The sequence below is a fragment of the Huintestinicola sp. genome (assembly GCF_050874005.1).
Taxonomy (GTDB): domain Bacteria; phylum Bacillota; class Clostridia; order Oscillospirales; family Ruminococcaceae; genus Huintestinicola.
Genome location: NZ_JBNMJV010000003.1, coordinates 1 through 112,187, shown reverse-complemented (window position 1 = coordinate 112,187; position 112,187 = coordinate 1). Strand labels below are relative to the sequence as shown.

99 protein-coding genes and 3 tRNA genes are annotated in these 112,187 nt (G+C 48.6%); 52 read left to right on the top strand and 50 right to left on the bottom strand.

What is annotated here, in order from left to right:
- Positions 1-332 precede the first annotated feature (332 nt).
- Complete coding sequence (locus tag ACR0QN_RS02230; protein WP_432649559.1) at positions 333-623, bottom strand: EscU/YscU/HrcU family type III secretion system export apparatus switch protein; 291 nt, start codon at positions 621-623, stop codon at positions 333-335.
- On the bottom strand, positions 610-2,514 hold the full coding sequence (locus tag ACR0QN_RS02225; RefSeq protein WP_432649558.1) for a hypothetical protein: 1,905 nt from the start codon (positions 2,512-2,514) through the stop codon (positions 610-612). Before ACR0QN_RS02225 ends, ACR0QN_RS02230 begins: the two co-directional genes overlap by 14 nt.
- Before the next feature lie 382 nt (positions 2,515-2,896).
- On the opposite strand from ACR0QN_RS02225, the gene ACR0QN_RS02220 reads away from it, so the two are divergent.
- The 15 genes from ACR0QN_RS02220 (at position 2,897) to ACR0QN_RS02150 (ending at position 17,452) form a co-directional block, all read left to right on the top strand.
- Complete coding sequence (locus tag ACR0QN_RS02220) at positions 2,897-5,332, top strand: chemotaxis protein CheW (RefSeq protein WP_432649557.1); 2,436 nt, start codon at positions 2,897-2,899, stop codon at positions 5,330-5,332.
- Positions 5,333-5,351: 19 nt separating this feature from the next.
- Entirely contained in the window at positions 5,352-5,819 is a 468-nt protein-coding gene (locus ACR0QN_RS02215; RefSeq protein ID WP_432649556.1) for a chemotaxis protein CheW, read from the top strand.
- 39 nt (positions 5,820-5,858) lie between these two features.
- Entirely contained in the window at positions 5,859-6,668 is an 810-nt protein-coding gene (locus tag ACR0QN_RS02210; RefSeq protein ID WP_432649555.1) for a CheR family methyltransferase, read from the top strand.
- Positions 6,669-6,699: 31 nt separating this feature from the next.
- A complete protein-coding gene (gene cheB / locus ACR0QN_RS02205) occupies positions 6,700-7,752 on the top strand; it encodes a chemotaxis-specific protein-glutamate methyltransferase CheB (protein ID WP_432649554.1) in 1,053 nt (350 codons plus the stop codon).
- A 5-nt stretch (positions 7,753-7,757) separates the two neighbouring features.
- Entirely contained in the window at positions 7,758-8,234 is a 477-nt protein-coding gene (locus ACR0QN_RS02200) for a chemotaxis protein CheW (RefSeq protein ID WP_432649553.1), read from the top strand.
- A 215-nt stretch (positions 8,235-8,449) separates the two neighbouring features.
- Positions 8,450-8,740, top strand: coding sequence for a flagellar biosynthesis anti-sigma factor FlgM (locus tag ACR0QN_RS02195; RefSeq protein WP_432649552.1), 291 nt, complete (start codon positions 8,450-8,452; stop codon positions 8,738-8,740).
- A 33-nt stretch (positions 8,741-8,773) separates the two neighbouring features.
- Positions 8,774-9,223 (top strand): flagellar export chaperone FlgN, encoded by a 450-nt coding sequence (gene flgN / locus ACR0QN_RS02190; protein ID WP_432649551.1) that lies wholly within the window; start codon positions 8,774-8,776, stop codon positions 9,221-9,223.
- A gap of 18 nt (positions 9,224-9,241) precedes the next feature.
- A complete protein-coding gene (locus tag ACR0QN_RS02185; RefSeq protein ID WP_432649550.1) occupies positions 9,242-11,059 on the top strand; it encodes a flagellar hook-associated protein FlgK in 1,818 nt (605 codons plus the stop codon).
- A gap of 22 nt (positions 11,060-11,081) precedes the next feature.
- Positions 11,082-12,449: a flagellin gene (locus ACR0QN_RS02180; protein ID WP_432649549.1), complete on the top strand. Its 1,368-nt coding sequence runs from the start codon at positions 11,082-11,084 to the stop codon at positions 12,447-12,449.
- A gap of 24 nt (positions 12,450-12,473) precedes the next feature.
- Complete coding sequence (locus ACR0QN_RS02175) at positions 12,474-13,064, top strand: DUF6470 family protein (RefSeq protein ID WP_432649548.1); 591 nt, start codon at positions 12,474-12,476, stop codon at positions 13,062-13,064.
- A gap of 2 nt (positions 13,065-13,066) precedes the next feature.
- Positions 13,067-13,522: a flagellar assembly protein FliW gene (gene fliW / locus ACR0QN_RS02170; RefSeq protein WP_432649547.1), complete on the top strand. Its 456-nt coding sequence runs from the start codon at positions 13,067-13,069 to the stop codon at positions 13,520-13,522.
- Positions 13,523-13,526: 4 nt separating this feature from the next.
- Positions 13,527-13,775, top strand: a complete 249-nt coding sequence (locus ACR0QN_RS02165) for a carbon storage regulator (RefSeq protein WP_432649546.1) — start codon at positions 13,527-13,529, stop codon at positions 13,773-13,775.
- A 34-nt stretch (positions 13,776-13,809) separates the two neighbouring features.
- Positions 13,810-16,530: a flagellar filament capping protein FliD gene (gene fliD, locus ACR0QN_RS02160; protein WP_432649545.1), complete on the top strand. Its 2,721-nt coding sequence runs from the start codon at positions 13,810-13,812 to the stop codon at positions 16,528-16,530.
- Positions 16,531-16,608: 78 nt separating this feature from the next.
- Positions 16,609-16,971 (top strand): flagellar export chaperone FliS, encoded by a 363-nt coding sequence (gene fliS / locus ACR0QN_RS02155; RefSeq protein WP_432649544.1) that lies wholly within the window; start codon positions 16,609-16,611, stop codon positions 16,969-16,971.
- Positions 16,972-16,984: 13 nt separating this feature from the next.
- Complete coding sequence (locus ACR0QN_RS02150) at positions 16,985-17,452, top strand: hypothetical protein (RefSeq protein WP_432649543.1); 468 nt, start codon at positions 16,985-16,987, stop codon at positions 17,450-17,452.
- 136 nt (positions 17,453-17,588) lie between these two features.
- On the opposite strand, the gene ACR0QN_RS02145 is transcribed toward ACR0QN_RS02150, so the two are convergent.
- The 3 genes from ACR0QN_RS02145 to ACR0QN_RS02135 all read right to left on the bottom strand — a co-directional run bounded on the left by ACR0QN_RS02145 (position 17,589) and on the right by ACR0QN_RS02135 (position 21,993).
- Complete coding sequence (locus ACR0QN_RS02145) at positions 17,589-19,088, bottom strand: hypothetical protein (RefSeq protein ID WP_432649542.1); 1,500 nt, start codon at positions 19,086-19,088, stop codon at positions 17,589-17,591.
- Positions 19,089-19,242: 154 nt separating this feature from the next.
- A complete protein-coding gene (locus ACR0QN_RS02140) occupies positions 19,243-20,571 on the bottom strand; it encodes a citrate/2-methylcitrate synthase (protein WP_432649541.1) in 1,329 nt (442 codons plus the stop codon).
- A 93-nt stretch (positions 20,572-20,664) separates the two neighbouring features.
- Complete coding sequence (locus ACR0QN_RS02135; RefSeq protein WP_432649540.1) at positions 20,665-21,993, bottom strand: aspartate kinase; 1,329 nt, start codon at positions 21,991-21,993, stop codon at positions 20,665-20,667.
- Positions 21,994-22,355: 362 nt separating this feature from the next.
- Here ACR0QN_RS02135 and secA point away from each other — a divergent pair, with 362 nt between their 5' ends.
- The 9 genes from secA to trpA all read left to right on the top strand — a co-directional run bounded on the left by secA (position 22,356) and on the right by trpA (position 33,862).
- Entirely contained in the window at positions 22,356-25,094 is a 2,739-nt protein-coding gene (gene secA / locus ACR0QN_RS02130; RefSeq protein ID WP_432649539.1) for a preprotein translocase subunit SecA, read from the top strand.
- Positions 25,095-25,121: 27 nt separating this feature from the next.
- Positions 25,122-26,291, top strand: a complete 1,170-nt coding sequence (locus ACR0QN_RS02125) for an AGE family epimerase/isomerase (RefSeq protein ID WP_432649538.1) — start codon at positions 25,122-25,124, stop codon at positions 26,289-26,291.
- 27 nt (positions 26,292-26,318) lie between these two features.
- Complete coding sequence (locus ACR0QN_RS02120; protein WP_432649537.1) at positions 26,319-26,600, top strand: late competence development ComFB family protein; 282 nt, start codon at positions 26,319-26,321, stop codon at positions 26,598-26,600.
- A gap of 535 nt (positions 26,601-27,135) precedes the next feature.
- Positions 27,136-28,653, top strand: coding sequence for an anthranilate synthase component I (trpE, locus tag ACR0QN_RS02115; RefSeq protein ID WP_432649536.1), 1,518 nt, complete (start codon positions 27,136-27,138; stop codon positions 28,651-28,653).
- A 165-nt stretch (positions 28,654-28,818) separates the two neighbouring features.
- The gene (locus tag ACR0QN_RS02110; RefSeq protein WP_432649535.1) at positions 28,819-30,456 is read left to right on the top strand and encodes a bifunctional anthranilate synthase component II/anthranilate phosphoribosyltransferase; all 1,638 of its coding nucleotides are present in this window, start codon (positions 28,819-28,821) and stop codon (positions 30,454-30,456) included.
- 1 nt (position 30,457) lies between these two features.
- Positions 30,458-31,243: an indole-3-glycerol phosphate synthase TrpC gene (gene trpC / locus ACR0QN_RS02105; RefSeq protein WP_432649534.1), complete on the top strand. Its 786-nt coding sequence runs from the start codon at positions 30,458-30,460 to the stop codon at positions 31,241-31,243.
- Complete coding sequence (locus ACR0QN_RS02100) at positions 31,240-31,863, top strand: phosphoribosylanthranilate isomerase (protein WP_432649533.1); 624 nt, start codon at positions 31,240-31,242, stop codon at positions 31,861-31,863. The genes trpC and ACR0QN_RS02100 overlap by 4 nt, the downstream gene beginning before the upstream one ends.
- The gene (trpB, locus tag ACR0QN_RS02095) at positions 31,860-33,050 is read left to right on the top strand and encodes a tryptophan synthase subunit beta (RefSeq protein ID WP_432649532.1); all 1,191 of its coding nucleotides are present in this window, start codon (positions 31,860-31,862) and stop codon (positions 33,048-33,050) included. The genes ACR0QN_RS02100 and trpB overlap by 4 nt, the downstream gene beginning before the upstream one ends.
- A gap of 26 nt (positions 33,051-33,076) precedes the next feature.
- Positions 33,077-33,862 (top strand): tryptophan synthase subunit alpha, encoded by a 786-nt coding sequence (trpA, locus tag ACR0QN_RS02090; protein WP_432649531.1) that lies wholly within the window; start codon positions 33,077-33,079, stop codon positions 33,860-33,862.
- Positions 33,863-33,932: 70 nt separating this feature from the next.
- Here the strand turns inward: trpA and ACR0QN_RS02085 are convergent, their stop codons facing one another.
- The 6 genes from ACR0QN_RS02085 to ACR0QN_RS02060 all read right to left on the bottom strand — a co-directional run bounded on the left by ACR0QN_RS02085 (position 33,933) and on the right by ACR0QN_RS02060 (position 44,541).
- A complete protein-coding gene (locus ACR0QN_RS02085; RefSeq protein WP_432649530.1) occupies positions 33,933-35,633 on the bottom strand; it encodes a putative bifunctional diguanylate cyclase/phosphodiesterase in 1,701 nt (566 codons plus the stop codon).
- 212 nt (positions 35,634-35,845) lie between these two features.
- On the bottom strand, positions 35,846-37,267 hold the full coding sequence (glgA, locus tag ACR0QN_RS02080) for a glycogen synthase GlgA (RefSeq protein ID WP_432649529.1): 1,422 nt from the start codon (positions 37,265-37,267) through the stop codon (positions 35,846-35,848).
- A gap of 151 nt (positions 37,268-37,418) precedes the next feature.
- A complete protein-coding gene (gene glgD, locus ACR0QN_RS02075) occupies positions 37,419-38,543 on the bottom strand; it encodes a glucose-1-phosphate adenylyltransferase subunit GlgD (RefSeq protein ID WP_432649528.1) in 1,125 nt (374 codons plus the stop codon).
- Between the two features lie 29 nt (positions 38,544-38,572).
- Complete coding sequence (locus ACR0QN_RS02070; protein ID WP_432649527.1) at positions 38,573-39,781, bottom strand: glucose-1-phosphate adenylyltransferase; 1,209 nt, start codon at positions 39,779-39,781, stop codon at positions 38,573-38,575.
- Positions 39,782-39,814: 33 nt separating this feature from the next.
- Positions 39,815-41,941 carry a 1,4-alpha-glucan branching protein GlgB gene (glgB, locus tag ACR0QN_RS02065; RefSeq protein ID WP_432649526.1) on the bottom strand — a complete coding sequence of 709 codons (2,127 nt, stop codon included), beginning with the start codon at positions 41,939-41,941 and terminating at the stop codon, positions 39,815-39,817.
- A gap of 242 nt (positions 41,942-42,183) precedes the next feature.
- Positions 42,184-44,541: a SpoIIE family protein phosphatase gene (locus tag ACR0QN_RS02060; protein WP_432649525.1), complete on the bottom strand. Its 2,358-nt coding sequence runs from the start codon at positions 44,539-44,541 to the stop codon at positions 42,184-42,186.
- Between the two features lie 297 nt (positions 44,542-44,838).
- Between ACR0QN_RS02060 and ACR0QN_RS02055 the strand changes: the two genes are divergently transcribed.
- The 13 genes from ACR0QN_RS02055 (at position 44,839) to ftsH (ending at position 62,229) form a co-directional block, all read left to right on the top strand.
- Entirely contained in the window at positions 44,839-45,825 is a 987-nt protein-coding gene (locus tag ACR0QN_RS02055) for a DUF6709 family protein (RefSeq protein ID WP_432649524.1), read from the top strand.
- A gap of 84 nt (positions 45,826-45,909) precedes the next feature.
- Positions 45,910-46,689 carry a cell division protein ZapA gene (gene zapA, locus ACR0QN_RS02050; protein WP_432649523.1) on the top strand — a complete coding sequence of 260 codons (780 nt, stop codon included), beginning with the start codon at positions 45,910-45,912 and terminating at the stop codon, positions 46,687-46,689.
- Positions 46,690-46,695: 6 nt separating this feature from the next.
- A complete protein-coding gene (locus ACR0QN_RS02045; RefSeq protein WP_432649522.1) occupies positions 46,696-48,759 on the top strand; it encodes a DUF3656 domain-containing U32 family peptidase in 2,064 nt (687 codons plus the stop codon).
- 33 nt (positions 48,760-48,792) lie between these two features.
- Positions 48,793-49,068: a DUF4321 domain-containing protein gene (locus ACR0QN_RS02040; protein ID WP_432649521.1), complete on the top strand. Its 276-nt coding sequence runs from the start codon at positions 48,793-48,795 to the stop codon at positions 49,066-49,068.
- The gene (locus ACR0QN_RS02035) at positions 49,065-50,402 is read left to right on the top strand and encodes an MATE family efflux transporter (protein WP_432649520.1); all 1,338 of its coding nucleotides are present in this window, start codon (positions 49,065-49,067) and stop codon (positions 50,400-50,402) included. The genes ACR0QN_RS02040 and ACR0QN_RS02035 overlap by 4 nt, the downstream gene beginning before the upstream one ends.
- 1,417 nt (positions 50,403-51,819) lie before the next feature.
- Positions 51,820-53,469, top strand: coding sequence for a ribonuclease J (locus ACR0QN_RS02030; protein ID WP_432649562.1), 1,650 nt, complete (start codon positions 51,820-51,822; stop codon positions 53,467-53,469).
- A gap of 28 nt (positions 53,470-53,497) precedes the next feature.
- Positions 53,498-55,657, top strand: a complete 2,160-nt coding sequence (locus ACR0QN_RS02025) for a DHH family phosphoesterase (protein WP_432649519.1) — start codon at positions 53,498-53,500, stop codon at positions 55,655-55,657.
- A gap of 35 nt (positions 55,658-55,692) precedes the next feature.
- Entirely contained in the window at positions 55,693-56,457 is a 765-nt protein-coding gene (locus tag ACR0QN_RS02020; protein WP_432649518.1) for a suppressor of fused domain protein, read from the top strand.
- 31 nt (positions 56,458-56,488) lie between these two features.
- Positions 56,489-56,935: a 50S ribosomal protein L9 gene (gene rplI, locus ACR0QN_RS02015; protein WP_432649517.1), complete on the top strand. Its 447-nt coding sequence runs from the start codon at positions 56,489-56,491 to the stop codon at positions 56,933-56,935.
- Positions 56,936-56,944: 9 nt separating this feature from the next.
- Positions 56,945-58,300 carry a replicative DNA helicase gene (dnaB, locus tag ACR0QN_RS02010; RefSeq protein WP_432649516.1) on the top strand — a complete coding sequence of 452 codons (1,356 nt, stop codon included), beginning with the start codon at positions 56,945-56,947 and terminating at the stop codon, positions 58,298-58,300.
- Entirely contained in the window at positions 58,281-59,699 is a 1,419-nt protein-coding gene (tilS, locus tag ACR0QN_RS02005; protein WP_432649515.1) for a tRNA lysidine(34) synthetase TilS, read from the top strand. The genes dnaB and tilS overlap by 20 nt, the downstream gene beginning before the upstream one ends.
- Positions 59,677-60,228: a hypoxanthine phosphoribosyltransferase gene (gene hpt / locus ACR0QN_RS02000; RefSeq protein ID WP_432649514.1), complete on the top strand. Its 552-nt coding sequence runs from the start codon at positions 59,677-59,679 to the stop codon at positions 60,226-60,228. Before tilS ends, hpt begins: the two co-directional genes overlap by 23 nt.
- A gap of 54 nt (positions 60,229-60,282) precedes the next feature.
- On the top strand, positions 60,283-62,229 hold the full coding sequence (gene ftsH / locus ACR0QN_RS01995; protein WP_432649513.1) for an ATP-dependent zinc metalloprotease FtsH: 1,947 nt from the start codon (positions 60,283-60,285) through the stop codon (positions 62,227-62,229).
- 86 nt (positions 62,230-62,315) lie between these two features.
- Here ftsH and pflA read toward each other — a convergent pair whose 3' ends face one another.
- The 7 genes from pflA to ACR0QN_RS01960 form a co-directional block, all read right to left on the bottom strand.
- The gene (pflA, locus tag ACR0QN_RS01990; protein WP_432649512.1) at positions 62,316-63,083 is read right to left on the bottom strand and encodes a pyruvate formate-lyase-activating protein; all 768 of its coding nucleotides are present in this window, start codon (positions 63,081-63,083) and stop codon (positions 62,316-62,318) included.
- A gap of 12 nt (positions 63,084-63,095) precedes the next feature.
- A complete protein-coding gene (gene grcA3 / locus ACR0QN_RS01985; RefSeq protein WP_432649561.1) occupies positions 63,096-63,371 on the bottom strand; it encodes an autonomous glycyl radical cofactor GrcA3 in 276 nt (91 codons plus the stop codon).
- A gap of 136 nt (positions 63,372-63,507) precedes the next feature.
- Entirely contained in the window at positions 63,508-65,589 is a 2,082-nt protein-coding gene (gene pflB / locus ACR0QN_RS01980; protein WP_432649560.1) for a formate C-acetyltransferase, read from the bottom strand.
- Positions 65,590-66,018: 429 nt separating this feature from the next.
- The gene (locus ACR0QN_RS01975) at positions 66,019-70,785 is read right to left on the bottom strand and encodes a hypothetical protein (RefSeq protein ID WP_432649511.1); all 4,767 of its coding nucleotides are present in this window, start codon (positions 70,783-70,785) and stop codon (positions 66,019-66,021) included.
- Positions 70,786-71,156: 371 nt separating this feature from the next.
- Positions 71,157-71,233: transfer RNA gene (locus tag ACR0QN_RS01970), tRNA-His, on the bottom strand.
- A gap of 118 nt (positions 71,234-71,351) precedes the next feature.
- Positions 71,352-71,428, bottom strand: a tRNA-Arg gene (locus ACR0QN_RS01965).
- A gap of 29 nt (positions 71,429-71,457) precedes the next feature.
- Positions 71,458-71,531, bottom strand: a tRNA-Gly gene (locus ACR0QN_RS01960).
- Between the two features lie 312 nt (positions 71,532-71,843).
- Between ACR0QN_RS01960 and ACR0QN_RS01955 the strand changes: the two genes are divergently transcribed.
- The 12 genes from ACR0QN_RS01955 (at position 71,844) to ACR0QN_RS01900 (ending at position 85,786) form a co-directional block, all read left to right on the top strand.
- Positions 71,844-73,781 (top strand): aconitate hydratase, encoded by a 1,938-nt coding sequence (locus tag ACR0QN_RS01955; protein WP_432649510.1) that lies wholly within the window; start codon positions 71,844-71,846, stop codon positions 73,779-73,781.
- A 33-nt stretch (positions 73,782-73,814) separates the two neighbouring features.
- Positions 73,815-74,030, top strand: a complete 216-nt coding sequence (locus ACR0QN_RS01950; protein ID WP_432649509.1) for a hypothetical protein — start codon at positions 73,815-73,817, stop codon at positions 74,028-74,030.
- Positions 74,030-74,497: a DUF3795 domain-containing protein gene (locus ACR0QN_RS01945; protein ID WP_432649508.1), complete on the top strand. Its 468-nt coding sequence runs from the start codon at positions 74,030-74,032 to the stop codon at positions 74,495-74,497. The genes ACR0QN_RS01950 and ACR0QN_RS01945 overlap by 1 nt, the downstream gene beginning before the upstream one ends.
- A 61-nt stretch (positions 74,498-74,558) precedes the next feature.
- Complete coding sequence (locus tag ACR0QN_RS01940) at positions 74,559-75,779, top strand: NADP-dependent isocitrate dehydrogenase (protein ID WP_432649507.1); 1,221 nt, start codon at positions 74,559-74,561, stop codon at positions 75,777-75,779.
- A gap of 481 nt (positions 75,780-76,260) precedes the next feature.
- Positions 76,261-76,905: a redox-sensing transcriptional repressor Rex gene (locus ACR0QN_RS01935; protein WP_432649506.1), complete on the top strand. Its 645-nt coding sequence runs from the start codon at positions 76,261-76,263 to the stop codon at positions 76,903-76,905.
- Between the two features lie 142 nt (positions 76,906-77,047).
- Positions 77,048-78,034, top strand: a complete 987-nt coding sequence (locus tag ACR0QN_RS01930) for a hypothetical protein (RefSeq protein ID WP_432649505.1) — start codon at positions 77,048-77,050, stop codon at positions 78,032-78,034.
- Between the two features lie 100 nt (positions 78,035-78,134).
- Complete coding sequence (locus ACR0QN_RS01925; protein ID WP_432649504.1) at positions 78,135-79,088, top strand: AAA family ATPase; 954 nt, start codon at positions 78,135-78,137, stop codon at positions 79,086-79,088.
- 11 nt (positions 79,089-79,099) lie between these two features.
- Positions 79,100-80,125 carry a DUF58 domain-containing protein gene (locus ACR0QN_RS01920; protein WP_432649503.1) on the top strand — a complete coding sequence of 342 codons (1,026 nt, stop codon included), beginning with the start codon at positions 79,100-79,102 and terminating at the stop codon, positions 80,123-80,125.
- Positions 80,126-80,147: 22 nt separating this feature from the next.
- The gene (locus ACR0QN_RS01915; RefSeq protein WP_432649502.1) at positions 80,148-82,781 is read left to right on the top strand and encodes a transglutaminase-like domain-containing protein; all 2,634 of its coding nucleotides are present in this window, start codon (positions 80,148-80,150) and stop codon (positions 82,779-82,781) included.
- 112 nt (positions 82,782-82,893) lie between these two features.
- Complete coding sequence (locus ACR0QN_RS01910; protein WP_432649501.1) at positions 82,894-83,664, top strand: RluA family pseudouridine synthase; 771 nt, start codon at positions 82,894-82,896, stop codon at positions 83,662-83,664.
- A 137-nt stretch (positions 83,665-83,801) separates the two neighbouring features.
- On the top strand, positions 83,802-85,319 hold the full coding sequence (locus tag ACR0QN_RS01905) for a cache domain-containing protein (protein WP_432649500.1): 1,518 nt from the start codon (positions 83,802-83,804) through the stop codon (positions 85,317-85,319).
- Positions 85,262-85,786, top strand: coding sequence for a methyl-accepting chemotaxis protein (locus ACR0QN_RS01900; protein WP_432649499.1), 525 nt, complete (start codon positions 85,262-85,264; stop codon positions 85,784-85,786). The genes ACR0QN_RS01905 and ACR0QN_RS01900 overlap by 58 nt, the downstream gene beginning before the upstream one ends.
- Positions 85,787-86,477: 691 nt before the next feature.
- Here the strand turns inward: ACR0QN_RS01900 and rbr are convergent.
- From rbr to ACR0QN_RS01875, 5 genes are all read right to left on the bottom strand, one after another.
- Positions 86,478-87,017 carry a rubrerythrin gene (rbr, locus tag ACR0QN_RS01895; protein WP_432649498.1) on the bottom strand — a complete coding sequence of 180 codons (540 nt, stop codon included), beginning with the start codon at positions 87,015-87,017 and terminating at the stop codon, positions 86,478-86,480.
- 255 nt (positions 87,018-87,272) lie between these two features.
- Entirely contained in the window at positions 87,273-88,535 is a 1,263-nt protein-coding gene (locus ACR0QN_RS01890) for an ABC transporter permease (RefSeq protein WP_432649497.1), read from the bottom strand.
- Positions 88,535-89,314, bottom strand: coding sequence for an ABC transporter ATP-binding protein (locus ACR0QN_RS01885; RefSeq protein WP_432649496.1), 780 nt, complete (start codon positions 89,312-89,314; stop codon positions 88,535-88,537). The genes ACR0QN_RS01890 and ACR0QN_RS01885 overlap by 1 nt, the downstream gene beginning before the upstream one ends.
- Positions 89,315-89,330: 16 nt before the next feature.
- Entirely contained in the window at positions 89,331-91,268 is a 1,938-nt protein-coding gene (locus ACR0QN_RS01880; RefSeq protein ID WP_432649495.1) for an efflux RND transporter periplasmic adaptor subunit, read from the bottom strand.
- Positions 91,269-91,302: 34 nt separating this feature from the next.
- Positions 91,303-91,686, bottom strand: a complete 384-nt coding sequence (locus ACR0QN_RS01875; RefSeq protein ID WP_432649494.1) for a GntR family transcriptional regulator — start codon at positions 91,684-91,686, stop codon at positions 91,303-91,305.
- Between the two features lie 402 nt (positions 91,687-92,088).
- On the opposite strand from ACR0QN_RS01875, the gene ACR0QN_RS01870 reads away from it, so the two are divergent.
- From ACR0QN_RS01870 to ACR0QN_RS01860, 3 genes are read left to right on the top strand one after another with little or no spacing between them, the layout of a single operon-like run.
- Positions 92,089-93,117, top strand: a complete 1,029-nt coding sequence (locus tag ACR0QN_RS01870) for a hypothetical protein (protein WP_432649493.1) — start codon at positions 92,089-92,091, stop codon at positions 93,115-93,117.
- A gap of 34 nt (positions 93,118-93,151) precedes the next feature.
- Positions 93,152-94,120, top strand: a complete 969-nt coding sequence (locus tag ACR0QN_RS01865; protein WP_432649492.1) for a bactofilin family protein — start codon at positions 93,152-93,154, stop codon at positions 94,118-94,120.
- A gap of 25 nt (positions 94,121-94,145) precedes the next feature.
- On the top strand, positions 94,146-95,282 hold the full coding sequence (locus tag ACR0QN_RS01860) for a hypothetical protein (protein ID WP_432649491.1): 1,137 nt from the start codon (positions 94,146-94,148) through the stop codon (positions 95,280-95,282).
- Positions 95,283-95,324: 42 nt separating this feature from the next.
- Here the strand turns inward: ACR0QN_RS01860 and ACR0QN_RS01855 are convergent, their stop codons facing one another.
- From ACR0QN_RS01855 to ACR0QN_RS01725, 27 genes are all read right to left on the bottom strand, one after another.
- A complete protein-coding gene (locus ACR0QN_RS01855; RefSeq protein ID WP_432649490.1) occupies positions 95,325-96,053 on the bottom strand; it encodes a pseudouridine synthase in 729 nt (242 codons plus the stop codon).
- A gap of 15 nt (positions 96,054-96,068) precedes the next feature.
- Entirely contained in the window at positions 96,069-97,223 is a 1,155-nt protein-coding gene (locus ACR0QN_RS01850; RefSeq protein WP_432649489.1) for a D-alanyl-D-alanine carboxypeptidase family protein, read from the bottom strand.
- 62 nt (positions 97,224-97,285) lie between these two features.
- Positions 97,286-97,780, bottom strand: coding sequence for a GerW family sporulation protein (locus ACR0QN_RS01845; RefSeq protein ID WP_432649488.1), 495 nt, complete (start codon positions 97,778-97,780; stop codon positions 97,286-97,288).
- 5 nt (positions 97,781-97,785) lie between these two features.
- Positions 97,786-98,589 (bottom strand): hypothetical protein, encoded by an 804-nt coding sequence (locus tag ACR0QN_RS01840; RefSeq protein WP_432649487.1) that lies wholly within the window; start codon positions 98,587-98,589, stop codon positions 97,786-97,788.
- The gene (scpB, locus tag ACR0QN_RS01835; protein WP_432649486.1) at positions 98,586-99,185 is read right to left on the bottom strand and encodes an SMC-Scp complex subunit ScpB; all 600 of its coding nucleotides are present in this window, start codon (positions 99,183-99,185) and stop codon (positions 98,586-98,588) included. The genes ACR0QN_RS01840 and scpB overlap by 4 nt, the downstream gene beginning before the upstream one ends.
- Positions 99,169-99,939 carry a segregation and condensation protein A gene (locus tag ACR0QN_RS01830; protein ID WP_432649485.1) on the bottom strand — a complete coding sequence of 257 codons (771 nt, stop codon included), beginning with the start codon at positions 99,937-99,939 and terminating at the stop codon, positions 99,169-99,171. Before ACR0QN_RS01830 ends, scpB begins: the two co-directional genes overlap by 17 nt.
- Entirely contained in the window at positions 99,936-100,607 is a 672-nt protein-coding gene (locus ACR0QN_RS01825) for a site-2 protease family protein (protein WP_432649484.1), read from the bottom strand. The genes ACR0QN_RS01830 and ACR0QN_RS01825 overlap by 4 nt, the downstream gene beginning before the upstream one ends.
- A 152-nt stretch (positions 100,608-100,759) precedes the next feature.
- Positions 100,760-101,377 carry an N-acetylmuramoyl-L-alanine amidase gene (locus ACR0QN_RS01820; RefSeq protein WP_432649483.1) on the bottom strand — a complete coding sequence of 206 codons (618 nt, stop codon included), beginning with the start codon at positions 101,375-101,377 and terminating at the stop codon, positions 100,760-100,762.
- Positions 101,374-101,787, bottom strand: coding sequence for a phage holin family protein (locus ACR0QN_RS01815; RefSeq protein ID WP_432649482.1), 414 nt, complete (start codon positions 101,785-101,787; stop codon positions 101,374-101,376). The genes ACR0QN_RS01820 and ACR0QN_RS01815 overlap by 4 nt, the downstream gene beginning before the upstream one ends.
- A 1-nt stretch (position 101,788) precedes the next feature.
- Entirely contained in the window at positions 101,789-101,890 is a 102-nt protein-coding gene (locus tag ACR0QN_RS01810) for a CD1375 family protein (protein WP_432649481.1), read from the bottom strand.
- Positions 101,883-102,203: a hypothetical protein gene (locus ACR0QN_RS01805; RefSeq protein WP_432649480.1), complete on the bottom strand. Its 321-nt coding sequence runs from the start codon at positions 102,201-102,203 to the stop codon at positions 101,883-101,885. The genes ACR0QN_RS01810 and ACR0QN_RS01805 overlap by 8 nt, the downstream gene beginning before the upstream one ends.
- A 14-nt stretch (positions 102,204-102,217) precedes the next feature.
- Positions 102,218-102,982, bottom strand: a complete 765-nt coding sequence (locus tag ACR0QN_RS01800) for a hypothetical protein (protein WP_432649479.1) — start codon at positions 102,980-102,982, stop codon at positions 102,218-102,220.
- 23 nt (positions 102,983-103,005) lie between these two features.
- Positions 103,006-103,257: a hypothetical protein gene (locus tag ACR0QN_RS01795; RefSeq protein ID WP_432649478.1), complete on the bottom strand. Its 252-nt coding sequence runs from the start codon at positions 103,255-103,257 to the stop codon at positions 103,006-103,008.
- 12 nt (positions 103,258-103,269) lie between these two features.
- Positions 103,270-103,524 carry a hypothetical protein gene (locus tag ACR0QN_RS01790; RefSeq protein ID WP_432649477.1) on the bottom strand — a complete coding sequence of 85 codons (255 nt, stop codon included), beginning with the start codon at positions 103,522-103,524 and terminating at the stop codon, positions 103,270-103,272.
- 4 nt (positions 103,525-103,528) lie between these two features.
- The gene (locus ACR0QN_RS01785) at positions 103,529-103,876 is read right to left on the bottom strand and encodes a hypothetical protein (RefSeq protein ID WP_432649476.1); all 348 of its coding nucleotides are present in this window, start codon (positions 103,874-103,876) and stop codon (positions 103,529-103,531) included.
- Between the two features lie 16 nt (positions 103,877-103,892).
- Positions 103,893-104,531 carry a hypothetical protein gene (locus ACR0QN_RS01780; protein ID WP_432649475.1) on the bottom strand — a complete coding sequence of 213 codons (639 nt, stop codon included), beginning with the start codon at positions 104,529-104,531 and terminating at the stop codon, positions 103,893-103,895.
- Positions 104,528-105,829, bottom strand: a complete 1,302-nt coding sequence (locus tag ACR0QN_RS01775) for a hypothetical protein (RefSeq protein WP_432649474.1) — start codon at positions 105,827-105,829, stop codon at positions 104,528-104,530. Before ACR0QN_RS01775 ends, ACR0QN_RS01780 begins: the two co-directional genes overlap by 4 nt.
- Positions 105,789-106,169: a hypothetical protein gene (locus ACR0QN_RS01770; protein ID WP_432649473.1), complete on the bottom strand. Its 381-nt coding sequence runs from the start codon at positions 106,167-106,169 to the stop codon at positions 105,789-105,791. Before ACR0QN_RS01770 ends, ACR0QN_RS01775 begins: the two co-directional genes overlap by 41 nt.
- Before the next feature lie 15 nt (positions 106,170-106,184).
- On the bottom strand, positions 106,185-106,613 hold the full coding sequence (locus ACR0QN_RS01765; RefSeq protein ID WP_432649472.1) for a hypothetical protein: 429 nt from the start codon (positions 106,611-106,613) through the stop codon (positions 106,185-106,187).
- A 4-nt stretch (positions 106,614-106,617) separates the two neighbouring features.
- Entirely contained in the window at positions 106,618-106,962 is a 345-nt protein-coding gene (locus tag ACR0QN_RS01760; RefSeq protein ID WP_432649471.1) for a hypothetical protein, read from the bottom strand.
- 119 nt (positions 106,963-107,081) lie between these two features.
- The gene (locus ACR0QN_RS01755) at positions 107,082-107,414 is read right to left on the bottom strand and encodes a putative minor capsid protein (protein WP_432649470.1); all 333 of its coding nucleotides are present in this window, start codon (positions 107,412-107,414) and stop codon (positions 107,082-107,084) included.
- A gap of 5 nt (positions 107,415-107,419) precedes the next feature.
- Positions 107,420-107,746 carry a hypothetical protein gene (locus ACR0QN_RS01750; protein ID WP_432649469.1) on the bottom strand — a complete coding sequence of 109 codons (327 nt, stop codon included), beginning with the start codon at positions 107,744-107,746 and terminating at the stop codon, positions 107,420-107,422.
- A 35-nt stretch (positions 107,747-107,781) separates the two neighbouring features.
- Entirely contained in the window at positions 107,782-108,651 is an 870-nt protein-coding gene (locus tag ACR0QN_RS01745; RefSeq protein WP_432649468.1) for a hypothetical protein, read from the bottom strand.
- Between the two features lie 65 nt (positions 108,652-108,716).
- The gene (locus tag ACR0QN_RS01740; RefSeq protein ID WP_432649467.1) at positions 108,717-109,094 is read right to left on the bottom strand and encodes a hypothetical protein; all 378 of its coding nucleotides are present in this window, start codon (positions 109,092-109,094) and stop codon (positions 108,717-108,719) included.
- A complete protein-coding gene (locus ACR0QN_RS01735; protein WP_432649466.1) occupies positions 109,091-110,488 on the bottom strand; it encodes a phage portal protein in 1,398 nt (465 codons plus the stop codon). Before ACR0QN_RS01735 ends, ACR0QN_RS01740 begins: the two co-directional genes overlap by 4 nt.
- A gap of 15 nt (positions 110,489-110,503) precedes the next feature.
- Positions 110,504-111,712 carry a PBSX family phage terminase large subunit gene (locus ACR0QN_RS01730; RefSeq protein WP_432649465.1) on the bottom strand — a complete coding sequence of 403 codons (1,209 nt, stop codon included), beginning with the start codon at positions 111,710-111,712 and terminating at the stop codon, positions 110,504-110,506.
- 13 nt (positions 111,713-111,725) lie between these two features.
- Positions 111,726-111,860 (bottom strand): hypothetical protein, encoded by a 135-nt coding sequence (locus ACR0QN_RS01725; protein ID WP_432649464.1) that lies wholly within the window; start codon positions 111,858-111,860, stop codon positions 111,726-111,728.
- Between the last annotated feature and the right edge of the window lie 327 nt (positions 111,861-112,187).

The window sequence follows — 112,187 nt, the reverse complement described above, 5'->3', positions numbered from 1 at the left end:
GTTTTTGTGGTTATTAACATTATACCATATCGGAGCTGATATTGCACTATTTTTTTGACCTTTTTCAAAATTTTTTTGCCCATTTTTCCTATGCCTGCGTGATTTTTCAACTTTTGTGAGTGGATTTTGGGGGAAGTTAAAATTTTTTACTATGCTGTGTTAAACCTTTGCAAAAAAATATCCGCCTTTGGGTCAAAGACGGGAAAAATTATATGTGATAAAATTATACAGATTTATTGTCAAATTTTTGTGCAGATATACAGATTTATTTTTTTCAGAAATTATGTTCTTGAAAGCTATTGACATTTCGGCACAGATGTGCTATAATGTTATTATTCCCTGTCGCCGTCTTTTTTCTCCTTCGCAAGCTTCATTACCTCAACATAGATAGCTGCTACCACCGAATACATTTCGGGGGGTATGCCCTGACCTACGTCAAGCATTGTAAGCACCGCCGCTGCGCTGTCGTCCCTGTAGATGGGAACGCCGCTTTCGTCCGCAAGGGAGATTATCCTTTCGGCGGCGTGGCCGTGTCCTGCGGCGACAACAATGGGGCTGTAGTCCTTTTCGGGATTGTATTTCAGCGCCACCGCCGCACTTTTTTTCAAATCAGACTTTGACATTCAGTCCACCCCTTTGACTGCCAAGCTTCGGAAACACCTGATCCAGAGACCTTTTGGCTCTCAGCCCCTCCACAAGTGCTGCGGAAACGTGATATCCGTTTGCCTCCGCTATTTTCGGTATGGTTTCTTTTATTGGCGTAAATGTGCTTTCAAGCTTTTCGGGACATAGGAGCATTACAGTCATATTCCTGTCCTTTTCGTATATCTCAAGCTCGAAATAGCCTGTGTCCTCGATATCAAAGCAGAGAAGCATATGCGAACCTGCTTCGCCGCTGCTCTGGGAGCCTTTTTTCTTATTCTCGATAAGCTCCTCCGCTTTAGGGTCCACCCACAGTTCACCAAAGGCTCTTATGCCGAATGCGTCGAGAGGGACAAACTGGTGGAGCAGGGGGGTAAATACTCCCGGAGCGGTCAGCATATTCTGGACCATATCGCTTTTGGTGACCCCCGAAAGAGAATGGAGGATATTGCTGTTTATGTTTTTGGAAAGGAAATCAGTAAGAGTTTCCATTGAGGTTGCGGCGGATATTTTATACTCGCCGCTCTGAGCCATTTCACCCAGGGCGGTGTTTAGTCCTTGTGCAAGGCTTATCATTTTTTCGCTGTTTTCTCCGTCAATATTCTCAAGGATAACGTTAAGTCGGTCGATAAGTGCGTCAAGGTCTTTTGTGGCTTCAAGTTCGTCGAATATGGTCTGGAGGGCGTTCCTCATTGCAGGCGTATTGGGGATAACGGCGCCCAGCAGTTTTCGGACAGCTTCGTCTCCCTCGGTAAAATCCACCGTTGAAAGCACTCTTGTAAGAGTTTCCTCGGGGATACGTGCTGCCATATGCTTCGCTCCTGCCGCCAGGAGATTTACCGCCGAACGCAGTCCCGCTTCGTGGGAAGAAGTCTCCGTGCTTATCAGAGAAGCCTGCTTTGCTTCGGGGGGAAGATACTCGTTGTCCTTTATATAGCTGTCAAAAAGCTTTTCCAGATTTTCAGTAAGTGTCTGAGTTTTGTCAAGTCCCATTTTTTCCATTGTATCGGGTGGGACGTTAAGACTTTCGGTCATCATTAAAAGTGAGTCAAAGCTTTCTCTCAGGGCTTCGGGGTCGTCGTTATAACGTGACATATTATGGACGATAAGGGGAAGAAGATTTTTCGTATTGTCATTTAAAAGGAGACTGTGCTCGGTAAAGCCTAAAAGCTTTAGCAGAGTGGGCTTCAGAGAGGCAAAATTTGCGGCTGCATCGGGTCCCGAAATGGCTTTTGAAGCTGCTGCCAGTTCATCAGAAACCGCCTTGCTGGGTGCCGCTTCAAGAGAAAGAAACTTGAAATTTGCGGAAAGAGACCTTAGTATCTCGTCCTTTGAAGAAACATTCGCCGCCGCCTTGGCAAAGTCAGCCACAGCTGCTTTCAGCTCCTCCGCTCCCCCAAAGTTATCTTTGGCGGAAAAGTCCACTATGTCCTTTAATACGCCCCAGAGCTTATCTCCGAAAATGGTGGCGTTTTTCTGCTGAGCCGTCATATCTGCGGCAAGATTTGATGGAGTGAGCATTACCTCGGAGGCAAACTCAGTCAGCTTGCTGAGAGCTTCGGCGTCTCCGCTTTCCTTTACAAGATCAAGCGCTTCCGTGGAGATAAGCTCCTTGGCGGCGTTAAGGGCAGAAGACGGATTTTTTACTGCGTCCGCAGAGGAACGCATAAGCACTCCGCCGCTTTCGTCCTTTAAGTTCCGCTCGGCATTCTCTCCCCCTCGGTCATTTGTCTTGACTACCCGGGTCTGATTTCCAAGATCAAACACCTGCCCCGTGGGGTTCTGCTGGACTTCGTTATGACGGTTATTATTATTGTTCTGGGCATAGTCTCTCGGGGCGGTGGGCGTGGTTATCTGAATAAGCTCGGACATTATTATCCCCCCTTATCTTTATAAATAAATATTCAGCTTAATTCTATCACATATTGATCACATTTTTCAACGTTTATAGGGCCTGTTTTTTAATTTTTGTTAAAAATAGCCGAAAATCGCCACATTTTTTTTCAAGTCTTATGAACATTATCTTTAAAAATCCGCTTGTAGTTAAAGAATTTTTATTGTATAATATAAATGTATAGTTTTGCCGACCCGTATATCACTTCGGTCGGACAAATGTTTGTCAGAATAATGCAGCTTGCCGTTTATATAACGGTCTGCCGTTATAATACTATATTGCATAATAAAAATCTCTGCGTAAAGGGTCTTGTACTGCACTATAATGCAGTCACTCCCCACAGAAAGGACGGTAAACATAATGGCTCGGTTTGAAGCAGGTATGGAATCAATGGTGGATATGTACATATTTGAAACCACTTCGCTCCTGGAGCAGCTTGACCAGATCTTAATGAAGACCGAAAACGAGAACAGCTTCGGTGAAGATGAGATCAACGAGATATTCCGTATAATGCATACTATCAAAGGCTCCTCGGCTATGATGGGGCTTGACAATATGTCCCACCTCGCCCACGCTATCGAGGATATGTTCTACATCATAAGAGAGGACAATCCCGTTATTTCCGATATGCGCTCCCTTTATGACCTGGTTTTCACAGCTTCCGACCTTCTCAAGGCGGAGATAGACCTTATCCAGGACGAGGACAGCGAACCTACGGATTTCAGCGAGCAGATGACCAAGATAAAGGATTTTGCCGCTATGCTCAAAAACGGCGAAGGAGCTTCCGCCCCTGCAGCTGCTCCTGCACAGGCCTCCGCTCCCGCTCCCGAAAAGCCCGCTCCTGCGGCTGACCCCGGGGAAATGATAACCGTTACTATGGGCGGCGGCGACAACAGCACCACAGTCAAGGTAACATTTGAAGAGGACTGCAAGATGGAAAATCTCCGTGCCCTCCTCGTTATCAACAACATCAGAAACGAATGCTCTATGCTCAAATTTGAGCCTGAGGACATCGAGGATAATTCCGAGACCGCAAAGGTCATTGTGGAAAACGGATTTATCATTCATTTCACTCCTGCACAGACTACTGCGGAGGATATTATCAGCCTTATCGGCAGCACTATGAACGTAAAGACCTGCGAAGTCCTTTCTATGGGCGGCGAAAAGACCGCAGAGGTGCCTGCTTACACCCTCACTACTGCAAAGGTAGAGTTTGTTGAGGACTGCAAGATGGAAAATCTCCGTGCCCTCCTTGTTATCAACAATATCCGTGAGGAGTGCGACGAGCTGGCTTTCGTGCCTGCGGACATTGAGACGAACCAGTCCACCGCTCAGACTATAAGAGACAACGGATTTATTATCCATTTCAAGTCGGGCTACGGTGATGACGCTATACTTAAAATTATCGGCGAGACTGCAAATGTTGCAAGCGTTACCGTTCTTAAAAACGGTTCGGACACTCCTCCTGCTGCAGCTCCCGCTCCTGCTTCTCAGTCTGCCGCCCCCAAGGCGGAGGAAAAGCCCGCTCCTGCCCCTCATGCGGAAGCAAAGCCTGCTCCCAAGCCCGAAAGCAAGCCTGCAGAGAAAAAGCCTGCCGAAAACAAAGCGTCGGGCGGTGCGAAGCAGTCCCTTATCAGCGTAAATCTTTACAAACTCGACCAGCTTCTCGATATGGTGGGCGAGATAGTTATCACAGAGGCTATGGTCACCTCCAACCCCGACCTCAAGGGTCTGAGGCTCGATAATTTCCAGAAGGCTGCAAGACAGCTCAGAAAGCTCAATTCCGAGCTTCAGGATATCGTTATGTCTATCCGAATGGTCCCCATTTCGGGCGCATTCAACAAAATGACACGTATCGTCCGTGATATGAAAGTAAAGCTTAACAAGGACGTTGACCTTGTATTTGAGGGCGAGGAGACCGAGGTGGACAAGTCCATCATCGACAATCTGAACGATCCCCTTATGCATATGGTAAGAAACTCTATGGACCACGGCATTGAGGAAAATGTCGAAGACCGTATTGCTGCCGGCAAGAGCCCCAAGGGCAAGATCACCCTTTCTGCATACAGCTCCTCGGGAGAGGTCGTTATCGTTGTTGCCGACGACGGTATGGGTATGAACCCCGAAAAGCTTCTTGACAAGGCTGAGAGAAACGGTATCCTTACAAAGCCCCGTTCCGAATACACCGAAAAGGAAGCTCTTAACCTCATTATGCTCCCCGGCTTCTCCACCAACGAGACAGTTACCGAATATTCGGGCAGAGGCGTTGGTATGGACGTTGTCCGCCAGAACATCGAAAAGTGCGGCGGCACCGTTTCCGTTGAGTCCAAGATCGGCGAGGGCACAAGCTTCATTATAAAGATACCCCTTTCACTTTCTATCGTTGACGGAATGGAAGTTTCCGTAGGAAACTCCATATTCACCATTCCCATAAGCTACATCAAGGAATCCTTCAAGCTGAGACCAAACCAGATACTCAGAGACACCGACGGCAGAGAAATGATCATGATAAGAGGCGAATGTTATCCCCTTATCCGCCTTTACGAGCTTTATGACTTAGACGGTGCAGTGACCGATCTATATTCGGGAATAATCATTCTCGTGGAGTCAGACGGAAAGTGCGCCTGCCTCCTTGCAGACGAGCTTATCGGTGAGCAGCAGGTCGTTGTAAAGCCTTTCCCGCCCCTGCTCAACAACTTCAACGTCAAGCAGAACGGTATGTCGGGCTGCTCCATTCTGGGCGACGGCTCCATTACCATCATTCTTGACATCAGCAACATTATTTCGGATTTTTAAGTCAGGGGAGGTTTAAGCAATGAGCAATTACACCAAGGAAGATACCAAGGATTTCATTACCACAGGCGGCGAGGTGCTTCTCTTTACCATCGACGACGTGGTTTACGGAATTGAGATAAAATACATCAACGAGATAATCGGCATAGAGCAGATAACCGTGGTCCCCAAGGTCCCCGATTATATCAAGGGCATCATAAATCTCCGCGGCAAAACTGTGCCCATCATCAGCGTGAGAAAGCGTTTCGGCAAGGAGGAGATACCCTATGACGAGCGCACCTGCATCATCGTTCTCGAATTTGACGGGGGCAATCAGGCGGGCATTATCGTTGACAGGGTGAGAGAGGTCACTCAGGCTAAGCCTGAGGAGATCTGCGCTACTCCTGCCAACAAGAATGTGAACGCTAATCACTATATCAAAAATATTATCGAGAACTCCGAGGGAATAAAGCTTCTCCTTAACTGCGAAAAGCTCGTTATGGAGCAGTAATTCCCGTTTTCGCAGAGAAAGGACAGGGTTTAAGAAACAATGCTGAAGCTTACAGATGATGATTTTCTTCGCCTTGTGGAATTTATAAAAACAAACTACGGAATAAATCTGGAAAAAAAGCGTGTGCTTATTGAGGGACGGCTTACGGGCATAGTTTCTTCAAGCGGCTTCGACAACTTCACCGACTACATAAACTACGCACTCAGCGACAGCAGCGGCAAGGAAACTATCCGCCTTGTAAACAAGCTCACCACCAACCACACCTTCTTTATGCGTGAGCCTGAGCATTTCAAATTTCTTGAAAGCACCGTGCTGCCTTACATAGAGTCCTCCGTTAAAGACAGAGACGCACGCATATGGTGTGCTGCCTCCTCCACAGGTCAGGAGCCGTACACCATCGCTATGACCATTGACGAATACTTCGGCGGAAGAAAGGACGGCTGGGACACCACTATCCTCGCCACCGACCTTGACACCGACGTTCTCCGCACCGCAAAAGCAGGTGTTTACTCCAAGGAAATGCTGGAGGGACTGCCCTCAAAATGGGTGGATAAATACTTTCAGCGCATTGACGGCGAGAATTATCAGGTCATCGACAGGATAAGAAGCGAAGTGGTTTTCAAAAAGTTCAATCTTATGGATCCTATCGTCTGTAAGAAGCCCTTCGATCTCATAAGCTGCCGGAACGTTATGATCTATTTTGACGCCGACACAAAAAATGCACTTATCGAACGTTTTTACGACGTTACCAAAAAAGGCGGCTACCTTTTCATCGGTCACGCCGAAAACGTATCGAGAGACACAAGATATTCATACATCAAGCCCGCCATTTACAGGCGGGAAAAGTAAATTCTGACAGGCAGCGAGGTATATCAAAGCTATGATCAAGGTTCTCATAGTAGACGACTCTCTGGTTTTTTCAGAGCTGCTGAAAAAAAAGCTTTCCGAATACAGCGGCATTAAAATAGTCGGAACTGCCGCAGATCCCTACGAGGCAAGAGACAAGATCCTTGAACTGGAGCCCGACATAATGACTCTGGATATAGAAATGCCCCGTATGGACGGTCTGAAATTTTTAAAAAGGCTTCTCCCCCAGTATCCATTGCCCGTTATTATGATCTCCTCCCGTGAGGATAAGGCAGATGAAGCGGTAATGGCAGGAGCGGCTTCATTCCGTGTCAAACCCGACGTTTCAGACCCTGCAAAGGTTAACGGCTTTATCCGTGATGTTGCTTCGGACATTACAAAGCTCTGTGCAAGAAATTCGTCCTCATTCCACTCTGAGCTGCCCAGAAGCGGCGCAGCTTCGGGAAAAAATAACAGCGGCAGATCCGCCGAATATAACAGAGGCGGCGTTGAGATCGTAGCTCTTGGCGCATCTACAGGCGGCACAGACGCTCTGGAAAAGGTAGTTCTGGGACTTCCCGAGGACTGCCCACCCGTTATTATCACCCAGCATATGCCCCCTGTGTTCACCAAAATGTACGCCGAACGTCTCAACCGCAGCGCTCCTCTGGCGGTATTTGAAGCGACGGACGGAATGAGGCTTAACAAGGGTATGTGCGTTATCGCCGCAGGAGGCTTCCATATGGAGCTTCACAAGGACTCCAAGGGATATTACATATCCAGCAGGGAGGGCGACAAAGTCTCGGGACACTGCCCATCGGTGGACGTTATGTTCACAAGCGTGGCAAAATGTGCAGGAAAAGCTGCGGCTGCGGCTCTCCTTACGGGAATGGGCGCAGACGGTGCAAAGGGACTTCTGCTCATACGTCAGGCAGGAGGTTATACCATAGGTCAGAACAAGGAGACCTGCGTGGTATACGGTATGCCTATGGAAGCGTACAAATTAGGCGCAGTCTGCGAGGAGGCTCCCCTTGAGGAGATAAGCAGTCTGCTTAAAAAGAAAATGAACTATCCCGAAAGGAGCTGAGCTTTGTGGAGGAAGAAAAATACCTGACCTTTGAGCTGTCGGGGCAGACCTTCGCAATTGAAATAAGCTGTGTAAAGGAGATACTTAACGGCTGCGGAAGCATTTCTCCCGTTCCCGAATTTCCCGAGTACGGCAAGGGCGTAATAAATCTCAGAGGGGATATCGTCCCCATTATTGATATGAGAGTGCGTTTCCATCAGCCCCCTATGGAGGTCACAGACAAGATATGCGTTATCGTGACCGAGTCAAAGGGCAGCGCAAAGTCCGATTATCTGGGATTTATTGTGGATTCGGTATGCGCTGTGGTTGATTTCGATACGAACGAGATATCCCCTGCTCCATCTATATCAGGCTCTACAGGCAAATACATCAAGGGAGTCTATAAGGCTGACGGCAAAATTATTATGATAATCGAGCCTGAGCTGCTGCTCACCGAATCAATGATAGAAGCTATCGGAGATTATATGGACGGCGTAAAATAAGAAATTATGGCGGAGCATTGTGCTTCGCCTTTTACTTTATGTAATTATATTTTATATTATACTATAAGTATAAAAATAAATTTATTTATACAAAAAAGATACTCTGAATTGCTAAATTTTTATTATCTTCCTGCCGATATATATAGTAGAGCATTGGGATAACTATGTAAAATCACAGAAAAAAGGGCATACCCCTAAAGAAAGGCGGAGATTTTATGGAAATAAAGAATTACACATCAGCGATCAATGCATACAGATACGCAAGCGAATCCGCTTCAAGACCCACGGCAGGCAAAACTCAGAAAAACAAGGGAAGAAATACCGACAAGGCAGAGTTTTCCGTATCGGCAAGAGCAAGCTTCTCGGACACTCTGAAAACCGCCGCAAAGGCAGTCGCAGACAGCTCTGCTTCCGCTGAAAGGCTCGCCGAGCTTTCCGCACAGATAGCTGACGGCAGCTACAGGGTATCTTCAGAAGATATAGCTGACTCTATTCTCGGACTTTAAAGTACCGGTTTCCTCGTGAAAGGAATTGATCTTATGGATTACAATGCGCTTATCGCTTTCTTTGATGAGTATAACGCTCATTTCAGAAGCTTTCTTAAATTTGAATATTCCAAAATGGATATGCTGAACAAAGGCAATATTGAAGAGCTTTCCGCTTCCCTGTCCACCGAGCAGGCATTTATTATGAAAAGCAATTCCCTTGAGAAGCAGCGGCTTGCTCTTTTGGGCGATAACAGTTCAAAGACCTTTGAGCAGATAGTAAGCGAAGCTCCCGAGGAATACAAGTCCCGCCTTGACGAGCAGCGCACCTCCCTTTCCGAGATGGTCTATAAAATAAAGGAAATCAACGACACCGCCAACATCATCGTATCCGAAAGGCTGAAGAAAATACGCAGCACCGTTGGCGAGCTTGATACATATAACGACAGGGGCGCTGTAAAAAAAGAAAGCACCGCAGGTTCGACTATTCTTACAAACGCTTGATGAAAGGAAGATATAAAAATGGCTTCATCGTTTTTTGGGCTTTATGTGCAGAGAGACGGTCTCCAGCTTGCACAGAAGGGTCTTGATATAACAGGACACAACATCACAAATATAAAGACCGAGGGCTACACCAGACAGCGCCTCGACATAGTATCAGTTGCAAACACCGCAGGGTGTCTGGGCTACAACAGCCAGGTAAATCTTGCAGGAAAGGGTGCAGACGCCGTAGGCGTTACACAGATAAGAGACAAGCTCCTTGATACAAAGGTGAGAAGATACAGCGCCGAGCTTTGCGACACAGGCGCCAAGACCACCGTACTTGCGGACATCGAAGATATCCTCGATGACGTGGAGAATGAAGAAGCAGGTCTTTCCGCTATTTTCGGAAACTTAAAGGCTGCTTTCCAGTCTTTCTCCGCCACAGGCGCTGACAGACAGGATCTTTCCACCGTTGCTATGAACGCCGCAGACTCGGTCATCAACGTTCTCAAGAACTTTGACCTGAGACTTAACGATGTAGAGCTTTCCACCAGAGAGGACATTCTCGTCACCAACGACAGAGTGAACACTATCCTCAAGCAGCTTGCTTCCCTTAACAAGCAGATAAAGGACTCCTACGTCCAGATGAACAACGTTTACGCCACCAGAGACGGCTATCAGGCAGAGATAGAGTACGGTCCGCTGGAACTCAAAGACAGCTTCAACAAGCTCTGCGACGAGCTTTCACAGTATGTGAACATCAACGTTGAGCAGCAGGCTGACGGCGGTTATGATGTATACTTCGGAGACGTGGCTCTCGTTAAGAATGACGCTTATGCCAAAGCAGAAGTTATCTTCTCTGACGTTCAGGACGCAAGGAACGACTTTGCCGAGCTTCACGTAAGCAGCCTCAACACCGACAAGGAATGGACAAAGTGCGAGCGTGAGATAACCGATGCAATAATGGCAGACCCCGACCTTACGGAAATGGTTAAAACTCTTAACTCATATATCTACAACGGCAAGGTGAAGCAGGCGTGCGAGCTTGAAAAGAAGATCATTGCTGCAGCGGGAGACGCTTACGATCCCATCTTTACAAACAATATGACCGATGAGCAGTTAAAAGCAGCTCCCTCCTATGCAATAACCGTTACCGAGGAGACCGACACCCTCACAGGCGGTTCAATAAAAGGTCTTTTCGATATGTACAACGGCAAGGGCTGTTATGCCGTGGGCGACGAAAACGGCTACAACGGCATCAAATATTATCAGGAAACTATGAGAGCCTTCGCCAACACAATGGTCAAGACTTTCAACTCTCTGTATGATGATTACAACAGCTCTCCCGAAGCAATAGCACAAGGCAGCCAGTTCAAAATGTTTGAATTTGAGGACGGCGCACTTACAGACGGAAGCATTTCCGATCTGAAGATCGCAGACAGCTGGAAAAACAACGTCCTCCGCTGTGTTCACCCTGCAGTTGACGCAGACGGCAACCTTGATTATAACTACGATGAGCTTGACAACACCTACATAAACAAGATCCTCTCCGCTTTCGAGGGCAAGTACAAGTTCGGAAACGAGCCCGATGAATACACCTTTGAGGGCTTTATCCAGTACTACGGTCAGACCGTAGGCGGTGACCTTGAATATGAGCTGGGAAGCTTCGACTCCACAAACATTATGCTTAAAAGCGTTTCCGATGCAAGAGACGAGGTAATGGGCGTAAGTATGGACGAAGAAGGCGTAAATATGATGAACTATCAGAAATGGTACAACGCCATTTCCAGAATGATATCCGCCCTTGACGAGTGCCTTGACAAGCTGATAAACGGCACGGGCAAAGTAGGACTTTGATAATAAAAGGAGCTGAATTCCAATGAGAGTCACAAACAATGCGTTCAGCGGAGCGTTTTTAAACAGCTATAACAGTCTTCTCTCAAGCTATCTGAAATCTCAGACTAAAATACTCACCCAGAGAAAATACAACCGTGCCAGCGAGGACTCTTCCTCGGCAGCAAAGGCTGCTCACGTAAGAAAATCCCTTGAAAATCTTGATATCTACGATGAAAACCTCAAGACCGCAAAGGATTTTTTCTACGCAGCCGAGGACGCTCTTTACGATATCGCAGACAAGACCTATCTTAACGTAAAGACAAAAATAGTTTCCGTACAGGACACTATGAACCAGACCGAGCTTAACACCATTGCTCTTGAGCTTGAGCAGCAGGCAGAGCATATGGTGCAGGATATGAACACCGATTTCGCCACAAGGCAGATGTTCGGCTCAGCAAGCAACGACAAGACCCCTTTCACCGTTTACTCCAGAGTTGAGGTGGAAATGCCCGACGGCACAGTCAAGATATTCGGCAACGAGTACGATACCGCCGAGCTGGGCGGCGCAGCTCTCACCCCTGCAGCGGACGGCAGCTATACCGACGGCGCAGGAAATACATATACCTTTGATAAATTTTACGATGCCGACGGCAACGAGATAACCGACCTCAACGATTTTGAGGGCGAGACCTATTACAGCAGCCCCGACAAGACCGCAGCCGACACCGTAAAATTCACCGTTAACGGCAGCCCCGATTTCAGCTCTGCCCCCACCGAAAGAATAGTCTGCTTCAACGATATCCCCGTAAACCTTATGGGCGACGATCTCAAAAATGCAGTAAACGGCGGCACTATCAAGTATTACGATAAGGAAGGCAAGCTTGCCGAAACAAAAACCATAAACTGCCCCTCCGACAGCGGCGGAGCAGACGGCTTCCCGGGAACAAATCCTATTTATGTGGACATCGGGCTTGGCGTAAAATATGACGAAAACGGCACTATAAACCCTGCCACCGCTCTTGATATGGGACTTAACGGCGCTGAGATAACAGGCTGCGGCACAGATAAGGATAATGACTCCCTTAATCTCATTCAGCTTGTTTACGACGCAGCAGCCGCTCTCAGAAAGGGCGACACCGAATCGGTAAACCGCTATATCGACAAGCTTGACGAAGCAAACTCCAAGGTTCTTGACGCCATCACCACACTTGGCGTAAAGCAGAACAATATGCAGATGTACATCGACCGAAACGAGGTCTACCGCATCAACCTCTCCGAAAAGCAGAACACCATAGAGGGCGTGGACATCGAAGAGGAGATCACCAATATGAAGTCTATCGAAGCGGCATACAACGCTTCCCTTTCCCTGGGCTCGGGCATTATCCCCAAGAGCATTTTTGATTTTGTATAATACTGAACAAAGGAGGACCAAGTTATGGATCAGCTTCTTAATATCACATCTGTTCCAATAAATGTGGAGATCAACGTTACCCGTGCGGAGCTGAAGCTCGATACTCCTGCTCCCACCGTACAGATATCCAAAAGCCACGGAGGAATGCAGATAACCGCAGACCCCATTCAGGTGCATATCGACAATACCGCCGCCAGAGAAAGTCTGGGCTACGGTCACAAAAACATTGACACCTTTGCAAAGGACGAAGCACAGAAAGGCATAAAAGTAGCATATCAGGCAGTTGCCAACATCGTAAACGAGGGCAACGCTCTCGGAAATTTTGAAGCCACCCCCGCTTCCATCGCCGCCTCCAAGGCAAGCAGAACAATGGAAACGATAATGGAGTTTCTCCCCAAGGAGGGACCCGATATAAGCTGGTCGGGCAATACACTCAGCATAAACTACAAGGCAGAACAGCTTAGTATGGACTGGAACACCAATCCCACCGCACAGCTTGAGTTTGTTCCGGGAACCGTTGAGTTTATCGTAAACCAGCGCCCCAAGGTAGAGATCGAATATACGGGCGAGCCTATCTATTTCCCCAGAAGCGCCGCTCCCGGATTTGAGGAATGATTATGAACGATACTATCAGCAGAATAACCGTAAAAACAAGAGATTTTGACGAGATCGAGGTTTCCCCCTCCGAGATAATAACCTTCCCCCAGGGCATATTCGCATTTGAGGACTATAAGGATTATATCCTCATCTCCCCCTTAGGCAGCGGAAAATGCCCTGTGTGGCTCCAGAGCACGGAAAATCCCAACCTTTGCTTTATCCTCTTCGACCCCCTTGAATTCTGTTCCGACTATCGTGTAACAGTAGCCGACGAGGACGTGGCGGTGCTCGATATGGAGGACGACAATGACGCAAAATTCTACGTTATCGCCGTTATCCCCGAGAATAATATGGACGCCACCGTAAACCTCAAAAGCCCAATTATCATCAATACAAAAAACAACAAAGCGGCGCAGGTCATAGCCGCCGACGATTACCCCATAAAATTCCCCGTATTCGCCAAGAAGGAGGACTAAGATTATGCTGATAATCACCCGAAAAACGGGCGAGGGGATACATATCGGCGATGACGTTGTTGTAAACGTGGTCGAAGCGGGCAAGGACAAGGTCAGGCTGGGAATAAGTGCTCCCAAGGACGTTAAGATAATCCGCTCGGAAATGTTCGAGTCACGGGGCTTTAACGTTCAGGCGGCAGTAAATAAAGTTTCCGCCGACTTTATGAACAAGTTCCTTACCGATACCCCCACTCAGTTAAATGAGATCAAATAGATCATAACATAATTTTGAAAGGACGGTCATTCAGATGGCAACAACACACGAAATAACAAGAATGACAGGTCTCGCCTCGGGTCTCGATATCGAGTCCTTAGTGAAGGCAGGCGTTGCCAATACCAAAAACTCTCTCGATAAAAGAAAGCAGAAGCTCCAGACTCTCCAGTGGAAGCAGGAAGCTTACAGAAGCGTTATAACCACATTGTCCGATTTTAAGAAAAAGTATCTTAATATCGAGTCTTCTTCCTCTATCAGAGCAAATGCGGTAATGAAGTCCAACAAGGCAGAGTCTTCGGACGACTCTCTCATTGTGGCCGCTTCCACAAGCGCAGTCCCCGGAAAATACTCCATCACCTCCATCAAAACCGCAAAGGCAGCCACCCTTTCGGGACAAAGAGCCTCTGCGGGTACTGTAGAGCTTGATTTTTCCGAAGCCTCCGCAGGCAGCAATACCGTTACCGTAACGCTTGACGGTTCCGCACGAAACATCACATTCGAGGGCGGCGAAAATGCCAAGGACAATTTCCTCACCGCATTAAATGAGTCATTCGGAGAGATAAGCGCCGCAAGATTTTCCTTCAAGGACGGCACCAATAAGCTTACTATCGAAAATGCCGCAAGCGATAAGGTGTCACATATCTTCACCGTTGGCTACAACTCAGCTGTAGGTCTTAAAAACGACGCTTCCAATATGATATCTTCCACCTCAAAGCTTGGCAGCCTTGACTTTGTTCAAGAGCTTTCGGGCAGCAGCTTCGAATTTTCCATAAACGGCGAAAGCTTCTCCTTTGACAGAAATACCACCGTCAAGGAAATGATGAGCACCATAAACAAGTCCGATGCAGGCGTTACAATGAGCTTCAATGCACTCAGCCAGTCCTTCGAGCTTAAAACCAACGAAACAGGCGCAGGCAAGGAGCTTAAAATATCCCAGACCTCGGGCAACCTTTTAAATTCCCTTTTCAATATGGGTGACGAGCTGGGCATTGACCCCACCATTGCCACACTTACAGACAAGAACATTGATGACTCTGTCACAAGTTTTGACTTCACCGCCTCCGCAAGCGGCTTTGCCTCTGGTGACGGTATAACCGTAAACGGCAAAACTCTTGCAATAACAGGTCTCACTCAGAAGCAGAAGACCGAGAAAATAACTGTTGACGACACCGAAATAAATGCAAAGCTCTATACCGATGCAGACGGAAATCAGATATACAGCTATTCTCAGGACGGCGGCACAGTTTATGCAAAAAAGAACGCAGATGATAAGTTTGAGACCGTTATGACCGTTTCTGCCGAAGGCGTGGTAAACGTTGGCGGCAGCGATCTTGAGGGCGTCAGCGAAGAAGATCAGCTTAGTGCAATGGGCATTGAAAAGGATTATAAGAAATACACAAGCGAGGAAATAGCCACCGCTCTGAACGATGCATACAAAGCATCCTTCCCCAGCGGAAAGGGCACTTTTTCCGTTCAGGTGTTTGACGATACAGGCGCAAAGATCAAGTTCACTCCCGCAGCAGGCGAGGCTGTATCAGTTGAAGCTTCGGGAAATGTGACCGTTGACGGAGCCTCCTCCAACTACACCGAAACTCCCTATGCAGGCGACCGTGTCATAGCCGATATGGACAAGATATCCTTCACCGTAAACGGCGGCGTGACCTTTAATATGGCAGGCTCGGGCGAGGGCGGAAAGGTGACCATAAACGACCTTGTCCGCTCGGGATATTTCACCTATGACGAGGATAAGGGCGTTTTATCCGTAACAGGAAAGAACACCGTTGAGTTTGAAGGCGAAAGCGGAGAAGCAATAAAGAAGCTTTTCGGCACAACTACCCTCAGCGGCGTTGACAACGTGGGCAGTATGACCCTCAGAGGCTCCAATGCTCAGATAACTGTCAACGGCGTTACCCTTGAAAGTGCTTCCAACAGCTTTGCCATTCAGGGAACAACCTTCAGCATAAACAATGTGAAGGAGTTTACCGAAGAGGATATCGAAAACGGCGATGCCGAGGAGATAACCGTCAACGTCTCCAAGGACACAAGCAAGATAAAGGAAACTATTTTAAGCTTTGTTGAAGCATACAACGAAATGCTTGACAAGGTCTACGAGCAGCTTAATACCAAGCGCCCCAAGGACGACGGAGATTACTACGATCCCCTCACCGACGACCAGAAGGACGAAATGGAAGCTGATGAGATAGAGAAGTGGGAGGAAAAGGCAAAGACAGGTCTTCTCTACCACGACAACACTCTTTCCAAGGTGTTCACAAATATCCGTCAGGCTGTAGGCTGCGCAAATGTAGGCGGAATGACCATTCAGGCTCTGGGTATCGACACCTCCGATGATTATAACGAGTACGGAAAGCTGAAGATAGAGGACGAAAGCGTTCTTGACGCAGCTATCGAGAAATACGGCGATGAGATCGCAAACTTCTTCACCGATACCAAGGACGGTCTGGGAACAGTCCTCAATAATGCCGTTACAGCTGCAATCGACACAAGCTCCAACAAGAACGGCTATCCCAAAGGCTCCCTCACCGCAATGGCAGGCGTGGCAAATACCCGCTCCGACCGCAACAATATGATATACAATCAGATATCAAATCTCCAGAGCCTTATTGATACCTTGAATGACAGGTATGAAAAGGAGCAGGAGAGACTGTGGACAAAGTATTCGACACTTGAGTCCTACATTTCCACAATGAACAATCAGTCCACCTCCATCTTCGGCACATCAAGCACAACAGGCTGATAAAAAGGATTTCCAAACAGAGTTCTGCTCTGAGGCAAGCCCTCGGAGCAGGATTCCCCAGAAAGGATAATCATAAAAATGAACCCCTATCAGAAATATATGCAGCAGTCGGTCAACACAATGACCCCCGCACAGCTTCTTATCGCCCTCTACGACAAGGCGATCACCGAGATAAACAAGGCGATCATCTTCATCGAGGACAAGGACATTCCCAAGGCGCACAATTCCATAATGCGTGCAAGCGACATCATCGACGCCTTAGACGCACATCTCAAGGTGAAATACGAAATATCCGACAATCTTGCCGCTCTGTATCAGTATTTCCGTGAGAAACTTGTTCAGGCAAACGTAAAAAAGGACCCGGAGATACTCAAAGAGATCCTCCCGATGATAACCGAGCTGAGAGACGCATTTTACGAAGCAGGCAAACAAGTGAAGTAAGGGAGGTCAGCCTATGGACCCGAAGCTTTTAGGGCTGGTGGACAAAAAGATCGAGCAGCTCAGGCACTACAACGACATTACCTCCAGAATAATATACGAGGACATCGACGGAGTAGGTGACCTCATCAGACAGCGGCAGGACATCGTCACCGCCGTAGACGGCATCTCAATGGAAATGCGGAGCCTGATAAACTCCCAGTCCATCGAGCGCAAGGACACCATAAATGCCCTGCTATCATTTCAGGAGATAGACGGACTGTCAGGCTCTATGCTGGAGCTGTCGAAAAAGATCGAGGAGCTGAAAGAGCTTACCGACACCATCAAGAAAAACGACAAGCTTGCCATCGAGCGGCTTGAGAATATGCGTGACGAGACCTACGCCGAAATGACCAAGACCGCCAAGAGCAAAAAAGTGGTAAACTATTTCGGTGCCACCGCCGTAGATGTAAACAAGGGCAGCAAATTAAATTCCGCACACTAAGATCATTCGGAGCTGAACCCACGTTCAGCTCCGTTTTTTAACACAAACGTTCGCAAACATATTATATCAAAACGTTTGTTTATCGTCAATATGCATTTAGCACAAATATTCCAAAAAAATGTTTGTGCTAATTATATTATTTTATTGAATTGATACCTATTAGTTTTAATAGCTTTGAAAAAACATCTGCATTGTTAAGCTCGTTCCAAGAAGCAGAAAAAATATCATCTGAATAATCATCTTCCAATGAAAGTACCCAAATTTTATTTTTATCTGCAATAACAGCATACTTTGCTTTAAGCTGTACAGCATAGCTCCTTGCTTGTGTCTTAACAGCCTCCATTTCCTTTTGATTTAAAATGTTGAGTTTTGCTTCAACCAAGGCAAAAGCAGAATAATGTCCTTTAGTCACTTTCGGCAAAAGCACAAAATCCGGAATAAGTGCGTGATTATGATTGCCTATCTCAATGTAAAGCTGCTGTACATACTCATTCTCGGCATAGCCAAGCTTTTTCAGAAGCGGTATTATCAACTTATTCTCAACGTCTTTCTCACGTTCAAATATTTCATTACCCTCAGACACTATAAATTCAAACCGAGGAACATCTGCCTCTGAAATATCCATAAGATGATTATACTGAGACGGCAGAAGCTCAACTCCGTTTATTCCCTGCATATTTTTACGCACAATAGGCATATCCTTTAAGACTTCGTCCTGCTGTAACTGCTTTTGAGTTATACGCTTTACTCCCACAGGGTTTGCAATGTATGTACATCTGTAATAATAGAAAAAGGGGTCGTTAAATCCTATGGAAACGCTTCGCCATACAGAGTCAACGGCACTTATCGGCGTTCTGAGATACATAACTATCATATCGCCTGCTCTTGTATCGGGGTCACATTGCCAACAGGTCACAATATCCTTGCTTTCATCAAGGAATATATCGTCTTTTGAACCGCCAATGAAGAAAGCACTTTTTGGCTCAGGCAGATCCTTGATAATATAGCTGTCAATTCCACCGATATATTTCGGAGCAAAATCGTATAAAAAAGCCCACAGCTCATAAGGTGACATATTATGCTCTTCTCTGAAATCCCACAGCACATCGCAAATTTCTCCGTAATAAAAAAATCTTCCTTCATAATCTTTTTTTACAGGCATCGGCGGCATTTCAATCTCAAACTCGTTCGCAATCTTTTCAAGAACATTAAAATTATTGCAGAAATAATACGGAATAAAGGCTTCGGGAAATCTTATTGCCAAAAAGGTTGAGTAATATTCAATATCAAAGGCAAATTGTTGGAAAATATATTTGGGTTTCTGCTCCCCTGTATTATTAAGCCCATTATAAAAAGTATCCATAATTTCAGGAATTGTGTATCTTCCGTCTTTCATACTAAAAAGCGGATAGCAGCCATATAATAAATCATCGTTCTCCAAATCTTCTTTTAAGATTTTCAAATCATCACAAACACATCTGCTTACAGCCGGTGCTGCACATATATCTTTATGAAGCTTACAAATTTCGTCAATATATTCACAAGTCATTTGTTTGCCTAAATTATTTTCAAACATTTTAACAATTCTTTTTCCGCCTGCATTAAGGTAGGTCTGCCACATATACTCATTAAACATAACACCACTCCTGCAATACAAATTGTTTAGTTATATTATATCAAGGCAAATTGTTAAAGTCAATATGCATTTGGGTTGACAAGACAAATTCATATAAAAATCCCCCGCCGCAGGCAGGGGAAAATTTTACATATCATTCTCAGGTGTCAAAAGCTCATCTGTCGCAAAGCTTAACATAGCTCTTTTCCTTGTTTACGCTCTTGTAAGCAGGACGGATTATCCTCTTGCCTGTCATAGCCTCCTCAAAGCGGTGAGCGCACCAGCCTGCCATACGTGAAGTAGCAAACAAAGGCGTGTACAGATCCTCGGGGATTCCCAGCATCTTGTAAACAAAGCCGCTGTACATATCCACATTGGCGCACATATTCTTGTCGTTGCCCCTGACAGTCTTAAACAGCTCGGGAGTAAGGCGCTCAATGGTCTCAAGCAGTCTGAACTCAGGCTCGAACTCGCTGTCTATTGCCATTTTCTCCGCATTCTTCTTGAGGATAACAGCTCTGGGGTCGGAAAGGGTGTACACAGCGTGACCCATACCGTAAATAAGTCCGCTGCCGTCTCCCGCTTCCTTTTTCAGAATTTTTGTAAGGAAATCTGCGACCTCGCCCTCGTTGTCCCAGTGCTGAACGTTTTCCATTACGCAGCGCTGCATCTCAAGCACCTTGTGGTTTGCGCCGCCGTGACGGGGACCCTTCAGTGAGCCGATAGCTGCGGAATAAGCCGCATAGGGGTCTGTGCCCGAAGATGTGAGCACACGGCAGGTAAAGGTGGAGTTGTTTCCGCCGCCGTGCTCGGCGTGGAGCATAAGCATAATGTCAAGCAGCTTTGCCTCTTCATCGGTGTACTGCCTGTCGGGACGAAGCAGGGAAAGGATAGTCTCGGCGGTGGACAGACCGGGGATAAGAGGGTGCATGAACATTGTGCCGTGATTGTAATATCTCTGCTTAACATTGTAAGCGTCAACCATAATAACGGGCATCTTTGCAATGATGGAAACAGCCGTATCCACCTCGTGCTTTGCACCCGTGTCATCGGGACAGTCGTCATATGAATAAAGCGCCAGCACCGAACGGGACATCTTGTTCATAATGTTCTTTGAGGGAGCCTTGAGTATCATATCCTCAAAAAATCCGTCGGGAAGCTCTCTGTTTTCATCAAGGAGCCTGCCGAAATTCTCAAGCTCCGACTTGTCGGGGAGCTTGCCTCCCAGAAGAAGATATGCAATTTCCTCATAGCCGAAGCGGTTTTCCGCAACAACGTTCTCCACAAGGTCGTTGATGTTGTAGCCTCTGAACACAAGCTTACCTTCATCGGGACACTTTTCGCCCTCGTTCAGCACATATCCGTGAACGTTGCATATGTTGGTAACGCCCGCCATAACGCCCGAGCCGTCAGGGTTTCTCAGTCCTCTTTTAACGCTGAATTTATCGTAATATTTAGGGTCGATCTTATTGTTTTCCGTGTAGGCAGCATAGAGCTTATCCATATTTTATCAATCCTTTCAATATAGACAAAATGTGCAGCGGTTTCAGATTACCCCCTGCACATCATTGTACCGATACATTTTCCCGAACTCGGGTCACTTCTCCTGAGGCAGCACGAACATATCGTAGATAGCTCTTGTGGCAGTCTCGAAGTCCTCCTCTTCAACGCCGATGATGATGTTAAGCTCGGAGGAGCCCTGGTCTATCATCTTGACATTGACTCTTGCGTGAGCAAGGGCGCTGAACAGTCTGCCTGCAGTACCTCTCGCCTTTCTCATACTCCGTCCAACAACGGCGATAAGAGCAAGATTATTTTCGATCTCAAGCTTGTCGGGGTGGCAGCGGAAATTTATCTCGTCAATGATAGCCTTTTCCTTGCCGATAAGGGACTCTGAATTTACCACAACACTCATTGTGTCGATACCCGAAGGCATATGCTCGAAGCAGAGACCGTTTTTCTCCAGCACTCTGAGAACGTTTCTGCCGAAGCCCACCTCGGCGTTCATCATATCCTTTTCTATCTGGATAACGGAAAAGCCCTTTTTGCCTGCAATGCCCGTAATGGTGTACTGAGATGTCTCAGCAGTTTCGGCAACGATGAAAGTACCTCTGTCCTCGGGGTGGTTGGTGTTCTTGATGTTTATGGGAATGCCTGCTTTTCTTACGGGGAAAATAGCGTCCTCGTGAAGAACGCCTGCACCCATATAAGCAAGCTCTCTCAGCTCTCTGTAGGTGATGGTGGTGATAGGCTTGGGGTTATCAACAACTCTGGGGTCGCAGATAAGGAAGCCGCTTACATCTGTCCAGTTCTCGTAGATAACTGCATTTGCCGCATTGGCAACGATAGAACCGGTAACGTCCGAGCCGCCTCTTGAGAATGTTTTAATGGTATCGTTGGGCATTGAGCCGTAGAAACCGGGTATAACTGCGTGAGCGGAAGAAGCAAGCTTCGGAGCCAGCAGGGAGCGTGTTGTCTCAAGGTCAAAAGCACCCTTTTCGTCAAAACGGATATATCCCGCAGGGTCGATAAAATCAAATCCAAGAAACTTTGCAAGAACAATGGAGTTCAGGTATTCGCCACGGCTTGCGGCATAGTCTCTGCCCGCACGGTGAGCGAAAGCATTCTTGATGTTTGCAAACTCATCGGCTAAGGAAAGCTCGATGCCAAGCTCGTTTATAATAGAGTTGAAACGTTCCTCAATAGCTTCAAAAGCCTTGTCGAAGCTTTCCCCCTTAACGGCGAGGTCGTAGCAGTTATAAAGCATATCGGTGACCTTTGTATCTCCGCTGAAACGCTTGCCGGGTGCGGAAGCAACAACAAATCTTCTTGCGGGGTCTGAAAGAACGATATCCGCAACCTTGCGGAACTGTCCTGCGTCGGCAAGAGAGCTTCCGCCGAACTTGACAACCTTGGTGTTTTCCATAATAATATCTTCTCCATTTTATGAATATATATAAGGGGTGCTTTATTTAAGAGCCGTACCCTTTATCGTATAAATATTACATATAATATGCAACTATTACATTATATCCTATTTTTCATCTTTGGTCAATTGCCATATAAGACAAATTTTTCTTCCCTGCTCCTTGTCCTTTTGGAAAATACTGCTGTATTCGTGAGACGGACACATTTCCGTATATGGCTCTTAACAAAAAAATATATTGACACGCCTTGAATTATGCGCTATAATAATATATAAGCATAGTTGTGCGTATTTATGCATTATCACTTTTATGCAATAAAATATGCATTAAAATTTTATATATATAAGGTGGAATAAAAAGAATGGGAATTTTAGACGGACTTTTCGGAAACTACAGCAAGAGAGAGCTTAAAAAGATCGACCCGATAAAGCAGAAGGTACTTGACCTTGACGAAGAATATACAAAGCTCAGCGAAAAGGAGCTGAAAGCTAAGACCCCCGAATTCAAGGAAAGGCTCGCAAACGGCGAGACCCTTGACGATATCCTTCCCGAGGCTCTTGCCACCGTAAGAGAAGCGGCATACAGAGTTCTGGGCAAGAAGCCCTATCCCGTACAGATAATCGGTGCCATCGTTCTTCATCAGGGCAGAATTGCCGAGATGAGAACAGGTGAAGGTAAAACTCTTGTTGCCTGCTGTGCCTCCTATCTCAACGCTCTCGAGGGCAAGGGCGTTCACGTTGTAACGGTAAATGACTACCTTGCAAAATCCCAGTCCGAGGAAATGGGCAAGGTCTACAGATACTTAGGTCTTACTATCGGCTGCATACTCCACGACCTCTCCAATGACGAGAGACGTGAAGCATATAACTGCGACATCACATACGGTACCAACAACGAATTCGGCTTTGACTACCTCCGTGACAATATGGTCATCTACAAGAGCGAGAAGGTCCAGAGAGAATTTAATTTCGCCATCGTGGACGAGGTGGACTCCATTCTTATTGATGAAGCGAGAACTCCTCTTATCATCTCGGGCAGAGGCGACAAGTCCACCGAGTGGTACACCCTTGCGGATAAATTCGCAAAGACATTAAAGCCTTTCATAGTTACCGAAATGGACACCAAGACCGACCAGGAGGAAATCGCCGAGGACTGCGACTACATCATTGACGAAAAGGCAAAGACCGCCACCATCACCCGTCAGGGCGTAAAAAAGGCTGAGAAATACTTTAACGTGGTAAACCTCTACGACGCAGAGAACTCCACACTTCTCCACCACGTAAATCAGGCGCTGAAAGCAAACGGCGTTATGAAAAAGGATATCGACTACGTTGTAAACGACGGCGAGATCGTTATCGTTGACGAATTCACAGGCCGTCTTATGATGGGCCGCCGCTATAATGACGGTCTTCATCAGGCTATCGAAGCAAAGGAAGGCGTAAAGGTAGCTCACGAGTCCAAGACCCTTGCTTCCATTACATTCCAGAACTTCTTCCGTCTCTATCACAAGCTGTCGGGTATGACAGGTACGGCTATGACCGAGGAGGACGAGTTCAGGGAAATTTACAAGCTGGACGTTATCGAGATACCCACAAACCGTCCCGTTCAGCGTATCGACCACCCCGATGTGGTATACAAGACCGAGAAAGCCAAGTTCAACGCTGTTATCGACCGTATCGTTGAATGCCACGAAAAGGGTCAGCCTGTTCTTGTAGGTACAATTTCAATCGAAAAATCCGAGATACTTTCAAAAATGCTCTCTAAGAGAGGCATCAAGCACAACGTGCTGAACGCAAAGCAGCACGCAAAGGAAGCCGAGATAGTTGCACAGGCAGGTCAGCTTGGAGCAGTTACCATCGCCACCAATATGGCAGGCCGTGGTACGGATATCCTGCTCGGAGGTAACGCCGAGTTCCTTGCAAAGGCTGATATGAAGCGTGAAGGTATGGAGGACGAGCTTATCAGCGAGGCTATAAGCTATGCCGACACCGACGACGAGGAAATTCTTGTGGCTCGTGAGGAGTACAAGAAGCTCTACGCAAAGCACCAGGAGGAGATAAAGGGTCAGGCGGACAAGGTAAGAGCCGCAGGAGGTCTTTACATTCTCGGCACAGAGCGCCACGAATCAAGACGTATCGACAATCAGCTCCGTGGACGTGCAGGCCGTCAGGGAGACGAGGGCGAAAGCTGCTTCTTCCTCTCCCTTGAGGACGATCTTATGAGACTGTTCGGCGGCGAGCGTCTCCAGATGATGATGACAAATATGAACATCGACGAGGATATGCCTATCGAGTCCAAAATGCTCTCAAAGGTGATCGAGTCCTCTCAGAAAAAGGTGGAGGGCAGAAACTTCGCTATCAGAAAGAATGTCCTGAACTACGACGACGTTATGTCCACTCAGAGAGCTATCATTTACGAGCAGAGAGCCAAAGTCCTTAACGGCGAAGATATCCACGAATACATTCAGAAGATGATAAAGGACTGGGTAGCCGACGGCGTAAACCTTTATATCATCGACAACACCGTTCAGGACGAATGGAACCTGACAGGGCTTCGAGAGCATTTTGCAGGTCTCCTTACTACTCCCGATGATTTCCACTACACTCCCGAGGAGCTTGGAGGTCTTAAAAAGGACGATATCGTTAATATGCTCACCGAAAGGGCAATGGCATATTACGAGAAGCGTGAAAAGGATCTGGGCAGCGATATGCTCAGAGAGCTTGAGAGAGTTATCCTCCTCAAGGTAGTTGACCTCAAGTGGATGGCTCACATTGACGATATGGAGGAGCTGAGAAGAGGAATAGGTCTCAGAGCCTTCGGTCAGAAGAACCCCGTTGTGGAATACCGCTATGAGGGCTTTGAGATGTTTGACGCAATGATCGAGTCTATCCGTGAGGACACCGTAAGACTGCTCTTCACCATTCAGGTAAAGGGCAACGAGGAGCCTAAGAGAGAAAGAGTTGCCGAGCCTATGGAAACTCAGGGCGACGGCAGCTACTCGAATGAGCCGAGACGTGTCAAGAAGGTAGGCAGAAACGATCCCTGCCCCTGCGGCAGCGGCAAGAAATACAAGAACTGCTGCGGAAGAGACCTCAAGTAAAAAATAAATTATAGGAAGGTAATATCAATGCTTATCAGTGAAGCAAAAAATGAGCTTTTAAACCACATCATCCCCTTCTGGGACGCTCTCAGAGACGATGAATACGGCGGATTTTACGGTCAGATGGACAACGACCTTAACCTTGACAAAAAGGGCGGCAAGGGCGTTATCCTCAATTCAAGAATACTTTGGTTCTATTCCTCCTGCTACCGCACCGTGGGCGGCGAGAAGAACCTTGACAATGCTAAACACGCTTATGAGTTTCTCAGAGACAAGTGCGTTGACCGCAAAAACGGCGGCGTTTACTGGATGATGAACTATGACGGCACCGTTATGGACAGTATGAAGCACACCTATAATCAGGCATTTGCTATCTATGCCCTGTCCACCTATTACCTTGCCTGCAAGGATAAGGAGGCTCTCGACCTTGCTTTCGAGCTTTTCGAGACAGTTGAGGAAAAATGTACCGATGATGTGGCATATATGGAAGCATTTGACATAAACTGGCAGCTTATCGAAAATGACGCTCTCAGCGAGAACGGTCTTATGGCTGACAAGACAATGAACACCGTCCTCCACCTTATCGAGGGCTACACCGTTCTCCTTGAAGCAAGCGGCGACGAAAGAGTCAAGGCAAGGCTCAAGTTCCTCCTTGACATCACCGAAAAGAAGATATTCGACAGCCCGAACAATAAGCTTCTCGTGTTCTTTGACAGAGAGCTGAACGTTATCGGCGATATCCATTCCTACGGCCACGATATCGAGGCAAGCTGGCTCATTGACCGTGCCTGTGATGTTCTGGGCGAAAAGGAGTACATAGATAAATGGGCAGGAATTGATCTGCGCATTTCAAATAATATCCTTGATATCGCCTATGAGAACAACTCTCTCAACAACGAGCGTGACAAGACCGAGATAGACAAGAAGCGTGTATGGTGGGTGCAGGCGGAGTCCGTTGTTGGCTTTGTGAATGCATATCAGCACAGCGGCGACAAGAAATTCCTTGATGCTGCGGCTCATATCTGGGGCTGGATAAGAGACGTTCAGATAGACAAGCGTCCCGGCAGCGAATGGTGGGCTGAGGTCGATTATAACGGCAAGCCTATGCCAAAGTTTACAATGGTAAACGAGTGGAAATGCCCTTACCACAACGGCAGAATGTGCATTGAACTTATTAACAGGGGTATCGACGCATAAATCACAGCTTGAAAGGGGACAGCAACGATGCTGGTAAACGCTAACGAGGAAATTGTTAAACAGAGACTTCCCGAGCTTCTGAAGGAATACGACTGCTGCAAATGCGAGAAATGCGTCTGCGATATGATGGCGATAGCCCTGAATAATATCAAGCCCGCATACGTAAATACTGCGGAGGGTATGCTGTTCAAGAGAATAAACAGTATGCTCCCGCAGAAAAATGCGGATATTGATATTGAAATTCTCAAAGCAATAAACCTTGTGAGCGCCCACCCCAAGCATAATAACGATGAAGCAAGGCAGGCATAATTTTGTAATATCCGACAAATCTTCTGCGAATTTTTGTGAGATGTTACAATATTGATTTTATGCCTATTGACAAAATAAAGCTCAGGTGATATACTGAACTTACAATTTAATAGAAGTTAAATCCTATGAACAAAAGCAAGTAGCATTTGTGACGGCATTACAGAGAGTCGGGCATTGGTGGAAGTCCGATATGAACAGCAGATGTGAATGGGTTTGTGAGGAGCAGGGTGAATTCCGTTTTTGGATAGTAGCCTGAGCCGTATTTCCTGCGTAAAAGGAAAGGGTATTGATGCGAAATGCTGCGTACTTTTATTTCTTGTCAAAAAAAGTACAGCATTATCGAATTTTCGGTAATGCTTTTTTTATCAGGCACCGATACCCGATAAGAGGCAATGGAGATTTAAATGATCTCCTTTGCAACCTGGGTGGCACCACGGCGGATAATGTAAATTATGTCTGTCGTCCCTTGATGATACACGTGTGTGTATTGTCGGGACGGCAGACTTTTTTGTTGTTATGGAAAGGAAGGTTCATTATGATGTATCCCGCACTTGAAGAGACAAAAGAATATTTAAAGACATACGGCACAGTACCCGTTTTTTACGAGCTGCTGACAGACAGCTTCACTCCCGTAAGAATGTTCGCTATCCTCAAGGAAAACTACGAAAACTGCTTTATCCTTGAGTCGGTAGACAACTCAAACCGCTGGGGAAGATATTCCTACATAGGTCTCGCTCCCAAGGCGGAGATACGTGTAAAGAACAAGCAGGCGGATATCATTTACTCCGACGGCAGAAAGGAAGTAAAGGACGCCTCCGACCCCGTTAAGCTTTTCTCGGAAATTATGGAAAAGTACAAATCTCCCAAGTTTATAAATTACCCCAAGCTCACAGGCGGACTTATCGGATATTTCGGCTATGATATGGCGAGATATTACGAAAAGAAGCTGACAAATATCCCGAACGATGACCTGGATATGCCCGACGCAAATATGTTCATCTACAACGAGATAGTTGCCTACGACCACCTTTCAAACAGGGCGGTAATTATCCTCAATATGGATAAGGAAGCTATAGAGGAGCTTGCAGAGAAGTCGGGCGAAAGCTTTGACAAAGCGGCTGAAATGATGTACGAGAACCTCGGTGACAGAGCCGAAAAGCTGGGAAAGCTCCTTTGCAGATACGTTCCCGAGCCTGCTCCGAAAGTCCTCACTCCTGCGGAGATAACCGTTAAATCAAATTACACCAAAGAGCAGTTCTGCGAGATGGTTGAAAAGTGCAGAGAGCATATCATAGGCGGCGATATCAGCCAGATAGTTATCTCCCAACGGTTTGAAGCGGAAAATCCCCCCGACCCCTTTGATGTTTACAGAATGCTCCGCTCCACAAATCCCTCGCCTTACCTTTATTACTTCGACCATAAGGATTACTGCATCGCAGGCGCATCTCCCGAAATGCTGGTAAGCGTTACGGACGGAGTTGTCCTCAATAAGCCCATTGCAGGCACATATCCCAGAGGTGCAACGGCAGACGAGGATATCGAGTTTGAAAAGAAGCTCAAAAACGACCCCAAGGAAAGAGCCGAGCATACAATGCTTGTTGACCTGGGCAGAAACGATGTGGGCAGAGTCTGCGCTCCCGGAACAGTCAAGGTAACAGACTTTATGAGAGTGGAGCGTTACTCAAAGGTAATGCACCTTGTTTCCGACGTTGAGGGACAGCTTGCAGAGGGCAAAACTCCCGTTGACGCCCTGATGTCCGTCCTCCCCGCAGGAACGCTGTCGGGCGCACCCAAGGTAAAGGCTATGGAAATAATCGACAGCCTTGAGAACGTAAAGCGTGGACTTTACGGCGGCACAGTGGGATATATGGCATTCTCTGGAGATATCGACACCTGTATCGCTATCAGAACGGTGCTTTTCAGAAACGGCAAGGCATATGTCCAGGCAGGCGCAGGAATCGTTTATGACAGCGTTCCCGAAAACGAGTATGAGGAAACAAAACGTAAGGCAGCAGCAGTGCTTAACGCACTTAACGGAGCCTCTCAAATGTAATTGACCCCCAAGGCAAAAGTTTCGCTCAAGCCTTTTCCAAAGGCTTGCAGGGGTCAAGGGGGCATTGGTCTTGCAAACAAGCCCCGCTCCCTTGTCGCCCTTCCGCAATGATAAACAAAGTTTATCTGCGAAATCCCCTTAAAATAAATGAAAGGATCTGCTACTATGATAGTAATGATAGATAACTACGACAGCTTCACCTATAACGTGTATCAGGCAATGGCAAGCCTTTATAACGATATCAAGGTTTTCAGAAATGACGAGATAACCATTCCCGAGATCGAGAAAATGTCTCCCGAAGCACTTGTCATCTCCCCGGGTCCCTCCTATCCAAAGGACGCAGGCATTTCCGTTGAAGCAATAAAGTATTTCGCAGGAAAGCTCCCCATTTTCGGCATCTGCCTCGGACATCAGTCCATAGGCGAGGCATTCGGCGGAAATATCGTCAGAGCAAAGGCTCCTATGCACGGAAAATCCTCCGTAATAAAGATAGACAGCTCCTGCCCCATTTTCTCGGGTCTCCCCGATAAAATAACCGCCGCAAGATACCATTCTCTCATAATCGAAAAGGAATCTATTCCGGATTGCCTTAAAATAACCGCCGAGACCGAGGACGGAGAGATAATGGCTGTTGCCCATAAGGAATATCCCATTTACGGCGTGCAGTTCCACCCCGAGTCAATTCTTGCGGAAATGGGCGTGAACATCATATCCAATTTCCTCACACAGGTGGTGGGAGTCAAGACCACAGGCGCAGGAGTTTCCCCCATTCCTATGGAAAAGAGAAGCGCACTTAAAAAGTACATAGCCAAAGCCGTTGACAGAACAGACCTCACCGAGGAAGAAGCCTTTGACGCTATGAACATCATTATGAGCGACGCCGCAACCCCCGCTCAGATATCCGCATTCCTTGTGGGAATGAGAATGAAGGGCGAGACCATCGCAGAAATAACAGGCTTTGCAAGAGGTATGAGAAGCAAGGCGGCTGTTATCGAGGGCTTCCGCTCCGCAATTGATATTGTCGGCACAGGCGGAGATATGGCAGGAACATTCAATATCTCCACCACCTCCTCCTTTGTCATCGCCGCCGCAGGAATAAACGTGGCAAAGCACGGCAACAGAGCCGCTTCAAGCAAGAGCGGCGCAGCAGACTGCCTTGACGCTCTTGGCGTAAACATCAAGCTCTCCCCCGAAAATGCTTCAAAGTGCCTTGAAAAAACAGGCATTGCATTCCTCTTTGCACAGGTTTTCCACGGGGCAATGAGATTTGTGGCTCCCGTCCGCAGGGAGATCGGCTGCCGCACATTCTTCAATATCTTAGGTCCCCTCACAAATCCCGCCCTTGCCGATTATATCGTTCTGGGAATTTACGATGAAAAGCTCTCGGACCTTATGGCAAACGTGCTTATCAGACTTGGCATAAAGGGCGCGATGGTGGTAAACGGCAGCGACGGTCTTGACGAGATAACAATGACAGGCGTGACCCACGTGTGCGAGGTCAAGGACGGAAAGATATCAAACTACGATATCGACCCCCACGACTACGGCTTTGAATACTGCACACCCGATGACTTAAAGGGCGGCACACCCGAGGAAAACGCTCAGATAACCCTTGACATTTTAAGCGGAAAGGACAAGGGTGCTAAACGAAACACAGTTCTCCTTAATGCAGGCTGTGCAATTTACTGTGCAGGGGGCGCAAAGGATATCTCAGAGGGCGTTAAAATTGCCGCAGAGATGATAGACAGCGGCAAGGCTATCGCAAAATTCAACGAAATGAAAACATTTACCAACGAGGTTTGATATGATACTTGATGAAATTGCCGCAAAGAGAAAAATCCAGCTTGAAAGGGAAAAGGCTGATGTCTCCCCCCTTAAAATGAAAAAGCGTGCAGCAAATGCCGCATTTCCCGTTCACAGCTTCAAAAATGCAATTGCAGACGAGGGACTTTCGGTCATTGCCGAGGTGAAAAAGGCTTCTCCCTCAAAGGGACTTATCCAGCCCGATTTTGAACCCGTAAAAATTGCCCGGGAGTACGAAAAGGCAGGTGCAAAGGCAATATCCTGCCTCACCGAGGAGCATTATTTTCAGGGCTCGTCAAAGTACCTTGCGGATATCCGAAATAACGTGAACATTCCCGTTCTCAGAAAGGATTTTATATTTGACGAGTATCAGATATATGAGGCAAAGGCAATAGGCGCAGACGCAGTCCTGCTCATTGCCGCCCTGCTGACGGACGAGGAATTCAAGCCTTTGTATGACCTTGCTCATTCTCTGGGACTTGACGTTCTCTGCGAGGCGCACGATGATGAGGAAGTGCTGCGGCTTGTGAGAATGGGCTGCGACATAATAGGCGTGAACAACCGAAACCTTAAAACCTTTGAGGTGGACATTGAAAACACTAAGCGCCTTGCGGCACTTATCCCCGAAAACACCCTGCTTGTGTGCGAAAGCGGAATAAAAAACAATGAGCATATGAAGTCCGCCAAAAACTGGGGCGCTGACGGCGTGCTTATCGGTGAAACTCTTATGAGAAGCGGTCTGACGGGCATTTCCGAATGTATGAAGGCACTTCGGGAGGGCGTATGATAAAGCTTTGCGGAATAAGGCGGGGTGAGGACGTTCAGATCGTAAACGAGTTTCTCCCCGACTTCATCGGAATGATACTCACCGAGGGCTTTCGCAGGACGGTGGATATGGACACCGCCGAAGAGCTTTCAGAGCTTCTTGACAAGCGGATAAAAAAGGTAGGCGTATTTGTAAACGAGCCTGCAGAGAATGTACGGTCAGCCGCAAGCAGGCTTGACCTCCAAGTTATACAGCTTCACGGCGATGAGGACAGGGAATATATCCGCTCCCTCTCGGTAAAATGCGAGATATGGAAAGCCGTCAGGGTGCGCTCGTCAGAGGATATAGTAAACGCCGAAAAGCTTGGCTGTGACCGCCTGCTCCTTGACAGCTTCGTAAAAAATGCTGTGGGCGGAACGGGAGTTACGGCAGATTGGGACATCATAAAAAACACGGACATCTCTCTCCCCTATTTCCTTGCAGGAGGGATAGGCGAGGATAATATAGCGGCTGCTCTTGAAATTTGTCCTCATATCGACCTTTCCGGCTCCGTTGAAACGGACGGGGTCAAGGACAGGGAAAAGATCCGCAGGATAACAGAGCTTTACCGCAATATAACACAGAAAGGAATACAGATATGAATAAAACAGGAAGATATGGAGAATTCGGCGGACAGTACGTTCCCGAGACCGTAATGAACGCCGTTCACGAGCTTGAAGAGGCGTATGATAAATACAAAGATGACCCCGAGTTCAAGGCAGAGCTTGCAGACCTCTACAAAAACTATGCAAACCGCCCCTCAATGCTCTACTTTGCAAAGCATATGACGGAAGATCTGGGCGGTGCAAAGGTGTACATCAAGCGTGAGGACTTAAATCACACAGGCGCACACAAGATAAATAACGTCTTGGGACAGATACTCCTTGCAAAGCGTATGGGCAAAAAGCGCATTATCGCAGAAACGGGAGCAGGTCAGCACGGCGTTGCCACCGCCACCGTATGCGCTCTTATGGGACTTGAGTGCTGCGTATATATGGGCGAGGAGGACACCAAAAGGCAGTCCCTTAACGTTTACCGAATGGAGCTTTTAGGCGCAAAGGTTGTCCCCGTCAGCAGCGGCACCTGCACCCTCAAGGACGCAATAAACGAGGCTATGAGAGACTGGTGTACAAACATCGAGACCACATTCTACTGCATTGGCTCTGTAATGGGTCCCCACCCCTATCCCGAAATGGTAAGAGATTTCCAGAAGATAGTGGGCGAGGAGATAAAGGCGGAGCTTATGGAGCGTGAGGGAAAGCTTCCCGACTGCGTAGTTGCCTGCGTAGGCGGCGGCTCCAATGCAATGGGCGCATTCTATGACTTTATCCCCGACACATCCGTAAGACTTGTGGGCGCAGAGGCAGCAGGCAGAGGAATAAACACAGCTGACACCGCCGCAACTCTCTCCTGCGGCAGCGTTGGAATTTTCCACGGAATGAAGTCAATGTTCCTGCAGGATAAATTCGGTCAGATAGCTCCCGTTTACTCCATTTCCGCAGGTCTTGACTACCCCGGAATAGGCCCCGAGCACGCAAATTTGTGGAAAACAGGCAGAGCGGAATATGTTCCCGTTACCGATGAAGAAGCTGTCTGCGCATTTGAATATCTCTCCAAGACCGAGGGCATTATCCCCGCAATCGAGTCCGCCCACGCAGTTTCGGCGGCTATGAAAATTGCCCCCACAATGGGTAAGGACCAGATAATCGTCATCAATCTCTCGGGCAGAGGCGACAAGGACGTTTACTCCGTTGCACGCTACAGAGGTCATAACATCGAAAACTCTTAATCTTCCAAAGAAAGGCAGGTCAAACTATGAACCGTATAGATAAATGCTTCGGGGAGCTTAAAGCTCAGGGAAAAAAGGCTCTTGTGACCTTTATCACCGCAGGCGACCCCGATATGGACACCACCGTAAAGACCGCTCTTGAAATGTTCGACAAGGGCGCAGATATAATCGAGCTGGGTGTTCCCTTCTCAGACCCCATTGCCGAGGGCGTTACCATTCAGAAGTCCTCTCTCCGCTCTCTGAAAGGCGGCACCACCCTTGACAAGATATTCGCCGCTGTAGACGAGATACGCAAAGAGACCGACAAGCCCCTTATCCTTATGATGTATCTGAACACCATTTTCGTGTACGGCACAGATAAATTCTTCTCCCTGTGCAAGGAAAAGGGCGTTGACGGCGTAATTGTTCCCGATATGCCCTATGAGGAGAGGGAGGAGATACTTCCTGCGGCTCAGAAATACGGCGTGCATAACATCAATCTTGTGTCCCCCGCTTCTCACGACAGGATAAAGCGTATCGCCGCAGATTCCGACGGATTTTTATACTGCGTTTCCTCAAACGGCGTTACGGGCGTCCGCTCCGAGTTCAAGACGGATTTTGACGAATTTTTCGGACTGATAAAGGAGAATGCAAAATGCCCCTGCTGCGTTGGATTTGGCATTTCAAGCCCCGAGCAGGCAAAAAAAATGTCCGCCTACTGCGACGGAGTTATCGTGGGCAGCGCCATTGTGCGGATAATGGAAGCAAACGGCGTAAATTCCCCGAAGGCTGTGGGCGAGTTTGTAAAGAGCCTCAAGGACGCTATGGAATAATTTGTAAAAGCAGATCCCCGAAATACGGTTCAGTTCAAACCGCATTTCGGGGATCTTTTCATATCCGATATCAGCCCTTATCCGCATAAAAGCTTCCGTCGGAAAGTCTTTTTTCAAACTCGTCCTTGGGAAGAGGGCGGTCGAAGAGGAAGCCCTGCGCCATACTGCAATGGGTCTCACGTAAAAACTCCGCCTGTGCGTGAGTTTCAACGCCCTCGGAAATTGCCTCCATATTCAGCTCATTCACCATATTCACAATGTTCTTGACAACTATCCTGTCGGTGGAAATGCCGCCGTCAGACTCGTTTATATTTGTGAAAAAGGACTTGTCCAGCTTGATAACGTCCACATCAAGGTCTTTTAAGAGATTAAGGGAAGAATATCCCGTTCCGAAATCGTCGATAGATGTGCCGACGCCGTTCTCCTTCATTCTCTCCACGAAAACGCTCATAGCGGTAAGGTCCTCCGCTCCCGTCATTTCCGTAAGCTCCACCTCAACATATTTGCCGTCTATCTCGTACTTTCTGATTATTCCGAGTATCTGATCTGCAAGGCGCTTGTTGTGAAGATGGCGCTTTGAGAAATTCACCGATACTCTTACAGGCTCAATGCCCATTTCCAGCCACCGCTTTATATCTGCACAAACCGCCTCAAAAACGTAAAAATCGAGCCTGCATATGGTGCCCTCGGTCTCGAGGATAGGAATAAAATCCATAGGCGGAACGACCTTGCCGTCCCTCACCCATCTGCAAAGCGCCTCGCAGCCGCAGAGCTTGTTGTCCGAAAGCCGCACCTTAGGCTGATAATAGACCACAAATTCCCTGTTTTCCAAAGCCTTGGGGAACAGAGTGGAGATCTCCTTTTTATGTATAGCAGCCTCCAGATGCAGGGGCGAATAGAAAACCACGTCACGCCTCTCATCGCTTCTGGCAGCATTGAAGGCTATGGAGGACTTGTTCATAATATCGGACATCGTATCGCCCTCAACAGCTTCATATATACCCATACGCAGTCTTATATCATAAAGCTGCCTTGCTTCGCCCTCGCCCATCTCAAAGGAAAGAGCGTCCACAAATCCACGGAGATCGGTTATCCTGCCCTTTTTGATAATAACAATAAAATTATCTCCGCCCAGTCTTGCAAACTTGCCGTCGTCCTTTACAAAGCTGTCCATAGCCTGAGCAAATTTTCTCAGAAGCGCATCGCCCTGTCTGTTTCCGAAAAGCTGATTTGCATATTTGAAATTCTTGATATTGATGAAAGCGGCGGCATAATCCACAAGCTTTCCCTGCGCCATAAGCATACCGCCGTACCTCATAAAGCCCTCTGTATTGCAGACTCCCGTCATACGGTCAAGGTACATACTTTTCTCCATAAGCCCCATAACTCTGGCTCTGACGCTGATTATGTAGCAGTTCTTGATAAGCATACCTATCATAGACTTTTCGCTGTCGTTCCATTTTTCTCCCTTGGCGGGCATAAAGGATATGCAGACGCTGCCGCCTTCTTTTGTGGTAAAATGCTTTTCCACTCCGTTCTCTTCATAGCCTTCGGGACTGAGAAAAAATTCGCCGTATTTATTTACCCCCTCAGGCTCAAGCTCGCTGGGGGGAGCAATGAGCGACAAGGTTACCCTGCCCAGTCTGATACCCTCCGCCGCAGCCTCTGCCGCTATGGTTATATTGTCCATTGCATTGTCAATATTATCAACATTTTCATTTATCTTCTCAAAGAATTTCAGGACCCCGCCGCAGAAATTACAGTTTTCCATTTCAATTTTCCCTTCCGTAATTCATTATGTTATGATACGCCCGAGATATTTGCTTTGATTTCAGCTAAATTATATCATAGTGTGAAATCGTTGTCAATTGACAATTTGCTTAATTTTGTCATACTTTGTCTCAATGCTGTAGCGCATAATGCGGTATTGCAGTAAAATATCAGACCCGAACGGGAGACGTCCGGGTCTGAAAAAAATGTGAATTATTCTTCCCCTGCAAGCTCCTTGTAAAGACCGATGTACAGCTTTGCGGAATTATCCCAGCTAAAGTCGTTTTTCATAGTCTCGCTGACTATCTTAGCCCAGGCTTCCTTGTCCTGATAATAGTCGCAGGCTCTGTTTACAGCGTTCAGCATATCGTGAGCGTTATAGGTCTTGAAGGTAAAGCCGTTGCCGTTCTCTCCTCCTGCGTCTCTTACGCTGTCTCTGAGACCGCCCGTCTCTCTTACGATAGGCAAAGTACCGTAGCGCATTGATATCATCTGCGCCAGACCGCAGGGCTCGCTCTGGGAGGGCATAAGGAACATATCCGCACCTGCATATATCTTCCTTGCAAGTTCGGGAACAAAGCCAAGAGTAACGCTTACCTTGTCGGGATATCTCCACGCCATTTCCTTGAAAAAGTCCTCATATATCTTCTCTCCTGCGCCCAGCACCGCAAACTTGCAGCCCAGGCTCAGCATTTCCTCAAACACATACTTGATAAGGTCAATGCCCTTATGTGACACAAATCTTGTGATAATGCCGATAAGTGGTTCGTCACCCGAAGCAAGCTTCAAAGACTTCATAAGCTCGGTCTTGCACTTTGCCTTGCCCGAAATATCATCGGCTGTAAAATGCGCAGGGATAAGTGGGTCGTGCTCAGGGTCGTAAAGTGTGGTGTCAATGCCGTTTAAGAAGCCGCAGAGCTTGTACTGCTTGTTTGTAAGCGCTCTGTCAAGGCCGTGTGAATACCAGGGGTCAAGTATCTCCCAGGCATAGCTTGGGGAAACGGTTGTTATCTTGTCGGCAGTCTCAAAGGCAGCCTTCATAAGGTTCACCGCACCGTCATACTCAAGGAGCTTTGCGTGGTACATAGGTATGCCCATAATATCGTTGATAACGTCCATACCGTACCGTCCCTGATACTGGATATTGTGAATGGTGAATACGGTCTTGATGTCCTCATAGCCGTACTGGAATTTGTAGTAGGTCTGATAGTAAACGGGAACAAGGGCAGTCTGCCAGTCGTTGCAGTTAATTATCTGAGGTTTCCAGTCTATCTGCCTGATAAGCTCCATCACCGCACGGGAGAGGAAAACAAATCTCTCGCAGTCATCGTAGAAGCCGTAAAGGCCGTCTCTTGCGTAGTAATACTCGTTATCGAGAAGGTAATAGGTAACTCCGTTTGCCTTGCCCTCGAAAACGCCGCAGTACTGCTTTCTCCAGCCAACGTCAACGGTGAAGTTTTTAACGAATTTAAGCTTTTCCCTCAGCTCGGGCTTAATGCTTTTGTAAAGGGGCAGGACCACACGACAATCGTGTCCGGCCTTGCACAGAGCCGCAGGCAGGGAGCCCGCAACATCTGCCAGTCCCCCCGAAGCAGCGTAGGGAAGCGCTTCGGAAGCTGTGTAAAGTATTCTCATATATATTCAAATCCTTTCTCTCGGAAGGTATAATAGCCGTAAGTAATTTTTTCAAAAAATCTTTCTCTCAGAAAAACCGAGCCTGCGGAGAATAAGCCGCAGGCTCGACGTCATACTGTGATATCAAGCCTGTTTTGGCTTTAGCTTCAAATCAGATCTCTGCGCCCTTGCCGATGTAGATCGGGTAATTTGCAGAGCCTGTAAGTATCTTCTGGTCGGAAATATGAACGACCTTGTCGGTGATAACGCAGCTTATGCTGCAGTTTTTGCCGATGATGCTGTCCTGCATAATAATGGAGTCCTTGACAACAGCGCCCTTTGCCACCTTTGCGCCTCTGAACAGAATGGAGTTCTCCACAGTTCCCTCGATAATGCAGCCGTCGGCAATAAGGGAGTTCTTGACCTTTGCACCGATAGCGAATTTTGCGGGAGGATTATCACGCACCTTGGTGTAAACGGGAGCGTTGTCGGGGAAGAGCTTAGTTCTGTTCTCTGTGTTGAGGAGAGCCATATTTGCGTCATAGTAGCTCTTGATGGAGGTTATCTTGGAGAAATATCCCTCGTGCTTGTATGCCATTATCTTGTATCTGCTGCACTGAGCCTGAAGGATACTCTTTGCAAAGCTGTAGATACCCTTAGCGGCACCGTCGGTTATCATACTCATAAGCAGGGGCTTGGAGATGATGTAGGTGTTGAGGGAGATGTTGCACTCACCGCTTATCTCGGGATTGATGAGGACGTTGTTGATGCGTCCTTCTGCGTCAATGCCGAAAACGTTGGTGTGAGCAGCAGCGTCAAGGTCAAGGTTGGACTTTGCGTAAACAGCGGTGATATCTGCGCCGCTCTTTACGTGAGCGTCATAAAGCTTGTTGTAGTCAAGGCTTGTAACAACGTCGCAGTCGGACATAATGACATAGTCTGCGTCGGAATGACGGATAAAATCGGAAATTCCGTAAAGAGCCTCAAGTCTGCCTCTGTACATACCGCTGGTGAGGTTAGAGAAAGGAGGCAGCAGATGAAGTCCGCCGTTCTTTCTTGCCATATCCCACTCTCTGCCGGAGCCTAAGTGGTCAAGGAGGGACTGATAGTTGGACTTTGTGACAACGCCCACCTCGTCAATGCCCGAATTTGCCATATTGGAGAGGGTGAAGTCGATAAGTCTGTATCTGCCGCCGAACATGACCGAGCCCATTGTTCTCTGACGTGTAAGCTCGGGAACTACGTCCTCGTGCATATTGGCGAAAATTACGCCCAGTATCTTTTTATTTAAGCTCATTTTATATTAACCTTCCTTCCGTGAAGCTCTTACTTCTTCTTGATATCGGGAACCATCTGCTTGGGACCAACGACCTGACCCTCGGAAATGGTTATCTTGTTTCCGATGACTGCAATACCCCAGTCGTCACGGTTTTCAACCGTTTCGGGACGTGCGCCCACGTGTGCGCCCTTTTCGATAACGCTGTTCTCGCCAACGATCGCATACTCCACAACTGCGCCTTCCTTGATAACGGTGCCGGGCATAATGATGGAGTCGGTAACGGTAGCGCCCTTTTCAATAGTAACACCTTCGTAGATAACGGAGAAGTCGATATTTCCGTCAATGTTGCAGCCCTCTGCGATCATAGAGTTCTCAACATTTGCATTGTCGCCTATGTACTGAGGAGGGAGAACGGGGTTTCTCGAATACATCTTCCAGTCGGGGTCGTAAAGGTCAATGGGGATATTGGGGTTAAGAAGGTCCATATTAGCTTCCCAGAGGGAGTCGAGAGTTCCGACGTCCTTCCAGTAGCCGTCAAATGTCCAGGCAACAAGCTTTTCGCCTGCATTCATCATATTGGGAATGATAGCCTTTCCGAAATCCTTGTCCTCGTCGGGGTTGTTCTCATTGTCGATGAGGTACTGTCTCAGCTTGCTCCAGGTAAAGATGTAGATACCCATTGAAGCAAGAGTGGAACGGGGGTTCTTGGGCTTTTCCTCAAAGTCGATGATATTGCCGTCGTCGTCGGTTATCATAATGCCGAAGCGTGAAGCCTCCTCCATAGGAACGTCAAGAACGGCGATAGTAGCAGCAGCGTTCTTCTCCTTGTGGTAGCTGAGCATTACGTTGTAATCCATCTTGTAGATGTGGTCGCCGGAAAGAACGACTACATAATCGGGATTGTAGCGGTCAACGAAAGCAATGTTCTGATAAATGGCGTTTGCGGTGCCCTTGTACCACTCTGCGCCCAGAGCGGTCTGGTAGGGAGGCAGGCAATGAGCGCCGCCGTACTGCTTGTCAAGGTCCCAGGGCTGACCGTTGCCGATATAATCGTTAAGCACCAGAGGCTGATACTGGGTGAGAACGCCTACTGTATCAATACCCGAGTTAACGCAGTTTGAGAGGGGGAAGTCAATGATCCTGTATTTTCCTCCGTAGGGAACGGCAGGCTTTGCCATATCCTGAGTGAGGGCATACAGACGGCTGCCCTGTCCGCCTGCCAAAAGCATTGCGACGCATTCTTTTTTCGTGTACATCTTTAAAATCCTTCCTTTCGGTTTTATGCGGTATTATTCCGCTGATTTATCGTTCTTGGGTCTGCGGCCCCGCTTTTTGGGAGCCTCCTCGGGAGACTTTTCCGCTGTCTTTTTTGTGGAAGTCTGCTTCTTTGCCGCCGAAGACTTTGCTGCGGTTTTCTTCGTGGTCTTCTTGGAAGCTGTTTCCTTGACTGCGGCAGTCTCGGTAACGTCTATCTTCTCGCCTGTCTTTTTCCTGCGCTTCGGGGGAACATACTTGAAGAACATCGCAGACAGTCCGGGAATTGTAAGGCTTATGGAATAATCGCAGCCGTGCATTGAATATTCCTTTGCCTTTATCTTTCCGTTGTCCACCTCTCCGCTGCCGCCGTATTTAACGTCGTCGGTGGAGAATATCTGCTCGTATGTACCCTCGTAGGGAACGCCTATCCTGTAATCGCTCCTCTTGACGGGAACGAAGTTGCAGACAACGATCATCTCGGCAGGCTTTTCGGGGTCGGAATTGTCAATTCGCCTGAAGGATATAACGCTCTGAGTGTAATCGTCGGCGCATATCCATTTGAAGCCGTCCCAGGAATCGTCGTCGTGCCAGAAGGCAGGTGTATTCTTATAGAGATTGTTTAGGTCTCTGTAGAAATCGTTCATCTTGCGGTGGGTCTCGAAGCCGAGAAGCATCCAGTCAAGCTCCTTCTCGTAATTCCACTCGATGACCTGCGCAAAGTCGTTGCCCATAAAGTTCAGCTTTTTGCCGGGGTGGGCTATCATATAGGCTGCAAAGGCTCTCTGGCTCGCAAATTTGCCCTCCATAGTGCCGCTGCTCATCTTGTTGAAAAGTGAAGCCTTTCCGTGAACGACCTCGTCGTGGGAGATGGGGAGAATGAAATTCTCGCTGAAGGCATAGAAGAAAGAGAAGGTGAGCTTGCCGTGGTCTCCCGCTCTGTAGATGGGGTCGGTGCGCATATAGGAAAGGGTGTCATTCATCCAGCCCATATTCCACTTGAAGTTAAAGCCAAGTCCGCCAACATCGGCAGGCTTTGTGACCATAGGCCAGGCGGTGGACTCCTCTGCTATCATCAGCACGTCGGGATTTCTGGAGAATACGGTAGTATTGAGCTTCTGCAGGAACTCGATAGCCTCAAGGTTTTCGTGGCCGCCGTTCTTGTTGGGTCTCCACTCACGTCTGTCATAGTCAAGGTAAAGCATAGAAGCAACAGCATCAACTCTCAGACCGTCCACGTGGAATTTCTCTATCCAGTAAATGGCGTTTGAGATAAGGAAGCTTCTGACTTCGCCCTTGCCGTAGTCGAACACTCTGGTTCCCCAGGCAGCGTGCTCCTTTTTGAGGGGGTCGCTGTACTCATAGCAGCAGTCGCCGTCAAACTCGAAAAGACCTGCGGAATCCTTGGGGAAATGTGCAGGCACCCAGTCAAGGATAACGCCTATGCCGTTCTGATGGAAAATGTCTATCATCTGCATAAACTGCTCGGGAGTGCCGTAGCGTGAGGTGGGGGCATAGTAGCCTATGACCTGATATCCCCAGGAGCCGTCATAGGGATACTCCGCAAGGGGCATAAGCTCCAGGTGAGTATAGCCCATATTCTTTAAGTAATCCGACATCTCGTGGGCAAATTTCACATAGTCGAAGGGAGAACCGTCCTCATACTGTTTCCAGGAGCCCAGATGCGCCTCGTAGATGTTCATAGGACTCTTGTAGACGTTGGTCTTTCTCTTGTGCTCATACCACTTTTGGTCGTGCCACTCGTAATTGTCGATATCGAAATATTTTGTGGCAGTATTGGGACGAAGCTCCATATGTGCTCCATAGGGGTCTGCCTTGTCCACAACGCTCATATGAGAGGTCTCAACGCTGTATTTGTATGCAAAATACTGCGGAACGTCCTCAATGAATATCTCCCACACCGTGGGGTCGTCCAGACGGTACATAGGATTTTTCCGTCTGTCCCAGTCGTTGAAGTCGCCCACCAGGGAAACGGACTTGGCATTGGGCGCCCAAACACGGAAATAAACGCCTTCTTTGCCGTCCTTCACGCCCTTGTGAGCGCCGAAGAAATTGAATGCCTCGCAGTTGCTGCCCTCGTGGAAAACAAAGAGCGGGAAGTCGTAATCTCCGATAGAAGAATTTTTCTTATTTTCACTCATAATAACAGATATATCCACCTTTCAGACTTTCTAAAAAAACGGACTGTTTTTCGCTTTTGCGGACACCTCCGCTTATCTTACTAATATTTTAACAGATTATGCATTAGATTACAAGAGGTATTGTAAAAGTTTTACAAATCTCACTTATTTCTTACATACCCTTTGTGCAATATAACAACAGATTTCCATTATATGGGCAAGAAAAATGTAAATAATTGGTGAATAAAACGATTAAGTTCAAATTATGCGGGAAATAATCTGAAAACAGCGGCAGTTCTGTCGTCGGGTCTGTCCCCCTCCGTCTCCTCCGCAGCCGCCATTATCCTGCTGCACATCTGTCCGCAGGTAAGCCCCTCGTTTTCAAGCACGGCGGCAACGGCGGCGCTTGTGATGTCAATGCCGTCGGTGGTCATAAGCACACGTGAGCTGACGTTCAGGCATATTCTCTCCTCGGTGACGGAAAGGCCGTTTATTATCCCCACAGGGGCAGAGCTGTCGCTGTAGACGCTCATTACAGGGCTTTCCCCCTCCTCACGGCTGAATACGGCGGTGGGAGCCGCTCCCATTTTAATGAGCCTGCCTTCCCCCGTGTATAGATCGGCGGCGAAGATATCAACGGTGGTGAAAATTTCCTCCGAGGAAGCGGCGGTCATAATGACGTTCAGCATTTTAACGGCGTTTTTCCTTCCAATGCCCCCGGTTATCATACGGCGGAGAAGATTTACGGCAAGTGTGCTTCTTGTGCCTGCCTTGCCGCCCCTGCCCATACCGTCGGACAGGATTATGTAGAAATTTCCCAGACCGTCCTCAAAGCAGGTGTGACTGTCGCCGCAGGAGCAGCCTTCCGCCGCCTCTGCCTCTATCTCGCAGTCGGGAACAAATCTGCCTTCCTGCCGCCACCTTATGCGGCACAGACGGTCGTTCTCACCGCCGCAGAGCATTGTGACGGGTCTTGCAAGTCTTACTCCGAGAAGTGCCGCAAGGCGGTCGGAAACGCCGCTCAGATGAATATCCCGAAAGTCCTCGGGCGCAGGGATAAAAGCCTCAGCAAAGGGTCTGCGCTCCCCGTCAAAGGCTATCCGGACCGAGCGGACGTCAAAGCCCTCCTCCTCAAGAAGTCTTTTCAGAAATTTTGAAAGCTCTGTATCGGGGCGAAGCTCCTCTTCGCCGCCCCCCGAAAGCTCCCATATCATTCCGCAGGAAGCGGAAAGCTGCTCGGAAGCCCCCTCTAAAAATCTCCGCAGGTACGCCGATCTGCGGCGGGATATCCTTTCCGCTCCCGCAGCTCTGCAGAAGCCGTCAGCGATCTGATCCTTTTTCGGGCAGCCCTCGAAGCCCGTCGGCAGCTCCTTTGCAGTAATTCTGCCCGCCATCGAAGCAATGTTCTGAGCGGCTTTGAAGCAGCCTTCGATACCGTCAGGCGAAATGCTGCCGCAAGCCGCACTGCACTTGCGCTGCGTGCAAATACCGCCGCAAACGTCCCTCTTGATATCCTCATAAGGCTCTCTGTCACCCTTTTCCGAACGGCGCATAAAAAGCTCCGCAGCCATCTGAACATCTTCGCCCACCTCCTCAAGCACCTTTGCCGCAAACATAAGCTTGTCCGAACGTATATCCGCCTTTTCCTCCGAGGCGAAAATCCCGTTTAATTTCGGCAGATAAAGTCCCTCGGGCACAAGGCAGTACAGCGCCGCCGCAATGCCCATATCCGCAATAAATTCGGGAGTTCCCGAAGGCATTCCCGCAGCTGCGGTCATACCAAATGCCGAAAGGATAAATGCGGCATTTACGGCGTATTTTCCCTTTGACGTGTACATTCCCGTCACAAGCCCCGCAAAGGCGAGCATTGCACCGCTCCGTCCGAGAGTCTGCTCCGACAGGAGAAACGCTCCTGCGGACAGTATGCCCACAGCCGCACCGCCCGATTTCCCGAATTTCCTTGCGGCAGCAGCGGTGCAGAAGCCTGCGGCTATCCTGCCGAGGTTTATAAAGCCGGTATCCGAGGAGCAGAGGGCGCATATCAGAAGCATATATGTAATTCCCATTGCCGCTGCCCGGAAGTCGGTGCAGCCTCGGCTGCACAAGCTGTTTTCGGAATAGAAGCCGTTTTTCACCGTCTGCACCGTTTCGCAGAGGCAGTATGCCGCTCCGAAGCACATCACCGCCCTGAAAAACACCGCCAGGAACATTACCCAGTCACCATTGTTTCCTGCGCTCACCGCAGCCGAGCTTATGAAATATGCCGCACCTGCCGCAAGAGAGCGTGTCCTTGCCGTGCATTTTCTTCCGAACAGCTTTATAAACAGCGCAGTCACCGCCGCAGATGACAGCTCTGCGATATGGCTCCAGAGACTTCCTGCCGCAGCCCACGCCCCGAACATTCCGAACACCGCCGCAGCGGCGCAGACAGGGCTTCCTGCCGCCGCAAGAGAGGCTCCGAAGGGTGATGTGCCGCCGCCTGTCCGCATATCCGCAATGATAAAGCCTGCCATCGCCCAGACTGCAGCCGCAGCAGCCGTTTTCCTGCCGCTTCTTTTTTCCGAAGCATTCTCTGCGGAGCGGAGCGCCGCCTCCCCCGCCTTTTCCGCTTTTGTCACCATACTTTTTCTCTTCCTTTCTTTTTCACGGGATATATATTCCGATTATACGCTTACGATAGGGCGAAAAAGGTCATAAGGGCGCAATAAATCTAATTTTCCATTTAGGGAAAAACGTAGATATCTCCCGAAAAAGCTTATTGTGGAAATAAATTTTCCGAAGTCCGTCGGCGCAGGTCGGGAAATTGTCCGACAGATGACAAATCCATTTTTCCTTGACAAAAAAGATGTATTGTATTATAATCAGATTAAAATGGGAAATCAGACGAAAAATCAGATCTTATGGGGGTACATTACATTATGAGAAAGCAACACCGGTTAAATGCTGTAATTATTTTTGCGGTAATGCTTTTTGCAGGGGCAGGAGGTATGATCACCTCATCGAAACAGCAGCAGCAGATAAACAAGGGGCTTGACGATTTCAACTTTCTTTCGGACAGCGAGTTTTACAAGGGCAAATTCGTGGAGGGAGATGTTTTTGAGGTCTACGGCGAATTTGCATACGAGGAAAGCTATAATGAAACTTTGGGCATAAAGAGCAATTCCCACGTTACCTCCCACTATTATCTCATTCCCCTAACGGGCAGCTTTGACTCGGATATGCCTAAGTTTATCACTCTTGAGATAAAAACTGCGGCAGGAGTAAAAAACGCCGAGCTTCTTATGGAGCAGACCTGGAATTATCAGGACACAGGCGAGGAACCCGATGTATGGAACGAGTTTCCCATACAGGGAAAGGTCTCAAGGCTTGACGGAGAGATAGAGGAATACCTTTACGACTGGCTCACAAACGACGGTGTGGACGGCACAAGGGCGGATTATGAGGATATGATATGCCCCTATGTCATAACCGAACACTCGGCGGAGGCTGTGGGCAGAAGTATGAATTTCAGCATTACCATTACTATTATAGGTCTTGCAGGCATCGGCATTATGATATTCCTTTATATCAGAACACGCCAAAGCGAGGCCGTTCAGGTCATGCCGCAGCCCCAGCCCTACACCGCTTATACTCCCGTTAACGGCAATGCGCCCCGGACGGGCAATTTCGGAAATACCACCGCTTCGGGCAGCGTTTCCTCTCCTGCCGACGGCGGAGAGTCTGCAAGACTTATGGAGGAAATGAGCAGGCTAAAACAGCCCACGGACGCAGATGAATTTTTCGGCAGTCCTGTGCGCAGGGAAGAGCCTAAAACCCCCGAGGAGCCTTATCCCGAGCCGAAAAAGGATATGGACAGGCTTGACACTTCGGAGCTTGGGATAGGTATTGCCGATGAGGATAAATAAATCCATTTTACCGTATTGAAATTTATCCGTAAGTGATGTATAATACATATAGATGTAAAAATAAATGCCGAAAGGAACGGACAAATGAACATTGTAAACAAGGTTACGGTCACGATCTGCGGAATGGAGTACAATCTCCAGACGGACGAGACCCCCGATTATCTCATTTCCCTTGCAAAGCGTGTGGACAAGGAGATCGGCGACTTAGTCAAGGCTAAGCCCAATTTCGGTGTGCAGAATGCCGCCGTATTTGTTGCCCTCACCTCTCTTGACGAGGCTCAGAAGGCTGCGGACAGCATTGAGAACGTCCGCACTCAGATCAAATCCTACGTGGAGGAGACTGCAAAGGCACGCAAAGAAAAGGAAAAGCTTGCGGACAAAAACAAGGCTCTCGAGGAGAAAATTGCCGCTCTCGAAAAGGAGATAAAGGAGCTGAAAAAGCGTCCCAGCTACGAGTGCGAGCAGCTTGTTCTTGAAAACACCATCTCTCCTGCGGTGACAATTTATGCGGAGGAGAATGTTCCCGAGACGGTTTCCGAACCTGCTGCGGAAGATAAGTCTTCCGAGAACAAGTCCGTGGAGACCGCTCCCGAAAAGGATACGGCTCAGCCCGAGGATAAGCCCGAAGAGCCTGCAAAGTCCTCGGAGACTGTGAAACCGGAAGAAACATCAAAGAAAGCTCCCGCCCAGACTGCCGAATGCGGCTCAGACGCCAGTAAAGGCACAGAAACACAGGATAGCGGCGAACACGGAGGGACTGACGGAGGAGCAGGCGCAGAAGCTCAGAATGATGGCGGTAATACACAAAATGATGACGTGACACCGCCCCCTCAGAACAGGAAAAGCAGAAAGAAAAGGCGTTAAAAACCTATGAATAAAACAGGAAAGCCCGAGGTGCTTGCTCCCGCAGGCAGTCTCGAAAGCGTTTATGCCGCTGTAAGGTGCGGCGCTGACGGAGTTTATGCGGGCGGAAAGCTTTTTTCCGCCAGAGCGAACGCCGTCAATTTTTCGGACGAGGAGCTGAAAGCTGCCGTAAAATACTGTCATTTGCACGGGGTGAAAATATATCGTGCGATGAACACGGTCATATTTGACAGCGAGGCGGAGGAGTTCTGCAAAGAGGTAAGGCTCAGCGCAGAAGCAGGCGTTGACGGGCTTATCATACAGGATATAGGCGGGGCATACCTTGCGGCTGCGGCAGTTCCCTCTATGCCCCGTCACGGCTCTACCCAGATGACCGTTCACACTCCTCTGGGTGCTAAGGCTGCGGAAAAGGCAGGCTTTTGCAGGATCGTTCCCGCAAGAGAGCTGTCTCTTTCAGAGATACGCAAAATCTGCGATACGGGCGTTGAGACGGAGGTTTTTGTTCACGGGGCACAATGTATGTGTCTTTCGGGGCAATGCTATATGAGCGCTCTTATCGGCTCAAGAAGCGCTAACAGGGGGCAGTGCGCCCAGGCGTGCAGGCTGCCCTTTTCCTCTTTCGGCAAAGAGGAGTATTATGCGCTGTCCCTTAAGGATATGTCCCTTGTGAGCCATATCGGTGAGCTTACAGAGGCAGGCTGCGCTTCTTTCAAGATAGAAGGACGTATGAAAAGACCCGAATATGTGGCGGCGGCAGTTATCGCTGTACGCAAAGCTGCCGACGGGGAAACCGATATTTCCGAGGACACCGCAAGGCTTGAAGCTGTCTTCTCCCGAAGCGGCTTTACTGACGGATATCTTACGGGGAAAACGGGCAAGGAAATGTTCGGTCACAGGCGGAAGGAGGACGTGGTCTCCGCCGACAGGGTGCTGCCCGAGCTTGCCGCTATGTATAAGGACGAGAGGAAAAGCGGCGGCATAAGCTTTGAGTTTTCCGCAGAAGCGGGAAAGCCCTCGTCTCTGCGTTTCTCCTCGGGTGATATCTGCGGAGAGATATGCGGTATGATACCCGAAGCCGCAAGAAACAGAAGTCTTTCCCCCGATGATGTGACAAAGCAGCTTTCTAAGCTTGGGGGCACACGATATGAGCTGACAGGCATTAAATGCAGCATTGACGAGGGTATCACTCTCCCTGCTTCGGAGCTTAACAGGCTGCGGAGAGAAGCGGTCTCCGAATGCGACAGGCTGACTGTGGAGAAGAACACTCCACGTTATGATATCAGGGACTTTACACCCGGGAAAGTCATTTCACGAAATGATAAAGGCGAGCCTGCCATTCGTGTGATGTCAAGCAATGTTGATACTGTCCGAATGGCAGCAGAATATGCGGAAATGGTCATTGCACCCGTTAACATCTGCAAAGGTCTTCCCGATGATATTCCGCAGGGGAAAATCGCTGTGTCGCTCCCCGATATCGTTACCGATGAGGAGGGGCTTTTACGTGAGCTCTCCGAACTTAAAGCAAAGGGCTTTACGGATCTTGTATGCGGAAATTTCACACATATGGGTGTGCTGAATGAGCTGGGCGATGTTCACATTCACGGGGGCACGGGGCTTAATGTCACAAACTCATATGCCGTAAAGAGGTTTGCGGAGCTTGGCTTATGTGATATCACCGCCTCATTTGAGCTTAAAGCGGCGCAGTTTTCCGCTCTCGGAAAAGCTGTTCCCACAGGCTTTTACGCCTACGGCAGGCTCCCTCTGATGATAACACGGAACTGCCCCATTCGTGCGCAGGCAGGCTGCAAGGGCTGTACGGGTGCTATTACCGACAGGACGGGCAGGAAATTTCCCGTTGAATGTGACAGCAAAAAATACGCCCGTATCAGAAACTGCGATATTCTCGAGACATCGGACAGGCTTTCCGAGTTCAGAGGTGCTGCTTTCGCTCTTCTTGATATGGGAGATATGCCGCCGAAGCAGGCGGAAGAGGTCATAAAGCGGTATATCCGCCGGGACAGCCCCGAGGGAAAATTCACACGGGGACTTTACTACAGAGGGATAGTCTGAGAGCAGACCCCCTTGAAAGGATGTAGGGAACTGATGAAGGAAAATTTCAAGAGGACTATCGCTTTTCTGTTTTTTCTGCTGGCAGGCATAGTTTTAGGCACGGTCATTGCAAGGGTGTGCAGCGGTGTGCCGTATCTGGGCTGGCTTGCCTATGATATGTCGGTGGGCATTGACACGGGTGCGCCCGTTATCCTCGACCTTATTGTTTTCAAACTGGCATTCGGCTTCACCCTTTCGGTGAATGCCGCTCAGATAATCTGCGTCATTGCGGCGCTTATCGCTTATAACAAGACGTGTAAGGGGTTATGACAAAGGACTTGACTGAGGGCAATGTTACAAAAGCTTTGCTGCTGTTTGCTTATCCGATGATACTCGGAAATCTGCTGCAGCAATGCTATAACATTGCCGATTCGTTTATTGTGGGAAAATTCTTAGGCTCGGGGGCACTTGCGGCGGTAGGCTCCGCATACACACTTATGACCTTCATAACCTCCGTTATTATCGGGCTGTGTATGGGCAGCGGCAGCGTTTTTTCCGTTTGGTTCGGCAGGAATGACAGGGTACAGCTCAGAAACAGCATTGCCGTTTCCTTCCTGTTCATCGGAGCGTTTACGGTTATTGTAAACGGGCTTATCTTCGGGGGAATTGACATTATTTTACATATTCTGAGCGTACCCCGGGATATTTACGGGGCGATGAGAGAATATGTGTGGGTAATTTTCTTCGGAGTGTTCTTTGTTTTTCTGTATAACTTTTCTGCGTTCCTGCTTCGCTCGGTTGGTAATTCGGTGATACCTCTGTGGTTTCTCGGGGCGGCGGCGGTCATAAATATCCTGCTCGATATCCTGTTCGTGGTCTGCTTCGGAATGGGAATAAAGGGGGCGGCGCTGGCTACGGTCATTGCTCAGGCTGTTTCGGGTATCGGGCTTAGTGCTTATGTGCTAATAAAGGAAACTTGGCTTCTCCCGAAAAGGAATGAAGTGAAAACCGACAGAAAGACCCTTTCGGAAGTGATGCGTCACTCCTTCGGCGCCTGCATTCAGCAGTCGGTGATGAATTTCGGCATTCTGATGATACAGGGGCTTGTGAACAGCTTCGGCACGGCTGTTATGGCGGCTTTTGCGGCGGCTGTGAAGATAGACTCCTTTGCGTATATGCCTGCGCAGGAATTCGGCAATGCTTTCTCCCTTTTCATTTCACAAAATCACGGCGGCGGTAAGCAGGACAGAGTGAAAGAGGGTCTTCGCAAGGCTGTGAAGATATCCTCCGTCTTTTGTCTGGGCGTTTCGGTCATTATTTTTTTCCTTGCGACCTGCCTTATGCAGATATTTGTGAGGGCTGAGGAGACGGATATCATTAGCATCGGCGTGGGATATCTGCGCATTGAGGGCAGCTTTTACATAGGCATTGGGATACTGTTTTTGCTGTACGGCTTTTACAGAGGTATAGAAAAGCCCGAAATGGCTCTGATACTGACGGTGATTTCCCTTGGCACGAGAGTGCTGCTGGCTTATGTGCTTTCGCCTGTTCCATTTATCGGGGTAAAAGGGATATGGTGGGCTGTGCCTATCGGGTGGGTGCTGGCGGATATTACGGGCATTATCTTTATCCGGAAGGCTTTGTCGAACAGCAGAAAAACATAATAGACTTTATACCCGGAAAAGAGTGCATTCTTTTCCGGATATTTTTTCCGTTTGTCCGAAAGGCTTTGTATAATAAAACAAATTTTCTAAAACCACTTGACAAATAGATACAAATGTGCTATAATATGTTATATCCCCCATTTTGGGCGGTGCAGATTTTTTTGAGTTGTCGCCATAAGTTTACAGAATTCGTCTTGACAATATGACGCAGATGGGGTATAATAATTTTAATTATTGTGTTCGGACCACGCACGGAGACTGTTTACCCGGTCTTTGGGACGTTGCTGAAATGTTTGAAAATTGCGCCGCAAAAGGAATACCGCCCGATATAGTCGGGTGAAACGGAAAAAATATACATCTGCCGCTTTCGGAAATTTTTTTACGGCAGAAAATCAGCGGGCGCTTGTGTTTTGAAAAAGAACGGTCGGATATTTTTTCGGCAGGCAGGGGGCCTGCCCCATACCGTTTATGCGGCTTGCTGCATACCGCTTATTCTGTAATTCTTTTTTTCACATTCCCAAATGATCTTACAAAAAACAGAAAATGCCGTTTACGCTCCCGTCTGTTTCTCTTACCGCCGAAAATGGGCTTGCCGTTAAAAGGCATATGGACTCGGATAAATACAGACGATCTTAATTTTTATGGGACGGCTTATTATAAAAATATTATATTCTCCGAAGCGCTTGTCCACACAATAACTTTACAATTCACAGATCCCGAAGCAGAATTTATCGGGAAAACAATGGTATTATTTGATGAAATGAGGTAAACAAAATTGGCTGAAAACCGAAACAATGAAAATGAGCCCACAGTAAACGAATACGGTGAAAAGATCGCTCCCAAGGGCGAGAGGAAAGAAACCTCCGCTCCCTCCGAAAACAGGCGCTACAACAGCTATCAGAACAACAAGCGCACCTACAATCAGCGCAGACCTATGCTCCCCCCCAGAGGAGTTTCTCCCGAAAGCTTCGACAGACAGCAGAGCTCGGGTGCTCCCCGTACCGCTTCTCAGTCGGACTCTCAGGGCGAGAGCCGTCCCTATGAGCAGCGCAGACCTTACAAAAACTACAATAACAACAAGCCCTATTACAACAATAACAGAAGCTACAATAACCGCTCATATGACAACAGAAGCTATGACAGGCAGTACACCAAGCCCTACAGATCACCCGAGCAGACCTCTGACAAGCCTGCTGCCGATACTTCCGTTTTTGAAAAGACCTCCTTTGAAAGAAGCTACGAAAAATCCTATCCAAGAAACAACTACCGTGATGAAAGCAGATATCAGTCAAGCAGCAGATATCAGCGCAGAAGCTACAATCCCCCTGCCGTTCCCGGGGAAAATGTTCCCGAGGTACCTGCTCAGGAGGACTTCGGCTGCTATCACTCCAATCACAGGGCGGTAAAGCGCACTCCTCTGAAAATTATCCCTCTTGGCGGTCTCAACGAGATCGGCAAGAATATGACCGTTTTTGAGTGCGGCAATGATATGTTCATTGTGGACTGCGGTCTTGCATTTCCCGACAGCGATATGCCCGGCGTTGACCTTGTTATCCCCGATTTTTCCTATGTGGAGCAGAACATCTCCAAGGTAAGGGGTATCGTTATTACTCACGGTCACGAGGACCACATCGGGTCGCTTGCTTATCTTCTGAAAAAATGCAACATTCCTGTTTATGCTACACGTCTTACCATCGGTCTTATCGAGGGCAAGCTCAAGGAGCATAACCTTATGGGACAGGCTAAGCTCAATGTTGTTACTCCCCGTCAGACTGTCAAGATGGGCTGTATGGCGGTGGAATTCATAAGAGTTAATCACTCCATTCCCGACGCTGTGGGTCTGGCTATCCACACACCTGCGGGCATTGTTATCCACACAGGCGACTTCAAGGTGGACTTTACTCCCATTGAGGGAGGCATTATCGACCTGGCAAGGTTCGGCGAGCTTGGAAACAGGGGCGTTCTCGCTCTTATGTCCGACTCCACCAATGCGGAAAGACCCGGTCACACCGCTTCCGAGCGCACTGTGGGCGAATCCTTTGAAAAGCTTTTTGCTAAGGCTGAGGGCAAGAGGATAATCATTGCCACCTTTGCTTCAAACATTCACCGCATTCAGCAGATAATCAACAAGGCTGTGAGCAGCGACAGAAAGGTGGCTGTTTTCGGCAGAAGTATGCTGAACGTTATTTCCACCGCTATGGAGCTTGGCTACCTTTCCGTTCCCGAGGGCGTTATCATCGACATTGACACGATGAACAAGTATCCCCCCGAGAAGATAGTTCTCATCACCACAGGCAGTCAGGGCGAGCCTATGTCCGCTCTTACAAGAATGGCGATGAATGAGCACAGAAGCGTTACCATTACTCCGATGGACTATATCATCATCAGCGCCAACCCAATCCCCGGAAACGAGAAGTACGTTACAAAGGTTGTCAACGAGCTGCTTAAAGCAGGTGCTGAGGTCATTTACGAGTCTATGTATGACGTTCACGTTTCGGGTCACGCTTGTCAGGAGGAGATAAAGCTTATTATGTCTCTCACCCGTCCCCGTTTCTTCATTCCCGTTCACGGCGAGTACAAGCACCTTAAAAAGAGTGCTGCTCTTGCATACTCTATGGGCATTCCCGAGAGCAATGTTATAATCGGCTCTATTGGTGATGTTATCGAGACTGACGGCGTTAACATTGGCGTTACGGGCAAGGTCCAGGCAGGCAGAGTGCTTGTGGACGGTCTGGGCGTGGGCGACGTTGGCTCCATTGTTCTCAGAGACAGAAAGCATCTTGCGGAGGACGGTCTTATCGTTGTGGTCGCCACCATTGAAAGCGAAAGCGGCACCATTCTCGCAGGTCCCGACATTCTCTCAAGAGGCTTCGTTTACGTGAGGGAAAACGAGGAGATGATGGAGGCTGCAAGGGATATCCTCAGAAAGACTCTCGAGTCCTGCCTGTCCGGCGGCGTGAGAGACTGGAACAGCATCAAGTCGGGTCTCAGAGACTCCCTCAGCGACTATATCTATATGAAAACAAAGCGCAATCCTATGATACTCCCTATCATTGAGGAGATATGAGAAAGATATAAAAAGGCGGGTGGTTAAAATGACGGGCAAAAGCAGGAATTTGTTTAAGCTGGTGTCTATGCTTCTTGTGGCTTCATCGCTTTACTGTGCATTCGGCATACTTGGCGGCGGTGAGGTAAGGTTCTGGATATCTCTCTGCATTACTTCTCTTATCGGTATTGCTTATCTGATACTCTTTATGCAGAACGAAAAGGAGCTTGAGGAGGCTAAAAAGAAAGCCGATGATTCGCCCGACGACACCTCCACCGTAAGCCGCTACTTTATGAAATACTGCCCTATCCCTGCCATTGTTGCGGACGAGACGGGAACGGTAAGGGCAAAGACCAAGGGGGCGGCAGAGCTGCTCCCCGAACTGAAAGACCTTAAAATGCTGGGTGCGCCTATTGATGTGAACAGCCTGACTGCCGACAGCAACGGGGAAATGAAAACCTTTGAGTGGGAACATTACCGTGTGGAATACTTTACCGCAGTAAACACGGGTGAGACGGGCAGATATTTTACCTTTCTCTTTTTCAAGGATCTCAGCGAAGCACACATTCTCAGAGAGGAAGCGGAGGACAGCAGAAATTATGTGGCTCTCCTGCTTATTGACGAGTACGACGAGCTGTTCTCCTACGAGAAGGACTCCAAACGAAGCGAGGTCGTTATCAAGATCGACAAGATCGCCGAGAAATTTGTGGAAAAGCACAACGGTCTTTTAAAGAAGCTGTCTGATGACAAGTATTTCGCTATTCTCAGCGAAAAAGAGCTGAAGCATATGGAGGAAAAGGATTATCTTGCTCTCCTTGAAGAAATGCACAGCATTCACGTTTCCGAACGCACTCACGTTTCCCTTTCTATGGGCATAGGCAGGGGCGGAAACAGTCTCAGGGAAAGCGAGGAGATCGCACGCAGCGCTCTCAGCGTTTCCCAGAAGCAGGGCGGAGACCACGTTGTTATCAAAAGCAGCAATAATGACACAAGCTATGTTTCCTACGGCGGCGCTTCCACAAAAACCGAGGTAAATTCCCAGTCCAAGGTCAAGCTTTTCAGCGACAGGCTGAAAGATCACGCAAAAGCCTCGGACAAGATCATCATTATGGGTCACAATTTCAGCGATATGGACGCTGTGGGTGCAGCTTCCGGTCTCGGCGGCGCTCTGCGTGCTCTGGGATTTTCCGCTTACGTATATGTTAACCGTGAGACCACCCTTGCTATGTCCCTCATTGAACGTCTTTATGCCAATATCGAAAATGAGGCGAAGGAGCTTTTCATTTCCGAGGAGGACGCTCTTGAGCTTATCACAGAGGACACTCTCGTAATTATCGTTGACACAAACGGCAAGCGTAATATCGACAGCCCTGCTATATATGAGAAGGCTGCAAAGGTCATTTACATTGACCACCACATTCAGACTCAATGTCCTATCGACAATTTCATCGACCGCTACCACGACTCGGAGGCTTCATCTGCCAGCGAAATAGTCACAGAGGTCATCAGATACAACAATCTTAAAAACAAGCTGTCCTGCTACTATGCAGACGCTCTGCTTTCGGGCATTACCCTTGACACAAAGGATTTTGTTATGAAAACCGGTGTGCGGACCTTTGAAGCGGCGGCTTATCTCAAGGACCTTGGCGCTGACCCTGTATCCGTAAAGCTCCTGTTTGCAAATTCCTTTGACATTGACAAGCTGCGGTCAAAGCTGGTGGAGGGCACGGAAAATTACAACAACTATGCAATTACCTGTCTCGGCGAGGACACTTTCAAGGAATATAGTCTGATAAATGACGACGAGCTTGAGACTGCCAGAAGAATAGTTTCCGAGCGCAGCTCACAAAACGGCGTGCTTCTCTCGGGAGCAGATCTTGACAAGGCGGCGGTATCATATGCTGCAGACAAAAAGGCGGGCATTATCAAGGTGGCGGCGGCTCAGGCGGCAGACCAGCTGCTGAACACGCTGAACATCAAGGCAAGCTTTGCCGTTTTCAGGACAAATGACAATAACATCAAGATTTCCGCCCGCTCCTACGGCACCGTAAGCGGCGGCGCAAATGTGCAGGATATCGTTAAGCGTCTGGGCGGCGGCGGTCACATCACTATGGCGGCTGTGGATATTAAAAACAAGTCCCTTGAAGATGTCTGCGGTATGCTCAGAAACGCTCTTGACGAATATGACTCCGCTATGAAGTCTATTTGAGTGCGGCGGTTTTATATTACTGAGGACTGATCTTAATGGGTATTTTTTCAAAGCTTTTCTTCTCTGCCGCAGGAGCTGTAAAACGGCTCACGGGCAAGGTGGCTCCCACGCTGTATCTTGAAGAGATAGAAAAGCATTTCGCAGATGTGTTTGAATATAAGCCTGATGAAGCAAGAGTTTTTCATGAGCTGATGTCGGACTTTGTTCACATTGATGTTCATATCGTTCCCCCAAGCGAAAAGCGGAACTTCTATCTGCTCTTTACCACGGGAATGAGCGACCTTCCTATGACGCTCCCCAAGGAATGCTCCTGGGACGAGAGGAAGATAAACGAGAGAGCTGAGCTTTACTGTCTGCTGCCCCCCGACTGGAAATTCGACGGGTTCGGGGACAAAGCTGAGACTGCGAGGTATTTGTGGGTCATTACCGTTCTTAAACAGGCGGCAAGGTATCCTCATCAATGCAAAAGCTGTCTCGGAAGTATGCATTCTCTCCAGTTTACCGAGGAGAACACTCCCTTTGCGGACAACACAGGCTTCTGCTCGGCGGTCTTTCTTCACTCGGACGAGAGGGACTTCGGAGGAAAATATGGCGACAGGCTGAATAATTTCCGCACGGAGGACGGGGCATACATCAATCTCCTATGCCTTATACCGATGTATGAGGACGAGATGAATTTCAAGAAAGAAAAGGGCGGAAATGAGCTGTTTCTGCGGCTTTTCGGGGAAACGGTCACAGACTTTTCCCAGCTTGTGATCGATATCAACAGAGAAAGCGTTTGTATGAACAGACGCATCTGATACTTTATAAATATTTTTGGAGGTAATCACTATGAAGGTAATTTTTTTACAGGACGTTAAGGGCTCCGGCAAAAAGGGCGAGGTAAAAGAGGTCTCCGACGGCTACGCAAGAAATTTCCTTATCGGAAAGGGTCTTGCTGTAGAGGCAAGCGCAAAGAATATGTCCGACCTTGCAGGAAAAAAGTCTTCCGAGCAGCACAAGGCTGATGTGGCTCGTCAGGAGGCTCTTGACAATGCTGCCAAGCTCAAGGGCAAGAATGTTGTCATAAAGGCTAAGGCAGGTGCGGGCGGAAAGCTCTTCGGCGCTGTTACCGCTTCTCACGTGGCTGAGGCTGTTTCACAGCAGCTGGGCGTTACCGTTGAGAAGAAGAAAATTGCTCTCAGCTCCGAAATAAAGGCTTTCGGAGGTTACTCCGCAGAGGTCAAGCTTCACCCCGGCATCTCCGAAAAGATCACTGTTAACGTGGTCGAGGAATAAGGTGTCCATATGGATCTTGAAGAGATAGCAGGGCGTGAAATGCCCCACAGCGTTGAGGCGGAACAGACCGTTCTTGGCGCTGTGCTTATGGATTCGGAGCTTTTAGGCACGGTGATGAACTATGTCAAACCCGAAAGCTTCTATGTTTCAAAGCACAGGCAGCTTTTTGCAATTATCATAAGGCTTTTTACCCTTGGCGTAAATTCGGACATCATCACCGTTCTTGACGAGGCTGTCAGAGAGGGCGTTTTCGAGGATTCAGGCTCGGGTAAGGAATACCTTGCCGCCATTATGGAGGGCGTTCCCACCCTTGCGAACATCGAAAGCTACTGCAAGATAGTTGAGGAAAAGTATTATCTCCGCTCTCTTGTTGAGGCTGCAAAAAACATTATCGAAAACTGCACGGAGGCTTCCGAGCCTGCTTCGGTGATACTTGATTCCGCAGAGCAGATGATATATGACATCAGGCAGGGCAAGGAGGTTGACGGTCTTACCAAGGTGGACGAGGTGCTCCTTGACACCTACGATCACCTTAACCGCATTTCCGGCGTTGACAAGGAGAAATATCAGGGCGCTAAGTCCGGATATTCCGATCTGGATAACGTTATAAGCGGTCTTAACAAGTCTGACCTGCTGATCCTTGCTGCCCGTCCCGGTATGGGAAAGACTTCGTTTGCGCTGAACATTGCCGCAAATGTATGCAGGAGAAGCGCCGACAAGGAAGTTGTCATATTCTCTCTGGAAATGTCAAAGGAACAGCTTGTTACACGTATGCTGTCGGCGGAGAGCCTTGTGGACAGCGACCACCTTATCAAGGGCAACATTGACGAAAAGGACTGGGAAAAGCTGGCTCAGGGCGCTGACAGAATGGCGGGTATGAATTTATATCTTGACGATACGGCGGGCATTACCGTTGTGCAGATGAAGGCTAAGCTCAGACGTCTTAAAAACGTGGGGCTTGTTATCATCGACTATTTACAGCTGATGAACTCAAGCAAGCGCATTGAAAACCGTGTTAACGAAATTTCCGACATTACAAGACAGTTAAAGCTTATGGCAAAGGAGCTTAATGTGCCTGTTATCACCCTTTCACAGCTTTCACGTTCCGTTGAGTCCCGTCCCGACAAGAGACCTTTGCTTTCAGACCTTCGTGAGTCCGGTTCTATCGAGCAGGATGCGGATATCGTTATGTTCCTCTACCGTGACGGTTATTACAACAAGGACAAGGTGGAGGACGTTAATCTGGCGGAATGTATCGTGGCGAAAAACCGTCACGGTGAGACGGGTACGGTAAATCTCAGATGGAACGGTCAGTACACGCTGTTCCTCAGCGAGGACAGACGGTTTGCCCCGTCTGAAAGCTGATATGGGCGTTTGCGAGACTGTTCGTGAAACTATTTCACGATACGGTATGATACCGAGGGGAAGCAGGGTGATCGCCTGCCTTTCGGGCGGGGCGGACAGCGTTTGTCTGCTGAGAGTTCTCGAAATGCTCCGAAATGACCTTGGTTTTTCCCTTTTTGCCGTTCACGTGAACCACTGTTTGCGTGGCGAGGAAAGCGACAGGGATATGCGGTTCTGCGAGGAGCTTTGCAGAGGTCTTGACATTCCCCTGTCCGTTTATCACGTTGATGTGAAGGGCTATTGTGCGGAAAAGGGCACGTCCACCGAGGAGGGGGCACGCATTCTGCGGTACGGGGTTTTTGAAAGGGAGTCCGAAAAGCTTGGCGGTGCTCTTATTGCAACGGCTCACAACAAGGGGGACAACAGCGAGACTGTTATTTTTAACCTTGCACGTGGCACAGGTATCCGTGGGCTTCGGGGCATTCCCCCAAAAAGAGACAGCATTATCCGTCCGCTCCTTGGGGTCACAAGGGCGGAGATAGAGGTTCTTCTTACATCTCTTGGGCAGGGATATGTGACGGACAGCACCAATCTTACCGAGGACTATTCCCGCAACATCATCAGGCACAGGGTAGTTCCCGTTCTTGAAGGGATAAACGAAAATTTTACCGAGGCGGTTTCACGGTTGTCTGAAAGTGCCGCTGAGGACGAGGAATATTTTGAAAAGCTTCTTGAAACTATTCCCCATAACGAGATATGCGGATATCCCCCTTCGGTGCGGAAAAGATATATCAGAAAACTGCTGTCGGAGGCAAATATCGAATGTTCCTTTGAGCGGCTTTCTATTCTTGACGGTATGATGGTATCGGGAAAAAATGCAAAATACCAGCTTAAAGGAGATGTATTTGCCGTATTTATGGGCGGCGTTATGGAGATAACAGCGCTTCCGTCATATGACAAAATTTCCTTTGAAAAAAAGATAGATTTTTTGCAAAATGACGAGATTGTCATTCCCGAATTTGATAAAACGGTGATAATTCGGAGACTTTGCAATGATATTTTGCAAAGGGGCGGCAATGTTCAAAGAAAATTAACAAATCACCTCGTAAGTTGTGATAAAATACAAGGTGTTGTTACTTTGCGAAACAAGCGTGACGGCGACAGGATCTGCTTTCATAACAGGGGGGTCACCACTAAGCTGAAAAAGCACTTTAATGCCCTGAAGCTTTCCGAAAGAGAGCGTAACTTAGCTCTTGTGATGGAGGACGAGGCAGGGGTTTTCTGGTGCGAATACGGCGGTGCGGCGGAAAGAGTTTTCCCCGAAAGTATTGCTTTCACCGAAAGCACAGACTGCACCGAAAATATATTTGAAATTTCAGTCAGAAAGACGGCGGATAATGATTACCGAAACATTAAATAACTTCGGCTACAGCGGGATAAAGCGTGAGCTTTTTTCCGCCGCCGAAATAAAGGAAAAAATTGACATTGCGGGCAGGAAATTATCACAAGACTTCCGGGGCAAGCCCCTTTTGCTCATCAGCGTTCTCAAGGGTTCATTCGTGTTCCTTGCAGACCTGTGCAGGGCGGTGGAGATACCCTGCGAGATCGGTTTTATGTCCGCTTCAAGCTATGGAAACAGCACTGTTTCCTCGGGAAATGTGAAAATCACTCTCGACCTTGACAGGGATATTTCAAAATATCACGTGGTCATAGCTGAGGATATTATAGATACGGGCAGAACTCTCGCAAGCATCTGCGAGCTGCTTCGTGAGCGGCACCCCCTTTCCCTAAGCGTTTACACTCTTTTAGACAAGCCCTCTCGCCGTGAAGTTGACTTTTCGGCGGACTACAGCCTGTTTACCGTTCCCGACCTGTTCGTGGTGGGCTACGGGCTGGACTGCGGGGAGAAATTCAGAAATCTTCCATATATTGCAGAGGCAGAGTTATAACTTTATTTTATTGTCGGTGCGGTATCTCCCGTATCAAGAAAGGAAAATCAGCAGATGAAAAAAGGCAGCGGTTTATTTATTTACATTATAATAGCCATTGTTCTGATGTTTTCAATGGTCTATTTCCTGAGACAGTCGTCTCAGCCAAAATCGGAATACACATATTCCCAGATAATGGAATATTTTGACAATTATGAGGTATCAAAATACACCTTCGATCTGGGTACGGGTGACCTGGAAATGACGGTCAACACCGCCGAGGGTACCAAGGAGATCAAGTACACAGTTCCCAATGTAAGCATTTTCATTGACGAGATACAGTACGCAAGCGGCGGCGAGGACAATTACCGTGAGGCTTACAACAAGCTCCACCCCGATGCTCCCCTCAGCCAGGAATACTACAAAATTCAGGACAACACCTGGCTTTACAACGTTCTGCCCTCTCTCGTTCTCATTATCCTTATGGTGGCGCTGTTCATCTTTATGATGAGACAGGCTGGCGGCGGCACCAAGCTCAACAACTTCGGCAAGGCTAATATCAAAAATCAGTCCAAGAAGAAAAACACCTTCAAGGACGTGGCAGGCGCTGACGAGGAAAAGCAGGAGCTTGCGGAGATAGTCGATTTCCTTAAAAATCCCAAGAAATACAATGACATAGGCGCAAGGATCCCCAAGGGCGTTCTTCTTATGGGTCCTCCGGGTACAGGTAAGACCCTGCTTGCAAAGGCTGTTGCAGGCGAGGCAGGAGTTCCCTTCTTCTCCATTTCCGGTTCGGACTTCGTGGAAATGTTCGTGGGCGTGGGTGCAAGCCGTGTAAGAGACCTTTTTGAGACAGCTAAGAAAAATGCTCCCGCTATCGTATTCATTGACGAGATCGACGCTGTAGGCCGTCAGAGAGGTGCAGGACTGGGCGGTGGTCACGATGAGCGTGAGCAGACCCTTAACCAGCTTCTTGTTGAGATGGACGGCTTTGAGGGCAACGAGGGCGTTATCGTTATCGCTGCCGCAAACAGACGTGATATCCTTGACCCCGCACTGCTTCGTCCCGGACGTTTCGACAGAGAGGTTATGGTGGGTTATCCCGATGTCAAGGGCAGAGAGGAAATCCTCAAGGTACACGCAAAGAACAAGCCCCTTGCTCCCGATGTTGACCTTAAGGTAATTGCCAAGACTACTCAGTTCTTCACAGGTGCCGATCTGGAAAACCTGCTTAATGAGGCTGCTCTCCTTGCTGCCCGTCACGACAGACGTGCTATCACCGAGGAGGATATTGAAGAGGCTACTCTGAAGGTTATTGCAGGTCCCGAAAAGAAATCCGCTCTTGTTACCGACCGTGACAAGAAGATCACTGCATTCCACGAGGCAGGTCACGCTGTTGCGGCTTATTATCTTCCCGAGTGCGAAAAAGTTCATCAGGTCACAACAATTCAGAGAGGACAGGCTGCAGGTCTTACGGTTTGCCGTCCCGAGACCGATGATAATCACGTGACTAAGGGTAAGATGTATCAGGACATCATTATGACTATGGGCGGCCGTGTTTCCGAGGCTCTGAGCTTTGACGATGTATGCACAGGCGCTTCGGGCGACATTCAGCAGGCTACAAAGCGTGCACGTGCCATGGTCACTCAGTACGGCTTCTCCGAGAAGCTGGGTCCCGTTCAGTACGGCGGCGGCAACAATGAGGTATTCCTTGGCAGAGATTACGGTCACACAACCGACTACAGCGAGTCTACCGCTGCTCTCATTGACGAGGAGGTCAAGGGGCTTATCACTAAGGCTTACAAGGAGTGCGAGGCGCTTCTCAAGGAGCATTATGACAAGGTGAAGGAGCTTGCGGAGTATCTTATTGAATACGAGAAGATAGACGGTAATGATTTTGAAAAGCTTATGAAGGGCGAACTCAAGTGGGAAAAGAACGAGAATAAGCCCGAAGACAAGGCTGACGCTGAGGTAAAGACAGAAGAAAAGTCCGAGGATAAGACTGAGGATAACAAGGAATAATTTTAAAGCTCCGAATCGAAAGGTTCGGAGCTTTTTTATATGCAGAAAAATGCCGCACATCACAAAATAATGATGTGCGGCATAAATTATTTGATGTTTCGTTCCGCCACAAGTCCGTCCTTGATACCCTGCATTATAATATCCCTTGCCTTGACTGCCTCTTCCTTCGGAAGTGGCTCAACATCTGCAAGAGCATAGTCGATGCCGAGATTTTTGTACTTTACCTTGCCCATATCGTGGTAGGGAAGAACATCAAGTGCCTTGACGGATTTCAGTTCCGAAATAAACTCGCCCAGACGATGAAGATATTCATCGTTCTGAGTAATTCCCGGAACTACTACGTGACGTATCCACAGCTCCTTTTTCTTTGCACTTGCGTATTTTGCAAAGGCAAGGATATTCTTGTTGCTGTGACCTGTGAGCTTCTTATGCTCCTCGTCGTCAATATGCTTGATATCAAGCATTATAACGTCCGTAACGTCCATAAGCCTGTCCACAGCGGAAGTGTCTGAGGGATTGAAGGTTATGCCCGAAGTGTCAAGGCAGGTGTGTATGCCACGTGCCTTTGCCTTTTCAAAAAGCTCCGTAAGGAAGGGCAGCTGCGCCATCGGCTCGCCGCCTGTGCAGGTAATTCCTCCGTTTTTAAGGAACTCCTTTACTCCCTCGTACATATCCAGTATCTCCTCGGCGGTCACTGCCTTTCCTACGCCGTTTGTATCGGTGTGGAACTCCCAGGTGTCGGGATTGTGGCAGTAAAGGCACCTCATTGGGCACCCCTGGAAAAAGACGACGAACCTGATACCGGGTCCGTCGACTGTTCCGAACGATTCAGTTGAGTGAATGAAGCCGTTCATATGATCGCTAAATCAAAGAGCTGCGTGGAATGTTCTGGAGATAACGTCGTCCTGCTGCTCCTTAGTAAGCTTGATGAAGTTTACTGCATATCCGGAAACACGGATAGTGAGCTGGGGATAGTTCTCGGGGTGCTTCTGAGCATCGAGAAGAGTATCTCTTGTAAGAACGTTAACATTGAGGTGGTGGCCTCCCTTGGTTGCATAACCGTCAAGAAGACCTACGAGGTTGTTTATCTGCTGTGCATTTGCTGCCATAGTAAAAACTCCTTTCATAAAACAAGTTAAAATATACTTGGTTGGTGTACTTTCTATATGCTAAATATAGCATATAAATATGTTCTTTTTGTGCCGATAGTCTTAACATATTGTAAAGACTATCGGCTCAAAACATTTAATCAAACAATTAGTCTTGTCTTTTCAGATCTTATCTGTCGTTGTCGCTGGTGTTGGGGATATTAGCGCAGGTAGGGCAGAGAGCATCAATATCAATGTCGCCCACAAATACGCCGCCGTCCTTACCGAGAGCATCGGGAATGATGGAGAAGGTATTGGAGATACCGTCCTGTGCATTGGAGAACTGGAGCTTGGATACAGAGGAGAGGGATGCGGAAGCACCGTGAGTATCTCTGCCGTGCATAGGATTAGCACCGGGAGCAAGAGGCACACCCTGCTTACGTCCGTCAGGTGTAGAACCTGTCTTCTTACCGTAAACTACATTGGAAGTAATTGTGAGGATAGAAGTTGTAGGAATACCATTTCTGTATGTATGCTGCTGACGGATCTTGTTCATAAATCTGTTGAGAACATCTTCTGCGATCTCGTCAACACGGTCATCATCGTTGCCGTACTTGGGGAAGTCACCCTCGATCTCGTAGTCAACAACAATACCCTGCTCGTTTCTGATGGTCTTTACCTTAGCATACTTGATAGCGGAGAGGGAATCTGCTACAACGGAGATGCCGGCGATACCTGTTGCGAAGTATCTCTTTACCTCTCTGTCGTGAAGAGCCATCTGGAGGCTCTCGTAGCAGTACTTATCGTGCATATAGTGAATGATGTTAAGGGTGTTAACATAAAGCTCTGCGAGCCAGGTCATCATATCATCATATCTCTCCATAACCTCGTCAAAGTCAAGGTACTCGGAGGTAATGGGTCTGAGCTTTGTAGCTACCTGAACGCCGCTGATCTCGTCTACGCCGCCGTTGATAGCGTAAAGAAGGCACTTTGCGAGGTTTGCTCTTGCGCCGAAGAACTGCATTTCCTTGCCGACTCTCATAGAGGATACGCAGCAAGCGATTGCATAGTCATCGCCGTGAGTTACTCTCATAAGGTCATCGTTCTCGTACTGAATGGAAGATGTGTTGATAGAGATCTTTGCACAGTATGCCTTCCAAGCAGCGGGGAGTCTTGTGGACCAGAGAACAGTCATATTAGGCTCGGGAGATGTGCCCAGGTTCTCGAGAGTGTGGAGGTAACGGAAGCTGGTCTTTGTAACCATATGTCTGCCGTCAATGCCCATACCGCCGAGAGACTCTGTTACCCACTGGGGGTCACCGGAGAAGAGTGCGTTATACTCGGGAGTTCTTGCAAATCTTACGAGACGGAGCTTCATAATAAAGTGGTCGATAAGCTCCTGAGCCTCTACCTCGGTAATTCTGCCAAGCTTGAAGTCTCTCTCGAAGTAGATATCAAGGAATGTAGATGTACGTCCGAGGGACATTGCTGCGCCGTTCTGATCCTTAACTGCGCCAAGGTAGCCGAAGTAAACAGCCTGAACTGCTTCCTTAGCTGTAACTGCGGGCTTGGAAATATCGCAGCCGTAGATCTCAGCCATCTTCTTGAGGTTCTCAAGAGCACGAATCTGCTCTGCGATCTCCTCTCTTGCACGGATCTTTTCCTCGGTCATAGGGCAGGTGTAGAAAGCCTTCTGCTCCTTCTTGTCCTCGATAAGTCTGTCAACGCCGTACAGAGCAACACGTCTGTAGTCGCCGATAATTCTTCCTCTGCCGTATGCATCGGGAAGACCTGTGAGGATATGAGCTGTTCTTGCAGCTCTCATTTCGGGTGTATAAACATCGAATACGCCTGCGTTATGAGTCTTGCGGTACTCGGTGAAGATGTGCTTGATCTCGGGGTCAATGGTGTAACCGTTGTCTGCGCAAGCCTTCTCAGCCATTCTGAGGCCGCCGTAGGGCATAAGAGCTCTCTTAAAGGGCTTGTCTGTCTGGAGACCAACGATCTGCTCCAGATCCTTCTCAATATAGCCGGGGCCGTGAGATACGAGAGAGGATACTACCTTTGTATCCATATCGAGAACGCCGCCTGCTTCTCTTTCCTTCTTAGCAAGCTCCATTACGTCAGCCCAGAGCTTCTTGGTAGCGTCTGTGGGGTCTGCAAGGAAGCTTTCGTCGCCGTCATAGGGAGTGTAGTTTCTCTGGATAAAGTCACGGACATTGATCTCCTTAGTCCACTGGCCTCCATTGAAGCCTTCCCATTCCTGTGGCATCTGATTCATAGTTTAATTTCCTCCTTCAATCTTTCGCACCGCCCTTATGAGGCTGTGCGAAGCTATCTTCTGCGCCGTCCTTATGGGACGTGCAAAGCTAAAAGTGTTTAGATATGCCGTTATGTACAAAATTGCACATAAAATTTTATAGCAGACCCCCGTGTATTATGCGTTCACATAAAAGGGATCCGATAAACTATACTTAATCGGTATCATTTTAATACCCAAAAAAACAGACCTTTTTGCCTTTCGGCAGAGGATTCTGTCCGCTCTATTCAGCTTCATTATTATGATACAACATATGCACACTTTTGTCAAGTGGTTTTTATGTTATTTTGGCAATTTTCATAAAAAATTGACCTGTATTTCACCGAAAACAACAGCCGCCGATACGTGATCGGCGGCATATGGTTTATTTTCGCATAAATTTTAGTGAACAAGCTTGTTTCCGCACTCGGCGCAGAACTTTGCAGTCTCGCTGACGATCTTGGCACCGCACTGGTCGCAGAACTTGATCTTGGGCTTAGCAGGTTCAGCAGACTTGGGTGCCTCGGGCTGAACAGGCTTTGCAGGCTCGGCAGGCTTGGGTGCCTCGGGCTGAACAGGCTTTGCAGGCTCGACAGGCTTTGCGGGCGCAGACTGTACGGGCTTTGCAGGCTCAGCAGGCTTGGGTGCCGCAGGCTGTACGGGCTTTGCAGGCTCGGCTGGCTTGGGTGCCGCAGGCTGTACGGGCTTTGCAGGCTCGACAGGCTTTGCGGGCGCAGGCTGTGCGGGCTTTGCAGTTTCAACAGGCTTTGCAGGCGCAGGCTGTGCAGGCTTTGCGCTCTCGATAGGCTTGATGGGCTTTACCTCGGGAATAGGCGAAACCACTACCTCAATGGGCTTTATGGGCTTGATAGGCTCGGGCTTCTTCTCGGGAACAGGCTCCTTCTTTTCGGGGACAGCCTCCTTCTTCTCAGGCTCAGGCTTGGGAGCTGCGGCAGCCTTTTCAGCTTCCTCGGCTCTCTTTCTTGCCTCTTCGATGTCCTTGCGCTCCTGCTCAAGCTCAAGAAGTTTTGCTTCCTCGGCAGCCTTGATCTCCTCGGCTTCCTTGAGCTTTGCATCGGTCTTGGATTTCTGAATAGCGGCAAGAACGCCGTTCAATACCTTTGCAGTGGCTTCAAAAAGCTTCTTTTCGATATTGGCGGGAAGCTCTGTTGCTTTTCCGCCTCTTTCGATGACCTTGAGCGATGCACCGAACAGACCTCCCTTACCCTCAAATCTCTCAATCTGATCAACAGGGATATGGAGCAGACCGCTGGTCTTGCCCATTCCGTAAAGGAAGTTTGTGGTGAGCAGGTAGGAGTCCTCGGGATGACCCGGAGTGAATTCGTGTGCCACAACGGGAAGCTCGAACTGCTCTGTTCTCGCATATGTGTTCTGAATCTTTACATAAATGCTCTCAAATGACTTGGAAATTCCGGGGATATAGAACTGAGACTCTCTGATATTGTTCTCGTCCATAAGCTTTTTAAGAAGCTGCACGTAGCCGTCTCTCTCCACAGTCTTGATATTTGTGATATGAAGCTCAACCTGAGTGATAAAGCGCTTTCTGTTATCCTCGTCGATATCCATTTCATTGATATCCTTGATAAGCTCGAAGCTGCGGTGTTCCCCTGCATTGCCGAGATTTTTGCACTTTTCCGCAAGGATATTGGCTTCTGCCTCACGTATCTTGGATCTTACTCTGCCGATATATCTCTGGAGCATATCATCGGGAGCGTGATTTTCATTCTTATTGATCTTCTCAAGAAGGACAATAAGCTCCGCACGGCTCATAGAATTGATATTTTCGGTGATCTTGGTGTAATACTGAACGTGGAGGTTTGTGACAGCCTCGTCGATCTTCTTGATGTAGGGGAAGGTGACCTCGGGAATGAAATCGCCCTCGGATATCTTCTCCTTTATCTCGGAAAGCTTCTTGATATCCTGCTTTGAAATATCGCCGCAGAGCATATCAAGCTCTTCCTTCTGGAGGAATTCTCTGCGTTCCTGGAGCTTTGCAGCGGAAGCCTCGTAAAGCTTCGGGTCAAGGGCAGGCTTGCGCTTGTCAAGCTCGTCCTCGAATTTATCAAGCTCCTCTGCAGTCAGCTTCTCGATAGATGCCATCTGCTTGTCAAACTCAGCCTTGTCGATCTGCTTGAGACGGCTCTCGATCTGCTCGGCATATGCCTTGCCCGGCTCCTTGTATTCGGGAGTTTCGCTGATGGCTATCTTCATGCTCATCAGCTTATCCTTGGGAGCGCTCTGGATATTCTTGCACAGGTCTGCAAGCTCCTGCTTGATAAGGGTCTCGGTGCGCTCGTCTATCTGCTTGATGTACTTAGCGGAAAGCTCCTTGTCGAATTCGCCGCCCGAAAGAGCCTCTCTGAGCTTGGAAAGTTCCTTTCTGGGAGTTGTGGCGATATTCTTGCAGAGATTTTCCATCTCGGACTTCATCAGGGTTATCTCCCTGCTTCTTATCTTTTCCAGATAGGATGCGGTGTTCTCTTTCTTGAAGCCCAGAGCGGCAATATCTGCGGAAAGCTTTTCAAGCTCGGGCTTTTTAAGCTTTTCGATATCCTTGCACATTGCGTCAAGCTTGTCGGTCTCTATCTTGTTGAATCGCTTGTCGATCTCGTCAAAATACTTCTTCACATATGCAGGGTCGAACTTCTCATCTTTAAGCTTCTCGGAAAGGGAAGCAAGCTCGGGCTTCTGCATATTGCCGATATTTTTGCACAGGTCGTCGGCTTCCTTGTTGTACAGAGTCTTTCTGCGTGCTTTGATGGTGTCGAAATAGCCCGATGTAAGTTCCTCGGGGTATTTGTCCTCCTTCAGAGTCTTTTCAAGAGCGTCAAGCTTTGCAAAGTCCATAGAGGGGATATCCCTGCACATTTCCGAAAGCTCTGCCTTGAGGAGAGCCTTTGCCCTTTCCTCGGTCATAGGAAGATACTTCTTTGCGATATCCTCGGGGCACTTTTCAGCCTTCAGTTCTCCTACTATCTTATCAAGGTCGGCCTTGTTCATCTGAGGAATGGTGTCGCACTTCTTGATAAATTCGGCATTCTTTATCTCGGTCTCACGCTCGTCAAGCTGAGCCTTGTACTTGTCGGTAAGGGAAACGGGATATTTTGCGGAAGCGATAACGGCTCTGAGACCGTCTATCTTTGCCTTGTCCGCAGTCTTTATGCCTGCAAAAACGCCCTCAACTTCCTTGGCAAGAAGCTCCTGCTTTCTTGCGGCAATGTCCTTTTTGTAGGGAGCCTTGAGAGCCTCACGGCACTTAACGGCGTCAAGCTTTGAGAGCATATCGTCGAGAGCCTTGTTGTCAGCCTGCGAAATGTCCTTGCAAAGCGCTGCAAGCTCTGTTTTTGCAAATCCGTCTCTTGCTTCATTTATCTTTGCAGTAAAGTGACGGGTGAACATCTTGTCATACTTGTCCGATGCAAGCACCTTTTCAAGCTCGTCAGCCTTTGCCTTGTCGGGGATAGCCTTGAACATTTCCGAAAGTTCTTTAAGCTGAGCGGTGAGAATGGCGTCCTTTACCTGAGCGATATAAGGAGCGGCAACTACCTCGTCATATTCATCATCGGAGACCTTGCCCAGTATAACATCAAGCTCTTCCGGCGTTTTAAGGGTAAGACCCGTACAGAGAAGCTTCAGCTGATTTTCCTCGCAGTTATTCATTGCAAGCTTTATTTTCAGCAGATATTTGCCCGCAGTTTTCTTGTCGAGCTTCATATCGTAGATGTACTTGCGGAGCTGCTTTAATTCGTCTGCATTCAGAGCGGAAAGGTCGGAGCATTTATCCGCAAGCTCAGCCTCGTTCTTCACAGCCTTCTCCATATCGGAAACTGTATCGAAAACGGTGCCGTTATATGTGCGTGCAGCTATCTCGTACTCCTTGCAGTATGTATCAAGCTCGTCTAAAACGGGAGCATTTTTCAGCTTGTATTTAGCTGCGGCAGCCCTCAGGTCCTCGGAAATAAGCGCAGCCTTTGCTCCTCCGCAGTTGAGCTTGCCCTCAGCGTCACGGCAGTCGGCAGGAATGTAGGACTTCGCCAGATATTCTCCAAGCTCCGCAGGAGTGAGTGCTGAGCTGTTCCAGAACAGGGAAATGTTCTCCACAGCCTCGGCGTCTGCGGGAGAAGCGGCTCTTGCCATATTGAACACCGCAGGGTATGCCGGACGAACTCTGAGCAGAGCGGCAATAGCCTTTTTAAGCTCCTCGGGAGAAGCTGCAGAAAGCTCCGCAGCCTTTAAGCCCTCGGCAAATTTCTCCTTGTCGGGAGCACTGTACTTAAAGCCGTAATTGTTCTTTTCGGAAACAAACTTTCTGAATTTTTCCTTGAGAGCGGCTGTATCATCGGAAGCATATTCCTTCTCGTCCACACTAACGCCGCACTTTTTGCCAAGCTTTGCAAAAAGCTTGGCGGTATATGCCTTTATATCAAAGTCGATATCGGCGGAATTAAATGCAGCTGCGTGAGGCTCCATATCGTTTTTGAGCCTGTCGCACAGCTCAAGGCCTCTGTCAAGCTCCTTGCAGCGTGATTCGTTCTTGTCGCAGGATATCTTTGTGCCGAATATCTCAAACTCGGTCTCGCCGATTATCTCGGGAGAAACAAACTCGGACATAAGCTCGTCAAGATAGCCTTCCATCTTCTCGGCAACGTCCTTGTCCGAAAGCACCGCAGGCTCCTCGGGAGTGCCTTTTTTATAGAGGAAGAAGTTTGTGAGCTTCTTAAAGGGCTGTATAACGTTTGTAAGGGGAGTAACGGGAGCGTAGGGCTTGCCCTCTTTCTTCATATGCTCCTCGCTGATGATGAGGGTGTCGTGCTTGCCGTCGATCATCCAGTCCTCGGCTTCAAATGCGCCGTTAAAAAGGAGATCAGATATATATACTTTGCCGTTCTGTGCAGCGATCGCTCTTGCCTCGGCTATTTTAAAAGGCTCAAATTCCTCTCCGTCGGCGGACATAAGGAGCATATCGGACATACGGCATATGTCAACGCTGTTGCTCTTAGCCTCATCCTGAGAGCAGGGAACATAGATGACCCCGTCAAGAAAAGGGTGACAGAAAAGCCGTCCGGCAGTAAAATACTTGTCGGTAAATTCGGCTCTGAACTCTGCACAGGCTGCCTTAAAGCGGCTGTAATCCCTAAAAATTTCCACAGTTGATTCCTCCCGTTTGTAAACTTCCGCCTGCTCAAAGCAGAGCGGAGCTTATTTTTCTTTTTTGCGTTTTCACCCCTTCAAATCGTTGAAAGGGGCTTCTACCGCATCATATTATTAACATTATAACAAAAAAAAGGAAGTATGTCAACGTGAAGTTAGAGTATTTTATACAAAAATATTTTCAATTCATTTTGGTGGTTTTGCATAATGAGATGGAAGTAAAAAGAAAAAAAGAAAAAAAAGAAAAAAAGAATAAATTATAAATAATAAGCTACAGCGCCCATGCCTGCGTTTATTCATTATAATTTATTCTTTAATTCTTTCGTATTTATAATTTTAGCCCTCTTCGTAAGAAGAAGGCTATTTTGTGGGGTGGGAGATGGGATTCGAACCCACGATCTTCGGGACCACAATCCGACGCTTTAACCAGCTAAGCTACACCCACCATATAAAATGTAACATCTGAGGATGTTACATAAAATACGTTCCCATATGCAGAAGCCCAGGAACTGCCAAGAAAATGAAACTGTACAGCAAAAATGCTGTACGGCTTCGGAAGAAATTGGCGCGTCTTACTGGATTCGAACCAGTGGCTTACTGCTTAGAAGGCAGTTACTCTATCCAGCTGAGTTAAAGACGCATATATTTAACCCCGATCATCGGGGATTGTGGAGCGGGTGATGGGAATCGAACCCACGCGACCAGCTTGGAAGGCTGGAGTTCTACCATTGAACTACACCCGCATTGAGGGGTGTCACAAAAGGCGTTCTTTGGCACTCACCTCAAGTGACGTTTTATATTATATCACACAAATCTGCCTCTGTCAAGTGTTTTTTGAGAAAAAAATCTTCCAAAGCCGATTATTTTTTTGTGCAATATAAGCAACTTTTCCCAAAAACCGCTTTAAACCGCCGCTTAGCTAAAAATATTCATTGACAAAGGCATAGAAAAACGCTATAATAAAAAGTATAAAAAAGCAAGGGTGCTGTATCTCCGTCGGGCGCCCTGTGCGGACGGCGAGATAAGCCCCGCACTTTGAAAGGATTGATTTTAAAATGGGACTCACACTTACCGAAAAGATCCTCAAGGCTCACGTTGTTGACGGCGAGTTCGTCAAGGGCAGCGAGATCGGCATCAGGATCGACCAGACACTGACACAGGACGCTACAGGCACTATGGCATATCTCGAGTTTGAGGCTATGGGCGTTCCCAGAGTAAAAACCGAGAGATCTGTTGCTTACATCGACCACAACACCCTCCAGTCGGGCTTCGAAAACGCCGACGACCACCGCTTCATCGGCTCTGTTGCCAAGAAGCACGGCATATATTTCTCCCGTCCCGGCAACGGTATCTGCCACCAGGTACACCTTGAGCGTTTCGGCGCTCCCGGCAAGACCCTTATCGGTTCGGACAGCCACACCCCCACTGGCGGCGGTATCGGTATGATAGCTATCGGCGCAGGCGGTCTCGATGTTGCTGTTGCAATGGGCGGCGGCGCATACTATATTACATACCCCAAGATCGTTAAGGTTGAGCTTACAGGCAAACTTTCTCCCTGGGTATCCGCAAAGGACGTTATCCTTGAAGTGCTGAGACGTCTCTCCGTTAAGGGCGGCGTAGGCAAGGTCATCGAATACTGCGGCGAGGGCGTTAAGACCCTTTCCGTGCCCGAGAGAGCTACCATTACAAATATGGGCGCAGAGCTTGGCGCAACCACTTCTATCTTCCCCTCCGACGAGACTACAAGGGAATTCCTCAAGGCTCAGAAGCGTGAGGACGTTTACGTTCCCCTGTCTGCTGACCCCGATGCGGTTTATGACGAGGTAGTTGAGATCAACCTCTCCGAGCTGGTTCCCCTTGCAGCTTGTCCCCATTCTCCCGACAATGTTAAGACTGTCGAGGAGATCGGCAAGCTGAAGATAGACCAGGTCTGCATTGGCTCATGCACAAACAGCTCCCTTATGGATATGATGAAGGTAGCCCACATCTTAAAGGGCAAGACCGTTCACCCCGACGTTTCCCTTTCCATCGCTCCCGGCTCCAAGCAGGTCCTCAATATGCTGGCTCAGAACGGCGCTCTTGCTGTAATGATTGACGCAGGCGCAAGAATTCTGGAGTCTGCCTGCGGTCCTTGTATCGGAATGGGTCAGTCCCCCAACTCAAAGGGCGTTTCTCTCAGAACATTCAACCGTAACTTTGAAGGCAGAAGCGGCACAAAGGACGGTCAGATATATCTTGTATCTCCCGAAATGGCTGCAGCTTCCGCTCTCACAGGCTATCTTACAGACCCCAGAACTCTTGAGGGTACATTTGAATTCACAATGCCCAAGGAGTTCGTTATCAACGACAATATGGTGGTTCCTCCCGCAGCCGAGGCAGAGATGGACTCTGTTGAAATTCTCAGAGGTCCCAACATCAAGCCTTTCCCCGAGACCGCTCCTCTCTCCGAGACTATCGAGTGCGGCTGCTCTCTCAAGGTTGGCGACAACATCACCACCGACCACATTATGCCTGCAGGCGCAAAGATCCTTCCCCTGCGCTCCAATATCCCCGCTATCTCAAATTACTGCTTCACCGTCTGTGACGAGAAGTTCCCCGAGAGAGCAAAGTCTATGGGCAAGAGCATTATCGTGGGCGGCTCCAACTACGGTCAGGGCTCCTCTCGTGAGCACGCAGCACTTGCTCCCCTTTATCTGGGCGTTAAGGCTGTTCTCGTTAAGAGCTTTGCACGTATCCACAGAGCAAACCTCATCAATGCGGGCATTCTTCCTCTCACATTCGTAAACGAGGCTGATTACGAGAATATCGCTCAGGGCGACGAGCTTGTTATCGCAGATGTAAGAAAGGCTGTTTCCGAGGGCAAGACCCAGCTTACAGTTGTGAACAAGACAAACGGCAAGGAGATCCCTGTTCTCTGCGAGCTTACAGGCAGAACAAAGGATATCGTTCTTGCAGGCGGTCTGCTTGACTACACAAGAGAGTCTTTAAAGTAAGAAAAATAAACTTCTGGAATGGGGAATAGGTTTATGGATACGGAGCTTTTCGCACTGAGACGCAGGAGCAGAGGTCCCGATACTGCGGGCGAATGGATAGCATTCATTTTAGCCGTAGCTGCAGCAACGGCTGTTGACAGCTTGCTGAAAAAGAACTTTCCGGAGATGAACCTGAGACTCAGACGAGGAATTTCCTCCATTCCCACCATCTTAATTTTACTTCTGTACTTTTGTGTCATCAGAAAATAATGGAACAGAAAACCGTGACCTTGGCAAAATGCGGTATGGACTGCACCTCCTGCCGCTTTGCCCTTGAAAATGACTGCCCCGGCTGTCCCTACTGCACCCCTCCCGAAGAGCGTGAAAAGCTGTTCGAGGACGAGGAGTGCGAGGTGGGCAGATGTGCGGAGGAAAAAGGCTTTGAGCACTGCGGCAAATGCCCCGGATTTCCCTGCGAAGCTCTGAAAGAAGTGAGCTTTGACACTGAAACGGGAGACGGCGGAAGCAGGCTTATGCGGCTCAAGGCTGTAAAAGACGAGGAATTCCGCCGGAAAAGGCGCAGGCTTACCGCTCCCCTGACGGGAGGGTGTCTGGGGCTTATAACGGGCGTCATTATCGGCTGTATCACAGGGGAAATCCCTCAGATGACAGCCGCAGGGCTCGCCTGCGGTATCGGTCTCGGCTTCATTGCAGGCATTTCAAAGGGTGACAAATGATAATTTTCGCAAGCCCTATATATCAGGTACATATGGAAAAATTTTATTGGAGGTAACCAAAATGTCTGAGAAGATCAAAATGACCACACCCCTCGTTGAAATGGACGGAGACGAAATGACCCGAATCATCTGGAAGATGATAAAGGATATACTTATCACACCTTATGTTGACCTCAAGACCGATTACTACGATCTTGGCCTTGTTCACAGAAACGAGACAAACGATCAGGTAACAATTGACTCCGCAGAGGCTACAAAGAAGTATGGCGTTGCCGTTAAGTGCGCTACCATCACCCCCAACGCTCAGAGAATGACCGAGTATGACCTGAAGGAGATGTGGAAGTCCCCCAACGGCACCATCAGAGCTATCCTTGACGGTACTGTTTTCAGAGCACCCATCATCGTAAAGGGCATCACTCCCCTTCTCCCCACCTGGACAAAGCCCATCACCATTGCCCGTCACGCTTACGGCGATGTTTACAAGAACACCGAAATGCAGGTTGCGGAAGGTTCCAAGTGCGAGCTGGTATGCACCGACCAGGAGGGCAACGAGACACGCTCCCTTATCTACGATTTCAAGGACAGCGCAGGCGTTATCCAGGGTCTCCATAACAAGGACAACTCCATCAGAAGCTTTGCAAAGGCTTGCTTCAACTTTGCTCTCGATACAAAACAGGATCTGTGGTTCGCTACCAAGGACACCATTTCCAAGAAGTACGACCACCGTTTCAAGGACATCTTTGCCGAGATCTACGAAGCAGAGTACAAGGAGAAGTTCGAGGCTGCAGGCATTGAGTATTTCTACACTCTCATTGACGACGCTGTTGCAAGAGTTGTACGTTCAAACGGCGGCTACATCTGGGCGTGCAAGAACTATGACGGCGATGTTATGTCCGATATGGTCGCTACCGCATTCGGCAGCCTGGGTATGATGACTTCCGTTCTTGTATCTCCCGACGGAGTTTACGAGTACGAGGCAGCTCACGGCACCGTTACACGTCACTACTACAAGCACTTAAAGGGCGAGGAGACCTCCACAAACTCCGTTGCCACCATTTTTGCGTGGTCGGGCGCTCTCAAGAAGAGAGGCGAGCTTGACGGAAACAAGGAGCTTTCCGAGTATGCCGAGAAGCTTGAAAAGGCTACTATCCAGACCATTGAAGAGGGCGTTATGACAGGCGACCTGTACGTTCTCTCACATCTTGAGAACAAGAAGAAGGTAAACACCGAGGACTTCCTTCTTGAGATAAACAAGCGTCTTTCAGCTCTGATGGCAGGCTGAGGCAGGCTGAGGCAGGCTGAGCCTGCAGCCAATCGTTCTGTAATTTATTTTGGGCGGCAGACGGGCGGCTCGGTAACGATACATATTAAGCTGTCACACAAAAAGCGTGTTGAGCCTGCAGCCAATCGTTCTGTAATTTATTTTGGGCGGCAGGCTGACGGCTCGGTAACGATACATATTAAGCTGTCACACAAAAAAGCGTGCTGAGCCTGCAGCCGTTCGTTCTGAAATTTATTCGGACGACAGGCGGGCGGCTCGGTAACGGCAGAAATTTGTTGTTTTATTACTCAAAACTTGTATGGGACGGGTCTCCCGTCCCACAAGCTTTATAATTTATTCTTCACTCTTTAATAATGAAGAACCGAATTTAAAGAATAAAGAAAAAATAATAAAGAATAAATACTGTATCTGCGGGGGTCGGCGGCAATGCTGCGGACTGCCCGCAGTTTATTCGGAATGTGTTGCAAAGGAATGGTCATCTATGGCAAGAAAAGAGGATATATCCTCCTCGGTAATAAAACGGCTCCCCAGATATTACCGCTTTATCGGGGAGCTTATAAATCAGGGACGGACACGGATATCCTCCGCAGACCTTGCGTCGCAGATGTCCCTCACAGCCTCTCAGATAAGGCAGGACCTTAACTGCTTCGGCGGCTTCGGACAGCCGGGCTGCGGCTACTCCCTCCCCGAGCTTCATTCGGAGATAGGACATATCTTAGGGCTTGACCGCCACAGGAAGGCGGTGCTCATAGGTGCAGGAAATCTGGGACGTGCCATAGCCATTCATATGAAGTTTGAAAATTTCGGATTGGAGCTGTGCGGCATTTTCGACAATGACGAAAACAAGACAGGTCTTACCGTTGCGGGAATGAAGATACTGCCTATGAAGGACATCGAGGACTTTATAAACAGGGAATGTCCCGTTGCCGCTATTTTATGCATACCGAAGGAGTCGGCGGAGAAATGCGCCGATATGCTGGTGGGCTGCGGAATAAAGGCATTCTGGAATTTCTCCCACTACGACCTTGCCACAAAGCACAAGGATATTGTGGTGGAAAACGTCCATTTAGGGGACAGTCTTATGCTTTTATCCTACGGACTGACCAATTCCGAAAATGATTTTTAGTGCAAAATATAGTATTTTTTACTAAAAGCATTGATTTTTTGTTGAATGTGTGATATACTTATAAAGACATACCGATTTGGGACAAAATATTTTTAACTTTGAAATTAACCGACCCCAAAGGGCTCGGACTGGAGGAAATATAATGCCATATCCTATTATTACACCGTCTTATTTTCAGGAGCTTGCCGAGGACAAAACTCTCGAGGAAAAGGTCCAGTACAACATTCTGACCTCTCCCAGCGCTGTGGAGTACGTTTTCCCCATCTATCAGAAGCCGCTTCTTAAAAAGCTTATGAGCATAACCGATGTGCTCAGCTTCAAGATGACAAACCTCAAGCCCGAGCACGAGGAAGAATTTGCAAAGCAGGGTGCTGCCATTGTTGAACAATACCCTCAGCTGAAACACTACTGGGAATTCAAGGTTCTCACTATGCAGATCCTCCAGAACAGGAACTTCGTTTTTGAAAAGCGTATGCTGCTCCTTAACTATGCCTACAAGACCCTTCAGGGAATGCTCGACAAGACCGAGGGCGAGGAGCAGGACAAGTATATCGCCACTTTCCTGCGTGATATGAATGTTCCCAAAAATCAGGAAGCTGTTATGAAGTATTTCGAGTCCATCACTCCCAACTTTGCATACAGCCTTTGTGACGGTCTCTCACTGCTCCGTGCGCTGCCCACATCGGAAGAATACGACAAGCTTCTTGAAACCGTATTTGCTTCCGTAAACTGCGACAGAGCAATGAAGGAATTCAAGTTCGACAAGGACGTTTATATGCCTATGAAGAAGGCTTATTACGAGGACTTCCTGAAGAGCGGCAGAGAGCATTACATTGAGCAGGTAATGGTGAACTATGTATGGACATACTGTATGCCCTATGCGGACTGCACCTCAAACCTGTGGGATAATTTCATATTCTTCAACACTTTGTTCAATACTATAAAGGTGCTCCTCACCTGCGCTACCTACAAGGCTGAGGATAAGGACGAGGCGTTCATCAATGCCATCACCGAATTTGACAAGGCGCTCAGAAGGACCAAGGGCAGCATTGTAAAGCTCATTGCCGCAGCCAACGCCAAGGAAGGTCTTGCCACCAACGGCGATATGGCTATCCTCTCTATGAGCTGATAAATTTACACATATTAACATATCCGGCGGCGGGAGCATCACTCTTGCCGCTTTGTTGTCTACAGGATAATTTCTTTTAAGTAAGGTTGGTATAATACGAATGGACATTGACAAGAAGCTTATTTCTCTGCTGAAAAGCGCCGCAGACGAGATCAGGAGATCCGTTATCGGCAAGGATCAGATAATCATCAAGATCCTTATGACCGCCTGCGCAGGGGGCCATATCCTCCTTGAGGATATCCCCGGAGTGGGAAAGACCACAATGGCGGTGGCTTTTTCAAAGGCTCTGAGCCTGAAATACAACCGTATGCAGTTCACCTCAGACGTTATGCCTGCGGACGTGACGGGGTTTAATATGCCAAGCCGCTCCACGGGAGAATTTGAGTGGAGACCCGGTGCGATGTTCTGCAATCTTTTCCTGGCAGACGAGATAAACCGAACCTCAAGCAAGACACAGTCGGCGCTCCTTGAAGCAATGGAAGAACGGTCTGTAACCGTTGACAGCGTTACAAGACCTCTCCCCGACCCGTTCATCGTCCTTGCCACACAAAACCCCTGCGGCTCGGCAGGCACTCAGATGCTCCCCGAAAGCCAGCTTGACAGATTTATGATACGCCTTACTATGGGATATCCCGAGGAAGCGGACGAGGCAGCTATTTTAAAGGCAAAATCTCAGAAAAGCAGTCTGCCCGAGGTAAGAGCGGTAATGACTGCGGATGACCTTGTAAGGCTCAGAAACGCTGCCGACAGCGTTTTTGTCAGCGACGAGATATTTGACTATATCGCAAGGCTTTCGGCGGCTACAAGAAAGGACAGCCGCCTTGAGCTTGGCGTAAGTCCCAGAGGTTCTCTTGCGGCGGCGGCGATGGCGAAATCTGCCGCAATGTTCAGCGGAAGAAACTATGTTATCCCCTCGGACGTGACCTATGTTTACACCGACGTATGCGCCCACCGTGTTATCCCTGCAAGGGTGAAAGGCAGGCTGCCCGGTGACGTGGAAGTGCGGCAGATACTTGAAAATATCTGCGGCGGAGTGCCCGCTCCCAAGCTGTAAAGGAAATTTTTATGTCAAGATTTCTGTATATTCTAATTCTTATCGGCGGAGCGGCTTTTTACCTGCTTTTCGCCGATACCCTTTCCTTTGTGCTGCTCATATCACTTATCATTCTGCCTGTGATACTGCTGGTAGAGCTTATAATTAGCTCGGCATTTCTCAAATGTTCGGTAAAGACCGGAAGGGTCACAGCCTTTCGTGGTGAACCCTGCGAGGCAGCGTTCTGCATTTCAAATAATTCCGTATTTCCCCTGCCAAACACAAAGCTGCGGATAAAGACCGTATGCTATCCGAGCGGTGAGACAAGCTTTTCAACTGTGAATATCCCTCTGCCCGCTCTGCGGACGGAGACTGTCACCGTTACTCTCGGCTCGGAGCATTGCTGCAGGGCGGAAATAACGGTGGAGAGCGTTAAAATTTACGACCTGCTCAGAATATTTTCCGCAAGGCGCTTTAAAAGGAAAATGAAATGCACCGCTTATATTATCCCGAAGCTGAAAGAAAATTATGCCGAGGAAGCAAGAGAGCTTTTAAGCCGCTTTGGGACAGAAATGTCCGAGGACTCGGAGACTGTGAGAGAACGGGGAAACGGCGCTCCCGGAGACGTATGCGGTTTTAGGGAATTTCTTCCCGGAGACAGGCTGAGCCTTATGCACTACAAGCTGAGTGCAAGGTTTGACAAGGATATAGTTAAGATACTGAACGTAAGCGGCGAGACAAGATTTCTCCTTACCGCAGACCTCACTTCCGAGGATAACGACAAGCGTGACAATGCTCTCGAGCGGCTTATGAGCGTGGCGTATTATCTTGCTTTGCAGAATGCTGAGGTATATGCAGCTGTACCTTCTCACATTGACCAATTTTCCCACAGCTCTGAGGGACTTGAGGTGCTGACGGGGGAAAACGGCTTCTCGGCGGTGAGGATAAAGGACGGCTCAGATTATTTTGCCGCCGCAAGGCTTTTCTGCGGGGAAAGTTTTCCTGCCGCAGAGGGAATAAGAGGATTTATAAATCACGATCTGTCCTGCGAGAGATGATTTTTAAAAAGGAGGCGGAGCTTTGAAAAATAAAACCGAAAAACTGCTCCGCTTTTCAGGCGGAGCATTCCCCATTACTGTTTCTCCCGGTATGCACGTGGGTGCAGGCAGAGTAAGGGGCATATATCTTATAATGCTGAGCCTTATCCCTTTGTGCGGTCTGTTAGGCTCGGTGTTCACATTTCTCACCGCCTGCGAAAGCAAGGGGCAGTATGTTTTGTCAAAGGGATTTGCCGCTGTGGCTGTTCTCTGCTTTTACGGGGTGTTTGCTCTGCTGTTTGCTTTAAGAGGAAGATTTCCGAGAGCGTCACGAAGCATTTCCGCTGTGATAATAGGCGGGTTGGGAATTTTCGCCGCCTGCAAATTTCAGTTTATCGTCAGAGGCTTTCAGCACATCATAAACAGCTTTATGGGCGCTGCTTTCAGCAAATATGCCGATACGCCCTATTTCTTTTTATCCGATGTTTTTTACTTCAAAGGAGAATATTACCGGAACGAATACTGCGCCCGTCTGGCTGCGGTGTGCGTTATCGGCATAATGGCGTTTGCCGCCTGCAGCTTTATCATAAGGCCAAATGTCCTTATTTTTGTCTGCGCCACCTTTCCCCTGCCCGAACTTTGCCTTTATTTCGGAATGGTGCCCGAAAGCTTCTTTTTCGGGCTGCTGGCGGCAAGCTGGTGCGGTGCGGCAGCGGCGGATATCTCAAGAATGGGGCTTTTTTCCGACAAGGGCGCCGAAAAGATATTCACCAAAATAAGCGCTCAGAGCGGCTTTGCGGCGGCTGTCATTATGCTGACAAGCTTTATAGGAGCGTCTCTTTATGCGGACGCTGTTGATTTTAAGCGCCCCGACTCGGTAAAGGAGTTCAGAAACGGCGTTGTGCTTTATATGCGTGACTTTTCCTGGGACAAGTTCTGCCGTGACATAAAAGAAACGGTGTTCCCCGAGAATAACGGAAAGCTCACCCACGACGGCAAGCTCGGAAACACCGAAAGCGTGGAATTTACGGGAAAGAATATGCTGGAGGTAACTCTCCCCTCGGACTGCGGCGGACTTTATCTCAAGGGCTTTACGGGAATTAACTACACAGGCTCAAGGTGGGAAAAGGGCGCTGAACTGCCGAGACTTGCGACCGATCTAACATCTCCCGAATTTTTCAGCGCAAGGGTACTGAAACGGATTGACGATTTTTCCTCTCTCAGGTCAAAGGACGTTATTATCCGCAACACAGGCATAAGCGCAGGGGTGAAATATTATCCCGTTAATGCGGCAGGACTGCTGGAGACTGACGGCGTAAGGCGGCGGTACGGGGTTTACTTCCCCGAGGGTGACTGGCGGAGCGTTGTGCTCTCAAGTGCCGATGAAATTTATCTTGAAGACGATATGGCGGCGGACGAACTGAGAATGCGTGAGTACGCTTACAAATACTGCCTTGACGTTCCCGAGACATTCACCGCTCACGAGGAGTTTTTTGAGGGCTTCGAGGGCGGCTCGGAGGAGGAAATTCTCAAATATATCCGCAGGGGGCTTGCGGACAGGTGCGAATATGCTCTTGAGTCGGGTAAGAAGCCCTTCGGTGCAGATTTTGCAGAGTGGTTTTTAACGGAAAACAAAAAGGGCAGCTGCACACATTTCGCTTCGGCGGCGACGCTTCTGTGCAGAAGTATGGGCATACCTGCGAGATACTGCGAGGGCTTTGTTATCAAGGAGGAGGACGTTAAAAGCTTCCCCGTAACGGACGGCTACACCACCGTCAGCGTTCCCGACAGCAGGGCGCACGCCTGGACGGAGGTATATATTGACGGCTTCGGCTGGCTTTCCTTTGAGGCAACTCCCGGCTACGGCAATATGATGCTTGAGCTTGACGGCTCGGAAGACAGCTTTGAGGACGCTCCCATTTCGGAAATAACCTCTGTTTCCACCGAAGCACCCGCATTTACGGAAAATCCCGCAGTCTCAAAGACGGACGTGGCGGAAGAGGGCATTGAAACGGAAATAACAGTCACCGAAACAAATTATGAAACTACTGTCACTATGTCCTCGGAGAATGAAGCTTCGAAGCTTCCCGACAGGTCCGAAACTGCTTACGGTGAGGGAGATGTGACAGAGGGAGCTTACGGCGGAGAGGCAGTCGGCACGTCCGTATCATATGTGGATAACGGGCAGTCGGTGGAGGCTTCGGAAAGCGGAAATGATATTACTATGACCGAGGAAAGCGGCTCTGCAGAGCTTGCTCCGAGAAAGGAAGTTCCCAAGGCGCTTATTGGAACGCTTACGGTCATTCTTTCGGCAGCGGCTGTTGTGCTGATAATGCTTTTGTACCGAAAGCTTATTTTTAAGTCACGGCGCAGGCGGCTGGCGAATGACCCCGACAAGGCGGCGGCGCATATATACAAAATGTTGCTGAATGTTTCCGGAGCGGATAATATCCCCGAGGAGCTGGCAGGCAGGCTTGAAGCTCGTGGTGTTTCCAAAGAACTTACGGAGACGGTGGTGAACACCGCTATGAAGGCACGTTTCGGCGGCGGTATCAATACTTCCGAGGCGGAAAGTGCATACGGCGCTCTGCAGTCGGCTATAAAAATATTAAACAAGGACACGAGTTTCTTTGCTGCCGCTCTGCTGTGGATAATGGCGAGGGACAGATATATGTAAATTACGGGGAGGAGTTTTTCTGGAACGGATACTTGAGCTTATCTGCAATGATGACGGGATCACCCTTGAAAGGCTCCTGCGGCAAAACGGCATTTCACGCCGCACCCTTGTTATGCTAAAGCGCACTTCTCTGGGCATTACCCGTAACGGAGAGCTTTGCAGGTCGGTGGATATCCTGCGAAAGGGCGACAGGGTGCTGCTGCGTATCCCCGAGAAAAGCGGCTGTCACCTTGAGCCGAACTCCGATATAAGCGTTCCCGTAATTTTCGAGGACGAGGATATAATTGTTTATGACAAGCCCCCCGGTATGCCCGTTCATCAGTCGCCCGGGCATTACGGGGATTGTCTGGCAAACGTATTTGCCGCAGGGTTTCCGGATACCGCCTTTCGGGCGGTGAACAGGCTTGACAAGGACACCACGGGGCTGTGCCTTGCGGCAAAAAGCAGGATAGGGGCGAACATCTCACGGGAGAATATCTCAAAGGTGTATTATGCGGTCTGCTGCGGCAAAATAACCGCTCCTATGCGGGTAGACGAGCCTATAGGCAGGGAGGACGGCTCGGCGTTAAGGCGAATTGTTCGGAGCGACGGAAAACGGGCGGTCACAAATGTTTGCCCGATTTCGGGAAACGAGCGCTACACTCTGCTTAAAATAATACTCGAGACGGGACGTACTCATCAGATACGGGTGCATCTGAGCCACACAGGCTTTCCTTTGGCGGGTGACAGCCTTTACGGCGGCGATATGTCGGATATTGGCAGGCAGGCGCTTCACTGCGGTGAAATGCGGTTTATCCACCCTGTGAGCGGCAGGGAGATATCCCTTTCCTCGCCGCTTCCCGATGATATGAAAAAAATTGCAGGCGGTATGACAAAATTATAAAAATTGTACGGCATATACAATAAATTACGCCACAAATTAACATTTTTGGAGAAAATATGACAATCATATTGTAATATTTTCAAAAGCGTGGTATAATTAGCATAGATATAATCATAGCGTAAAGAGGGCGAAGCCATATGAAAAAAAGCTATTCAAAAATAAAATCTATAAAGAAGCATATCATCATCGTAACGATGATGATCGTACTTATTCCGCTTATAATCCTTGGCGTATTCTGCTGCACATCTAACCAGTATTCCGCCACCAATCTTGCAACCACAAGCGTTGAAGAAATGTCGGAGCTTGCCGCACAGCGTGTTGAGTGGGAGCTGGAAAGCTTTCGCATCATTACAGAGGAAGCAGGCTGCAATGTGGAGCTCGCCGATGCTGACACCGCCGACAAGCGCAAGCAGGATATTATCAGCCTGAAAGTCCTCCAGTATAATATGGACAGAGGCGGCATCATTGACAAAAAAGGTATAGGTCTCAACGGCATCGACTACAGCGATACAGACTTTTTCAAAAACGCTATGAACGGCAAAACTACCATTACCGAGCCTATGATAGCTAAATCAAACGGCAAGATGTCCATTATCGTTGCCGCTCCCATATGGGATAACGGCGTTAAGGGCAAAAAGACTGTCGGCTGCGTTTACTTCGTTCCCCACGAGGAATTTCTTAACGATATCGTAAGAGAACTCAAAGTCAGCGACAACAGCACCGCTTACATTCTCGGCAAGGACGGCACGGTCATCGCCGATCTGGAGACCGAGGTCGTGGAAAGACAGCAGAACCTTATTGCTATGGCGCAGGAGTATCCCGAATATTCCGATTTTGCCGCTGTTCATCAGAAGATGATCGCAGGCGAGCAGGGTGCTGAGACTGTTACATTTAACGGACAGTCCACCATTGTGGGTTATGCTCCCATTGCCGAAACTGACGGCTGGTCTATCGGCATATGCGCTCCCTCAATGGATTTTATCAGAGACGCAGTTATCTGTATGTTTATCGCCATAGCTGTAGCAGTTATTTCTGCAATTGTTTCTGCCATCAACTCGGCAAGAATGGGACGTGACATCGGCGATCCCATTGCCCTCTGCACAGAAAGACTGAAACTGCTTTCCGAGGGCGATCTTTCAAGCCCTGTTCCCGAAATACATACCAATCACGAGACAAAGATACTTGCCGACGCCACCGAAACGCTGGTAGGCGATATGAACAGCATTATCGGCGATATCGGCAGAATTCTGGGTTCAATGGCTAACGGCGACTTCAACGTTAACTCCTCCTGCGGCGACGGCGTTTACAAGGGCGATTTCCACGTGCTCATCGAGTCTGTCACCGAGATAAACAGAAAGCTCAGCAACACTCTTTCTCAGATAAACACTTCCGCAGATCAGGTATCTAACGGTTCGGATCAGGTTTCGGGCGGCGCTCAGAGCCTTTCTCAGGGCGCTACGGAGCAGGCTTCCTCTATTGAAGAACTCAGTTCCACCATTCACACCATTTCCGACAAGGTCAGCGATACTACCGAGCATTGTATCAACGGCAAGCGGCTCACCGAGGAGTCGGCTGAGTACATTGACGAGGCTTCTCAGTGTATGAGCAAGCTCACCGAGGCTATGCAGGACATCAGCGAGGCTTCAGCAGGATAATCAAGGCTATCGAGGACATTGCCTTCCAGACTAATATCCTGGCGCTCAATGCGGCTGTTGAGGCGGCAAGAGCAGGCGACGCAGGCAAGGGCTTTGCCGTTGTTGCGGACGAGGTAAGAAACCTTGCTTCCAAATCCTCCGACGCTGCTCAGGAGACCACGGTTCTCATTGAACGTGCCATCAGCGCTGTGGAAAACGGCACGGGCATCACCGAGCAGACTGCAAGAGCGGTTGCCGATGTGGCACAGCGTTCCGAAGAAGTTAAAAACATTGTGGCTGAGATCGCTGAGGCAAGCACAGTTCAGGCGAATATGATCTCCCAGGTCACTCAGGGTATGGAACAGATCTCCGGCGTTGTTCAGACAAACTCAGCTACTGCAGAGCAAAGCGCTGCCGCTTCCGAGGAGCTTTCAGGTCAGGCTCTTATCCTTAAAAAGCTGGTGGGCGGATTTAAGCTCAGAAAGTAATTTTAAGTTTTTACATATCCCGCAGGGGTTTCCCTGCGGGATATCAGTCTGTCGAAAAAGAAACGACAATTATATAATATGCACAAACCAATGCAGAAATTGCTTCGTCAAAAACGTTCCACCGGAACGTTTTTGAGGGCAAATTTGTTTGAGCGCTCTACAAGGGGAGGCGGTCGTGTGAAGCTTGCTTCACAATATGCCTTCCCCTCGAAATGCTGTCGCATTTCTCACCCCTTGCTCCGTTCTTGAAGGATAAAGGAGATTTCGCCGTCTGCGGACGGCGACAAGGGGGCGCAGCCCCCTTGACCCCTGCCACCTTTGAAAAGGTGGACGAAACTTTTACTATGACCTTGTTTGTGCAATATTTTTTATAATAGCACTTTATCGACAAGCTGATATCCCGCAGGGGTTTCCCTGCGGGATATTTTTGTCCGTACAGCCTAATGCTGTGCGGATTTTTTTGACTTTTTGATGTTTATCAGCCCTACAAATTGTAATCTGGCGGGTGACGACCCGCAGCGAGACGTTCTGTAATTTTTTCGGGCGGCAGGCTGAAGGCTCGGTAACGATAGAAACGAGCTGCCCTATAAATTGTAATATGTCGATCATATCAAACATTGCCGAGCCACAAATGAAAAAAGTCTCTCCCCGTTCATTTCAAAGGGGAGAGACACGCATAAATCGTTTTAATTTAGAAATTGTCGCAGCTTACCTCAAAGTAGCTCTGGGGGTGATTGCATACGGGGCAGACCTCGGGTGCCTTGGTGCCTACTACGATATGTCCGCAGTTGCGGCACTCCCATACCTTGACCTCGCTCTTTTCAAATACAGCGGCGGTCTCAACGTTTTTAAGCAGAGCACGGTAACGCTCCTCGTGGCGCTTCTCGATCTCGCCAACCATACGGAATTTCTTTGCAAGCTCGGGGAAGCCTTCCTCCTCGGCAGTCTTTGCAAATCCTTCGTACATATCTGTCCACTCGTAATTCTCTCCGTCGGCTGCGGCTGCAAGGTTATCGGCGGTATTGCCTATTCCCTGAAGCTCCTTGAACCACATTTTTGCGTGCTCCTTCTCGTTGTCGGCGGTCTTGAGGAAAATTGCAGCTATCTGCTCAAAGCCCTCTTTCTTTGCAACGGAAGAAAAATATGTATACTTGTTTCTTGCCTGAGACTCGCCTGCGAAAGCTGCCTCAAGGTTTTTTTCGGTCTGTGTACCTGCGTATTTTGAAGCCATAATTATGACCACCCTTTCCTTTGGAAGACACGCTTGTTGCGTTCCGCCATATTTATGTGTTTTATTATACATTATTTTGTGGGAAATGTCAATAGATTTGACCCAAAAAACTCCGCCCGTTTAATTAACGAGCGGAGTGGTGGAAGGGTCTGAGTGATTTGGCAGGGATACGTATTTGTATCGTTACCGAGCCACCCGCCTGCTGCCCGAACAAATTATAGAACGTCTGGCTGCAGGCTCAGCCTGCCAGCCTGCTTATTCGTATCTGAGAGCCTCAATGGGGTCGAGCTTTGCAGCACGATTTGCGGGGTAATAGCCGAAGAATACGCCTATTGCCATTGAGAAGCCTACTGCAAGGACTATGGAACCGAGAGTGGGGGACGCTGTTGTTCCCACGATAAGTCCTGCGATGTTTCCAAGCAGTATTCCGAAGAGTATTCCGATAACGCCGCCGATAAGGCAGATGATTATGGACTCAACTATAAACTGCATTCTGATAGCGGAATTGGGTGCGCCCATAGCCTTTCTTACGCCGATCTCCCTTGTTCTCTCAGTTACCGAAACAAGCATTATGTTCATAACGCCGATGCCGCCTACAAGGAGTGATATTCCCGCAATTACCGAAATGGCAAGCTGGAGCATTCCGAGAACTTCGCTTATCATATCCATCTGTGACTGTGCTGTCTGGTAGAATATCTCCATCGAGTCATTGTCACGGTAGTAGGTATTGTTAAGATATTCCTGAACATCTTTACAGAAGCTGTCAGCGTCAACGCCTGTCTTGGTGTTTACGTTGAAGTAGAAAAATTGGTCATCGTTTATGCCTTGGAAACGGTTGTAGGTGGTGTAGGGCATATAAATTTCGCCGTTCCAGTCATCGCCCATCATATTGACCATTGCCGACATCATTCCCGACAGCTGATACTGATAAACGCCTACGATAGTAAGGTCTATCATATTTCCGTCGCTTACCGTAACGGATATGGTCTTGCCCACGGCACCTCTTTCAGAGCCGAAAAGCTTTCTTGCCTGCTTGTCGGAGATAACGGCTGTGCTGCGGTACTGCTCGCAGTCCTTGGCGGTGACATAGCGTCCTGCCACCATTTTCTGCATGCTCTGTTTGATGTAGCCTGCATTTACGCCGTAAAGGGTGATGTCGTAATCCTTGCGGCGGATATTCATTTTGCCCGATGATGTGCCTGCATTAAGGATAGTAACGTCAATATCATCGGCAAATTTCTGCTCAACGTCCTTTACCATTTCACCTGTCATCAGGTCCTCGGCCATATAATAATCTCTTGCGGCATCGTCTTTCATAGAAAGCTGAAAGCCAACAAGATTTGCACCGCCCTGAGAGTTGAAAATGTCCATTACACTGTTTTCCATAATGCTTCCCAGGGTGCTTATGGCGATGACCGAGCCGATGCCGATGATGATTCCCAGCATCGTGAGGAATGCTCTCATTTTGTTGGAGCGAAGTCCCGAGAAAGCGAGAGCTATGTTTTCAAGAAATCCCATTATGCCTCCGCCTCCTTAGGTTTATTGCGGTTTCCAGTGTCTCCGATGATGTTGCCGTCGGAGATGGTGATTATCCTGTCAGTTTCCTCCGCAAGCTCATTGTTATGGGTGATGAGGACGATAGTCTTGCCCTGCTCCTTGTGGAGCTTATGGAAAAGGTCCATTACAAGGCGGCCTGTTTTGCTGTCGAGAGCGCCCGTAGGCTCATCGGCAAGGATTATTGCAGGGTCATTCGCCATAGCTCTTGCAATGGCGATACGCTGTTTCTGACCGCCCGAAAGCTCGTTGGGCATATGACCCGCACGGTCGGACATCTCCACTATCTCAAGCAGCTCTTTTGCTCTTTCACGGCGCTGCTTTGCGGGTATGCCGCCGTAGAGCATAGGCAGCTCGATGTTTTTGAGTGCCGATGTCCTTGCGATAAGGTTGAAGGTCTGGAACACAAATCCTATCTGCTTGTTTCTGATAGCCGAAAGCTCCTTGTCGTTGGCTCTCGATACGTCCACTCCGTCAAGGAAATAGCTGCCCGAGGTGGGACGGTCAAGGGCGCCGATTATATTCATAAGGGTGGATTTTCCCGAACCTGACTGTCCCACGATAGAGACAAATTCTCCCTTGGGGACGTTAAAGGTCATACCGTGAAGTATCTCCAGCTCGTTGGGTGTGCCCAAATAGAAGCTTTTTACGATATCCTTGGCACAGATAACGTATTTTGAGGCTTCCTCTGGTACTGTGGCGCTCCCGTAGCTGTAAGAGGGAGGGGTGATGTTTTTCTTCATTGCAAGTCACCCCGCATTATTCAGCCGCAGCTGCGCTCTGTACTGCTGCGCCAAGAGCGCTGGTGATGATCACCATTCCGCCGTCGGTCACGTCGCCTGCGTTGGAGATAAGCTCCATACCCTCGGTAAGCTCGTCGGAGAAAATTTCAACCTCTGCGTCGCTTTCAAAGCCTGTTTCAACATTTATTCTTCTTGCGGTTGCGGTGCCGTTTCCGCCCTCTATCATATCGGCGGTGTAAACATAGCTCTGTCCGTCTGCGTCCTCTACTATTGCGTCATAGGTAACGGCAAAAACATCTTCGGCGCTGCCTGTTACAGCTGTGCACTTTGCGGTCATTCCGATCAGGACGCCCTTATCCTTTGTGCCGTGAATGAGAACTTCCACCTCAAATGATGCGGTGCCGTCGCTCTTGCCGTTTGCTGCCTTTACGCCTGTGGGGGCTATCTTGCTGATAACGCCGTCAAATTCGGCATTGCCCAGAGAGGGGATAGTTACTGTTACCTTCATATCGGGCTTTAATGTGCTTACGTTATATTCCTTTACTGTAGCTCTCATCTGGAGGTTGTCAAGATCCTCGATGATGAACAGGGTGCCTGCTGCAGGGGTGCCTTCAACGGCGTTTACGGCTGTTACAGTACCGTCGCAGGGTGCCTTGATAACGCAGTCATCAAGCTTATCTTTGAGTATCTCAAGATTTATGAGCTGAGAATCGTTTGCGGAAAGTACCTTTTCCCTGTCTGCCTGTGCCTTGAGGGTTGCAAGAGAGGAATCTGCGTTCTTGAGAGCAAGCTCATAGCTTTCTTTTGCGGTGTCATATGCGGTCTGAGCGTCGTCTACAGCTTCCTTGTAGTTCTTGATGGAGGTGTCGTTGCCGTCTTCAATGGACTTCAGGGTGTTCTGTGCATTCTCATAGCTTACCTTTGCACGCTCGTAGGTGCGCTCGGCGTTTTTCAGAGCTACGGAATTTGCGGAGTCGATGTCTGCCTTTGCCTTTGTGTATGCCTCAAGAGCGTCCTCATAGGTGTTCTCGGTGGTCTTAACGTCGTATTTCGCTTCAAGCTCGGCAAGAGCGCTCTTTGCTTCGGAAAGCTTCTGCTGAGCGTCTGTTACGGTTGCGGCAGAGACGGAAGATGCGTCGTATTCAAGCATTGAGGAGAAATATGTATAGTTGGAAAGAGCAGTCTCGTAGGCTTCTCTTGCCTTCCTCAGTTCTTCGTTCTTTATTGAGCTGTGGCGGCTGTCATATTCCTTCTTTGCGTCATCGTAAGCTTCCTTTAATGCCTTGATGTCGCTGTAATCCTCGTTTTCCTTGTCTTCCTTCGCTTCAAGGTAATCTGCCTTTGCACATTCAAGCTCATATGCTGCGGACTCAACGCTCTTCTTTGCGCTTACAAGCTGGCTGTCACGGTCGCTGCCCTGTATCTCAAGCTGCTCGTCATATTTATCCTGTGCTTTTCTGAGAGCTTCCTCAGCATTGTCAAGAGAAAGCTTTGCATTTCTTATCTCAGGATAGGAGCCGTCGTTTATCTGCGCAAGAGCCTCGTTGTAATTCTTCTCGGCGGTGCTGAGAGAATACTCGGTGTTTGCGTTGCTGCTGTCGATGGTGCTCTGCTGCTGGAGTATCTGATCCTGAAGATCGCTGGAATCGAGCACGGCAAGCACATCTCCTGCCTTGACCGTGTCGCCGACCTCAACGTTTATGCTTTCCACGTTATATCCGAGCTTTGCGCTTACCTGTGTAAAGTTCTGGCTCTCCACAAGTCCGCTGACGGAGACTTTGTTTTCGATTGTTTTCTTTTCAAGGGGGAATGTATCGGACATTGTCATTCCCGACATCATTGACGCACTGCTTATCATCATAATGATGAATGCGGCGATAAGCGCCAGCACGGCGATTATAATAATGATCTTGATCTTCGAGCCTTTTTTGCCCGCTTTCTTTTCTTTGCTCATAACACGTTTCCTTTCTTACTGACAAATCTTTCCGTTATGTTGGTTCGGTCTGCTCCCGAGCTGAATTTCTTTCGGAGATAAGCCTTGCAGCTTCGCTCTCCGAGTACCCCAGACGCTTCATTGCGCCGAGGAACGACGCTATTTCCTTTTCGGCAAGCTCCTCTCTCAGCTTTGAGATACGCTCGGGGTCGTCGGTGATGAACCGCCCCGATGTTCTTTTTGAATAGACAATGCCACGGTTTTCCAGTTCGGTGAGAGCCTTCTGCATTGTGTTGGGATTGACGTTTGCCTGAGAGGCAAATTCCCTTACCGGCAAAAGTCTGTCGCCCGGAGCAAGCATTCCCGAGGCTATCATCTGCTCAAGCTGCCGTACCACCTGTATATAGATGGGTGCGTCGGGCGTAAATACCCAGTGCATTACTGTCCTCCTTTGCTCTGTATTATTGTCATAATACAATAATACTACATAAAGAATTATTTTTCAATCGCCTTAATGCACAAAGTTTTTTAAAGCTGCGCTCAGATTTTAGCAATATATTACAGCGGAAGCACACGACTTTATTACTATATCATATCTGAATTAAAACAGGAATTGTAATTTATTAAAATCAGATTAAAAAATGTTCAGGGAAGATAACGGAATTTATGACGGAATTTGGTTATTTTTTTTGCTCATATTCTGTTGACATAACTGCGAAAAAGGTGTATTATTATTATTGAGTATATCTGTGCTGACGACCCGTGTCCCGAACAGTCAGGAAAATGCTGCGGGTCATATATATGCCGAAAGGAGCGGGGCTTATTCCCCGAAAGATATTATATGTATTTCGGAAGCGTTAAATTTTTCAGACACCTTATCCTGACGGTGGTTTTCGGCTGGATAGGCATTGCCACCCTGCTGGCGGTCTTCTTCGGAGTCAAGTGCCATAAGCTCGAAAACGAAGAAAAGGAACCTATGACCATTGAGGAGCATATTTCTCAGATGACCGCAGAGGGCTATACCCTTGAGGAGATAGAGTCCGTTATCCGCAGAGGCAGCAGTCTTTCCGGGGCGGAGAATGATATCCCTGCGAACGCAGGTGTTTTCACGGAGGAGACTTCTTCCGTGAGCGGGACAGTTACTTCGGAAACTGTTTCTGAGCAAATTGTTTCAGAGGAAACAATTTCTGCCTCGTCGGAAACATCTGACATATCCCTGCTTTATCCCGAAATGACAGTTACCCGTTCGGGAAGTCCCGTCCGGGCGGCGGCAAGAGACGTTTTCCTCACCTTTGAGGGAGACCCTTCCCCGAATATGGCTGACCTGCTTATTATCCTTGACCGTCAGAACGCTCACGCAGCTTTTTTCCTTGACACCGCCGAGTGCAGCGCTGATGACGGCGATACGGTAAGGCTTGCGGCTTCGAGAGGAAATTCTCTGGGAGTGCTTGCGGGAGCGGACAAGTCCTATGCAGACGCTCAGAGCTATCTTGCGGATTTTTACGCCTTGTACAGCGGTATTGCCGAGCTTTCGGGAACAGCTCCCGTTCTTTACCGGATACCCGACAGCGCAGAAATGACTGCCGAGACCAGACTGGAGATAACCGGCGAGCTTGAAAGACGTGGATTTGTTTACTGCGAATACAATGTTATTTCCGATGACAGGGCGCCCGACAGCGGCTGGCAGGAGATATATGACAGAGTGACCTCCCGTGTTTTCCGCAACAAAGTAGCGGAAAAGGGAAGCGTGGTGCTCCTTCACGGCGGCAGCAGCGATCAAAATACAGTATACACCGTTGAGGACATTATTTCCGATATGACCTCTCAGGGCTATTCATTCAAGGCTTATACGGAAAATACCGTAATATAAAAAATATATCCGTTTATGGAAGGATGAGAATAAAATGAGCTTAAAGGATAACTTTAATCAGGCCGTTAAAGAGATACTGAAAAAAGACGGTCTTGTTGGCGATAACCTTTCCAAAGGCTCCCGTAAAAAGACCGAGGTGGATAAATTTATGGGCGAGACTGCCGTTCCAGGCGGTTTCGGCGAAAGTCTTGCTCCCGGTGCGGAAACCCCTGCCGAAAGCTACGGCACGGACTATTCCGAGGCAGCTCAGCCCTCTGCCGAGGATTTCAGGAATGCTGTACATAATCAGCGCAGCGCCGACCCCTTCGGAGAGGATTCGGTCATTAACGAGCCAGCTTCCGAGCCTGAGGCTCCTGCAGAGAATTACGGCAGATTTGAATATCAGACTGCGGCGGACAGCTTTGCGCCTCCTCCTCCGTCTCCGCCCCCTGTCAGCCGTCCAAGCTACGGCGGCGGCTATAATCCTCCGCCAAGAACTCCTTCAGGAGGTTCGGCGTTCAGAGGCGGCAGACCGCCTGAGACCCCGTATTACGAGACCGAGGAGACCACCGTTATTTCCCGTAACACACGCATAAGCGGCGACATCAGTTCATTTGCCAATATCAATGTTGAGGGCAGCGTTCAGGGAAATATCAAGCTCACCAAGAATATTGCCGTTTCGGGCAAGGTGGTCGGCAACATCGAGTGCAACAACGCCGTTATGGCAGGCGCTCAGATGCAGGGTAGCATTTCCTCCAAGGGTCAGGTACAGATCGACCACGACAGTATCCTTTTAGGCGATATTGACACCCAGTATCTCGACCTTAACGGAAGGATACAGGGAAATGTGGAAGTCGGCGGCAAGGCAGAGTTCAAGAACGACGCCATTATCGTGGGCGATATCACCGCTTCAACAATTTCCGTTATCGACGGTGCCATTATACGTGGCTACGTCAATACAACATTTATGCAGGACAGCACATCTAACGTATTCCCCGAGGCTATCACCGTGGGAGACGCTTAATTTATCTGAAAGGACTGTTTGATATATGCCCGAAAATGATATTCTTAACGTAAACCCCGACTTAATAGATGATTTTGAGCTTCCTCCTCTTCCAAAACGCCCTGTGAAGCTTTCGGAAAGCGTGGAGAAGCTTGACAAGGAGCTTTCCGACAAGGAGATAGATGCAGAGCTTCCTCCTCTGCCCGAAAAAACCGTGGATAATTCTCTTGACGCCATTAAAGATGAAGTTTCTGCCGACAAACTTAAAAATGCGGATTCGGAATCTGTTCCCGACAAGCTTGACGAGATAAAGACCGATGATGATTTCGAACTTCCCCCTCTTCCCGAGATAAAGAAAGAGGAGAAGCCTGCCGATGATAATTTCGTTATCGAGGAGGAGCCGCCCGAGGACGACGGTACTGACGATACCTTTGATTTTACGGATAATTACGATCTTGAGGAACCCGACACAAGCAGTCTTGTTCTTGAGGATCTTACTGCCAGCGTGAAGCCTATTCGCTCGGGCCGTGAGGAATCTGCCCGAAATATGAGGGAAGCCATCAAGATGAACGACCTGACTATGGAAGTGGGCAGCGGTCCCGTCTTAGACGACCTCAGCAGCGAATACAAAGCTCCCGAAAATCAGGCGGAGGATCTGGTGGAGAAGGATCATCTTGACGACGATCAGAAGAGGATACTCCGTCAGCGCCTTAACGAAGACCTTGGCAAGCGCCCCGAGAATTTCAACGCCCGTGCCAGCCAGAACATCGCCAACAGGCTTCTTGAGGAAAAACGGCTCAAGATCGCAAAAAAGGGCTTTACAATTTCCATTATCCCCATAATTATGGGTCTTGCTTCGGCAGCTATCTGCTTTACTCAGCTTAACTGGGGCGATTATCAGTGGTTTACCTATGTTGCACCCTTTATGCTCCTTGCGGCGCTGATGCTGCTTATAAAGTCAAAGCACGTTAAAATGCTGTCCGTTTCCATATATGCTGTATGCGCTCTGATATACGCAGGCGTGGGACTGGTACTCTTTACCTTTAACAACAGTATCAGCGACGGTATCATACATATCATTTTCGGCATTGCCGCCGTTGCCCTGAACGTTATCTCCATTCTCATACTTATCAAGAATGAGGCGGTAAATACATATTATTCGGGCAATTTCAAAAAGAGATAAGCACAAAACTAACGGCTTCGGAGGCTCCGAAGCCGAATTTTTTTATTCTTTTCCTACCGCATTTCTCAGCGCTCTCAGCTCCTCGGCGGTAAGCTCACGCCACGCACCGGGCTTTAGCATTCCAAGCTTTACGGGACCTATGGAAGTTCTGCGGAGCCTAACTACCTCAAGTCCCACAGCCTCGCACATACGGCGTATCTGCCTGTTTCTACCCTCTCTGATGGTAATGCGCATAACGCTTCTTTCGGGAGTGTCAAGCTCTACATTTACCGTTGCGGGGAGGGTCATTCTTCCGTCCAGCTCCACTCCCTCGGTGAGATTTACTATCTGTTCGTCGGTTATCTTCGAGTGTACGGTGACACGATAGGTCTTGCTGATATGGCGGCTGGGGTGCATAATATCGTTGGCGAATTTGCCGTCATTGGTGAAAAGAAGCAGTCCCTCGGAGTTGCGGTCAAGCCTTCCTACGGGATATACTCTGTCCTCAACGCCCTCAAGAAGCTCGGTAACGCACCGTCTGTCCAACTCGTCGGACATTGTAGTAACATATCCACGAGGCTTGTTGAGCATAATGTATATCTTTCTCCGCTTTTTGGAGTAGCGGACTCTTTCGCCGTTTACTATGATAACGTCCCTGTCATTTGCCTTGTCTCCAAGCTTAGCGACCTTGCCGTTTACCTTGACAAGTCCCTGAGAAATAAGCTCCTCCGCTTTTCTTCGGGAACATATTCCGCTGTCGGACAGAATTTTCTGAAGTCTTATTTTTTCCATAGCATTTTTCCTTTTTTATTTAAATAAAAGTTCCTTTACATAATCAAGGGCTTTGGTGATAAGGGGCGGTTCATAGCCCTCTCCGCCCTTTTGGAGCAGGCTTTCCGCCGATATGAGCGGTATCTCGTCAATTACCCTGCCGCCGCTTTTTACGGTCAGAAGCCCGAGTATCTCGCCCTCGGAAACGGGGGCGTATATCATCTGCGGGACAGCCGCCGTAAATTCGGCACTTACTGTTTCTCCGTTAATTTTCGGCAGGATAATGTCCCTTTGGGTCACAAGAGTTATGCTGTCCCTGTCTCCGCCCACAGCATTGCAGGAATAGGTCTTTGAGCCGATGTTCACGCTTTCTGTTACACTAAAGCCGTAGTCAAAAAGCTTTGCGTGGTCGTTCCAGTCATCGGGGGCATTGAGGGTCACACAGATAAGCGTTACGCCGTTTTTCTCCGCCGCCGATACAAGGCACCGCCCCGCTTCATCGGTAAAGCCCGTCTTAACGCCGATACAGCCCTCATATTTGCTCAGAAGCTTGTTTGTATTGGTAAGCCACCTGTCAAAAGGGGGATTGCCGAACTGCAGCTTCATTGTTTTTGAGGAGCAAATCTCTCTGAAATCGGGATTTTTCAGGGCATATGACGTAAGCAAAGCCATATCTGCCGCTGTAGAATAGTGCTTGTCATCGTGAAGCCCCGAGGGAGTCACGAAATGGGTGGAGGTCATTCCAAGCTTTGAAGCCTTTGCATTCATCATATCCGCAAAGCCTTCAAATGAGCCGCCTACCCGTACCGCCGCACAGTTTGCCGCATCGTTTCCCGAGGGCAGGAGCATACCTATGCACAGGTCACGCTTTGAAACAATGTCGCCCTCTCTCAGCCCCATTGAGGAGCCTTCCGTCTTTACAGCATCGCTGTCCACCACAAATTCGGAGTCAAGGTCGCCGCTTTCAAGGGTGAGTAAAGTTGACATTATTTTGGTGGTGCTTGCCATCGGCAGCCGTTCCCTTTCGCATTTGCCCCACAAGACATTGCCCGTTGAAGCCTCTATGAGCACAGCCGCCTTTGCGGAAATATCTCCCGGAGCAGGCTTTGTATTTGCGGCAAATACCCCTGCGGAGCAGATAAACGTAATGACCGCCGCCGTTAGCAGGGCGCACACCCTTTTTATTTTCATTTGTTCATTCCCCCGTGCAGTTCATAATGATATATTATTATGCTCGGGGGCATTTGAAAATGTCAGTCTTTGAAATCGAAATCCACGCCGTCGGTCATACCGCTTTCTATCATTTCCTCGGGCAGTTCGATATCATCGGTGTCACGGGGGTCGGCAATGTCGGCAGTCTTTTTATCCTTTATCTTGTCCTCATTCTTGTCTTTTTTGAAAAGACCTGCCACCTTGTTAAATACCTCGGGAACCATATTTACAATAGCGGAAGATGTGGAAACGTCAAGATTCATCTGCATAAGCTGAACTTCGCCGTTTGATACAACGAGGAAGCCAAGAGGCGTAACGGTAATTCCTGCGCCGCTGGCACCGCCGAAAAGCTCCTTGTCGGTCTTGCTGGGAAGGTCAGAGCCGCCCCCCGCAAAGCCATATGATACCTTTGAAACGGGGATAATGGTAACGCCGCCGTCAAGCTTGACAGGCTTGCCCATAATAGTGTTTGCGTCAGCCATTTCGTGGATCTTGTCCATAGAAGCGGTAATGAGTTCTTTTACCTTTGTGTCCATTTTAATTATCCTTTCCTAAAAAGCTCCATAACAGGAGAGTATTTTTTCTTGTTTGATATATATCCGAAGCCTACGGCAAATACCGCATTTATAAGGCTTGCAGGTCTGAGACGGACTTTACATTCCCCATCATATCTGCTCTTATCGGCAGGGGTGTTGTAAAGACAGCTTATATTTATGGACCGCACCGACATTCCCACAAAGCATCGCAGGAATGATATGCCGTCATACACCGCCGCACCGATAGTACCGTAGGATATGGCAGCCTTTGCGGCGTCCTCGTCGGCGGCGGCAAAGTCGATGATAACATCGTCAATGCGTATCTTGCTGCCGAAGCGTTTGAGAGGTTCGGTCACAAGCTCGATAAGGAGCATTACCGAGTTTTTCTTTTCGGTAAGCTCGTCAAGCTTTGCGCTTATCCGCTCAAGGAGAGGGAGTTTTTCCTCCTTGGGTGGCTTTTTCTTATCTGATAAGCTTTCTTCTTTTGAGGAAATGCTTTCATTTTCGGTTGACTCTTCCGCCTGAACCGAATCGGCCTTCGGGGGACTATACTCCTGCGGCGTATCTTCGGTGTTGTCCTCCTCCGGAATATTTTCCGAAACGGGGGGCGGCATTTCCTTTGGCGGCTTGTCCTTTCGCCGCTTTTTCTTTTTCGGCGGCTTTTCCTTTCGGGGATAAAGGCTCAGAAAAAGGAATTTTACCTTTATATCAGCCTTGCCGCCGTAAAATCTGATATACGCCTCAACGGGGATATTCACCGTAAGCAGGATAATAAGTATCAGGGCGGCTATTATGATAAGCGCAGTCATTCGGCAGTCCCTTCCTGTGCCGATGAGTCGTCCTCATCGGTAAGCCCGGGCTCATCTGTAAGGAGAGTGTCGAAATCCTCCTTCACGTGTCCCGGGAGAGGGGGAAGGTCGTCTATTGACTGCAGCCCGAAGCACCGCAGGAATACGGGAGTGGTCTTATAGGCTATGGGACGTCCGGGAACATCAAGCCTGCCCGCTTCCTCAAGGAGATTTTTCTCCACCAGAGAATTTACCACGCTGGAGCTGTCTATCCCACGTATATGCTCCACAAAGCTTTTGGTAACGGGCTGATTGTAGGCGATTATGGTAAGCACCTCCATAGCCGCAGGGGACAGAGGAGCGTTCTTTTTATTTTCCGCCGCCGCTTTAACGCAGTCGTAATACTCTGTCTGCACCGCAAGCTGATAGCTTCCCCCAAGTCTCAGAACGGTAAGGGAGCTGTGATTTTCGGAGTAAGCGTCATTTAACATATCCGCAAGCTGGGATAGTGCCCCTTTTTCAATGCCTATCGCAGAAGAAAGCCTTTCGGGCTCAACAGGGTCTCCGCAGGCAAACAGCACAGCCTCCATTGCGGCAGCCTTACTTGTCAGCTTCATTTTCGCTCTCCTCCTTTTCCCACTCGGAAACGGTGTTTTCATTAAAGTCAATATCCGAAGCCGTGTTGAACGTTACCTCGGTGTTGTCGTCATTCAAAAGTATCCGCCCCGTTTTGGTAAGTTCAAGCACCGCAAGAAACGCCGCCACTCTCTCCGAGCGGTCGGTAATTTCCGAAAATATTCCCTCAAGAGAGCATTTTCCCTCTTTGTAGAGCATTTTTAAAACCGTTACTATCTTTGAGGAAACGGAAACGAATTTCTTTGAAACTATCTTTGAAAAAGCCGAAGGAGCAAGCTCGGGGGGCTTTTTTTCCTTCTTTATCTCCATACCCCGATAGGCTTTCACAAGTTCCATAGGGTCGTGGGTGCGGCTGTAGGTGCTGTCGACCTCTATCTCCATCGGCTTTTTAACGCTGTAAGCGTCGCCAAGATACTTTTCCCTCATAAGTTCGGCAGCCGCCTTGCAAAGGGAATACTCGATAAGCCTGCCCTCAAGCTCTTTTTTCAGAGTTTCCGCTTCTTCCTTACGGGGCAGCAGGGAAACTGTCTTGATGTAAATGAGCCTTGCTGCCATTTCCAGAAATTCTCCGGCAATTTCCATATCCTGCTCCGCCATATGGGAAATATAGTCAAGATACTGCTCCACAAGAGTCATTATGGGAATGTCGTTGATGTTCAGCTTGTGCTTTGAGATAAGGTGCAGCAGCAGGTCCAGGGGACCTTCAAACACCTCAAGCTTGAATGAAATGCTCATACCGATACGCCTGCCGTAACAGCTATCATAATATAGTCCACCCAGCGTGTAAGGAAGTCCATAATGTCAATGACCTTACCTTGCAAAAAGCCCAGCGGAGCGTCAAGCAGTCCCGAATAGACCAGGATAATAAGCACGATAAATATAATATTTTCATACCGCATTATGGTAAAATACCACTTTTCGGGGAGCACGGCATTAAAGATCTTAGAGCCGTCCAGGGGCGGTATGGGCAGGAAATTGAACACCGCAAGGGAGATGTTTATAATTGTGACATACAGAAATACCATAGCCACCATCTGCATAGTGCTGTTGTCCTTTACAACGCCTGTGATCGCCAGCACCTTGTAAACTATCATAGCCAGAAACGCCATAATAAAATTTGAAGCAGGTCCTGCAAGGGAGGTAAGCACCATACCCTTTTTGGGGTTCTTGAAATTTCTTGGGTCAACGCTAACGGGCTTGCCCCAGCCGAAGCCCACAAGTATCATCATCAGGGAGCCCCAGAGAGTAAGGTGGGCAAAGGGATTAAGGGTAATGCGCCCCTGCTTTCTGCCCGTATCGTCTCCCATTTTTTCAGCCACCCAGGCGTGGGCGCACTCGTGAACGGGAACAGCCGTAAACAGCACCAGAGCCTTTATAAAATAATCAAGCACAGTTTCATTCATAGCAAATTTCCTTTTTGAGAAATAAATATACACTTTAATTATACATTATAATTTCGGGAATTACAAGAGAAATCCGGAAAATAATTTAATATTGTTTCGGATACCAAAAAATTCCCTGCGGTCTCTCTAAAAAAGAGACCGCAGGAATTTTGTCACATAACCTTGATAAAAGCCTCGGGATAATCTTTTTTCACCGATTTTAGAAATCTATCGGCATTTTCTTTGGAGCCGAAAGCCCCCACCTGCACATAATACATTTTCTGCTTCGGGGCTTCTGAACTTACGGATAAAGCCGAACGCACCTTATCTTTGAGAGCCATAAAATCCTCGGGGTGAGAGACATACCATAAGGGACAATGCTTCCCCGTCACATCGTAATGGCGGATAATGTCATCGGCAGTCAGCCCGAATTTGCGGCAAAGGTAAGCGCAAAGCTCTGCAAGGCTGTCCTCAGTCGCCTTGTTGAATTTACCCGTGCTGTCGGGGTGACAGCATTCAATGCTTATGCTGTAGCCGTTTGCCTGATTGGTGCAGTATGACCATTCATTCAGCGGAATGCACTGGATAATCTCGCCCTCAAGTCCGATAACAAAATGTGCCGAGACATATCTCTCGTGGGTGTCCTTGAGATTTTCAAAATAATCTCTATTGTTTTTTGCTGTAGACTTGGGATTACCCACATAATGCACCGCAATTTTTGTCACCCTCTCAAGCCTTATTCCCGGGCGGCTGTACTTATTCGGCGTTAAAAACATCTCGGTTATTTTCATTTCACATCACCCTTTCCGGAACTTCTTATCTGCTCAAGCACATCTATGAGTTTTGGCGGCAATGGCAGACCCAGAGAAGTACAGTTTTCCAGCACCGAAATCCCCTCGTTGCCTATGTAATACATCGCCGTTACCGTCCTCGTCACATCACCGCTGCATAAAACGCATTTGTCAATGTAGTGAGCGATGCCGATAAGCAGAAGGATACACCCCTTTCGAACAAGTCCCCAGAATCCCACCTCGGAGGATAATTTCTTCTGCTTTACCGCCACAGCCACACCCGTTATGTAATCGGCGCTGATAAACAGTATAAGCGCATACATTATCCCGTCCATACCGCCTAAAAACCCCGAAACAGCGGTAACGATACTGCCGAAAATAATTTTCATAAATTCCGTAAATCTGTCCATTTTACGCTGCCAGCTCCTTTCTCACTTCCTCACGCCATTTTTCAGGCACATCGTCGATAGTCAGTTTTCCGCATTTAATGCAGTAAATATAGATTTTAACCACTCATTATCACCCCCGCAAGTTCCGCAATTGCTGCGGCAAGTTCAGCGTTTGAAGGCGCCACAGGCGTATCTTCAGGCATATCCGCCGCCATTTCATCGGCGGAACGTTCTGATATTTCGCCGTTTACGTATTTGTAACGGTAAATGCCGTTATCATCAATGACAGATTTTGGCAGGTAATTTCCCTGGGCGTGGACAAATCTGTCCCCGTCACCGCTGTCGATCTCCGTCCACCCCGACAAATCGGAAATGAAAATTTCGGAATTAACAGCAGTTATCCGATCCTGGCTGTCAGTTTTAATAAAAACACGCATATATATTCCCCCAATCAATAAATTTCTGCGTCAAAATCGGTATATCCCGTTGTGTAAATCGGGGCGATAAATCCATCAACAGCGTTTGCAAAATAGTCGTTTGTTATTCTAATATCATATCCGCATTTCTGTAACGTTAAATTAACGCTGTCTGCACCTGCCACAACTGCATTAGCCGCATCATTTGTAAATAATCGGAAACACCACGGCGTTCCGCTAATTGTAGCCGTGGGGGCTACCCGCATTTCAATCGGAAACCGTATTGTACAACCGGCATATTTAGCAGATGTTTTCTGATAGCTGATCCTGCTGACATTTGCATTTTGGTTTGGATTTGCAATACCCCTTCCTATCCTATAAAAATAACGATAGCATTTCATCAGTTCCGCTGCGGGGTCGGGCGGCGAAAAATCCGTTGCAGCGCTGCCTGTTTCCAGCTTTGCCCACGAAATGACATCACCGTTTCCCGTAATGGTAAATGTTTTTGCAGTATCGTCATAAACCGCCGTGCCTGCCGAAACGCTTGCGGTGACATTTGTTCCCACGGAATTTTCCAACGGCTGACAAATAGAACCGTCCAGCGTTAACGTCCCGTCCGAGTTGACCGTGACCGTTCCCGATACCAATCGCCACCTGTCAACAAAATATTTCCCTGTATCGGAAAAAGCCCCCGAGATCCCACGCTGATTTATGCTGAAATCGGGATTTATCAGCAGATTGATATTTGATGTCCTTTTCTTTACCTCTTCAAATACCGCCTGAATCCCTGCCTTATCCAAATAATTATAACCACTCATACTCATCATCCCCATACCCGTTTCGCTATCTCTGCAATTTCCGTGTCAGAAACAGCTTGCATATCGACTTCCTGCACACATTCCGAAGCGGCGGCAGTCACCAGATCATAAACAGCCCTGCTTCCTGCGGCGCAGTCATTTGTGCTGTCAGCGGAAATAATGCTGTCGACAGTAACAGCCGAATTGTCTATCTGTTTTTTTAACTGCTGTGACAGGAAAAGCAGACCGCCGCCGTCAAGCCTTGTGTATGTTTTCATACAGTTCCCCCTTTAAAATCCTGCCTTTATTAGTATTTCAAGAATCTCATCATTTGTCAGAACGTGATCTCCCAGATCTTCAAACGAGCTGTCCGAGATAAGCACAGCGCCGTTTATCTTCGGCTTGTTTATGAGAGTATTGTAATCATTAGCGGAAGTCTTTTGCCCCGTATCCAGGTTTCCCGTAAGTCCTGCCGAAACGTTCATCACGCCCGTGAGCGAGACTTGTGAAATACTTCCCGTCAAAGTCTTTTCAGCCAAAGCCATATCATCACCCCCTCGGTATCCCTGTAATATTGCGGACAATTTTCAGTCTTGTCGCCGGAATAATGGTGAATATATTATCCTCGTCCATTACCAGCCGAACGTCAAAAACATAATTGCCAAAAGGGATATCTGCCGTTTCACAGGGAAAAAGTACGATAGGCAGTCCCTCTTCCGAGCGATCTGCTGCAGTCACTTCCTTGTGAAGTACCGCCGTTTCGGGATCGTCCTCCTTTTTCAGATCAATATATATCACGTCCGTGTCCGAAAGGACGTACTCGCTCCCGTCAGATGTTATGATACTCTCAATGTACAGCTTCAGGGTATCTCCCCTTACCAGAACAATTTCTTCCATAAAGCACCCTCCTTTGTTAACCTGCGCAGCTTCTGCATACCGCATACAGCCCGTAGACAGACTGCAGAAAATCGTCCCCATCGCCGTTGATGATATAATTCCCATTGTACTGACTTCCGCCGAAATCATTTTTTGAATGAGTAAATGTACCCATAGTAGTCGATGTTTCACCTTTAATGCGGTCCGAGTCGTTTGTCCAGCTGTAAGGCGTTTCGCTTTTAATGTAGGTACCTTCAACGTCAATGCGTAAAAAATTAGACCCTCCTTTATTTACAGTCATTTCCCCCGAAGTAATAAGAAACCCCGAATATTCGTAAATACCGTACAGTCTTTGGGGAACGTCAAGGTTCTGGTAATTCTCGTGCCTTTTAGTCCAGAAATTTGTAAAGCAGGTTGCATATTTAAATTTGTTGTTCAGATAAACGCAGTAGTAAATTGACCACATAGTGATATAGTCAACTATTCCCCCGTGGATTTCACCGAACTTGAAAAACTGCATATTATCCACATCGGAAGCGATCTTCACACGCACGTCCCACCCGTCTGCAATATCGAATTTCCGGAGCGTGGGGGTCTCGTCAAGCTTTTTTACTCTCGGGTCGATCTCTCTGACCCTTCCGCAGCCCCCCAGAATATATCCTGCAATAAAACTCACTCGCTTTCCTCCTTTGTAAGCCTGATGTTGTTTTTCGAGCCGTCCTCGTTTTCATCATAGCTTAAAATGTAAGCTGTATTTCCGTAAACGAATTTAGTTGCGGTGTCGGAAACAGCAGAAATTATGTCGGGCATAACACCGTCCAACATAGCCCCGTCAAATTCCGTCACTTTGTCGCCTATGGCAGAGAAAAATGAGATATCCGCCTCTCCAAGATCGGTCCCCGTGCTGCTTGTAAAGCCCACACCCTTTTGGGTAAGCACCGTGCTGCCGTATTTCCGGTCAGCCTCAATGCGCTTGCGAAGCTCATACCCCACAAGATCGGTGTAATCAGACTCGTCCTCGCATATATCGGCAGTTTCCGCCTTTGCAAAGACCGCAGCAGCCCCGAAGCAAATTTCCGTCCTTACCGAAATAAGCCCGAAAGCATCTCCGAAAACGAACTCGGTCAGACCGCAGGGAGCGGCGGAAATACTTGCGTGAGCACAGTAAAATGAGCGCCATACCTTTTGAGCAATGAGGGACATTGCCGCTCCTGTCAGTTTATCGTCAAAAAGCTTTCCCGACAGCTTCAGCATATTTCTGTGATCCGAACCGCTTCCTGCGGAAAAGACCTCGCCTGTAGCGGAGTTCTTTGCATATACCGCCGTAAAGGGACCCTTTTCCGAGTGAATGAACAAGGGAGCGCTGTCCGCCGTATTGACTCCCACGCTGCCCGAAGCAGCGGGAAATGGCGTAAATTTCAGCTCCTCCTCATCTGAGCAGTACCATACCCCAACCCCGTTTTCCGAAAGATGATTTAAAATTTCCCTTATCTTTTTCCCGTGAATATCCTTGTAATAAAGGCGGGGAACTGCCGAAAAGCTCAGGGAACAGGGCTTGAAGCCGCACTGATCCGCAATATCCCCCAGCACCTGGGAAGTGATATAAGGCTCATCAGCTTCCTTGTAAGAGCTGTCCCTGAAATCATTTTCGGTCATTCTCATTCTGTCAAAGGCACGAACAGTAACAAGTCCCCCACGCCTTTTTATGCTGCTGATAAAATGGGGACAGAAGCTCATATCCGCCGCCCCCGAAACAGTAAGATCGACCGCCGCATTGGGATAAAAGGTTTCAGCTGTCCGCACCGTCATAATAAGCTCAGAGCTTACGATACCCTTAACGGGCATATTTTCGCTCTGCCTTATAAGTTTTATGGAAGCAATATCCCTGCCGTTTACGGTGATGCCGCCAATGGTGACATTATAATCATTCAGGCTAAAGACAGTCCTCGGGGACAAAAGCAGCGTGAAGCTCAATGTCCGCTGTCCAGAACTGTTTTCCGCCAAAGACCCTGTCTAAGGAAAGTGCAAGCCTTACCCCGCAGAAATCCGCCTCTTTTTCCTCGGGAGCGGAATATCTCACCCTTATGCTTTCGCTTTCAAAAGCCGCCGAAAGCCCTGCCGCCGCAGTATCGTCCACATCGGAAAGAACAGCCTTAACCGTCACCTCGTGACCCGTCCTCGTGCGTATCTTCTCCCCGTAAATGTTCACAAAGGAGCTTTCCTCGTCATAAACGGGAGAAGTCACCGACGAGTATTTGTTAGCCGTAATAAACCTGCTCACATCAATATCGCCAATTTTTAGATAAACGCCCAAAAAATAACCCCCCTTTTAACAAGCGGAAAAAACCGCCTTGACCATAATTCCGTAAATCTCCGAGGGAGCGGAAGGTGCAGCGGAAACAAGCATATTCCCCAGAAAAGCCACACCGCCGCCGCTCATATAAACGCACCTCAGAGGAACTCCTTTCTCAGCCGAATCAAGTATCATCTCCTGCACCCCGTCACCCGAAATAAGCAGGAGATCAAGCCTTATCTCAGCCCTCTCGGAAACAGGCACCGCTCTGTCACCGTCCACAAAATCCCTGATGACCACCCTCGGGGACAGATCGGCAGAAATTCCGCATACTCCCTCGGTCACCGCCGTAAAATCTTCTGCCGCCAGATCCCCGTTTTCGGACATATCAATTCCCAGGATATAACCGAACTCGTCAAGAAACTCCCCCTCGCCAAAGCTTTTCAAAGCCTCTTCTACCGTCAAACTCTCACCCCCTGTAAATTATCTCAATATCCTTTTCAATGCGGATAAACCCGTTTTCCTTAGCCGCCGCAATTACCGCAGGAAAGGGCGAGCTTATTTTAATAATGCCCTCTCCCGAAAACCCCATAAGCTTGTCTGCAGCGCTGTCTGCCATATTAAGCAGCTCTCTCCTGCCCGTAAACCCGGAAGCGGAAATAACAGCCTTGACCTTAACTATCCCTCCGTCATACAGCTTCATAAATCCGCCGCCGCTCTTAGGCAAAATAGTCACTTCACCCGAACCGTAAGCCCCGACTCCCGCCGCCCCGCAAAGCACCTCCAAAAGCTTTTCACTGCTTTCTATTCTCATTTCGTCCTCCTTTCAAACGAACTTTATTCTTTAAATTTAAAAATTTTGGCATTTTATTGTCTCGTTACCGAGCCGTCCATATGCCGCCCAAATAAAATGCAGAACGAACAGCTGCAGGCTCAGCCTGCCAGCTCCAGCACAATAAACCTCAGTCTTCCGCCGCAGTAATGATACTTTATCCCCGTCACCCGAAACTCCTCGCCTCTGATGATCGCCGAGCATTCACCGCCGGAGGAGAAAACAGCCTCATCGGGAACACTCCTGCCGCAGTCATAAAATATCCTGCCCCGTGAGAAAACCGCCTCACCGTTTTTGTCCGCATTTTTCTGACGGTATATCTCAATGCGGACTCTCTCGAGCCGCCTTTCGGAAACGACCTCTTTGTCACCGAAAATATCACCGCCGCCATAGACCCTTAAAATACAGCTCCCGTCAAGAAGCCTGTACGGCATATGCATCAGACTCTCACCTCCACATCACCTCTGAATAAAAGCCCCGACTTTTCAAGAATAGCAAAAGCTCTTTGGCAAATTGTACCGCTCTCTGCATATTCAGCCGAAAACTCTCCGATCTTCACCGAAGAAAACCCCTCATTTTCGGAAATAAATTCTCCCTGAGCGCAGACCGCCCTGAAAAATTCGACCTGTTCCTCCCGTGAAAAATAGCCGTTAAGTACAACACCCCCGAGAACATCGGCAGCACAGCGTATAAAGGGCATAATGACCTCTTCCTCCTCCGAACCGCCGTAAACCGTCCTGTAAAATTCATAATCGGGATATATCAAACAGCACACCCCCTTTCTCCCCGAAAATTTTCGAATCAGGCAGTAGCAGTATGGCAGTAAACGCCTGCCGCCTTGTTTGCATAAACGGAGCAGAGACCGTAGCTTCTGTAGCCGTACTTCCAGGAATCAGCGTCGGGATTGTTGGCAGGACTGATTATCTTGGGGAGTGCGTGCTTGGTAAACTGAATTACCGCAGGCTTGTGAACTATCATAAAATTGATGTTCTTGCCGCCTGTCGCCTTAGAATAGCCGCCGCCCTCTTCGCCGCTTGAAACGCCGTCGTTCAGCTTAACAGCCGAGTAAAATCTTGACTGAGGAACCACTACGATCTGGTCAAAGCCCGCCATAACAGCTCTTGACTTAGTGGTATCCATATCGTCTATCATACCCTTGAGAACAGGGGTGATAAAGAGGATCCTGTCCTCGGAAGGCACCTCCGCAGCGTCCATAGCGCTTACCGCCTTTCTGATGGCAGCCGCAGCCTCCTCGCCTGTCGCAAGATCGCCCGACTCCGTGGAAATGCCGCTTGTGCCCGCAATGGAAGCAAATCTGAAAGCGTCAAGCTCGGGAACAGCCTTAGTTCTTACAAATTCGCCTGCCAGAGCGCCGAAAGCAATGCTCTGGCTCTCCTCGTTGTCCATAGCGTCCACGGAGAACATTCTGCCTCTCTCGTAGCTGTACTTAACAGTCTGCCAGGTAAGGCTCACATTTCCGTCCACATAGCCGCTGTTTCTGGAATAATCCGCCAGACCGTCCATAGAGAGCTTGGGAATGACTATCTCATTGGCGTTAGCGCCCTCTCTCGCAAGGGCGGCGTCAGACTCAAGCACAGCAGTCTTGGCGTTTTCTCTGTAGGTCTCGTCAAGGAGAGATGCGTACTTCTTAGCAAGTGTAATAGTGTTCATAGATCAAATACCTCCGTAAATTTAAAAATAAAAATGATTGATATGTGTTAGGGAATGTTTATGGCTTACCCTTTAAGCCCGAAAGCCTTTCTCAGCGCAAAGCTCTCACCTCCCGACTTTTCGCCGGGGACACCCGTGGTGATACCGCCACCCGAAGCGGAGATCCTTCCGAATGCAGCTCTTGCCGCCTCTTCAAACTCCACCCCGTCTCTCTCGGCGTAAAACCGCCCCAGACAAATAACGTCCTCCGTAATACCCGAGGGAACACCCAGCTCGGCGCAAACGCATTTCGCCTTGAGATAAGCATTCTCGCTTTCCGCCGCCGCAAGAGCAGCCATAAGCTCCTCCTCACGGGAATTGGTTTCCTCGGAAACCTCTTCTTCCGAAGTCTCCTCCTCCGAAACCTCAGAAACGACCTCTTCCTTTAAAATTTCCTCATTCATTTAAGTAAACTCCTTTCCTTTTCGATCTTCTCAAGCTCCCTCACAGCGTCCTCCTCGGAGCATTCCAGAGCCGCCATAACAGCAGAGACACGACTTATAAGCCCTGCGTCAACAAGCCTTATGTTCCTGTCAATTATCTCGTCCCTGTCAACGGTCTGCCTGTCCGAGAACGCCACCCTCACATTCACCTCCTCGAGGGGGAGCGCACCGCACATCTGACCGCAGCGGATAATGCACTTAACAGCATTTTCGATAAGCTCCGCCGCCAGACATCGGTTAGTCTGCATAGTAATTTCGGTTCGGGTCTCCATACTTTTGACCTCCGCAGCCGTCCGCAGCCCTGCGGAGCTGTTAAAGGACAGCGTGCCCGAGGACAGCCCCACCTGAAAGCATAAAATGTCCAGCAGCGCATTTATAGCCTCCACGTGTTCCGAAACTCTAAGCTCGCAGGTATTGTCGGTGATCTTGAGGTCCTGTTCCTCGTCGCATTTAAGCGCCTGATACACCTCGTCGTCAGCATCAAAATACCTGCTTATCCTGCCCGTGTCGGGGTCAACCACCGTCCGAATGCAGGAGCTCGGCACGATTATCCTCTTTCGACCCAGCACGAATTCCCGTGAAAAGCTGTCAAAAGCGATGTCAAGCGCCTTTAACGTGTCGGTGCAGTTAGCAAAGCAGCTAAGCCCCAAAAGAGACCCTTCCGACAAATTGTTGTCCCCCGCAGGGCGAAAATAGGCAAACATCGGCACGTCCATTGACGGATATTCCGACCTTTCCGAAAGCCCCCCGAAAACCTCCTCCACAGGGATCTCGCAGGAAAGAGAACCGCCCTTAACTTCAAAAAGCCTGCGGTCAATAACAGCGTGACCGTCCTTCATTCCGTGCCTCTCGAAAAGGGCAAATTCTCTGCCGCCCCGAAGAAATCTGCTCCCGAAAATGCCCTCGCAGATGCCTCCCCGACCGTTTCCCACAGGGATAAAATCCTCAGCGGAAATATAATCTATGGACACCCTGCCCCCGTCAATGTAAATTTTCATAGCGCCGCCGCCAAGAGCATAAGCCCTGCTGAAAAAAGCGGGAGCCTTTTCCCAGAAACCATTCTCCTGCAAAATGCGCATAGCATATTCCTGCTGAACGGGACTTTTGCAGAAAATATCCGCCTGACTTGAAAAAGTGAGTGAAGCAAGACTGTCGCAAAGGACTTTAGCGCACCCCAGCTGAGAAATTCTCCTTTCCCCCTTTCCGTAAAGCCCCGACCTTTTCACATAAGCCCAGGGCGGCTCGCCACGGTAAATATTCGCACACACTTCAATAACGTTTCTGAAAAATTCCTCTTCAAGGGGAATTTTAGTATCGGGGAAAGCCCTCGCCGCCCCGTTTAAGATATTACCCATAAAACCTCCTGTAAATCACCTTGCCGCCGCAAGAATTTCCCTCATTCTCCTCTCGGTGGAATACTCCTGGGCGTCCAGACTGTCCACATTAACGGAACCGTCGTCAAGCCGCCTGTCCGTCCCACCCGACTCCCATACCGCCTCGGAGAATGCCTTGATGGTGTTCACGCATTTGGCAGCAATGCGGTATCTGCCGCCGCTCATCACCGATGAGTAAAACCTTATGCGCTGCCCGATGTCCCCCTTTCTTGCATTGTGTATCTCTACGGGGAGACGTTCACGCCTTGCCGCATTCTCAAGTCCCCTTATGAGGACCTGCTCAGCGCTGTCGCAGTAAACGTCTCTGAGACAGGGATAGCTTTTCAAGCATTTTTTAATGAACCTCACAAAATCCCTTTCCAGCTCCGCAGGAGAAATTATCCCCTGCCTGTAATACTCGTCAAGAGTAATTATCCTCTTGTACCCCGCCGTGTACCCCGTCAGATTAAACGCCGTAGCAGAGCCGTTTCCGCCGAAATCCACCCCCACGTCCGCCATAATGATGTCCGTCGCCTTTACCCTTTTGATAATGAACTTTTCGGGAGCGTCCGCAAAATCCCTGTAAATGACCCCCTCGGCGCTTTTCCATTTTCCCAGAATGAACCTGTCGTAATAGACCGACCCCGCATAATCCCTCTTTAAGCCTTCAACGAATTTCTCGGGCAGCTTGGGATTATCGTCAATGGTAAACTGAGAAGCCCTCACCGAACCGTTTTTCACTCCCTCGTCAATGAACTTTTTCAGCCAGTGACCCGGAGAAGCGGGATTGCAGCTGCCGTCGAAAATTGAATTGGGTCGGTCAAGCCTTGACATTATCATTCTGAAAACGTCCTCGCTCCAGGTGGTCATCTCGTCTCCGTAGCAGTAGGAAAGGCTCAGACCCTGAAGCTTGTCCGCACAGCCGCTGCGAAACGCCCCGAAGATGAAGCAGTCACGCCCGAAAAGCCTTACCGCGCCGCCGCTTTTGACCCTCCCCACCAGCTTTTCCCCGAACATCTGCCTCATAGGGTCAATGATGTTTCGTGAAACGCTGCCCTCGGTGTTTCCCACCAGAGCGATAGCCCCGTTTTCATCGGCAGCAAGTATCCTGTTTGGTATTCGGTAAAAGTCAAGAAAAGTCTTTCCCGACCGCACCGCCCCCACCGAGATGTTCCATCTTTTCGGCTCATATGTAGAAATGCGCATGACCTCTTCCTGTTTAGGTGTCAGAGACAATTCCCGGACCAAACACATCACTCCTTTCGGCAAATAACCCTCTCAGCTCGGAAACAGCGTCCTTCTCAGCCATATCCTCGCCGCCGTAAATTCCGTAAATGCGACAGAGAAGCTCCAAAGCTCTCAGCTTGTCATAAAGCTTTATCTCAATTCCCTTAGTGCCTGCCTTGACCGAAGCCAGCGCCTTCCTGCAATCGGGAGAAAGCCTGTCCGTACCGGTAAGGATAATGACCTGCTCGCCGTTTTCACCTTCTTCAATTTTTGCAAATTTGGAGAAATCGGAAAACGCAATAGCCGCCAGCTCACTGATATAATCCCCTTAGAGTAGACACTCGAAAAAACAAAAATTTCGAGACTACACTAAGGGGGTAATTTTATGCCAAGAAGAAGTCATAAGAACAAGAAGTATTCAACAGAACTAAAGCTGAAAGCGGTAAAAGAATAT

What these genes read in the sequence shown, in the direction of transcription:
- ACR0QN_RS02230 (WP_432649559.1), bottom strand. Translation starts at nt 623, where the DNA reads ATGTCAAAGTCTGATTTGAAAAAAAGTGCGGCGGTGGCGCTGAAATAC.
- ACR0QN_RS02225 (WP_432649558.1), bottom strand. Translation starts at nt 2,514, where the DNA reads ATGTCCGAGCTTATTCAGATAACCACGCCCACCGCCCCGAGAGACTAT.
- ACR0QN_RS02220 (WP_432649557.1), top strand. Translation starts at nt 2,897, where the DNA reads ATGGCTCGGTTTGAAGCAGGTATGGAATCAATGGTGGATATGTACATA.
- ACR0QN_RS02215 (WP_432649556.1), top strand. Translation starts at nt 5,352, where the DNA reads ATGAGCAATTACACCAAGGAAGATACCAAGGATTTCATTACCACAGGC.
- ACR0QN_RS02210 (WP_432649555.1), top strand. Translation starts at nt 5,859, where the DNA reads ATGCTGAAGCTTACAGATGATGATTTTCTTCGCCTTGTGGAATTTATA.
- cheB (WP_432649554.1), top strand. Translation starts at nt 6,700, where the DNA reads ATGATCAAGGTTCTCATAGTAGACGACTCTCTGGTTTTTTCAGAGCTG.
- ACR0QN_RS02195 (WP_432649552.1), top strand. Translation starts at nt 8,450, where the DNA reads ATGGAAATAAAGAATTACACATCAGCGATCAATGCATACAGATACGCA.
- flgN (WP_432649551.1), top strand. Translation starts at nt 8,774, where the DNA reads ATGGATTACAATGCGCTTATCGCTTTCTTTGATGAGTATAACGCTCAT.
- ACR0QN_RS02185 (WP_432649550.1), top strand. Translation starts at nt 9,242, where the DNA reads ATGGCTTCATCGTTTTTTGGGCTTTATGTGCAGAGAGACGGTCTCCAG.
- ACR0QN_RS02180 (WP_432649549.1), top strand. Translation starts at nt 11,082, where the DNA reads ATGAGAGTCACAAACAATGCGTTCAGCGGAGCGTTTTTAAACAGCTAT.
- ACR0QN_RS02175 (WP_432649548.1), top strand. Translation starts at nt 12,474, where the DNA reads ATGGATCAGCTTCTTAATATCACATCTGTTCCAATAAATGTGGAGATC.
- fliW (WP_432649547.1), top strand. Translation starts at nt 13,067, where the DNA reads ATGAACGATACTATCAGCAGAATAACCGTAAAAACAAGAGATTTTGAC.
- ACR0QN_RS02165 (WP_432649546.1), top strand. Translation starts at nt 13,527, where the DNA reads ATGCTGATAATCACCCGAAAAACGGGCGAGGGGATACATATCGGCGAT.
- fliD (WP_432649545.1), top strand. Translation starts at nt 13,810, where the DNA reads ATGGCAACAACACACGAAATAACAAGAATGACAGGTCTCGCCTCGGGT.
- fliS (WP_432649544.1), top strand. Translation starts at nt 16,609, where the DNA reads ATGAACCCCTATCAGAAATATATGCAGCAGTCGGTCAACACAATGACC.
- ACR0QN_RS02150 (WP_432649543.1), top strand. Translation starts at nt 16,985, where the DNA reads ATGGACCCGAAGCTTTTAGGGCTGGTGGACAAAAAGATCGAGCAGCTC.
- ACR0QN_RS02145 (WP_432649542.1), bottom strand. Translation starts at nt 19,088, where the DNA reads ATGTTTAATGAGTATATGTGGCAGACCTACCTTAATGCAGGCGGAAAA.
- ACR0QN_RS02140 (WP_432649541.1), bottom strand. Translation starts at nt 20,571, where the DNA reads ATGGATAAGCTCTATGCTGCCTACACGGAAAACAATAAGATCGACCCT.
- ACR0QN_RS02135 (WP_432649540.1), bottom strand. Translation starts at nt 21,993, where the DNA reads ATGGAAAACACCAAGGTTGTCAAGTTCGGCGGAAGCTCTCTTGCCGAC.
- secA (WP_432649539.1), top strand. Translation starts at nt 22,356, where the DNA reads ATGGGAATTTTAGACGGACTTTTCGGAAACTACAGCAAGAGAGAGCTT.
- ACR0QN_RS02125 (WP_432649538.1), top strand. Translation starts at nt 25,122, where the DNA reads ATGCTTATCAGTGAAGCAAAAAATGAGCTTTTAAACCACATCATCCCC.
- ACR0QN_RS02120 (WP_432649537.1), top strand. Translation starts at nt 26,319, where the DNA reads ATGCTGGTAAACGCTAACGAGGAAATTGTTAAACAGAGACTTCCCGAG.
- trpE (WP_432649536.1), top strand. Translation starts at nt 27,136, where the DNA reads ATGATGTATCCCGCACTTGAAGAGACAAAAGAATATTTAAAGACATAC.
- ACR0QN_RS02110 (WP_432649535.1), top strand. Translation starts at nt 28,819, where the DNA reads ATGATAGTAATGATAGATAACTACGACAGCTTCACCTATAACGTGTAT.
- trpC (WP_432649534.1), top strand. Translation starts at nt 30,458, where the DNA reads ATGATACTTGATGAAATTGCCGCAAAGAGAAAAATCCAGCTTGAAAGG.
- ACR0QN_RS02100 (WP_432649533.1), top strand. Translation starts at nt 31,240, where the DNA reads ATGATAAAGCTTTGCGGAATAAGGCGGGGTGAGGACGTTCAGATCGTA.
- trpB (WP_432649532.1), top strand. Translation starts at nt 31,860, where the DNA reads ATGAATAAAACAGGAAGATATGGAGAATTCGGCGGACAGTACGTTCCC.
- trpA (WP_432649531.1), top strand. Translation starts at nt 33,077, where the DNA reads ATGAACCGTATAGATAAATGCTTCGGGGAGCTTAAAGCTCAGGGAAAA.
- ACR0QN_RS02085 (WP_432649530.1), bottom strand. Translation starts at nt 35,633, where the DNA reads ATGGAAAACTGTAATTTCTGCGGCGGGGTCCTGAAATTCTTTGAGAAG.
- glgA (WP_432649529.1), bottom strand. Translation starts at nt 37,267, where the DNA reads ATGAGAATACTTTACACAGCTTCCGAAGCGCTTCCCTACGCTGCTTCG.
- glgD (WP_432649528.1), bottom strand. Translation starts at nt 38,543, where the DNA reads ATGAGCTTAAATAAAAAGATACTGGGCGTAATTTTCGCCAATATGCAC.
- ACR0QN_RS02070 (WP_432649527.1), bottom strand. Translation starts at nt 39,781, where the DNA reads ATGTACACGAAAAAAGAATGCGTCGCAATGCTTTTGGCAGGCGGACAG.
- glgB (WP_432649526.1), bottom strand. Translation starts at nt 41,941, where the DNA reads ATGAGTGAAAATAAGAAAAATTCTTCTATCGGAGATTACGACTTCCCG.
- ACR0QN_RS02060 (WP_432649525.1), bottom strand. Translation starts at nt 44,541, where the DNA reads ATGGTGACAAAAGCGGAAAAGGCGGGGGAGGCGGCGCTCCGCTCCGCA.
- ACR0QN_RS02055 (WP_432649524.1), top strand. Translation starts at nt 44,839, where the DNA reads ATGAGAAAGCAACACCGGTTAAATGCTGTAATTATTTTTGCGGTAATG.
- zapA (WP_432649523.1), top strand. Translation starts at nt 45,910, where the DNA reads ATGAACATTGTAAACAAGGTTACGGTCACGATCTGCGGAATGGAGTAC.
- ACR0QN_RS02045 (WP_432649522.1), top strand. Translation starts at nt 46,696, where the DNA reads ATGAATAAAACAGGAAAGCCCGAGGTGCTTGCTCCCGCAGGCAGTCTC.
- ACR0QN_RS02040 (WP_432649521.1), top strand. Translation starts at nt 48,793, where the DNA reads ATGAAGGAAAATTTCAAGAGGACTATCGCTTTTCTGTTTTTTCTGCTG.
- ACR0QN_RS02035 (WP_432649520.1), top strand. Translation starts at nt 49,065, where the DNA reads ATGACAAAGGACTTGACTGAGGGCAATGTTACAAAAGCTTTGCTGCTG.
- ACR0QN_RS02025 (WP_432649519.1), top strand. Translation starts at nt 53,498, where the DNA reads ATGACGGGCAAAAGCAGGAATTTGTTTAAGCTGGTGTCTATGCTTCTT.
- ACR0QN_RS02020 (WP_432649518.1), top strand. Translation starts at nt 55,693, where the DNA reads ATGGGTATTTTTTCAAAGCTTTTCTTCTCTGCCGCAGGAGCTGTAAAA.
- rplI (WP_432649517.1), top strand. Translation starts at nt 56,489, where the DNA reads ATGAAGGTAATTTTTTTACAGGACGTTAAGGGCTCCGGCAAAAAGGGC.
- dnaB (WP_432649516.1), top strand. Translation starts at nt 56,945, where the DNA reads ATGGATCTTGAAGAGATAGCAGGGCGTGAAATGCCCCACAGCGTTGAG.
- hpt (WP_432649514.1), top strand. Translation starts at nt 59,677, where the DNA reads ATGATTACCGAAACATTAAATAACTTCGGCTACAGCGGGATAAAGCGT.
- ftsH (WP_432649513.1), top strand. Translation starts at nt 60,283, where the DNA reads ATGAAAAAAGGCAGCGGTTTATTTATTTACATTATAATAGCCATTGTT.
- pflA (WP_432649512.1), bottom strand. Translation starts at nt 63,083, where the DNA reads ATGAACGGCTTCATTCACTCAACTGAATCGTTCGGAACAGTCGACGGA.
- pflB (WP_432649560.1), bottom strand. Translation starts at nt 65,589, where the DNA reads ATGCCACAGGAATGGGAAGGCTTCAATGGAGGCCAGTGGACTAAGGAG.
- ACR0QN_RS01955 (WP_432649510.1), top strand. Translation starts at nt 71,844, where the DNA reads ATGGGACTCACACTTACCGAAAAGATCCTCAAGGCTCACGTTGTTGAC.
- ACR0QN_RS01950 (WP_432649509.1), top strand. Translation starts at nt 73,815, where the DNA reads ATGGATACGGAGCTTTTCGCACTGAGACGCAGGAGCAGAGGTCCCGAT.
- ACR0QN_RS01945 (WP_432649508.1), top strand. Translation starts at nt 74,030, where the DNA reads ATGGAACAGAAAACCGTGACCTTGGCAAAATGCGGTATGGACTGCACC.
- ACR0QN_RS01940 (WP_432649507.1), top strand. Translation starts at nt 74,559, where the DNA reads ATGTCTGAGAAGATCAAAATGACCACACCCCTCGTTGAAATGGACGGA.
- ACR0QN_RS01935 (WP_432649506.1), top strand. Translation starts at nt 76,261, where the DNA reads ATGGCAAGAAAAGAGGATATATCCTCCTCGGTAATAAAACGGCTCCCC.
- ACR0QN_RS01930 (WP_432649505.1), top strand. Translation starts at nt 77,048, where the DNA reads ATGCCATATCCTATTATTACACCGTCTTATTTTCAGGAGCTTGCCGAG.
- ACR0QN_RS01925 (WP_432649504.1), top strand. Translation starts at nt 78,135, where the DNA reads ATGGACATTGACAAGAAGCTTATTTCTCTGCTGAAAAGCGCCGCAGAC.
- ACR0QN_RS01920 (WP_432649503.1), top strand. Translation starts at nt 79,100, where the DNA reads ATGTCAAGATTTCTGTATATTCTAATTCTTATCGGCGGAGCGGCTTTT.
- ACR0QN_RS01910 (WP_432649501.1), top strand. Translation starts at nt 82,894, where the DNA reads ATGCTAAAGCGCACTTCTCTGGGCATTACCCGTAACGGAGAGCTTTGC.
- ACR0QN_RS01905 (WP_432649500.1), top strand. Translation starts at nt 83,802, where the DNA reads ATGAAAAAAAGCTATTCAAAAATAAAATCTATAAAGAAGCATATCATC.
- rbr (WP_432649498.1), bottom strand. Translation starts at nt 87,017, where the DNA reads ATGGCTTCAAAATACGCAGGTACACAGACCGAAAAAAACCTTGAGGCA.
- ACR0QN_RS01890 (WP_432649497.1), bottom strand. Translation starts at nt 88,535, where the DNA reads ATGGGATTTCTTGAAAACATAGCTCTCGCTTTCTCGGGACTTCGCTCC.
- ACR0QN_RS01885 (WP_432649496.1), bottom strand. Translation starts at nt 89,314, where the DNA reads ATGAAGAAAAACATCACCCCTCCCTCTTACAGCTACGGGAGCGCCACA.
- ACR0QN_RS01880 (WP_432649495.1), bottom strand. Translation starts at nt 91,268, where the DNA reads ATGAGCAAAGAAAAGAAAGCGGGCAAAAAAGGCTCGAAGATCAAGATC.
- ACR0QN_RS01875 (WP_432649494.1), bottom strand. Translation starts at nt 91,686, where the DNA reads ATGCACTGGGTATTTACGCCCGACGCACCCATCTATATACAGGTGGTA.
- ACR0QN_RS01870 (WP_432649493.1), top strand. Translation starts at nt 92,089, where the DNA reads ATGTATTTCGGAAGCGTTAAATTTTTCAGACACCTTATCCTGACGGTG.
- ACR0QN_RS01865 (WP_432649492.1), top strand. Translation starts at nt 93,152, where the DNA reads ATGAGCTTAAAGGATAACTTTAATCAGGCCGTTAAAGAGATACTGAAA.
- ACR0QN_RS01860 (WP_432649491.1), top strand. Translation starts at nt 94,146, where the DNA reads ATGCCCGAAAATGATATTCTTAACGTAAACCCCGACTTAATAGATGAT.
- ACR0QN_RS01855 (WP_432649490.1), bottom strand. Translation starts at nt 96,053, where the DNA reads ATGGAAAAAATAAGACTTCAGAAAATTCTGTCCGACAGCGGAATATGT.
- ACR0QN_RS01850 (WP_432649489.1), bottom strand. Translation starts at nt 97,223, where the DNA reads ATGAAAATAAAAAGGGTGTGCGCCCTGCTAACGGCGGCGGTCATTACG.
- ACR0QN_RS01845 (WP_432649488.1), bottom strand. Translation starts at nt 97,780, where the DNA reads ATGGACACAAAGGTAAAAGAACTCATTACCGCTTCTATGGACAAGATC.
- ACR0QN_RS01840 (WP_432649487.1), bottom strand. Translation starts at nt 98,589, where the DNA reads ATGACTGCGCTTATCATAATAGCCGCCCTGATACTTATTATCCTGCTT.
- scpB (WP_432649486.1), bottom strand. Translation starts at nt 99,185, where the DNA reads ATGAAGCTGACAAGTAAGGCTGCCGCAATGGAGGCTGTGCTGTTTGCC.
- ACR0QN_RS01830 (WP_432649485.1), bottom strand. Translation starts at nt 99,939, where the DNA reads ATGAGCATTTCATTCAAGCTTGAGGTGTTTGAAGGTCCCCTGGACCTG.
- ACR0QN_RS01825 (WP_432649484.1), bottom strand. Translation starts at nt 100,607, where the DNA reads ATGAATGAAACTGTGCTTGATTATTTTATAAAGGCTCTGGTGCTGTTT.
- ACR0QN_RS01820 (WP_432649483.1), bottom strand. Translation starts at nt 101,377, where the DNA reads ATGAAAATAACCGAGATGTTTTTAACGCCGAATAAGTACAGCCGCCCG.
- ACR0QN_RS01815 (WP_432649482.1), bottom strand. Translation starts at nt 101,787, where the DNA reads ATGGACAGATTTACGGAATTTATGAAAATTATTTTCGGCAGTATCGTT.
- ACR0QN_RS01805 (WP_432649480.1), bottom strand. Translation starts at nt 102,203, where the DNA reads ATGCGTGTTTTTATTAAAACTGACAGCCAGGATCGGATAACTGCTGTT.
- ACR0QN_RS01795 (WP_432649478.1), bottom strand. Translation starts at nt 103,257, where the DNA reads ATGAAAACATACACAAGGCTTGACGGCGGCGGTCTGCTTTTCCTGTCA.
- ACR0QN_RS01790 (WP_432649477.1), bottom strand. Translation starts at nt 103,524, where the DNA reads ATGGCTTTGGCTGAAAAGACTTTGACGGGAAGTATTTCACAAGTCTCG.
- ACR0QN_RS01785 (WP_432649476.1), bottom strand. Translation starts at nt 103,876, where the DNA reads ATGGAAGAAATTGTTCTGGTAAGGGGAGATACCCTGAAGCTGTACATT.
- ACR0QN_RS01760 (WP_432649471.1), bottom strand. Translation starts at nt 106,962, where the DNA reads ATGAGAATAGAAAGCAGTGAAAAGCTTTTGGAGGTGCTTTGCGGGGCG.
- ACR0QN_RS01755 (WP_432649470.1), bottom strand. Translation starts at nt 107,414, where the DNA reads ATGCCGTACAGGCTTCTTGACGGGAGCTGTATTTTAAGGGTCTATGGC.
- ACR0QN_RS01745 (WP_432649468.1), bottom strand. Translation starts at nt 108,651, where the DNA reads ATGAACACTATTACACTTGCTAAGAAGTACGCATCTCTCCTTGACGAG.
- ACR0QN_RS01740 (WP_432649467.1), bottom strand. Translation starts at nt 109,094, where the DNA reads ATGAATGAGGAAATTTTAAAGGAAGAGGTCGTTTCTGAGGTTTCGGAG.
- ACR0QN_RS01735 (WP_432649466.1), bottom strand. Translation starts at nt 110,488, where the DNA reads ATGGGTAATATCTTAAACGGGGCGGCGAGGGCTTTCCCCGATACTAAA.
- ACR0QN_RS01730 (WP_432649465.1), bottom strand. Translation starts at nt 111,712, where the DNA reads ATGCGCATTTCTACATATGAGCCGAAAAGATGGAACATCTCGGTGGGG.